We start from the raw sequence: 115,343 nt of genomic DNA, 5'->3' as shown, positions 1-115,343 counted from the left end.
TGGGTGACATGACGCTGAATATCGGACAGTTTTTCAATATCTGGTGTAGAGTTCAGTTCTTTAGCCATTTGTGCGGTTCTCTGGCAGGGAATAAAGTCAACGAAAACAATGCCTAATAATAACAAAAAATTAACAACAAAGCAGTTAAAATTGTCCTAAACTGTATGCCATCAAAGTGACAACCGCATATACCCTTTATACTTGACGCTGCAGGGTTGTTAGCTACACTCATTCACCCGAATCACTTACTCATGTAAGCTCATCGGGATTCGTTCGCTAGCTGCCTACCTGCAACGCCAATCATTTTGGGTATAAATGTGATAAAAATCGTAAATATTACCGATTCTCACTTTAAACTGAATAATTCGCCCCAATATAAAAATGAGGCTAATCGTATCTGGAAACGCGTGATTAATGTTCGATCTAACGTCGTTGGTTTGATTTGTAGCAATAATTGACACGATTCCGCTTGACGCTCGGCAAGGTTTTTGTAATTTTACAACCAACCTTTTATTCACTAACAAATAGCTGGTGGAATATATGACTATCAAAGTAGGTATCAACGGTTTTGGCCGTATCGGTCGCATTGTTTTCCGTGCTGCTCAGGAACGTTCTGACATCGAAATCGTTGCAATCAACGACCTGTTGGACGCTGAATACATGGCGTACATGCTGAAATACGACTCTACCCACGGTCGTTTCGACGGTACTGTAGAAGTAAAAGACGGCCACCTGGTTGTTAACGGTAAAACCATCCGTGTTACCGCAGAGAGAGATCCGGCTAACCTGAAGTGGAACGAAGTTAACGTTGACGTTGTTGCTGAAGCAACTGGCCTGTTCCTGACCGACGAAACAGCACGTAAGCACATCGCTGCTGGTGCTAAGAAAGTGGTTCTGACTGGTCCTTCTAAAGATGACACCCCTATGTTTGTTATGGGCGTCAACCACAAAGAATACGCGGGTCAGGAAATCGTTTCTAACGCTTCTTGCACCACTAACTGCCTGGCTCCACTGGCTAAAGTTATCAACGACAAGTTCGGTATCGTTGAAGCGTTGATGACCACTGTGCATGCAACTACTGCAACGCAGAAAACTGTTGATGGCCCGTCTCATAAAGACTGGCGCGGCGGTCGTGGCGCATCCCAGAACATCATCCCTTCTTCTACTGGTGCCGCTAAAGCAGTTGGTAAAGTTATCCCAGCACTGAACGGCAAACTGACAGGTATGGCGTTCCGCGTTCCTACTCCTAACGTTTCAGTTGTTGACCTGACTGCACGTCTGGAAAAACCAGCTTCTTACAAAGAAATCTGTGCTGCTATCAAAGCGGCTTCAGAAGGCGAGCTGAAAGGCGTTCTGGGCTACACCGAAGACGACGTTGTTTCTACCGATTTCAACGGCGAAAAACTGACTTCAGTATTCGATGCTAAAGCCGGTATCGCGCTGAACGACAACTTTGTGAAACTGGTTTCTTGGTACGATAACGAAACTGGCTACTCAAACAAAGTTCTGGACCTGATCTCTCACATCTCCAAGTAATAATGGATTGATGTAGATTTCTGCCAAAAGCCACCTTCGGGTGGCTTTTTTATTTGTAGCTATAATAAATTGCGCAATATCAATGATTCACCACTACGGTGTTGTCCATTTGCTACAAGATTTACAGCCTGTGATATTATCGAGAGTCTGAAGTTCAAAGGATCCCTGCTCCCTTTCCCATAAGGCCAAACGAATGAACGAGAAAGTATTCACCCTACCTGTTGTTGAACAAATTTCGCCTTACATCAGCCAACGCCAACTGGATGAATTGCCGGTAGTGGTGGTTTCTCATCCGAAGGTGCGTGCCGCAGTAAGCCTACAAGGCGCTCATTTGCTGGCCTATCAACCTAGCGGTGAGCAACCTATCATTTGGCTGAGCAATAACACGCCGTTTAAAGATGGCGTCGCTATCCGTGGTGGCGTGCCAATTTGTTGGCCTTGGTTTGGTCCATCAGCACAACCTTCTCATGGTTTTGCCCGTCTACTGCCATGGACTCTCAGTGCCCATGATGAAAACGAGAATGGGGTTATCCTGACCTTCACACTGGAAGACAGTGATGAATCCCGTAAATACTGGCCGCATGCCTTCACATTGATTGCCCGCTTCAAGCTGGGTGATGAGTGCGAAATGGAGCTGGAATCACACGGTGATTACCAGGCAGTAGCCGCGCTACATACTTACTTCCAGATTGGCGACATCGACCAGATTAAAGTCAGTGGCCTGGGTGAGAAATACTTCGATAAAGTGCTAAAAATTGCCGATGCCACACAACAAGGCGATTTAGTGTTTAACGGCCAGACTGACCGTATCTACACACAACCCGAAGCCTATAGCTTGATCAAAGATGCGGCGCTCAAACGCACCATTGAAGTACATCATCATCACCAAAGTGATGTAGTGGCATGGAATCCAGGTGCAGAGTTGTCTGGTAGCATGGTTGATATGCCAAATGAGGGTTATAAAACCATGGTTTGCGTGGAAACAGCGCGAGTGAATAAGCCGTTGGTGGCAACACTTGACGCCCCGGCGCGTCTTGCCATGACCATCCGTAGCCGTAAAAATAGCTAACGTTCCAGATGTCGTTAGGCACAAAAATGGGGCGCGATGCCCCATTTTTTATGGCTCAACATTACCGCGTCATTAATTAGCGGAAAGTATAGGTCACGCCAGTCCACAACACGCCGCTGTATGATGCATCAACCATTGGGCTATTTTTCACTTCACTGGCCAGGCGCACATAACGGCCGGTAAAGAACGCATTCCAATTCGGATTGATGTTGTAGTTCACCGACAACTCAAGATATGGCGACCAGCTATCACTTGGGTTGTATTGCGCCAAACCACTACGGGCAGATTCAGCACCGCTCACGCCATAGTAATAACTGTTTTGATCACCACTGTTCCAGTTAAAACCTACCCCCGGCGTCAGCGTCCAGCTATCGACGTTAAAGCGGTACAGGTAAGCCAAATCGCCGATAAAACCACCGCTATTATCCAGCACATCGCCAGAGAACATAGCGCGCAACGTCCCCCAATCCTCAATATGAGAATATGACATCCCCGCCATCATGGTACTGCGGCGTTTATCCAACTGCTTCATCTGCTGATCATCACTGTCACCTGGCGTAAAGTGCAGCGGTAAGTAATAAGCATCGATTGATAAGCGATTATTGTCATCTTTCCACAAGTAATAACCCGCAGCTAAGGTACGGAAGTAGAAATTATCGCTTTCATAAGAAATGATAGGTACCGGATAGACACGGTCGTTCTTACCCCGGTAAGGGTCTGGGCTGACTAACGCAGAAGCCCCCAAAGACCAGGTTCCTGCCATTGCCGTCGGCATGCAAACGGCCGTAGCGACGGCTAAGGCAGCCAGTGTTTTTATTTGCTTGGCTTTTAAAGAATGTTTTTTCACGGATTAAATCCCATTGGTAACAAAATAATTAGTTAACTTAGTGTAAATCAATTGGTTGCCCGTGGCGAAATCTTTACACATGTCAGCCAGATATCGATATTGCTTGTATAACTTATCGCCGATAACGAAGAGGCTGACAACCTAAAAATTTACGTAGATTTGATTACAATAAAATATCGAGATATTCAAATAGATAAACTCCAGTAATCATATATAAAACACTACTAATCGAATAATAAATAGATTTAATTACCAAATAATGGTTATTTATTGTTTGAGGGGTGGCAAATCTGTGGTCTGGCTTAACTTGACCTTTGGAGGAGACACGGCCATAACAATAAGGTAGTAGTTTCAAAATTTTAACCCAATAAAGCGCTACTACTATTTTATGTTCCCAACCATTCAAACAGGACGGGCATCGCTATGAACATATTTGATCACTATCGCCAGCGCTATGAGGCGGCCAAGGACGAAGAGTTCACACTCCAGGAGTTCCTCACAATCTGCCAGCAAGATCGCAGCGCGTATGCTAATGCGGCTGAGCGTCTGCTGATGGCTATTGGTGAGCCAGTCATGGTCGATACCGCGCTTGAGTCCCGCATGTCTCGACTGTTCTCTAATCGGGTTATCGCTCGCTACCCTGCTTTTGAAGAGTTTTATGGCATGGAGGAAGCCATAGAGCAGATCGTTTCCTATCTCAAACACGCCGCCCAAGGGCTGGAAGAGAAGAAACAGATCCTGTATTTGCTGGGTCCCGTGGGTGGTGGTAAGTCATCATTGGCTGAACGACTGAAAGCCCTGATGCAACGGGTGCCTATCTATATTTTAAGTGCTAACGGTGAACGTAGCCCGGTCAATGACCACCCGTTATGTCTGTTCAATCCGCAAGAAGATGCGGCGATTCTGGCCAAAGAATACAGTATCCCAAGCCGCTATCTCGGTACGATTATGTCGCCATGGGCGGCAAAACGCCTGCACGATTTTGGCGGTGATATTACCAAGTTCAAAGTTATCAAGGTCTGGCCTTCTATCCTTGAACAAATTGCGATAGCGAAAACCGAACCCGGTGATGAAAACAACCAGGATATCTCGGCACTGGTCGGTAAAGTTGATATCCGTAAACTTGAAAATCACGCCCAAAACGATCCAGATGCTTATGGTTATTCCGGTGCTTTATGCCGTGCTAACCAGGGGATCATGGAATTCGTCGAGATGTTCAAAGCCCCAATTAAGGTGCTGCACCCACTACTGACCGCAACACAAGAAGGGAACTATAACGGGACCGAGGGGATATCCGCCCTGCCATTCAGCGGTATAATTCTCGCGCACTCTAACGAATCCGAGTGGGTAACATTCCGTAATAACAAGAATAATGAGGCATTCCTTGACCGTGTTTATATTGTCAAAGTGCCTTATTGCCTGCGGGTATCAGAAGAGATCAAGATTTACGACAAACTGTTAAATCACAGTGAGTTGACCCATGCGCCTTGTGCACCTGGCACGCTGGAAACGCTGGCTCGCTTCTCGATTCTCTCAAGGATGAAAGAGCCAGAAAACTCCAGTATTTACTCCAAGATGCGGGTGTATGACGGTGAGAGCCTGAAAGATACCGATCCTAAAGCCAAGTCTTATCAGGAATATCGCGACTACGCTGGAGTTGATGAAGGTATGAACGGCCTTTCTACCCGTTTTGCCTTTAAAATCCTCTCCAGAGTATTTAACTTCGACCACGCTGAGGTGGCTGCTAACCCGGTGCACCTGTTCTACGTACTGGAACAGCAGATCGAACGCGAACAATTCCAACAAGATGTTGCGGAGAAATATCTCGAACACCTGAAAGGCTATTTAATCCCGAAATATGCTGAATTTATTGGTAAAGAGATTCAAACCGCCTATCTGGAGTCTTACTCTGAGTATGGTCAGAATATTTTTGACCGTTATGTTATCTACGCCGATTTCTGGATTCAGGATCAAGAGTATCGTGATCCTGATACCGGGCAATTGTTTGACCGTGAATCACTGAATGCTGAACTGGAGAAAATTGAAAAGCCAGCGGGTATCAGCAACCCGAAAGATTTCCGTAATGAAATCGTCAATTTTGTGTTGCGCGCCAGAGCCAATAACAATGGCCGTAATCCAAACTGGACCAGTTACGAGAAGCTGCGCACGGTTATCGAGAAGAAAATGTTCTCTAACACCGAAGAGTTACTGCCGGTTATCTCCTTTAATGCCAAGACCTCAACGGATGAGCAGAAAAAACATGATGACTTTGTCGATCGGATGATGGAGAAAGGCTATACCCGTAAGCAAGTTCGTTTGCTGTGTGAATGGTATCTGCGGGTGAGAAAATCGTCATAAGCCATTTACCGATTCACTACGGCATCGTAGGTATAGACCCAATAGATTTCGCGTTGTAGCAAGGCGGCAACTGAACGAAGCCCCAGGAGCTTAGTCCACTAAGTGACTGGGGTAAGTGATGGCAGCCAACACAGCTACAGCGTGAAAGATGCAGGGACAGTCCCAATAGATTTCGCGTTGTAGCAAGGCGGCAACTGAACAAAGCCCCAGGAGCTTAGTCCACTAAGTGACTGGGGTAAGTGATGGCAGCCAACACAGCTACAGCGTGAAAGATGCAGGGACAGTGACAAAGTCGTTTGGGGGATATATGGGCTACTTTATTGACAGACGACTTAACGGCAAGAATAAGAGCATGGTCAATCGCCAGCGCTTTTTGCGCCGCTATAAGTCGCAAATTAAACAGTCGATTGCCGATGCCATCAATAAAAGATCAGTTACTGATATTGATAGCGGCGAGTCAGTTTCGATACCTATTGATGATATCAATGAGCCGATGTTCCATCAGGGCCGTGGTGGGTTACGTCACCGGGTACATCCTGGCAATGACCATTTTGTCACCAATGACCGGGTGGAGCGCCCTCAAGGTGGCGGTGGAGGCGGCGGCAGTGGTCAGGGTAATGCTGGTCAGGACGGTGAAGGCGAGGATGAGTTTGTCTTTCAGATTTCCAAAGATGAATACCTCGACTTACTGTTTGAAGACCTGGCGCTGCCCAATCTGAAGAAAAATCAGTATAAGCAGTTGACCGAATTCAAAACCCATCGTGCGGGTTATACCTCGAATGGCGTGCCCGCCAATATCAGCGTGGTGCGCTCACTGCAAAACTCACTGGCGCGTCGTACCGCCATGACAGCCAGTAAGCGCCGTGAGTTACGCGAATTGGAAGAAACACTGAACGTACTGGAAAACACGGAACCAGCACAATTGCTGGAAGAAGAACGTGTACGTAAAGCCATTGCTGAATTAAAGCAAAAAATCGCGCGGGTTCCGTTTATCGATACCTTCGATTTACGTTATAAGAACTATGAACGGCGTCCTGAGCCATCCAGCCAGGCGGTGATGTTCTGCCTGATGGATGTGTCAGGTTCGATGGATCAGGCCACCAAGGACATGGCAAAGCGCTTCTACATCCTGCTTTATCTGTTCCTGAGCCGTACCTATAAAAACGTTGATGTCGTGTATATCCGCCACCATACTCAAGCGAAAGAAGTTGATGAGCAAGAATTCTTCTATTCGCAGGAAACCGGCGGAACAATTGTCTCCAGTGCCCTGAAATTGATGGAAGAAGTGGTTCAGGAACGTTACGACCCAACGCAGTGGAATATCTATGCAGCCCAAGCCTCAGACGGCGATAACTGGGCCGATGATTCACCACTGTGTCATGAGTTACTGGCCCAAAAGCTCCTGCCAATGGTGCGTTACTATAGCTACATCGAGATAACCCGGCGCGCACACCAGACTCTGTGGCGGGAATATGAAGACTTACAGGCAAAATTTGACAACTTTGCCATGCAACATATCCGAGAACCTGAAGATATCTACCCGGTATTCCGTGAGTTGTTCCACAAACAAACCGTTGATAATTAATACTAAAATTAGCCGGTCAACTTTTTCCATGACAGGAATGGTTTCCCGGCTTTTTCATGGGCTAAAATTGCCACTACGACCTTATTTTCAGAGTTGAATCGATGAAATGGCATGATGGATTACGACAGCCCGGTGTATTAGCCGCATTAAGTGCTGCGGTGCTGTTTGGTGCCGGAACCCCGCTGGCAAAACAGTTACTCAATACAGTCAGTCCATGGCTACTGGCGGGCCTGCTCTATTTTGGCTCAGGTGCCGGCCTGGCGCTCTACCGTCTGCTCACCCGAGCAACAGCCGTGAGCCTGCCTCGCAACGAACGGCGGTGGTTTATTGGTGCCATTACGGCTGGGGGGATTGTTGCCCCGGTTCTGCTGATGATAGGGCTAACGGGTATGCCTGCATCTGGCGCATCATTATTGCTTAATGCCGAAGGGGTATTTACCGCCCTACTGGCCTGGTTCGCGTTCAAAGAGAATTTTGACCGTCGCATCGCCCTTGGCATGATAGTGATTGTGGCCGGTGCAGCTATTTTAAGTTGGCCGGGTGAAGCGCGTTTTGCCGGATGGTGGCCAACACTGGCAATTCTGGGTGCTTGCTTTGCCTGGGGGATTGATAACAATCTGACCCGTAAGGTTTCATTGACGGATGCCACCTGGATTGCGTCAGTCAAAGGACTGGTTGCCGGTATCGTCAATCTCGGGCTGGCTTTTGTCCTCGGCGCAACATTGCCACCACTGACAAATCTGGCAGCGGCCCTTCTGGTGGGATTTTTTGCCTATGGCGTGAGTTTGGCACTCTTTGTTATCGGCCTGCGCCATCTTGGTACTGCTCGCACTGGTGCTTATTTCTCTATTGCCCCATTTTTAGGGGCTGTATTGGCCGTTATTATGGGTGACACTGTCACTATACCACTCATCGTGGCGGGTCTCCTGATGGCTGTAGGGATCGCATTGCATCTCACTGAACAGCATGCCCATCAGCATATCCATGATGAATTGCTGCATGAACATGAACATCACCATGACGCACATCATCAACATACACATGATTTTCCTGTGACAGTCGGTGTGGCGCATAAGCATCGCCATCAACATCAGCCACTGGCACACTCCCACCCGCATTACCCGGATTCACATCACCGCCACAAGCATTGAGTCGGTACAACTTGCCGCGTTACCCGCGGCTCAGCTATGCAAAGGCCTGGCTATTGGTCTTCGAGTTGGCTAAACCGCAACGCCAAATGATCAAGCACACTGCGAACAGACGGCAGTAATCCCCGCCGTGATGGATATACCGCATGAATAATCTCATGGCGTAATACCCAATCCGGTAATAAGCGAATCAGCGTTCCAGCCATCAGCTGATCTGCCACCATCATAACCGGGAGCTGTACTGCCCCGACACCACTCAGTGCTGCGCTACGAAGCGTTGTCATGTCGGCCGTCACCAATCTGGGTTGGTGATAAATCGCAGCATGCGCGCCCTCTGGCCCGGCTAAATGCCAGATAAATTCTTGGGGCGCGCGGCCCAAGCCCAGACTTGGCCAGCCAGTCAGATCTGCCGGAACATTGACGATACCTTGTCGTGCCACCAAATCCGGGCTGGCCACCAGACACTGACAACGGTTACCCAACACCTTCAACACCAAATCACTGTCTTGCAACGGCGGTGGCCGAACCCGAATGGCAATATCAATGGCTTCAGCAATCGGGTCCACTTGTCGATTGGTCGATTCAAGATAAATCGTCACCAAAGGACAACTGACCATAAAATCCGCCAGCATGGTGCTAACCGTGGCCTGTAATAGCGCCACTGGGCAGGTGATGCGCACCACACCACGGGGTTCTGCCCGTGTTAAGTCAATTGATTCCTGAGCGGCATTGGCCTCTTCCAGCATCGCTTTACAGTGTTCGTAGTAGGTACGCCCCACGTCGGTAACCGCAAAACGGCGGGTTGAACGCTGAATTAAACGCACGCCCAGTCGCTCTTCCAACAATGCCAGCCGTCGGCTCAGTTTTGATTTTGGCAACCCCAATACCCGCGCGGCAGCACTGAATCCACCGTGTTCCACCACTTCTGCGTAATAGTAGAGATCATTAAGATCTTGCATAACCTGCCTCTGTATTACTTGCCAGAGATAACTTCATCATTGTTCTGATAATAGAACAGTGATAACTAATTTTGCTATCTACTGCTTAAATTATCCTAATTATATACTTTATCCAACATGAAGCCCGACCAGAGGTTGTGCCGGGCTGCAACACCTCATTGATGATGTTTGTAAGGAGTTTACGATGAAAAAAGTTCAAGGTATTTATCGCGCACCGCGCCAGCATTGGGTGGGAGATGGTTTCCCGGTTCGCTCACTGTTTTCATATCAAAGCCATGGTAAACAGCTCAGCCCGTTCCTGCTGCTGGACTATGCCGGGCCGATGGATTTTACCCCGACCAAACATCGCCGGGGTGTCGGGCAACACCCGCATCGTGGTTTTGAAACTGTCACCATCGTTTATCACGGCGAAGTTGAACATCGTGACTCCACCGGCAAAGGCGGCGTTATTGGCCCTGGGGACGTGCAGTGGATGACGGCAGGTGGCGGGATTCTGCATGAAGAGTTTCATTCAGATATGTTCGCACAACGTGGCGGTGCCTTTGAAATGGTGCAATTGTGGGTCAATCTGCCCGCAAAAAATAAAATGGCAGATCCTGGTTATCAGGCCATTCGCAGTGAAACTATTCCTCAGGTAGTACTAGCTGAAGATGCTGGCAGCCTGCGGGTAATAGCGGGTGAGTATGCGGGTAAAAATGGCCCTGCTCAGACATTCTCACCACTCAACGTCTGGGATATACGGCTGAATCAGGGTAAAAGTACGGAATTTTCACTGCCCATTGGCTGGAACACGGCATTAATTGTGTTGCGTGGTACCGTATTGGTCAATGGCGATGCCGTTGCCCGCGATGCCGAAATGGTATTACTGGATGCGGCGGGCAGCAATGTAACTATTGAGGCCAATAATGATTCGGTGCTGTTGCTACTGAGTGGTGAGCCGATTGATGAACCTATTATCGGTCACGGGCCATTTGTGATGAACACTCAGCAGCAGATAATCGAGGCCATCGCTGATTTTAACGGCGGTCGTTTTGGCTCAATGGATACCCACTCATAACCCTTTATCTATCCGCCATTGCCTGACGAGGTTTTTGTCAGGTAATGGCCGGTTACCTTCCAGCAAAGCATCCCACCGTTTTAAAATAGACCTTAGTCGGAAATAGATTGATTGCTGTCACGTGCCAGCAATCAATCCCACATTTAGCTATCTGGATATCGACTAAACTTAATATTACTTATTCCTCCATTTAGCACTGGCTGATTAACACAATGATGTTCATGGTGTGGACACAGAGCGATGTATTGAAATACCACCAGCGTAAATAAGACGGCCGTATTTTTTTAATCTTGATGCTATTAATACGTATTGGAATATTTGTCATTTATCCTATTTTATTTATTTAAGAATAGTGCTATTTCAATGGTTAGAGCGGTAATTCATTTACGTAACACGACTGCCAAGCGCTTCTTTTACATAGGAATTTATCATGAAGCCCAAAAAAACAGCAGCATCGCAGGATGCCACGCAGTCTGAATACGACGAAAGTAGTGCGTTATTAAGTGCATTGGACCGCTCATTAGCCATCATTGAGTTTGATCTCAACAGTCGCATAATTGCGGTTAATCAAAACTACCTTGATTATTTTGGCTATCAACGTGATGAAGTCATTGGTCAACATCATCTTATGTTTTGCCATCCACAATATGCCAGTAGCGACGAGTATCAGACACTGAAGAAATCTTTACTGGCGGGGAAATCCGTTGAGGGCCGTTTTGAGCGATTGCACAAAGACGGATCCACGGTCTGGCTGGCCGCCATCTATCAACCGGTACCAGGCCCAGAAGGTAGCGTTACCCGGATGGTGAAAATCGCTAAGGATATTACTTTTTTAATTGAGCAACAAAAAGCCACTCAAGAGTGGGTAGAACTTTTAACCCAATTAACTGATCGCAGCGACAGCGCAATGTTTATTGCCGCTAATAGTGATCACGGGCAACAAGCAGTTTATATTAATCAAGGATTTACTAAGTTATTCGGTTATACACCCGAACAGGCTCTGGGCCAGAGCATGGTCGATTTACTCCAGAGTGCACATCCTGAACAACTGGGGTTAATTGATTCCACTTCGCCAAATTCACATCAGCAATTACTGCCCAAAGAGTTGTTCTACAGTAAAGACAAACAACCGCATTGGTGTTCCGCCATTATCAACTCGCTGGTTGATGAGCAGGGTAAACCGAGTTATAGCATTGGCGTGTTGACTGATATCACGCTGACCAAAATGTATGAAGTGTTGCAATATAAGGTACTGGAAGCACTGGTTAAAGAGCGGCCACTGGAAGAAGTGATGTCTTTGCTGTGCCACGAGGTTGAGCGGATTGCTCCCGAGGTGACCGCCAGTATTTTGCAAGCCAGCGGGCCCCACTACCTCAGCCATCTCGCGGCGCCCAACCTCCCCCTGATTTATACTGCGGCGCTGGCCTGTGTGCCTATTGGCCCGGGATCTGGCTCATGTGGCACCGCCGCATTTCGTAAAGAACCGGTTGAAGTCCATGATGTTGCCACTGACCCATTATGGGAGAACTATCGGCACCTAATTCTACCCCATGGTTTGTTAGCTTGTTGGTCGACGCCTATTCTGTCGAGCCAGGGGGATGTTCTGGGCACATTTGCCTTTTACTACAAAGAAGCGCGAGGCCCCAGCGAGTTCCACCATCAGTTGGTCAAATTAATCGCAAATTTGTGCTCGTTGGCGATGGAACGGGAGCAATCACGTCAGCAAATTCAGCATTTGGCTTTTTATGATTCCCTGACTGGCTTGCCTAACCGCACTCAGTTTCTGGTTTATGCCAAACAAGCTATCGCCCTTGCCGCTGAAATGGATTACACGCTGGCAGTATTAATCATTAATCTGGATCGTTTTAAACAAGTTAATGATTCACTCGGCCTGGCCGCCGGTGATGAATTACTTGCCTTGATTGCCCAACGATTGCGCAACGACATGCCCAAAAGTGACATTATCGGCCGCTTATCGGGCGACGAGTTTATTATCATTTTAGCCCCCTGCACCATGCAGCAGGCTACCGTGAAGGTTGAGAAAATGCTCAGTCTGCTGTCTCAGCCCTGTCAGATAGCCAACGTCAATATTATTCCTTCGGCCAGTGTCGGGATCAGTTTGTATCCTGAAAATGGTTTAGAAATGGATGCGCTGATGAATCACGCCGACATTGCCATGCATAAAGCCAAGAATATGGGACATGGTCATTTCAATTTCTTCAGTGCAGAGATGAATAATCTCAATCAACAGCGCCAGGATATGGAAGATGCTCTGCGTCATGCATTTCATATCGGGTCTCTTGAGTTATTTTATCAACCACAAGTGATGTTAAAAGATGGGCACCTATATGGTGTGGAAGCCCTTAGTCGCTGGGTTCACCCCATACTGGGGAACATTCCCCCACAGCGTTTTATTCCTATTGCTGAAGAGTGCGGGCTGATCAACGAACTGGCTCTGTGGGCGATTGAGACGGCTTGTCAACAGTTGGCGGACTGGCGTTTACGGGGTATTGATGTGCCCTCGGTTTCAGTGAACTTATCGCCAACCAATTTCCATAATCCAGGCTTGCCGGACATGATTTTGCATATCTTGCAGCATTACCACTTGCCGCCGCAGGATCTCACGCTGGAAATCACCGAAGACATATTAATTGCAAATAATCCGGCGATTTTTGCCACGATAGAAAAAATTCATCGACTGGGTGTGCGTTTATCAATGGATGACTTTGGTACCGGCTATTCCAGTCTGAGTTATCTGCGCCATTTGGATCTTGATGAAATCAAACTGGATAAAAGTTTTGTCCATGATCTTGAGCATGACGAAACCAGCCGAACATTAAGTGAGGCGGTGATCCGTATTGGTGAAAGTTTGCAACTATCAGTGATTGTCGAAGGGGTAGAAAACGAGGCACAACGTACATTATTGAGCCGCCAAGGTTATCAAATAGGCCAAGGTTTTCTTTTTTCCGAGGCATTACCTGCCGTGAAACTAGAACAGTGGTTAGAGCATCGCACTACCAGTAGCTAATCAATAACAAGAGATTAATTATTAGTTGTAGTACCCTATTAGTCGATTTAGAACACCAATAGGTGACATTGTCACTATCGTTTGGTTGGCGATGGCTAACCTTTTCATTCGTCGATAAATTCTTTATTCTTGTCGCCTTTGCAATCTGGATGTTGTTTTTTTGTTATGCAAAAATTTCTTTTTCTGCTGTTAAGCCTGATTCTGCTCGGCCCATTGGGCATCGACCTCTACTTACCCACGATTCCCGCGATAGCCAAGGGGCTAAACAGTAGCGAGTCGCTGATTCAATCCACTATTGCCTTGTTTATTCTGGTGCTGGGTATTGGTCAGCTGATTGCTGGGCCATTAGTCGATAAGTATGGGCGTAAACCCATAGCCATCATCGGTATTATTCTCTACATGCTGGGGGCCGCGATGGCTGCACTGGCAGTCAGCCCGCTGATGTTTGTCAGTTCTCGCCTGTTACAAGGTGTCGCTGTTTGCTGTACTGCGGTAGTGGCATTCAGTGGGGTGCGTGACCGCCTCAACGGTAATGAGGCCGCGCGCGCTTTTGGTTTCCTTAATGGGACGTTAAATATCGTACCCGCATTGGCTCCCTTGCTCGGTGGTTTGTTGGCGGAAGCCTTTGGCTGGCGCGCCCCATTCTGGTTCCTGGCGTTATATGGCTTGCTGGTATTAATTCTGATAATTATCTTCCTGCCAGAAACACGGCCAGCGGGTACCCAAGCCGTTAAGGGCTTGCCGATAAAGAACTATCTGCGCATCTTACGTGATGACCGTTTTCTGATTTTCGCACTGGTGAACGCGGGCGCTATGGGCATGGCCTTAACCTATGTCTCGCTGGCACCCAACGTATTGATGGTGGGCGCAGGACTCAGCCCATTACAGTTCTCACTGGTGTTCGGCGCCAATGGCTTTTGGATCATGGCGGTCAGTTTTATTGCTAACCGTATTATCCAAAAAATCGGCCGCCCTACCTGCCTGATGACCGGCAGCCTGTTGATGGCGCTGGGGTGTCTGGGGTTATTATTTGGTCTGACGCAACTGTCGGCAGAAATACAGCAACACTGGCTGGTGTATATGTTACCCGTTGCCAGTGCCTGTGCCGGTTTAGCCTTTATGATGGGGCCAGCCACCAGTTATGCATTGGAGCCGTATGCCAATGAAGCCGGTGTCGCCTCCGCGCTGGTGGGTTTTGTGCAAATGGCCGGGGGAGCTGGGTTAGGCTTGCTGGCAATGTCCTTACCAATCGAGCCTAAATTATCACTTGCCATCGTAATGCTGGCAGGGTGTCTACTGGCTTGGCAGGCACGCCGTGCCAGTAAGCATGTCCGTGGTAACTTGCAGAAAATAAACTAGAAACAACCTAAGTGCGCTCGGTGATGACGCTAACGCGACTCGCCAGTGCACACATCAACTCATACCCCACGGTGCCTGCCGCCGCCGCCACATCATCGATTGGCAGATTATTCCCCCAGATCTCAACTTTACTCCCCATTTGCGCCTGCGGACAGGGTGTCAAATCTACGGTTAGCATATCCATTGAAATCGACCCCACCGTATGAGTCAGTATGCCATCCACCCTGATGGGCGTGCCGCTGGGAGCGAGCCGTGGGTAACCATCGGCATAACCGCAAGCGACGACACCGATGCGCTGTGTGCCTGTGGCACTGTAGCGGCTGCCATAGCCAACACTGTGCCCTGCTGAGAGCGTCTGTATGGCGATAATTTCGCTGTGCAGCTCCATTACCGGGCGCAATCCAATGCCAGCGATATCGTTTACATCGCCACTGGGTGACGCGCCATAGAGGATAATACCAGGCCGCACCCAATCAAAGTGGGTTTCAGGATTGCGCAATATTGCCGCCGAGTTGGCAAAGCTGCGCGCAGCCACCAGATGCCCACTGGCCTGCTGAATCAGTGTGAATTGCTCGCTGGCACCAATAGGGTTATCTGCATTGGCAAAGTGGCTCATTAGCGTCACCTTGCCGATGTTATTTATACTGTTAGCCCATTGCCAGATAGCCTCTGCCTGCCCGATGGGAAAACCTAAGCGATTCATGCCGCTATTAAGTTTTAAATAAATATCGAGTGGTGTGCTCAGCCGCGCCGCTTTGATGGCGTCAAGCTGCCAGTCACTGTGTACCACGGTGGTTAACCGGTAATGGTCGAGAAGGACTATATCTTGCGCACGAAAGAACCCCTCAAGCAGCAAAATAGGCCCTTGCCAGCCCTGTTCACGCAACATTATCGCTTCATTTAAATCCAATAACGCAAAGCCATCGGTTGCGTCCAGCCCTTGCCAAATGCGGGCCAGACCATGGCCGTAGGCATTGGCTTTCACCACTGACCAAATTTTAGCGGCACCGGCCAGACGACGAACAATACTGAGGTTATGGCGCAAAGCAGATAAATGAAGCGTAGCGGATATCGGGCGAGGCATGCTTTTTCCTTCTTGGGCGGTATTCAATTATTTACAGCCCGGCAGTGGGCTGTAATGATCAATCGGCGCCTTTTAGCGCACAGGGTGAATGTCGTGTAAGGGCGTGATATTCAGTGGCCGAAAGCCCGCGCTATAACGCGCGACCGATAAATCATCCGCCAGAATCGCTGGGCGACGCCCATACATAATATCAGCCAATAATTGACCCGACCCACAGGCCATGGTCCAGCCCAAGGTGCCATGGCCGGTATTCAAATAGAGATTTTTCAGTGAGGTTCGCCCGACAATCGGCGTACCATCAGGTGTCATCGGGCGCAGCCCGGTCCAGAACGTGGCCTGACTGATATTGCCCCCATGAGGGTACAAATCACCCACCACCATTTCCAGCGTCTCACGACGTGCTGGTGCCAATTGAGTATTAAATCCAACGATTTCCGCCATCCCCCCAACCCGAATCCTGTCATCAAAGCGCGTAATGGCAATCTTGTAGGTCTCATCCAGCACGGTGGAGAAAGGTGCCGAGGCCGGATCTGTAATAGGAATAGTGAGTGAATAACCTTTTAGTGGATAAACAGGAATCGAGACCAGCCCGGCTAACAGCGCCGTAGAGTAAGCGCCAAAGGCCACTACATAGGCATCTGCGTTAATAATATCGTCGCCACACAGCACACCGGCGATTTGGTCACCGTCCACCAGCAATTTATCCACCGAGCGATTGAACACAAACTTAACCCCAGCCTGCTCGGCCATTTGGGCTAAGCGTTCAGTAAACAGTTTGCAGTCGCCGGTTTCATCATTAGGTAAACGTAAACCACCGGTCAGTTTATGTGCAACTTTCGCCAATGCCGGTTCCACCGTTGCCAGTTGATCAGCCGTTAGCAGTGAATATGGCACCCCCGCATCATCTAACACCGCAATATCCTTGGCGGCGTTATCAAATTGCTGTTCAGTACGGAACAGTTGCAGTGTTCCCCCCTGACGGCCTTCATACTGAATACCAGTGTCTTCACGCAGCTCTTTTAAACAGTCGCGGCTGTATTCTGCCAGACGCACCATACGGCTTTTGTTGAGCCTGTAGTGGGAAGTGTCGCAGTTTCTCAGCATCTGCCACATCCAGCGTAGCTGGAAGCTGCTGCCGTCAAGGTGGATTGCTAACGGCGCATGGCGTTGGAACATCCATTTAATGGCCTTCAGAGGTACCCCAGGCGCGGCCCAAGGTGCCGCATATCCCGGCGATATCTGACCTGCGTTACCGGCACTGGTTTCCTGCGCGGGCCCCTGCTGACGGTCAATCACCGTAACATCATGCCCGTCTTTGGCTAAGTACCAGGCACTGGCTACCCCCACCACACCGCTTCCTAAAATGACAATGCGCATACCATCCTCCCCCCAAACAACACCTAAAGCACAATATTCTGTTGACAGAAAATTAACTCAGCAGAAAAATCTAGCCAACATATTAATGTCAGGTCGTGACTTAATTCACAATTAATTTACAATGCAATTACTTTTCAGTTCAATAGCGTTAGGAAAATAGAGATAAGATGCTATTTTTGCCCAATTAAACGTCGGAAAGGAGAGAAAGCGCCATAATACCCACAATTAGCAGCATGAATAATTGGCATGTTGTGCATGACTCTTTTACTAGTTTTATATTCCATAAATAAGCCAGTAAATCAGAATAATAATCTATAAAATCCAATTAATCGTACAGACTGATACGACAGCAATGATTCTGGCGCGAACCGGCAGTCAACCTACCTGTTGTTTGAAAGATGGCGGATATTCATTGACATAAGGTCTTGCCATGCCTCAACTTGTTAATCTTGAGCTAGGATTATTGAAGTGACCAGTATTTTGCAGGGTTATAAAACCGTGAGGATGCGCTAATGACAACTTCAACACCGAAACAAACCGCGCAAGATAAGCGCCTGACTGACGGCCCAGACTGGACATTTGAATTGTTGCAGGTCTATCTGGACCAAATAGACCGGGTGGCAAAACATTACCGGCTAGATACTTACCCCCACCAGATAGAGGTTATTACCTCCGAACAGATGATGGATGCCTATTCAAGTATCGGTATGCCTATCAACTATACCCATTGGTCTTTTGGTAAGAAATTTATCGAAACCGAGCAAAAATATAAGCACGGTCAGCAAGGATTAGCCTACGAGATTGTGATTAACTCCAATCCCTGCATCGCTTATTTAATGGAAGAAAATACCATTACCATGCAAGCCTTAGTGATGGCTCACGCCTGCTATGGACATAACTCTTTCTTTAAGAATAATTACTTATTTCGAGCCTGGACCGATGCCAGTTCGATAGTGGATTATTTGTTGTTTGCTCGTCATTACATCAGTGAATGCGAGGAACGCTATGGGGTGGAAGAAGTAGAGCGGCTACTCGACTCCTGTCATGCCCTGATGAATTATGGGGTGGACCGCTATAAACGCCCGCAAAAGATCTCTTTAGTGGAGGAAACCGCCCGGCAGAAAAGCCGCGAGGAGTATCTGCAAAGTCAGGTCAACTCGTTGTGGAAAACCCTACCGCGCAAGGATCGAGGGGAAGTCCAAGCCCAGGCTCAACGCTACCCCAGTGAACCGCAGGAGAACCTGCTCTATTTCATGGAGAAAAATGCTCCGCTGCTGGAGTCATGGCAACGAGAAGTGCTGCGAATAGTCCGCAAAGTCAGCCAATATTTTTATCCACAAAAACAGACACAAGTGATGAATGAAGGTTGGGCCACCTTCTGGCATTACACCATTCTTAACCATCTGTACGATGAGGGTAAGGTCACTGACCGCTTTATGATGGAGTTCTTGCACAGCCACACCAACGTTGTGTATCAACCGCCGTATAACAGCCCTTATTACAACGGTATTAACCCGTATGCCCTTGGCTTTGCCATGTTCCAAGATATCAAGCGTATTTGCCAATCACCGACGGAGGAGGACTATTATTGGTTCCCGGATATCGCCGGTAAAGATTGGTTGGATACGTTGCATTTTGCCATGCGCGACTTTAAGGATGAAAGCTTCATCAGCCAGTTCTTATCACCGAAAGTAATGCGTGACTTCCGGCTATTCACCGTGCTGGATGATGATAAGCATAACTATCTGGAGATTTCAGCCATTCATAATGAAGAAGGTTATCGGGCTATACGTAATGAATTGTCTGCTCAATATAACTTGAGTAATCACGAACCAAACATTCAGGTATGGAACGTTGATCTGCGCGGAGACCGCTCCCTGACCCTGCGCTATATTCCTCATGATCGGGCACCACTGGATAAAAGCCGTCAGCAAGTGATGAAACATATTCACCGGCTATGGGGGTTTGATATTCATATGGAACAACTGAATGACGATGGCTCGATTGAGCTACTCGACAGCGTGCCGCCAAGAGCCAATAAGCTCTAGCACAGGGCAGACGAGGTGGATAACCGCGCGAGCTATTGCGCCACATCTTGCCATGAAAAAGGGGCATTTAATGCCCCTTTTGCGTTGCAATTTTACGCAATATTCGCCTAACGGCGTGCTTCGGCCAAATCACTTGGCATCGTGCCCTGCATGCTGTGCCAAATAGCACCACTCTCTTTACCGTATGCTCTCAGACACTCTGACACCTGATCATGGGCTTTTTCATCACACAGCGCTGACAGTTTGCTGTAGAAAGTCAGTGCCAGTTTACGGGCTTCAGGATTCGAGAAATAGTAACGCCCAACCCGGGTATAAAGCCCTTTCATCCCATTTAGGATCAACCCATAAATAGGGTTACCCGAAGCAAAAGCCAAACCACGGAAAATACCGTAATCCAGTGCGGTGAAAGCCTCGGCGTGATCATCAACCGTTTGAGCTTGTGCCAGGATTTCTTGTGCTTTCTCTGGATGATTACGGATTGCCGTGCGAACGAAGATGGTAGCGATATTTGTTCTGACTGCCAGTAAGTTGTCTATCAATTGTGGCACGCTGTCGTGGTCAAGCCGCGCCAGTGTTTCCAGAATATTAAGACCAGACGTTTCCCAAAAATTGTTTACTTTCGTCGGTTTACCATGCTGAATAGTGAGCCAGCCATCGCGGGCTAAGCGTTGTAACACTTCACGCAATGTAGTGCGAGTCACTCCAATCAGCTCTGAAAGTTCACGCTCCGCGGGCAAAATAGTGCCTGGAGGGAAGCGATTATTCCAAATACTTTCAATAATATACTCTTCCGCGAAACCGGCAGGACTTTGCGCCTTTATAACCATATTTTTGACGTTCCGTAGCGATACATATCAGCAATTTAGTGTGCTCATCATACCAGACGACGCTATCGTGACATAGCATCAGGATCGAACAAATGGTGAAAGTAGTCATAAAGTTGCAAAAATTGCGCAGATGGAATGATGTACAGATTATACCAATTGCTTTTAGAGCAATGACGTAACGTAAAATGTAACTTTAGGCAGTAATTGCACCATAATAATTTTAATAAGGAGACTGTAACTCACAATGGATATGACCATTAGACAAGCTGTACTCAAGAATTTTCTCGGGAATTCACCTGATTGGTACAAGCTGGCAATTATCGGGTTTCTCATTATTAACCCACTGGTATTCTTTTTTGTCAGCCCATTTATTGCAGGCTGGATGTTGGTGGTCGAATTTATCTTTACACTGGCTATGGCGCTAAAATGTTACCCACTGCAACCAGGGGGTTTATTGGCCATTCAAGCCGTTGCCATCGGTATGACCCGCCCGCATCAGGTGGCAGAAGAAATTGCTAATAATCTGGAAGTGCTGCTGTTGTTGGTGTTTATGGTGGCAGGTATCTATTTCATGAAGCAGTTATTACTGTTTGTATTTACCAAACTGCTGTTGAATATTCGCTCAAAAATCGTTCTTTCATTAGCCTTCTGTGTCGCCTCTGCCTTCCTTTCGGCATTCCTTGATGCCTTAACTGTAATTGCCGTGGTTATCAGTGTTTCTGTTGGTTTTTATACTATCTATCATCATGTTGCATCAAACCATAGCGATAAAGATATCACCGACGACAGTTGGATCGATAATCAGGAAAACCGTAAAACCTTGGAGCAATTCCGCGCTTTCCTGCGTAGCCTAATGATGCATGCGGGTGTGGGTACTGCGCTGGGTGGCGTAATGACCATGGTTGGCGAGCCGCAGAACCTGATTATCGCTAAGAGTGCCGGTTGGAACTTTACCGACTTCTTTATTCGCATGCTGCCCGTGACGTTACCCGTCTTGTGTTGCGGATTATTGGTTTGTCTGCTGGTAGAACGTTTTAAACTGTTTGGTTATGGTGCACAGCTTCCCGAGCGCGTTCGTCAGGTTTTGACTGACTATGATCAACAAGCCAGTGCGAAACGGAGCAAGCAAGAGAAAGTGAAGCTTCTGATCCAGGCCCTGATCGGTGTTTGGTTGGTGCTCGCATTGGCGCTGCATTTAGCCGAGGTAGGCTTAGTCGGATTATCGGTGATTATTCTCGCCACCTCCCTCTGCGGAATTACCAATGAACATGCACTGGGTAAGGCATTTCAGGAGGCATTGCCTTTTACTGCCCTACTCACGGTGTTTTTTGCCGTGGTTGCCGTCATTATTGAGCAGAGCCTCTTCTCACCGATTATTCAGTTTGTTTTACAATCTTCACCATCAGCACAGTTATCACTGTTTTATCTGTTTAATGGCTTACTCTCTTCGGTATCCGACAATGTCTTTGTCGGCACCGTATACATTAATGAGGCGCGGAAAGCATTTGAATTGGGCATTATCTCGCTGCAACAGTTCGAGTTGTTGGCCGTCGCCATCAATACCGGGACCAACCTGCCCTCGGTAGCAACACCGAATGGTCAGGCCGCTTTTTTGTTCCTGCTAACCTCCGCGCTGGCCCCACTGATTCGCCTATCCTATGGCCGAATGGTATACATGGCCCTGCCTTATACCATAGTGATGACAAGTGTCGGCCTGCTCGGCGTGGAGTATTTATTAGTTCCGGTGACGGAGTGGATGATGCAAAGTGGCTGGATAAGTTTGCCTGATCTGGCAGCCGGGGCTAGCATCACACATTGATCGCTTGCATTATAGTATCTGCCAGCCCTACACTTTTGGTCGCCGCGGGGGCTGTTATTAGCTTCGAGGGATTATGGGCTGGCAAAACAAACCAAATATCTCACCCAAAGTAAAATTCAGGCTTGTGATAACTTGTCACGCGCGAGAAAGAGCTGATTTTTGCCTAATTTTACCTTTGGGTGGCTGGCAGCAAAGATGAATTGGTTTACACTGCCGGTACAATTGCTTACTGCATGGAAAATAAAGATATGTTGCAATTCCTTAACCGCTGCTCTAAAGGGCGCGGTGCTTGGCTTTTAATGGCCCTGACTGCACTTGTACTAGAATTGATTGCACTCTATTTTCAACACGTGATGTTGTTACAGCCTTGTGTAATGTGTATTTACGAACGTGCTGCGTTATTCGGTATTCTGGGGGCATCGTTGTTGGGTGCCATTGCACCTAAATCGCCCTTGCGCTACCTGGCAATCTTTATCTGGATCTACAGCGCATGGCGCGGTGTTCAGCTCGCCTGGGAACATACCATGCTGCAACTCCATCCTTCACCGTTCACCACCTGTGATTTCTTTGTCAGTTTCCCTTCATGGTTGCCACTAGATAAATGGTTCCCAGCTGTCTTCGTTGCCAGTGGTGATTGTGCAGTAAAACAGTGGGAATTCCTGTCGTTGGAAATGCCGCAGTGGTTGGTGGGTATCTTTGCGGCATATTTATTGATTGGCGTATTGGTGCTGATCAGCCAATTCGTTAAACCGAAAAGACGTGACCTGTTTGGTCGATAATTTTCATGCCTGTCGGTATAAATGGATCCCATTTTGCCAGGCCTTGATTGTTCCGGCATTGACGAGTAGTTACAGCGTTGTTTCGCATCCCCAGATAGAAGGTTATTTCAGCGTTGAGAACAGCCTCAACGCTGATTTTCTTCAGTAAGCTAACGAACAGGTTGGGGCCCTCAGGAGTTTTGAGATTTTGACCTGTTCGTTAGCCAGGGTCTATAACTGTTTTGCGTCCATAGATTGACCTTCATTTGATGCTGAATTGAACATGTCAAAATCAGTCAATGACACAAATTGAGGTATAGGGTCTTATTTATGGTCCCAGATTTAATTAGTTTTTATCGCACCTGGCAGATATACATACTCTTTAAATGTATTCCATTCTACCGGCTTATTTTCGTTAACCAACTCGGCGCCGATCACTGTCTTTTTGCCTTTATGGTTAATCGTTACACCATCTTTCCCGAAAATACCTGATGCTTCAGTGACGCCTTGTTTATCGGTACTGGTGCTGCTACCAGAGCCACCAAGCTCAACCATTTCATCTCCAACGAGATCAGTCGACCCCATATAGGATAGGTTGAACTTAAGACTATTTTTATCGATCTGTTCAAACTCTTTGACACTTTGAATGTTCAGATCGCCACCAGCATCAAGCTGCACCATATCGCTTGTTATTCTTGCTCCTTTCAGTTGCATATCTTTTTTGCTTTCCAATACAACACTTTTGCCAGTTATTTGGCTATTTTGGTGTTTAATAATCCATTGCTTATCTTTATCATTGTTAATATTAACGCTACCTCCTGTTAGTTTATGTTCTGCGCTACTACCTGTATTTGAGGCCGATGTTTTTGAGCCACTGGCACTGGCTGAAATAAAGAAGTCTATATTGTCTTTCGGGGCTTGGCTTTGTGCAGATTCTAACAATACACCACCATTAACTGCATTCATATTAAGCATCAAGGCATTAAGCTGTAACCCCTGAGCATAAATGGCCTCGTTATCGTCACTCTTCGCTCTCATAGCAACATCTCCGCGGCTGTAAATAGCAACTCCCTGACTAAATAAAGTCGACTCATTAACCCTCTTTTTCTGAGCTGTGAAGCCGACAGCGCCGCCTGTTGTAGTATTATCAGCAGAGCTGGAGCGACTTATGCCAAGCACCGCACTACCACCGGCTTTATCTTCGCGGGTTGCACTGTCAGAAACTGATGCTAACAGACGGATCTGTCCCCCTGCGTTCAATTCAACATCGTTTACAGCCGCATCCTGTTTGCCTAGTTGAGTACCGACCAGGATCAAATCGCCATTGTTCGCGGATAAATTCACATTCCCCCAAGTGATAATGCTGCCTTTGATAGCATTGTTATAAAAACTCGTTCCTTGCTGTTGGTGACCAGCACCTTCAGCATCCACCCCCGTAGAATCCGCCTTCAAACCAATTTTTAAGCCACCTTTGCCATAGACTTCTGAGATGTTTTTATCACCACTACTTGTGGCGTGATCGAAGTAAAGTTTATTACCAGCAGTAGCCACCACGTCTCCTGTGCCCCCGTCTATCTGTGTTGCTTGCAAGTAGCCATTATTAGCGGTCTGAATATTAACCCCTGACATAGACTGCAACACACTTGGTAGTGATTCCTGAGTGTAAAAATCGCTGATGCTAACCCCGCCTTCACCCTTTACAGAGATTTTTATATCTTTACCGGTGCTGGTTGCCACTCTCACGCCCCCCTGTGCGCTCTCTTTTTTCTCATCACCTTTGCCACTATTTACGGCTGATTTATTAAAGTAATCTGTAGCCGTAATATTTATTGATTCGCCACTCTTATATTGAGTACCTTCGTCAATGACGGTGTCGCCTGTTACTTTAATCTTCCCCTTTGCATAAATTGAAGTCACAAATGCTACAACACTTTCTGCGGATTTCTTGATTTTATGACCTTTTCCATTGATATCTACGCCTAAATTGGGTGCTTTCAAGTTGGGTAGAACTACGCCATTTTCATCGACATTATTCTCGATTGCTTTTTTAAACGGTCGGATTATCCCGCTGTAGTCAATATTAAAACCAACACCACCAGAGGCATGTTTTTGTGTCGTACGTCCAATTGAACTATTGTTACTGGCAAGCTGATTTATATTGTTTCCTTTCGCAGAATATTCGCCCCCAGCCACATGTTGACTGCCTTGTTGCGTAATATCTCCCAAAGCATATAAGGATATATTACCTGCACTATTCAAACGAGAAACTATGCCAGTATCCGTAGCAAGATGGCTTTTTTCGTCATCATGGTTAAAACTCACTCCATTTCCGGCTTTATTTACACCACCGGTGTAATAAGCACCACCACTGGAAATCGTTTTTGTTTTATCAGAAATAGCGCTGTTTCTGGCCGCAAACACACCGATATCGTGGAGACTTCTCAGAGTTATATCACCTTTGGTAGAGTTTAAGGTTGTACCATATAATTCTAAATTACCATTTCCTGACTCAATAGTGATCCACTCGGCGTTTATTGTGGCCACATTACGTTCTTTTTTTAAACTAACTTCAGTTTCTTTAGCATGCTTAATCATAAAACCAGCATTGTACTGTCCCTTACTTATCTCCTTTGTATAAAAATCAAAACTAAGGCGTGTTTTTTCCTCATCAATTTTCTGTTGTTGCATGGCCGCAGTAATGCTAACGCCAGCCCTGCTTTTAATATTAAAATTATCTTCAATATTAAATAGGCTACCATCAATAACAACACTACCCGCATTTATCTTAAATATACCTTTTGCATCAACTTTACTATCAACAAATCTTTCATAGTGATTATTTTTTTTACTCGAATCAATATCAATACCAAAGATTGCGGTACTTTCTTTCTTATCATATAAATTTATTTCATTCAAAGTACCGCTAAATACCACCTTATCTCCTGATATATCCACTGGACCTCTAGAGATTATTTCGCTGGAGTTGATAGCAACATTGCCCTGGCCAGCAATATTAACCTCCCCTCCAGAAACCTTGCTTTTATGAATAATATCATAATCACCTATAACTATATTTTTCTCAGCTCCGCCAAACCCCAACCCTTGTTGATAGTGTTTATTAATTATTTTTTCATGTTTTGTTTTCTGCGCACTAATATCGATATTATTCTTTGCTTGTATAGATAACTCTTTGTAAGCCTCTACTTCGGTTCCCGAGAGAATAATATCCCGACCTGATTTAATATTAATATCACCATCAGATAGTAATTGGGTTATTTCTAGATCTGTATGTTTAGTATATGAATTATCATGACCACTTTTCAAATCTGTATCATATCCATCGTAGTCTATCTTTTTCTCAGAAATAATAGCTTCTTCTTTACCACTCATTTTTATATCTTTTGCTGCTTTAAGCGTTAATTTTTCAAGCGCCTTAACCTTTATCGCATTTATCGACAGGTCACCTGAATCGGCCTCAAGTGAAATATTTTTTCCTTGCAAGTGTGTGTTATAAACGTTCACTGTTGTTTCTGTTGCACCCCCTGTTCTTTTTGCGTCGTCATAATGAGTTACATCTCTCTTTTTTTTATAGTCTGTTGAATTAATTGCTACTGCCCCACCTTTAATGAACAAATCGCCGTAAGCATCGCTACTACTGACATTGGTAAGATTAATATCGCCATCCGCCTCTATTTTTATTTTTGGACTTGTTAACGTAACCCCTTCATAACCTACTGACTTATTACCAGATCTGATATTAACAGTTGATGCCTTTATATTTAGCTCACCAGAACTCACTAATTCTTCGGCGGCTACATTTAATTCCCCTGTAGTGTTTATGTTCAAAGAAGTTCCAGCTACTATATTTTTTGATAGGGTTAATTTTCTTTGGTTTTTATTATCAAAAATTTTAATTCGATTGGCACTCATGCCACCTAATAAAACCCCATCAATTGCATATCCGTTGCTGTGGTGTTTAACGTCGCCAATGATATCACCATTAATATCAACTGCATTCGACCCAAGAATGATACCAATATCATTTTCAGCAACCAAATCACTATCAATTTTTATTTCCGGGGTAATAAGGTATAAAGACTTAGCTATTTTATCTTTATCATTAATATTTTTTATTACTATTTTTTTATGAGAAGTAGTCATTATGCTCCCATATTTTCCGTCATCAACCATTATTACATTACCGGCCCCCAAGGTAACTTTATTGAAGTTAGGGTCAAAGCTACAACCATCACAGGTAACTCCATTGGGATTTGCCAGGATATAATCCGCGTCAGCGCCTACCAAATGTTGACGGCCAAGCAGAATGGAAGGATTATCACCAACAACTTCATTTAAAATCACTTCAGCTCCACGCCCTCCCGTAGCCAGGTTTGGATTAGCAGCAATGCTTTCCTTATCGTAATTTGTATTTTGTATTGAGTTATTAAATACCGCTCCTGGCTTATCTACGTTAAAGTCTTGATATTGGTTGTGAGATAACCCCGATTCAGACGGTGGGGCGATATTTATTAGCACAGCACCATTGTCCAAATGACTAATTTCAGGGCGATTAGCCTTCTCTCCTGCTGCTTCTATTCCTGCAGCATAACTTATTGATACCGGGGTGAGAATCATCGATATCAAGACAGCCAGTTTACCACCCGATGAGAGTGTGAATTGTTTTGTTTTCATTTAAATATCCTAATTTAGTGGTTTATATATACCCTAAATAATTTGAATTGCAGGAAGGCGGCAACTGAGCAACTCCCCAGAAACTTACATCAATAAGTGACTGAGCTGAATCAAGGCAGCCAACGCACATGCAACTTGCAGTATAATAGGTATAGTGAGATAAAACTAAAACGTATAACTCGACTTTAATAAATACTGGACAGGCTCACTTCTTTTATTATTATCTGATAACCAAAAACCACGACTGGCTTCCAAATCAAATTGTATACTTTTATAATACAATGCCAGGCCCGCACTCAGGCCAACATTACTTTGCCAACCTTGCTTACTGCCATGTGATAAAACACGGCCACTATCAACACCCACTCTTGGTATTACTGTCGTTTCTCCCAACCAAAAATAACGCGACAACGTATTCTTTAGATACCAACCACTATCACCAGACAGCGTTTCACCGCTAAATCCACGTAAAGCATTACGATCAGTTAGACTTAACCGTTCTGAAGCCATCAGTGGTTTTCGACTATATTCTCCAACTAATGAACTATTGATCTGATAAGGTGAGTCAAATAGATGAAAACGTCTATTTAAGTTAATTATCATTTTACTCTTGGTAAAATCACGGTTCTGAGCATATTTATTGTTAGAAAAATCTAACCACGGCAACCCTTTCTCAACAGAAAAATTAAAATTCATCGAGCCATTAGGTATAATATGAAAGTGATTAACCCCTAGTTCTAGTGATGTAAACTGATAACTATTAACGTTTACTTTAGTATCATTAATAAATGAATTCCCTTTTTTATGCTTTAAAGTTGAACTTAGCGTGTTAATTTGCCGACTATTTCTATAAAACATAAAATCAGTTTCAAAACTGTATTGCTGCACTCCTCCACTAAATTTTATAATTCTCGTCGTCGGTTTGTCATAACGCCTATATTGCATATCACTGATTGCCGTACTAAAAGTAAAATCTCCATAAGGCACTGAATAAAATAATGAATACTCTTGTTTATAGCGTTTTTTAGCGTTTTCCAATGTGCGACTAACATTAAAATTAACGAAATCAGACCAGCCTAATGGGCTGTCCCAAGACAAGGAAGTATTTGCTTTCCATTCATCTGTCTTTTTATAACCATAATTATTAACTGACGCGGTTACACTCCAGGGTTTAGCATCTATATTATTAACCCTGATAATAGACATTCCTTCTACACTACCCGGCAACACATCTAACTTCACTTTATTTGAGCGTAATCGGTTAGCTTGATCGATCGCTTGTTCTATATTAGAGAGTTTTAGTGGCTTACCCTCTACATTGGGGAAAAGAAATTTATGATTAACCCTTCTATCTCCCCCCTCTATACGCTCGACTACCCCTTCATTTATATTTAACCCCAATTCACCTTTGCTATTCCGTGGTAAGAAACTGACACGAGCAGCAACATAACCTTTAGTCAAATAGGTATTGGTTATATTTCTTGCCAACTGGTTAGCATCATATATAGTTATACATCTGTCTGGCGAATACTCAGGAGTTTCAAATTGATCATCGATAAACAGCATATTTCCACGGAAATAAAAACCAGTAATGTTTAGACATTTATCTTCCACTACTAATGTATTTTCAGATGCATGGTTTTGGTGAAAATTATTGCTATATGTTGATGATTCATTTAACTCATTAGCATATAGGCCGTGGCTAAATATAAAAATATAAATAGAAAAATATTTCCACATAATTGTGAACCTCACTAATAAGATTATTCAAGCTAAGGCGCCTCAGCCATTAAAATGCCACCTGTCAAACAAACATGATCTGTTTAAAGTAAAAAACTCTAAGGTGAACTACTTAGATTCAAAATACACAACAGGCATGTACGGGAAACAATACGATAAGCATTTTAAATGTAGACTAATGATTATTAATCAAATGATGTATTATTCTATTTTTTATTTATATAAATACAGTTATATTATTTGTTTTTTATATATCGAAACGAACCATCAAGGTAAAATGATCGGATAATAATCGTGATTGATTTGATCATTGGTCTAATGATTATCTATTTGATTTATCTGTCAGACGATTTTTCAAGAAGAATATGGCAATGCACAATTGAGTGGTGCCAATAAAAAATTAGACAACAATTTCAAATGGTTAATAAGATTTTTTGTGCGGGAGCAACCTCAGAATTGGCAATAGCAACAGTAAATGATCGCTTTCTGCCTAAAATGCAGAAAAAACCTCACTGCTTCTTTATCTATCAATGGCACCGATGTGGTGCCATTTTTCATGGACTTAGTGCTGAAATCGAGCCATGCGTAGTTAACGGATAATCCCACGCGCAGAGCGAGAGAAAAAAGATTTATAAGGCTGAAGTATTTGCCATTCTCTGGCCAAAACCTCAATGTCCTGACTGACATCCGCCACCAACTTACCGGTATGATAAATAAGCTGATAGGCGTTTTGAACCGCCTGGCAATCATCACTGTTCAACCAGTCGCCCCCCATTCCTGCTGCTCGGATACCCACCGGTACGGCGCGATTACCGCCCGCAATCACATAAGGGGGGATATCCTGCACCACGCAGGCACTTTCATTGACCAAGGCATGGGTGCCAATAACACAAAACTGGTGCACAGCACTGGCCGCGCAGATAATGGCAAAATTATCGACCTCTACATGTCCGGCTAATCCCACATTCGACGCCAATAAGCAGTGGTTACCGATAATGCAGTCATGGCCAATATGCACATGATTCATCAGACTATTGTCATTACCGATACGTGTTATACCCTGTCCTTGAACCGTGCCACGGTGTATCGTGACATTTTGCTGAATCAAATTGCGGTCGCCAATGATAACCTGGGTAGGCTCACCCTGGTACTTAAGATCCTGATTAACCTCTCCAATAGAGGAAAATTGTCCAATATTATTGTCACATCCAAGCTCGGTAATACCATTAATTACAATATGCGATTTAAGCACCGTGCCGGAACCAATAGTGACTTGAGAACCAATGTAACAAAAGTGACCAATCTGTACATTCGCACCAATCACCGCACCCTTCTCAATAATTGCAGAAGCCGAAACTATCGCGGTGTTATCAATCAAGCTATTTAACTCTCCAGATGGAGGACTCACATTACTACTTTGTGGGTAACTTCAGCGTCGACTAAGGACTAATCCATCCAGTGGTTTAATCAAATTTACAGCCATAAATGGTCATACAACGAAAAAAGGCCACCATAAGGCAGCCTCATTTTAATTCGATTATAAACTAGTTAAGCTGTGGTATGGGTACAAATGTACTGATTAGCCTGCTCACCATCAACCACCGCCAAACGGATTGGCAGCGCGGAAATATTGAGAGACGCAATAACTTGTTCCTGGCTGTTGGCATTTTGGAATATTAACGCCTCGCCCTGACCTTCTGGATTAACTTTTACAAACTGGAACACTGATTTATCAATGGTCAATTGCTGATTCGGGCCGTCTAACACTGCGGTCAGGCTGCCTCCTTCTTTCAATTTACAATCAAGATTTATCAATGAGGCCCCAGCGGCCTGAACCTGGTGCGAAATGCTACCTAAAGTAGCAGATATGCCGATGATAACAGCGGCCAACGTTGAATATTTCATTTTATTAAGTTTCTTGGTTAAATTTCGGCGTTAGTATGCCATATCTGGCGTCTGAATAAGCATCTGTTGTCTGACAGGCTTCAATATAAATTACATATATATCAATGGTTATCTGGCCCACTGCGGTTTATTCAAAATGTGGTCTTGCCAGTCGATAACCTCGCTCTCACGTACGGCAATATGGCGTACCGAGATCCGCTCACCGTGCATCGCAGATTTTGAACCGGCTAACAGTGGATGCCAACTCGCCAGGCCACGCCCCTCGCCCACCATCCGATAAGCACAGGTGGGTGGCAACCACTCAAACGTTACCAAATTCTCTCGGGTTAACTTGATGCAGTCTTCTTCTAATTCAAAGCGGCGCTCATAATTACGGCACTGGCAGGTTTTGAGATTGAGCTGATCACAGGCCACATTGGTGAAATAGATTTCATCCGTGTCCTCATCAATCAGTTTATTCAAACAACATTGACCGCATCCGTCGCACAGTGATTCCCATTCACTATCTGACATTTCAGCGAGTGTTTTTTGTTGCCAAAAAGGAAGTTGTGACATATCGGTATCCGGTGTGAATAAATGAGCGGGTCGTTATAGACGCTTTGGCGGTCAGATGCAAGTGTTGCCGCCCAGCCTAATGGCATAAGCGGCAGCGATGCTCTTAGATTATGCGGGTACTCAGCGTTTTACCATTTAGCATAACTTTCAGCATATCGCCTGATTTCATCGGCCCGACGCCCTGTGGAGTGCCCGTCAGAATGATATCGCCAGCACGCAAAGTAAAGAAACGGCTGATGTAACTGATTAGCGGAATAATGGGGGTGATCATATCACGCGTGTTGCCTTGCTGACGGACCTCATCGTTAATGATAAGCGATAAGTCAGCCTGTTGCGCATCACCAAACTCCGCCACCGGTATAAAACCGGAAATCGGGCAAGAACCGTCAAATGCTTTCGATTTCTCCCACGGCTGACCGGCCTTTTTCAAGCCAGATTGCAGCTCACGCAGTGTCAAATCCAATGCTACACCGTAACCGGCGATTGCGCGTGCCACTCGGTCTTCACTGGCTTGTTTTAACGGAGTACCGATCAAAACGGCCAATTCTACTTCATGGTGTACCTCACCGAACTCTTTCGGGATCGATACCGGCTGGCGGATATCGCATAGCGCTGTTTCAGGTTTAATAAACAGCACCGGTTCAGCTGACACAGTACTCCCCATCTCTTTAATATGTTCGGCATAGTTACTGCCAACGCAAACCACTTTACTCACTGGAAAATCCAGCAAAGCCCCTTGCCAGTCTCTATGTTGATACATACTGCCTCTCCTGAATTAACATCCTGTCTGAATTTACATCTTGATTGGCTCTGGCCGCAGCGACACAACCAAGCCATACCACGATTAGGTGTTCGCAGACATTATTGACTTACGCTATCTGCCATCATACCAATACTGATAGCGAAATAGTAAGAACGGTTCCAGTGCATAATGGTACGAAAATTATCATAAACCAGAAACGCCCGTCCTTGCACATCATCAGGTACGATGACCCAAGCCCGTAGATCTGAGTTGGCAAAGTTACCGCCGGGTATCGCCATTACCCCGAGTTGCTGCCATTGGGCGACGCTTTTGGCTTGGCTGTCTTTTAAGCCCGCCAGCTTAATATCAAATCCTTCAGGCAGCGTCGCTTCCTGGCCCCAATCAACACCCGGTTTCCAACCTTCAGTAGACAGATAGTTAGCTGTAGAAGCAAAGACATCATCGATATTATTCCAAATATCAATTTCCCCATCGCCATCCCCGTCAGCGCCATAGGTCAGGAAAGAGCTAGGCATAAATTGGCTCTGCCCCATCGCACCAGCCCATGATCCTTTCAACTCGGGGTCATCAACTTTGCCTTGCTGAATGATTTGCAATGCAGCTATCAGCTCTTTAGTGAAGAATGCCTCACGCCGTCCTTCAAATGCCATGGTTGATAAGGCAGAGATGACATCCTCTTTACCTTGAAACTTGCCAAACCCACTTTCCATGCCCCACAGCGCCACGATGTAACGCTCAGGCACACCATAGCGCGCAGTAACTTGTGATAACTGAGGCTGATAGCGCTGATAAATCTCTTTACCTTGCGCGACTTTCGCCTCAGTCAGAACTCTGGTCAGGTAGTCATCCAGTGTGACTTTCTTTTCTAACTGATTGCGGTCTGACTGGATGACTCGGTCAACAAAATGAATATTGGCAAACGCTTTATCAAGCGTAGCCTCGCTGATCCCCTTTGCACGAGCTTGGGCCTTTAATTGTTCGACATAAGCAGGAAACTGCGCCGGATCGCGCCCTTGCTGAGATAATGTCATTTTAGTACTGCTCTTGGCCGCAGCCGGTGGTGAATTCAGCATAGTTTGTGGCGCGGTTGCTGGTGTTGGGGCCGCAATCGGGGCCGCAGCATTTTTATTGGCACATCCCACTGAGATGAGCGTCACCAGAGCAACTGCAATCATTGACAATTTCATCGACGCATTCCTGTGTAAAACAACAACCAGAGAGGAAGCTGGAAATATAAAATCAACCGGGGCTGATACATGGACATCCACCTTAGGGTTGTGATGGATGCCATCACGCTAGGCAGTTTTGATGAAAATCAACGTTATACGTTAGTATCGCCCAAGTGCATTTTCAACAAACTTTCGAGTGGCGGTGGGACTTGCAGATAAAAACCCTGCTCAATGAGTGCACTTTTTACCTTCTCGACATCCGCTGTTGCCAACGTTTTGCGTTCATTTAATGAAAGCAGCATCGCAAATTGTGGCTTGCCAAAACTGGTAAGTAATTCAGCCGGCACCCTGGAAAAATCATCTTTCTTTTCAATATATAGGTAGGTTTGATCCCGTTTCGGGCTTCTATAGATAGCACACAGCATGTTCTGGACTCTATTTGATGAATTCAATAATGAGACTGTATATACCCTAAATAATTCGAATTACAAGAAGGCGGCCAACGCACATGCAGCTTGAAGTATGACGGGTATAGTTAGCATAGTATTATAACACGCTAGCCTGGCTCAGATGCCTGGGATATCAATAGATATTGATGCCTATGCTGCTAGCACAGGGATCAGATACCGCATATTGACGTTTATCATTTTCGGCGCGCCGAGGTGGGTAATGTTCTTGCTGTTGGCATTTAGCCTGCTTGTCGTTTTCCCGTTTTGCCGCTTCGGCATCTATCCGCGCTTTCTCCTCATCCAATTGCTTTTGCCATGACTCAGCACTTGGCGCCACCGATCCAAGCGCCTTACGTTTTTCAAGATAATCGGTGGGAACCTTACTGTCTTTTGGGATTTCGGCGTGATAGCCAAAGTCAGCCCATGTAGTAAATGCAACAGGTAAAGCCATAACACAGATAAATGATAGTGGGATGAAATTCCTTTTCATCGTTGATGTCCCTCAGATGGATTGATGCAGAAACCGCAAAATATCACAAAATGATTATCATTCTCAACATAGAATCATTAAAAATAGCACTGATTAGTGCCATTTATCACTCAGCTTTAATTATCCATGCCAGCGGCAATGTGGTGATACACAGATTACTGGGTGAGATTTCTCTGAAATAATAGTGTGAGGTATTTCACTAAGTCGATAATAACCACACTCAATATCTCTATTTCATCATCTTGAAAGTGATAATAATGGTGAGTCATTACTCTATTTTATAAAAAACAACTTCATCTGATAAAAAAATGACCCATCTCTGATTAAAAATGGCCACTTTTATGGGCGACGTCAAACCCGCCATCAGCATGTTTGTTTGTTGAAAAAATACACAATTTAACGGTGGGAGTGATAACCACCAAATATAGGCAGGTCAGGGCTAGCGAATAAGCGGAAGTTATGCTGTAATTTCTTGTCAGATTGAAGACATTATGACCTTAAGATTTCAATATATTGATACGGATAGATTTATCTTTATATTACCTATAACATGCTTGGGAACATCAGAATATTGTACCCCGAGTGGTATTTTGGGGATTAAACGTAGCTGAAACTGAGTCAGGATAGATGTCACAATCGCCAATTGAGTTAAAAGGCAGTAGTTTTACCCTATCGGTCGTTCATTTACACGATTCACGACCGGAGGTAATCCGTCAGGCATTGCAGGAAAAGGTGGATCAAGCCCCCGCTTTCCTGAAAAACGCCCCTGTTGTGATTAACGTTGCAACGTTACCAAACGGTGCTAACTGGAAAGATCTCCAACAGGCTGTCACTTCAGCAGGTCTGCGTATTGTTGGCATCAGTGGTTGTCAGGATGAGCGTCAAAAACGGGCGATAGCACGTGCAGGTTTGCCGTTATTGAGTGAGGGTAAAGGCCAGAAAATGGCACCCGAGCCGGTTATCAGCCCGCCGGAAAACGCCCCGACCAAGACACGTATCATCAACACACCTGTCCGTTCCGGCCAACAGATTTATGCCCGTAATTGCGATTTGATTGTTATCAGCAGTGTCAGTGCCGGTGCTGAATTAATTGCCGACGGCAATATTCATATCTATGGAATGATGCGAGGCCGTGCGCTAGCAGGTGCATCCGGGGATGCCCAATGCCAGATTTTTTGCACACATTTAGGCGCTGAGCTCGTCTCTATCGCGGGGCAGTACTGGTTAAGTGACCAGATCCCGCGTGAGTATTTTGGTCAGGCCGCACGTCTGCATCTGCTGGATAACGCATTAACTATACAACCTTTAAATTAAGCCCTTTTGACAAGGAATCCATTTCATGGCACGCATTATTGTTGTTACATCGGGTAAAGGGGGCGTTGGCAAGACCACATCAAGCGCGGCTATCGCAACCGGCTTGGCCCAAAAAGGTAAAAAAACCGTCGTTATCGATTTCGATATCGGCCTACGGAATCTAGACTTGATCATGGGATGTGAGCGCCGGGTAGTTTATGATTTTGTTAATGTGATTCAAGGTGATGCCACTTTGAACCAAGCATTAATAAAAGATAAGCGTACAGATAATCTGTATATCCTGCCTGCTTCTCAGACGCGCGACAAAGACGCCCTGACCAAAGAGGGTGTTGAAAAGATTTTAAACGATCTTGGCGATATGAATTTCGAGTTTGTGGTATGCGACTCCCCTGCGGGTATCGAAAGCGGTGCTTTGATGGCGCTCTATTTTGCTGACGAAGCCGTTATTACCACTAACCCTGAAGTCTCCTCGGTTCGTGACTCTGACCGCATCCTCGGGATACTGTCCTCCAAGTCGCGTCGCGCAGAGAATGGCCAGGATCCAATTAAAGAACATCTGCTGTTGACCCGCTACAATCCTGGGCGTGTTAATCGCGGCGATATGCTTAGCATGGAAGATGTCCTCGACATTCTGAGGATCCCACTGGTTGGCGTTATTCCAGAAGATCAATCTGTATTGCGCGCCTCGAACCAAGGCGAGCCAGTGATTCTGGACAAAGAGTCAGATGCCGGTAAAGCTTATGACGATACCGTTGACCGTTTGCTAGGAGAAGAACGCCCCTTCCGCTTCATCGAAGAAGAGAAGAAGGGCTTCCTGAAACGCCTTTTTGGGGGATAAACCATGGCTTTGTTAGACTTTTTTCTGTCCCGCAAAAAACCGACAGCCAATATAGCCAAGGAACGGCTGCAAATTATCGTCGCTGAGCGTCGTCGTGGGGACAGTGAGCCCCATTATTTGCCTGACTTGAAACGCGATATTTTGGCGGTTATTTGTAAATATATACAGATCGATCCTGAAATGCTGCATGTGCAATTCGAGCAGAAAGGGGATGATATTTCGGTACTTGAACTTAACGTGACATTACCGGAAACGGAAGAAACGCCTAAATGATTTCTTCGCAATAACTACCCCCTGTATTTATTTACAGGGGGTACTTTCATTTAGTTAACTGTATATATATCCAGCCTATTGTGCTATTCGATATATCTATCACTGAAACAAGAAAAATCTTAATCTCTATTTCAATTAGTCATAAAGTACTTATGAATTAAAATTGAAACACCCAGAGTGAAGCCCACCCCACTCTGAATATCGATTAATACTGTTGCAAAATCTCAGCCAATTCCGTAGACAACAAATCGCCCCGCCAGCCACTTAATAATTCAGGCTGAGTGTCAGTTGATTTTAGTTTCCAATGCCAACTGAGTAATTGGTTTATTTGACGACGTGACGCCAGTAACTCACTACTCAGTCCACTACGTTCACTGACTGACTGGATCAACGCTTTAATATCTTTAAAGACTTTCTTGTAGCCGGGTTGGTCGATCAGATTAGCTACCGGTTGCGGGAGCTGCTCTTCCGGTACAGCATTCCCCTCAGCCACCAGCGCCAACAAGGTACGCCCGTGATAGCGAATCTCCTGTCCACTCAGGCCAAGGGAATCTAACTCACCCAGCGAGGTTGGCTGATAACGGGCGACTTGCCACAGATTCTCTTCACGCACGACAAAGTTAACCGCCAGATCACGCTCACGCGCCTGACGCAAGCGCCATGCCGCCAGCTTCTGCAAACATGCCAACTGATGGCCACGTAACTGCCAGGCATTGGTTATCTCACGGTAGGCCAGCTCAGGGTCAAGTGTTTCACTGCGACGGCGACACAGCAGTTGGCATTCATCTATCGCTGCATCCATTCGCCCAGCAGCCTCGGTGGCTTCCACTAATTTAGCTGCCAAAGGTAATAGATAGAAAACATCAGCGGCGGCATAATCACACTGTTTTTCACTGAGTGGACGGGCAATCCAGTCGGTACGTGATTCACTTTTATCTAGCTCAACACCTTCAAACTCATTTACCAGCATGGCAAAACCGCAAGACAGGGTTCGACCAGAAAATGCCGCCAATACCTGAGTATCAATCATCGGCGTTGGCATCCGGCTAAAGGCATTTAAGAACACCTCGAGATCTTCGCTACCAGCATGCAGATATTTCACCACATTCAAATCTTGCAGTAGCTCACTGAAAGGTTGCCATTCAGTGATGGGCAAGGGGTCTATGAGTGAAAGTTGTTCACCGTCATACAGTTGAATCAGGCCCAACTGAGGATAGTAGGTGCGCGTTCTGACAAATTCCGTATCCAGCGCGACATGAGCATGTGTCCGGGCTTGTTCGCAGACCTGCTGCAACGCACTATTGGTCGTGATCAACTGATAATTCAAAACGTGATTCTCTTGGTCGTTAGTCTATGACAAACACAACAACGCCGGCGATGACCGGCGTTGTTGATGATGATTGAGTGACGCCGTTAAGTTAGGCTGCGTCTTGGTTGCTACCTTTAGCCTTAACTTGTTCGTCACGCAGTTCCCTACGTAAAATTTTGCCGACATTGGATTTCGGCAACTCGTCGCGGAACTCTACTATTTTCGGTACTTTATACCCTGTAAGGTAGCGGCGGCAATGGGTTAGCAGCTCTTCAGGTGTCAGTGAGGCATCTTTTTTCACGACAAACAGTTTTACCGTCTCGCCAGAGACCTCATTAGGCACGCCAACCGCAGCAGATTCCAGCACTTTCGGATGTAACGCTACCACATCTTCAATCTCATTGGGGTAGACGTTGAAACCAGAGACCAAAATCATATCTTTTTTACGATCAACGATACGTAAAAAACCTTGTTCATCAAGGGTTGCGATATCGCCAGTTGCCAGCCAACCGTCTTTCAGTACTTCATCCGTCGCTTCTGGCCGCTGCCAGTAGCCTAACATAACTTGTGGACCACGCACCCATAGTTCACCCGGTTCGCCCAATCCAACGTCTTTACCCTCATCATCCACCAGCCGAACATCGGTAGAAGGGACAGGCAGACCAATGCTGCCACTGTAGTGTTTCAAATCATAAGGATTACCCGTCACTAACGGCGAACACTCGGTCAAACCATAACCTTCCAGCAGATGTTTCCCGGTCAGTTTTTCCCATCGTTCAGCAACCGCTTTCTGCACTGGCATACCGCCCCCCACAGAAAGGCGCAGTGTGGAGAAATCTAACTTGGTGAACTCTTCATTATTCAACAAAGCATTAAATAACGTATTTACACCCGTCATGGCGGTGAATGGATAACGACTTAGCTCTTTTACCATTCCCGAAATATCACGCGGATTGGTTATCAATAAACTGCGCCCACCTAACTCAATAAACAGCAGGCAGTTCATGGTTAAAGCAAATATGTGATAGAGGGGGAGTGCCGTGACCACCAGCTCGTGGCCGGGTTGCAGCAAAGGTGCATAAGCCGCTTTCGCCTGCTCCAGGTTCGACTGCATATTGCGGTGTGTCAGCATTGCGCCTTTCGCCACCCCCGTCGTACCTCCGGTATATTGCAAAAATGCCAGGTCAGTATTGATAATATCCGGCTTAACATATTGCAGACGTCGACCTTTTTGCAGCGCAGTGCGAAACGAGATAGCATCGGGTAGATAATATTTCGGTACCAGTCGCTTGATGTATTTCACCACGAAATTAACCAGCGTCCCTTTGGCCGTCGACAACTGATCACCCATGCGGGTTAAGATGACATGTTTAACCTGGGTTTTAAAAACGATCTTTTCCAGCGTGTGAGCAAAGTTGGAGACAATAACGATTGCCACAGCTCCGCTGTCATTCAGTTGATGCTCTAACTCGCGCGGGGTATACAGCGGGTTAACATTCACCACCACCATACCCGCACGCAAAATACCAAACAAAGCTATGGGATATTGCAGCAGGTTGGGCATCATCAAGGCCACACGGTCACCTTTTTGTAACCCTAAACCTTGCTGTAGATAGGCGGCGAAAGCACGGCTACGCTCTTCCAACTTACGGAAGGTCATCACCTCCCCCATATTGATGAACGCAGGTTGGTCCGCATAACGCAGTGCGGCGTTCTCAAACATTTCCACCAAAGAAGAATAGCGATCCGGGTCAATCTCTGCGGGGACATCTGCCGGATAACGCTTTAGCCATACTTTTTCCAAGGTAGCACTCCTGAAATTATTATTGATCGCCAGAGTAAGACGCAAATTCACATCAGAACTTTAACAATATTTTAACTCAGCTTACCAGTTTGCTTTCAAACAATTTTGAGGTTGGGATATACGTCACTATTTTCTGGCGCCGGGATCTCAAAAATAACTAAGGCAGCCAATGCCGCCCATTAAAATTCAATAAAATCAAAATATTACAGGCGATCTCTAGCATTTAAAACTATAACCCTTTGATTATAGAATCTTTTATGTTTTATCGACGTGAAAAAGGCGCTGAATTCAGCGCCCTTCATGCCATTACACCCTAACATCTGGCAGCAATTGAAACCGGTCAGACTACCTACTCCGTAACAATAGTTTGAATCTGTGCTGGTCCCGGGTTGTACCAACCACCCCATCCCGGCCCCCACATCCCAGGGTTGTGATAACCCCACGGGCCCATTGCCGGTGGCATCATAACTTGTTGTGCAAGATTCCAACGTTTGTAACCTGTGGCATTTATCACCACAAAGTCATACGGCGTCATCCCAATTTTACCGGCTTCAACACCGGTAATCGGCCCAACCACGGTCACCAGGTGACTACGAAAATCAACTGGCTCAAGGAAACCATTAACATAGGCTATCACTCGCCCTTGTGACGGCTCACCCAAAATAGGTCTGGCACCCGAGTCTAAGGGTACGCTGGCAATTTCAAGCCGGGTACGATGCGCTTCATTGGCCACATTGATGACGGTCCCACCAAAACGCGCCTCCTGGCCTACAAAGACCTTCGGATCGGTTCGAACCAAATTAAGATTTTGCTGCGGCGTCGCAGTGGTACCCTGAATAGCTGGCGGGACAGTAACACAGCCGGACAGAAGCAAAACGCCCAATCCTAGCCAGCCACACCTCCATTTACGGCTTCTATTCTTTATAGATTGAGTTGTTGACGTATTTATCGCCATCGTGTGCTGCTCCTTATCATATCTATAGCTATCTGAATATTTTAGACTCTAAACAGGATGACAAGTTGCTATATCGTTAATTTTTCACATTTCCGTGGCGCAGGTCAGTTCTAACGGCCTGGCAGTTTTTTCCAGGTCACTTCATTTCTTAGATACACTGGCTCGGCATTTTCCACACTCACCATCCGCCCGTTCGCCCATGATGATAATGCCAGTGGCAACATATCCTCTGCCTGCGGCAGTAGCATCTGCCCGTCAGTCAGCACCACATTATCGCGGCTAACCAGATCAGGATACGTCTGCCAGCCAGTGCCTACTGTGGCCCAATGGCCGCTCAGTGATGGCACGTGTGCCAGGACTTGTGCTGGCGTCATTACTGCCTCAGTCTGTTCACCGAGCCAATCGCCTTGTGTGTCACGCTCAAACTCACCCCAATAGACTTCCCCCATACGAGCATCAATCGCTGCCAATACGCGAGATGCACCTGTCAGACGGAATGCCCCCTGAGCCATGGTCTGTAAGGTGGAAATACCTATCATTGGTAAGTCGGCGCCCAGAGCCAATCCCTGACCAATACCGATACCAATACGAACACCGGTAAAGCTACCAGGGCCACGGCCAAAGGCCAATGCATCGAGTTGCGTCAGTGATAAACCCGATTCAGCCAGTACTTGCTGCACCATCGGTAAGATTCGTTGGGTGTGTTCCCGTGGACAAAGCTCAAACAACGCCTGAACTTCGCCGTTATTCCACAATGCAACAGAACATGCTTCTGTTGCGGTATCGATCGCTAAAATTCGCGTGGACATGCCAACCTCGGCAGGAAAAGAGTATGAATTCAATACAGGGCGCGCATGATAGCACACCCCTCCTCGCTTTTCCCTTAATCGCGTTGCTTGAGAAAAGCGATGGCTTTCGCCAAATCACGGGTGCGGGGTGCTGGCGGGAGGCTATTAAGGAACATCGCGCCATAAGGGCGCATCACCAGGCGATTATCACAGATAACCAGCACGCCGCGATCGTCGATGTCACGAATCAAACGCCCCACACCTTGTTTCAAGGTAATAACGGCATCAGGCAATTGCACATCATTGAACGGGTCACCACCACGTAGACGGCAATCTTCGATGCGGGCTTTCAACAAAGGGTCATCCGGTGAGGTAAACGGCAGTTTGTCGATGATGACACAAGATAACGCGTCGCCCCGCACATCCACCCCTTCCCAGAAACTGCTGGTCGCCACCAGCAGTGCATTGCCTGCTGCTACAAACTGTGCCAGCAACTGCCCCTTGCTGGTTTCGCCTTGCACCAAAACGGGTAGCGTCATACTGGCGCGGAACTCTTCGGCTAAACCACGCATCATCTGGTGTGAGGTACACAAAAAGAAGCAACGCCCTTTATTGGCATCAATCAGTGGCTTTAGCATCACCGCCAGCTTACGGGCAGCCCCAGGTTCATTCGCCGAAGGCAAATTGCGTGGCACACAGAGTAATGCCTGATTGGCGTAATCAAACGGACTGGGCAGGAGTAGCGTTTTGGCGTTCGTTAGCCCCAACCTTGAGGTGAAATGTGATAACTGATCATTAACCGACAGTGTGGCAGAGGTAAAAATCCAGCTTCCCGGTTTTTCTTCTATCAGCTCACGAAAACGATCAGAAACCGACAGCGGTGTCAACGCCAGTACGAAATGGCGTGAATTACACTCATACCAATAGCTGTAGCCGGGTGTAGTGACATCTTTTAAACGCTTAAGGCGGTTGCGATACACCGTTGCACGTTCAAAAGCGGCATCCAGCATAGCTGAGCGGCCAAGGGAAAGCTTCATCACGTCATAACACAGCTCCAACGCATCATCGAGCAACAGCAACGCCCGCTGAATCGCCGGTTGTTCCAGTACATCACGCAAATTGCCACGATACCCCGGGTCGCCGAGCACCAGACGGAAATCTTGCGTGCTTTGCGTCAGACGGTCGGCGCTTTTTTGCAATTGGGCGGAGTCGCGCACTTCGGTGCGATAGGCAATAATAATATCTTTTGCCAAATCCATTAGTTGTCTACTGGTCAGTTGCTGACCAAAGTATTGGCTGGCAATATCGGGGATCTGGTGGGCTTCATCGAAAATCATCACATCCGCGGTGGGGATCAGTTCGGCAAAACCGCTCTCTTTCACCACCATATCCGCCAAGAACAGATGGTGGTTCACCACCACGATATCTGCATCCATCGCCTTACGGCGGGCTTTCACCACAAAACAATCTTTATACAGCGGGCAATCACTGCCCAGACAGTTATCATTGGTACTGGTGACCAACGGCCAGACAAAGCTATCCTCAGCCACCTGGCCACAGGTACTGATATCACCATCGATGGTTTCGGCTGACCAGCCACGCAAACGAACCAAATCAACCAATGTCTCACTGGCTAATTCACCCCCGGCCAATGATTGCTGTTCAAGCCGTTCCAGACAAAGATAGTTTGAGCGCCCCTTTAATAAGGCCAGCTTCCCTTTGTATTTGAGAGCCGTCGCTACCGTGGGTAAGTCACGCGAATAGAGCTGATCTTGTAACGCTTTCGAACCTGTGGAGATAATCACTTTGCAATCAGCACGCAGTGCGGGCGCCAAATAGGCAAATGTTTTACCGGTACCGGTACCTGCCTCTACCACCAATTGTTGTTTGGCATCAATAGATTCACTGATGGCCGCCGCCATTCGGCGCTGAGACTCTCGGGGGTTAAAACCTGTAATGGCCTGCGCTAATGCGCCGTCTGTTGCAAAATCGTCTGTCACGCGTTCTCTTCCGGGCGAAATCAGCGGTGATTATGCCAAGCCTATCGCCCCGCGACCACACATTCTCATCACAAGCTATGCTACCCTACTACTGATAACTGACATTGACATTCACACAAGGGAGTGAAAATGAGTATTGAACGAATTAATCCAGAAAAACGTTGGTCAGATGCTGTGGTATTTAACAACACTATCTATTACACCAGCGTACCGGAAAATCTGGATGCAGACGCCACGGCGCAAACTGCCAACACACTGGCAGCAATAGATATGATATTGAATCAGCTCGGTTCAGATAAAGGCCGTATTTTGGATGCCACCATTTTTCTGGCAGACAGTGCGGACTTCGCGGCGATGAATGCGGCGTGGGATGCCTGGGTGGTTGATGGCAATGCGCCAGTGCGTTGTACCGTCGAAGCCAAATTGATGAATCCGAAGTACAAAGTTGAAATCAAAATTATTGCGGCTATTTGATTTTGCAATCTGCGGGGCGACGGCACTGATGGGCACTCTGACGGCTCGCGTCCCTTGTATTTTAAACAAATAAGGACCCATTCAGTACATTTCCCCGCTTATCAGCTTCGATTAAAAACTGTCACTCGATATAGCCAAAGTAATTGCAGTTGCAGGTAGGCGGCCAGCAAACAAATCCCGATCAGCTTACACCGGTAAGTGATTCGGGTTTGCGCGCGCAGCCAACCCCCTGCAGCTTCAAGTACAAAGGGGATATCAGGACAGCTTAATCATCACCATGCCGGCCAGTAGCAAAATCAGGCCAATCCAGCCTTTATAGTTCAGACGCTGATTGAACAAAATCCAACCCGCGGCCACAGTGGCGGCAATACCGAACCCGCCCCATAAGGCATAAGCTACTGATAATTCAATGCCTTTCACTGCTTGTGCCAAAGCACTGAATGCCCCTAACACTGACAGCAGTGATAATATGCCTAACCATACCCGGCGAAAACCATCTGACATTTTCAGCAAGATATTGGCAATGATTTCCAGGATGACCGCCAAAATCAGAAACGCAATATGGTAAAACTCAAGCTGTTGCATGCTGCTCACCTGAATTGTTGTGCGGGCTGCCTGGTTTCTTCGGCTTACGCGTCCCTGACTTCACTAACATTATGCCGCCGATCAAGGTCACTAAACCGGCAATTTTCAGTGGTGATAAGCTTTCATCAAACCACAGCACGCTAAAAACAGTAATAATCAGGATGCCAATCCCTTCCCACAGGGCATAGGCCACGCCTAGCGCGACTTTCTTCACTGCCAGAGCCAGTAAAATGTATGAACCGGTTATCATAAAATACATCACGATATGCCCGGTCATCTCACCACTGACACTGGCATATTTCATTGATAACGTGCCGATAATTTCTGCGACAATCGCTAAACCTAAAAATATCCAATAAATCATCATTCTTCTCCTAACACAGCTACCCTATCGATTTCAAAGTGCAAGCAGCGGCCTCAAAGAGGCGAGGCCCATGGACGGCCGAGTAATAAGTGGCCAACATCCCTGCTATTTGAAAAATGACGGGTAAAACGCACGCTAAGGTCTATTTGTTACGGTTATCCTAATTCGATGCCCTATTCACAAGGAATAGACATGCGCAGGCCGTAAGAAATAGAAACTCACTTGGCGTATAAACTTTTTTATACCCTAAATAATTCGAGTTGCAGGAAGGCGCTAAGCAAGAGACCCCCGATGAGCTTACATGAGTAAGTGATTCGGGTGATTGAACGCACAGCTTGAAGTATGACGGGTATTTAAGATGGAAGAATAAAGACGCTACAGCTCGCTACACCAGTGATGCTCACTGGCCAGAATGGCTGACAGGAAAAGTTGACAGGTAGAAGGTTTGAAAGTAATTCCATTAGTTTTAATCATAATATATCTCTTTTTTTTAGCCACACCTGCTTTAGCGACATACTTGTTTGCCAAACCTAGTGTGATACGCCTAAAACCCTCATCAAAATGGAATAATTCACTGCTGTATTTTTACCACAGCCAATTTTATAAAGCAAACCATCAATTTTATAAATAGTTTAAAAAAAGAGATTATAAAATAATAAGTTAGTGGTTTTAAAAAAACAAAACCCCTGCATGGCAGAGGTTTATAGTTTTACGAGATTATGCGAATTATCTCGTCAGTTCAGGAGGTTAGAACAGCTTATGCTGTTGCACCCGCCACGGCTTGTTTGGCTAATTCAGTAATACGAGCGTAGTCCCCTTTTTCCAGCGCATCTGCCGGAACCAACCATGAACCGCCAATACACAATACGCTTTTCAGCGCCAGGTAATCACGGTAGTTATTCGGGGTAATGCCGCCGGTTGGGCAGAAACGCACTTGCGAGAATGGGCCGCCGATGGCTTGCAATGCTTTAACACCACCGTTAGCTTCTGCCGGGAAGAATTTAAACTCACGCAGGCCATAACTCATACCCAGCATCAGTTCTGAAACGGTGCTGATCCCAGGAATTAATGGGATTGAGCCTTCAGTGGCTGCCTTAAGTAATTCATCAGTCAGCCCTGGGCTGATAGCAAATTGCGCGCCAGCCTCAACCACATCAGCCAACTGCTGTGGATTGAGCACAGTACCTGCGCCGACAATCGCCTCAGGAACTTCTTTTGCGATAGCACGGATAGCCTCAACAGCACAAGGGGTGCGCAACGTCACTTCCAGCACCCGAACACCGCCAGCCACCAGGGCTTTTGCCAACGGTACCGCCTGCTCGAGCTTATTAATCACAATCACCGGGACCACGGGGCCTGCGGTCATGATCTGTTCTGCGCTCGTTTTCCAGCTTTTCATCAGTTGTTATCTCCACTTATGCCGATTGGCATGTACTCACCCGAGGGTGCCAGTTGAAATATGGCAGGCAGAACATGCATTCCTGCTTCTGCCTGCCATAAAGAATCACAATGCGAGCCAGCTAACGACTCTTTATTATTGCGCCTAAGTGAGGCGCTGTTATCGAATAATAAATAATTTATATCCTAAACAATTCGAGTTGCATGAAGGCGGCAACTAAGCAAGTCCCCAGGAGCTTACACAAGTAAGTGACTGGGGTAACTAATCTGCCGGGAGCAGATTTGAACGCTGTTTGCAGCGGCCTCGCACAAGCGAGGCCCATGGACGGGCCGAGTAACAAAGGCGGCCAACACACATGCAGCTTGAAGTATGACGGATATTTATTCGAACTCGTTCCATGAACGACCGTCGCGGGTAATCATGGCAACGGATGCCACCGGCCCCCAGGTTCCAGATTGATATGGCTTAGGTGCGTCATTGTCAGCCGCCCATGCATCCATAATGGAATCGACCCATTTCCACGCTTCCTCAACCTCATCGCGGCGCACAAACAGTGCCTGAATACCACGCATGGTCTCCAGCAACAGACGTTCGTAGGCATCAGCAATATGCTGCTCGTTAAAGGTTTTGGAGAAGCTGAGGTCCAGCTTGGTGGTTTGCAGACGGTGTTTATGCTCCAGACCTGGCACTTTATTCAGCACTTCAATCTCGATACCTTCATCCGGTTGCAAGCGGATCGTCAGCTTGTTTTGAGGCAATTGCTGATAAGACTCGCGGAACAGATTCAGTGCCGGGTTTTTAAAGTAAACCACCACTTCAGAACATTTTGTTGGCAGACGTTTGCCGGTTCTCAGATAGAACGGCACCCCAGCCCAACGCCAGTCATCAATATCGACACGGATAGAAACAAACGTTTCAGTGTTGCTGTTCTTATTCGCCCCTTCCTCTTCCAGATAGCCGGGTACTTTATTACCCTGGACAAAACCGGCGGTATACTGACCACGCACTGTGGTTTCCCGCACATTGGTGTGGTCGATACGGCGCAATGATCGCAGTACTTTCACTTTTTCATCACGAATACGGTCAGTACTGAGATCTGCTGGCGGTGACATGGCAATCATGGTCAGGATTTGCAGCAGATGGTTCTGGATCATGTCACGCATCTGGCCGGCCTGATCAAAATAGCCCCAGCGCCCTTCAATCCCGACCTCTTCGGCAACCGTGATCTGCACATGGTCAATAGTGCGATTATCCCAGTTAGAAGCAAACAGTGAGTTAGCAAAACGCAGAGCCAACAGGTTCAGTACCGTCTCTTTACCTAAATAGTGGTCGATACGGTAAACCTGACACTCGTTGAAATATTCTGCCACTTGATCGTTAATCACCCGAGAAGAGGCCAGATCCTTCCCTAACGGTTTTTCCATTACCACACGAGCAGGCTCTTTATTCAGCCTTGCTTCGCCCAATCCTTTACAAATTGCACCAAACGTATTGGGTGGCATGGCAAAGTAGTTAATGGTGGTACGATTTTTTTGATCCAGCATCTTGCCCAATTTGGCAAAGTGTTTGCTGTCATTGACATCCAAATTACAGAAGTCGAGACGAGAACTGAGCTTTTGCCACAATTCATCATCCATCTTCTCTTTCATAAAGGTATCGAGGGCTTCCTTTACCACGGCTGTGTACGCGTCTTTGTCCCACTCGGCACGGCCTACGCCAATGATGCGAGTATCTGGGTGGATGTGACCCGCTTTCTCTAATTGGTAAAGGGAAGGCAGCAGTTTCCGGCGAGCCAAGTCTCCCTTAGCGCCGAAAATCACCAGATCACACGCCTGGGCTGCCTGGGCTGTATTAGTTACCGCCATGTTATTCTCCTCGTTGCAGGATATTTGTAATTTTCTTACATTACTAATGTACTCTCTTTGACTATAGCCAGTAAACCCAGATAAAAGCAGAGCAAAAAAGGTTAAAAAACATCCATCAGAGTGCCAGGCCGCGCCAAATAAGGCCGTGCAACTTTAAAATGTAATTTTATGACGTTTTTGACAACTATTTACCATTATGAAAATTAGACACAGGTCATATTCTGGTGAAAAAACCTTACTTCCCACCCTATGCCACTGCCAACGGGTCCCAGCTCGTAGTATATTTTCATTAAACCGGCATAGATTTCTCCTTTAAATGAAATCGGTAAAACCCATGGGTGACTCTCGATATATGAATACGCTGGAAAATATCCAAAATAGTCTGGACCTCCTGAGCAAATCAGAAAGGAAAGTCGCTGAGGTGATCCTCGCCTCCCCACAAACTGCCATCCATTCAAGTATCGCGACACTGGCCAAAATGGCGAACGTTAGCGAACCGACGGTTAACCGTTTTTGCCGCCGACTGGACACCAAAGGTTTCCCTGATTTTAAACTGCATTTGGCGCAAAGTCTGGCAAATGGCACACCTTATGTGAACCGCAATGTCGAAGAAGATGATAGTGTAGCCGCTTACACGACAAAAATTTTCGAATCGACCATGGCCAGCTTGGATATGGCGAAAAACAATTTAGATATTGCGGCCATTAATCGGGCAGTAGATTTACTGACTCAGGCGAAGAAAATTTCGTTCTTTGGCCTTGGCGCCTCTGCCGCGGTTGCCCACGATGCGATGAATAAATTTTTCCGTTTCAATATTCCGGTAATTTATTTCGATGACATCGTTATGCAACGTATGAGTTGTATGAATTCCAGTGAGGGTGATGTGGTGGTATTGATCTCTCACACTGGCCGGACGAAAAACCTGGTCGAGTTGGCCCACTTAGCCCGTGAAAACGATGCCACAGTGATTGCTATCACCTCGCGCGATACACCGCTGGCAAATGAAGCAACACTATCACTGCTGCTGGATGTGCCGGAAGATACTGATATGTACATGCCGATGGTCTCCCGTATTGCTCAATTGACATTAATTGATGTGCTGGCAACCGGGTTTACCCTACGGCGTGGAGCAAAATTCAGGGATAACCTGAAACGTGTGAAAGACGCCTTGAAAGAATCGCGCTTTGATAAAGGTTCACCGCGCGTCAACAGCGGTGAATAACGCCAAGGGCAGAAGTCGCTTTGTGTTGTGTTAGCGCATCTTCTCGAGTAATAATTTGACGTATTATTGGAAAATAGTCCTTGTATGGCGGCGGTAAACGTTACCAAACCCGATAAGGGGTAAATAGCTCGCTTTTGTAATGTTGTCATTGATGTATTGGTGGTGCCGGATGGGGCCATTTTTGCATCAATCGTTTTACATCCGCAAGCGGATAACATGCATGGCGCTGTGTGGTAAAACAGGGTTATCGTATCGCATGTCGTCGTAAAATTTGATCTTAATTACATTTTACTATCGGATTCATTATCCGCTGTTTTAACAACACCATGCTTCATCAGTCAACGGAGTAAGAGATGTCCAGACGGCTCAGAAGGACCAAGATTGTTACTACACTGGGGCCGGCTACCGACCGCGACAATAATCTGGAAAAGATTATTGCTGCTGGTGCTAACGTAGTCCGCCTGAATTTTTCCCATGGTAGCGCCGAAGATCATGTGTTGCGGGCCAATAAAGTCCGTGAGATCGCTGCAAGATTAGGGCGCCATGTTGCTATTCTTGGCGATTTGCAAGGTCCTAAAATCCGGGTATCTACTTTTAAGGAAGGCAAAGTATTCCTTAACGTACATGATAAATTCTTGCTCGATGCCAATATGGCAAAAGGCGAAGGTGATAAAGACAAAGTCGGTATCGATTACAAAGGCCTACCCGCTGATGTGGTTCCTGGTGATATTTTGCTGCTGGATGATGGCCGGGTACAATTAAAAGTCATTGAAGTCCAGGGCATGAAAGTGTTCACCGAAGTTACTGTCGGTGGCCCTCTCTCCAATAATAAAGGCATTAATAAGCTCGGTGGCGGTCTGTCGGCAGAAGCGCTGACAGAAAAAGACAAAGCCGATATTATTACCGCCGCTAAAATCGGGGTGGACTTCCTGGCTGTTTCGTTCCCACGGACTGGCGAAGATTTGCATTATGCCCGCCGTTTGGCGCGTGATGCTGGCTGTAATGCACAAATCGTGGCGAAAGTTGAGCGTGCTGAGGCGGTCGCAACCGATGAAGCTATGGATGATATCATCCTGGCCTCTGATGTGGTGATGGTTGCCCGTGGTGATTTGGGGGTGGAAATTGGTGACCCAGAGCTGGTGGGAATTCAGAAGAAACTGATCCGCCGTGCTCGTCAGCTTAACCGTGCGGTTATCACCGCGACTCAAATGATGGAGTCAATGATAACCAACCCGATGCCAACCCGTGCGGAAGTGATGGACGTTGCTAACGCCGTGCTAGATGGTACTGACGCTGTTATGTTGTCAGCAGAAACCGCTGCCGGTCAGTATCCAGCAGAAACGGTTGCTGCTATGGCACGAGTTTGTCTGGGTGCAGAGAAGATCCCAAGTATCAATGTGTCTAAACACCGCCTTGATGTGCAATTCGACAATGTCGAAGAAGCTATCGCGATGTCGACCATGTATGCAGCAAACCACCTGAAAGGTATCACTGCCATTATCGCCATGACCGAATCTGGCCGTACGGCACTGATGATGTCCCGTATCAGCTCCGGTTTGCCTATCTTTGCGATGTCGCGTCATGACCATACTTTAAATCTGACGGCAATCTACCGTGGTGTCACGCCAGTTTATTGTGATACCCATACTGATGGTGTTCTGGCGGCCAGTGAAGCTGTCAGCCGACTGAAAGATAAAGGTTTCCTGGTCTCAGGTGATCTGGTTATTGTAACGCAGGGCGATGTGATGGGGACTATTGGTACGACCAATACCAGCCGCATCCTACGTGTTGAATAGTTTATTGTAGCCAATAAATGCAAAAGCCCGCGACTAAAATGTGCGGGCTTTTTTTATGTTTAATCACGATAGCGACGGTTAAATATCCTTACGAACATAAGGCTCTATCTCACCCTCTTTACGGGTTTTCAACAACTTAAGAATCCAGGTATATTGCTCCGGGTTGGGTTTGACCAACAACTCAACTTCTTCATTCATACGGCGGGCAATATAGGCGTCATCAGCATCAGCCAAATCATCCATCGGTGGACGAATATAGATATCAAGGCGGTGTTCGCGATAATTATAGACTGGGAACATCGGTACGATTGCCGCACGACATACTTTCATCAAACGCCCTACTGCTGGCAAGGTCGCCTTATAGGTGGCAAAGAAATCAACAAATTCACTTTGCTCAGGGCCATAATCTTCATCCGGCAAATAGTAGCCCCAGAACCCCTGGCGCACTGAACTGATAAATGGCTTGATGCCACTTTCACGCGCATGAATTCGCCCACCAAACCGCAAACGGGCACTATTCCATAAATAATCAACTAGCGGATTGCGCTGATGATGGAACATACCGGCAACCGGTTTGCCCTGTTCTGCGAGCAGCATTGCCGGTATATCGATCGACCAGGCATGTGGCACCAACAAAATGACATTACGCTGCTGCTGCTGCAACTCGTCAAGAATCTCCAAACCGTGCCAATGAACCCGAGAGAGTACTTTCTTCGGTTCACGAAAGCACAGTTCTGCCATCATCATCAACGGTTGCGCCGCAGTGGCAAACATCTGGTCAATGATATGTTCGCGCTCAGCTTCTGGCAGCTCTGGCATACAATAAAGAAGATTAATCCGCGCGCGACGACGGGCGCTCTTGGCAAACTTGCCCGCCAGACGGCCAATCCCTGCTAACAAAGGATCGCGGAATTTCGGTGGCACATAAGCCATCGCAGCCATAGAACCGGCCCCCAACCATACCCCCCAAAACCGTGGGTGGAGGAAAGATTTCTTAAATACCGGAATAAAGCCAGCGGCGTCATTTTTATCTTTATGCATGGGGGAACTCTTGGAATTCTGTGGGCTAATAATAGTATACCTTTCATCCTTGAAGCCGCAGGGTTGCTAGCTACTCCCACTCACCCGAATCACTTAACCTAAGTTCATTGGGATTGGTAGGTTTGCTGTCCCCTGCAACTCCACGGTCTGGGTATAACACTCCGGTAGATAGTGGTTACTGGATAGTGGTTAATCCAGTTGTAACTGCGGAATGACCTGCTTGGCGATAGCCAGATAGTCACTGCGGTCTTTACCACTCAAGCCTTCTGAGCGCGGTAATTTAGCGGTTAATGGATTAACGGCTTGCTGATTCATCCAGAATTCATAGTGCAAATGAGGACCAGTAGAGCGGCCAGTATTACCTGACAATGCGATACGATCACCACGTTTTACTTTTTGACCTGGCTTGACCAACAACTTTTTCAGATGCATATAACGGGTGGTGTATTGGCGACCATGACGGATAGCAACATAGTTACCCGCCGCCCCACTGCGTTTTGCGATCACGACTTCCCCATCACCGACGGCGAGTACTGGCGTCCCGACAGGCATAGAGAAATCCACACCTTTATGCGGGGCAATACGCCCGGTTACCGGGTTTAGGCGGCGTGGGTTAAAGTTTGACGACACCCGGAATTGCTTCATGGTAGGGAAACGCATGAAACCACGGGCCAGGCCAGAACCAAGCCGGTCATAAAATTTACCGTCATCGGCACGGATAGCGTAGTAATCCTTACCACCGGAACGCATACGCACCCCGACCAGTTGGCTTTGCTCACTGCGACCATCAAGAATTTCACGTGACATCAAAACCGAGAATTGATCACCTTTACGCAGTTTAGCGAAGTCAAGCTGCCACTGTAATGCTTTAGTGACCGCGCGAATCTCGGAAGCAGTCAAGCCCGCCTTCCTGGCGCTGGTGACAAAGCTGCCATCAAGGCGCCCCGTCAGAACCTTGTTGCTCCACTCACCTTTTTGTAGCTCTTTGGTCTCTTTGAAATTATTGCCAACACGGTCATAAGTCCGCGTTTCACGACGAGAAACTTCCCAAGTCAGGCGCTGTAAATCACCGGTATCATTGACGGTCCAAGAGATTTGCTGCCCTATCTTCAAATTACGCAGATCACGGTTTTGCGTCGCCAACAGCGACACATCAGAGATATCAATGCCGTACTGGGTAAGAATACTGCTTAGGGTATCCCCAGTTGAAACCACATACTCATGAACACCGGTTTCACTGACATCTTTGGCATCTAGCTCATCTTGCGGAATTTCATCATCAGGCGTGGGCTGATCGATGGGTTCGCTGGCTTCAGGTAATAAAATGCGGGTTTGGCTGGTATCTAATACCACGCTCTTAGCGACAGGTTCATGCTCGGGGTGATAAACAAAAGGCCGCCAAACAGCTACGGCCAGTGTCATTACAGTCAACGACCCCAGCATAATACGGTGGGGTCGAGGGAGATTGTTATACGCCAAGGTGATAGTTCGGACTATCTGCTGCACTTATGAGTATCCTTTTAATCTTACTTCAGGCAGCTCACGTATTGGTTCGACAACTGAGACAAAAAGTTCACATAGCTGTCCTTGCCTAATACGATGCCGCTGCCCAAGGGATCCAAGGTGCCTGAACGCACATTTGTTCCTTTAGCAACGGCATTAATGACGGCCGGCCTGAATTGTGGCTCAGCAAAAACGCATACCGCTTTATGCTCAACCAACTGTGTTCGAATTTGATGTAAACGCTGCGCACCAGGCTGTATTTCGGGATTGACTGTAAAATACCCTAACGGGCTCAAGCCAAAGTGTTTTTCAAAGTAGCCATAGGCATCATGAAAGACGAAATATCCCTTACCTTGGGCAGGCTTCAACATAGTAGCAATATTTTTTTCGTTTTGCGCTAGTTGATCCTCGAATCGGCGCAGGTTTGCATCTAATTTGTCCTTATTTTGTGGCATAAGTTCCAATAATCTGTCGTGAATAGCGATTGCAGATTGTTTCGCAATCGTTGGCGACAACCAAATATGCATGTTGTTTTCGCCATGATGGTGCTCGTCACTGTGATTATCTTCAGCATGATCATGGTCATGCCCTGCGGTTTCACCTTCATGTTCATCATGTTCGTCACCTTTGATCAATAAAGGTGTAACTGAAGGTAACTCAGCCAGTGCAATCTTTTTATTATCAGCAACTTGTGTCAATGGTTTTGTTAAAAATGCTTCCATTTCTGGTCCGACCCAAATAACCAGCTCGGCACTGCGTAACCGCTGGACATCCGACGGACGAAGCGCATAATCGTGTGGCGATGCACCATCGGGCAATAATACTTCCGTTGGTAACACCCCATCGGCAATGGCAGAGGCAATAAAACCTAATGGCCGTACTGATGTAACGACCGCCGCTGAGGCAATATTAAATGGGTTGGCAATTAAAATTGCGCTGGCTAGCATTGCCCGCTTTAGCCATTTTTTTTTATGTAACATAATACGAATTCTCGACGTTTTGTTGGGTAAAGCGTAATATTATAACATTCACTCGGTTCTGCAAACGTAATCATAATGTCCACATTGGTAACTCTACATAATATATCCGTCACTTTTGGTAGTCGGCGGGTACTGAACGATATCTCCCTTTCACTGCGACCGGGAAGAATTCTCACCCTGCTTGGGCCAAATGGTGCCGGTAAATCGACGCTGGTTCGCGTGGTACTGGGGCTGATTCCTCCCACCAGCGGCACGCTTGTCCGTCAGCCGGGCTTACGCATCGGTTATGTTCCGCAAAAACTCCATTTGGATGCCACATTACCGCTCACTGTAAGCCGTTTTATGCGTTTGAAACCGGGCGTCAAAAAGGCGGATATCCTGCCGGCACTCAAGCGTGTGCATGCAGCACATTTATTAGACCAACCCATGCAAAGGCTGTCTGGTGGTGAGAACCAACGCGTGCTGTTAGCCCGTGCATTACTGAACAAACCGCAGTTACTGGTACTGGATGAACCAACGCAAGGTGTTGATGTTAATGGGCAATTAGCGCTATACGACTTAATCGAGCAACTGCGTAAAGAGTTAGGCTGTGCTGTTATGATGGTTTCCCATGACTTGCATTTAGTGATGGCCAAAACTGATGAAGTATTATGCCTTAACCAACATATCTGCTGTTCTGGCGCACCAGAGGTGGTTTCCACTCATCCTGAATTTATTGCCATGTTTGGCAATCGTGGCGCTGAGCAGCTAGCGGTTTATCGCCACCACCATAATCATCGACACGATTTGCACGGAAAGATTATTTTGAAGAACAGCGGGAGTCGTGAGGCATGATTGAATTATTGCTACCTGGCTGGTTAGCAGGAGTATTATTGGCAACAGCGGCCGGCCCGCTGGGGTCGTTCGTCGTTTGGCGTCGAATGTCCTATTTTGGTGATACTCTGGCCCATGCCTCCTTACTGGGTGTTGCTTTTGGTTTACTGCTAAATGTGAATCCGTTTTATGCCGTGATTGTAATGACCATGGTATTAGCCGTGATTCTGGTGTGGTTAGAACGTCGCCCACAGTTAGCAGTCGATACGCTACTGGGGATCATGGCTCACAGCGCATTATCACTGGGCCTGGTGGTTGTGAGTCTGATGCATAATGTCCGGGTCGATTTAATGGCCTATCTGTTTGGTGATCTGCTTTCCGTAACACTGAGTGATATCTGGTTGATTGCCGTAGGTGTTATTGTGGTGTTAGCAGTGCTGTGCTGGCAATGGCGGGCACTGCTGTCAATGACGGTTAGCCCGGAGCTGGCTCATGTTGATGGGGTCAACCTGGAACGGGTACGGATGTTGCTAATGCTGGTCACCGCACTGACTATCGGGCTGTCGATGAAGTTTGTTGGCGCGCTGATTATCACCTCACTGCTAATCATTCCTGCCGCAGCAGCTCGTCGTTTTGCCCGAACCCCCGAACAGATGGCTGGAATTGCCATCGGTATCGGTATTGTTGCCGTGACCGGTGGTCTGACATTCTCTGCTTTCTATGACACCCCCGCCGGGCCTTCAGTAGTACTTTGTGCGGCGGTCATGTTTGTACTTAGCCTGTCACAAAAGGCGCGTGGATAATTGCTCGATTAAAGGGGGGGTTTAGAGTAATAACCCCCCTATCCACCCTTACCATTAATGTTGTCAAACCATTAACTCCCGCCACTAATAGCAATAACCTCGTTCACGATTAGCGTCTATTGCTAAACATTCCAACAATCATCAATTCTGTATTTTATATTTTAATTAGTGTGATCGACCACAAACACAATAAAATTGCAGTGTAATACCCTGCATATCACTCAAATCAATGAGCAATATAATGGTTATGCAGATACATCTTTCATTTCTGCATGGGCTTGTATGCTCCCAATTTACGCAGAATGATTATTCCGCAGAGGCGGCTCTCATGGATAGATCCACACCCACTGGTTTACTTCAGCAACCCAAACCATTCTTCATGATTTTCTTTGTCGAACTATGGGAGAGGTTCGGTTATTACGGTGTTCAAGGTATTCTTGCTGTTTTCTTCGTGAAGCAGTTAGGGTTTTCACAGGAACAAGCGTTTGTCACTTTTGGGGCTTTTGCCGCTTTGGTTTATGGCCTGATTTCGATTGGTGGATATGTCGGCGACCATTTATTAGGCACTAAACGCACCATGGTATTAGGCGCTATCGTGCTGGCTCTCGGATACTTTGCTACCGGTTTATCACTGTATAACCCAAATCTAATCTTCTTTGCTTTGGGGACCATTGCTGTCGGTAATGGTTTGTTTAAAGCTAATCCGGCTAGCCTATTATCAAAATGCTATCCCCCCAAAGATCCACGCCTTGATGGGGCCTTCACCTTGTTTTACATGTCGATCAATATCGGCTCCCTAATTTCACTGTCATTGGCTCCGGTTATTGCCGAACGCTTCGGTTATACCGTGACCTATTATTTGTGCGGTATTGGTTTGATTTTTGCTTTGTTGGTCTATTTCTGCTGCCGCCATATGGTGAGTCATATCGGTTCCGAGCCTGATGCTAAACCGTTAAATTGGCGAAACTTGCTACTGGTACTGGCTGGTAGTGCGGTGATGATATGTCTCTGCGCTTGGTTAATGAACCATGTGGTGATTGCCAATCTGGTGCTGATCGTCTTATCGTTGATTGTGGTATTTATCTTTTTCAAAGAAGCATTTAAGCAGGATAAATTAGGCCGCAATAAAATGTATGTCGCTTTTATTCTGATGATTGAAGCTATCGTCTTCTACGTGCTGTATGCACAGATGCCAACGTCACTCAACTTCTTCGCCATCAATAATGTTCATCATGAAATTCTTGGTTTCACTATCAATCCGGTGAGTTTCCAGGCACTAAATCCATTCTGGGTAGTGGTGGCCAGCCCGATTTTAGCCTCAATTTATACCCGCCTGGGCAGTAAAAACCGTGACTTATCGATGCCGGCCAAATTTACTTTAGGTATGTTTTTATGTTCACTGGGTTTTCTGACAGCGGCCGCTGCGGGGATGTGGTTTGCTGATGCACAAGGTCTGACATCACCTTGGTTTATCGTTCTGGTTTACTTATTCCAGAGCCTGGGGGAATTGATGATCAGTGCTTTAGGTTTAGCGATGGTGGCGGCACTGGTACCGCAATATCTGATGGGCTTTATTCTGGGGATGTGGTTCCTGACGCAAGCCGCATCGTTCCTGATTGGCGGTTATGTTGCCACCTTTACCGCGACACCAGAAGGGATAACAGACCCACTCGAAACACTGCCTATCTATACCGATGTTTTTGGCAAAATTGGTATCACCACCCTGGCCATTGCATTGGTTATGGCGCTACTCATTCCATGGCTTAATCGAATGATTAACATACCTGTCGGCGAACAAGCAACCGCCTGACTATCACGCCATCAGGGCTGGCATTGGCTCAGCCCTGCATCAAAAAATTTACTCTTCGCGGGTAATCCCAAAATGTTTGTAGGCATGATTGGTGGCAATTCGCCCACGTGGTGTGCGTTGAATAAAACCTTGTTGGATCAAATAAGGTTCCAGCACGTCTTCAATCGTTTCCCGCTCTTCGCCAATCGCGGCGGCCAAGTTATCCAGCCCGACCGGACCGCCCATAAACTTGTCAATCACGGCGAGCAACAGCTTACGGTCCATAAAGTCAAACCCTTCGGCATCGACATTAAGCATATCTAGCGCTTTCATCGCCACATCGCCGTTAATCGCGCCATCGGCTCTGACTTCAGCAAAATCTCGCACCCGGCGCAGCAGACGGTTAGTGATACGTGGCGTCCCTCTTGAACGACGCGCCAGTTGATGAGCCCCTTCTGGCGTCAGTTCCAACCCCATACACTTGGCACTGCGCGCGACAATATGTTCTAAATCTGCCACCTGATAAAACTCCAGGCGTTGCACAATACCAAACCTGTCACGCAGTGGAGAGGTCAATGAACCGGCGCGAGTGGTGGCACCAATCAGGGTAAATGGCGGCAGATCAAGTTTGATTGAACGGGCGGCGGGGCCTTCACCAATCATGATATCCAATTGATAATCTTCCATTGCCGGATAGAGGATCTCCTCTACAACCGGCGATAATCGATGGATTTCATCAATAAACAGGACATCGTGTGGCTCAAGATTGGTCAGCATCGCCGCTAAGTCACCGGCCTTTTCCAAGACCGGGCCGGAGGTAGTTCGCAGGTTCACCCCCATCTCATTAGCAACAATATTTGCCAATGTGGTTTTACCCAGCCCTGGCGGGCCGAAAATCAGGACATGATCAAGCGCGTCGCCACGCTGTTTTGCCGCCTGAATGAAGATTTCCATTTGCTCGCGGACGTGGGGCTGCCCGACATATTCAGCCAATAGCTTTGGTCGGATAGCCCGATCAATGCTCTCTTCATCACTGATAATACCTGCCGATATCAGGCGGTCTGCTTCAATCATCCTGTATGACTCACTCTATAATGCGGAACGCAGAGCGTCGCGGATCAGGGTTTCACAGTCAGCACCCGGTTTAGCTATTTTGCTCACCAAACGGCTGGCTTCCTGTGGTTTATAGCCCAAAGCAACCAGTGCCGAAGCAGCTTCCGCCTCAATATCGGCATCCGATGTTTGCGATGAACTGGCGGGCAACTGAATATCGCCGGTATTATTGAACAGATCGCCATTCAGACCTTTAAAGCGGTCTTTCATTTCCACCACCAGCCGTTCGGCCGTCTTCTTGCCGACACCGGGTAATTTAACCAACGTGGTAATGTCTTCCCGTTCAACCGCGGCCACAAATTGCTGCGCAGACATGCCGGAGAGAATGGCCAGCGCCAGTTTAGGGCCGACACCGTTAACTTTAATCAGTTCGCGAAACAGCGCCCGCTCCTGCTTATCATTAAAGCCATACAAAAGCTGAGCATCTTCACGCACGATAAATTGGGTAAAGATAATGGCTTCCTGCCCCAAGTCCGGCAGCTCATAAAAGCAGGTCATTGGTAATTGGACTTCATAGCCAACACCGTTTGTTTCCAACAGCACCAGCGGTGGCTGTTTTTCCAGAATGATACCTCTGAGGCGCCCTATCACGTTGACTCTCTCCTCGTTTACCCGCGGTCGGGTATAAACATAATGGCTGTTTATAGCATAAAAAAGGCTGGATGGATATCCAGCCAACAATAACTGTTAACCTGTTCGCGTCTGGTAATAGGTTAGCGAATTCTGCCACGCGCCAATGTCATTTGGTCATTGCCCAATCGCAAGGTATTTTGACTAAGATGGCAATGGGTTATCGCAATAGCTAATGCATCGGCCGCATCGGCCTGGGGATTCGCTGGCAGTTTTAACAGTGAACGCACCATATGTTGAACCTGACTTTTTTCTGCCGCCCCGGTTCCCACCACAGTTTGCTTTACCTGGCGGGCTGCATATTCAGAAACCGGTAAATTCAGGTTTACCGCAGCAACAATTGCAGCGCCACGTGCTTGCCCCAGCTTTAACGCCGAATCCGGGTTTTTCGCCATAAACACTTGTTCAATAGCAAAAAAATCAGGTTGGAACTGAGTGATAATTTCAGTCACACCAGCATAAATTAGCTTCAGACGAGTAGGCATATCGTCAACAACAGTGCGGATACAGCCGCTGCCCAGATAAGTGAGCTGACGGCCTTGCTGGCGAATAACGCCATAACCGGTGACACGAGAACCGGGATCGATGCCTAATACGATCGCCATACCAGTTTTTTACCTTATTCGCTGCATTGCTTCTCATTAATACTATGTTGAGTAACATTAATGAGCAAAGGCACCGTACCTGTGCAATACCGGGGGGGCCTCTAAAAACACTGGCCACAGAATGCGGCCAGAGAGAATGACATAACTCATTGAACAACCGGATGAGATGACGCTGTTTTACAATGTTGCCGCCACTTCATCAGAGATTTCACCGTTATGGTAAACCTCTTGCACATCATCAGAATCTTCCAGCATATCGATCAAACGCAGCAGTTTTGGTGCGGTTTCCGCATCCAAATCCGCTTTGGTTGATGGAATCAACGCAACTTCAGCACCTTCTGCCACCAGACCCGCTGCATCCAAAGCATCTTTCACCGCACCCAGTGACTCCCAAGCCGTGAACACGTCAATAGCACCGTCATCATATACCACGATATCATCGGCACCCGCTTCCAATGCCGCATCCATCACGGTATCTTCAGCCAAACCTGGTGCGTAAGAAATGACGCCTTTTTTGGTAAACAGATAGGAAACAGAACCATCGGTTCCCAAATTACCGCCGGTCTTAGTGAATGCATGGCGGACTTCAGATACGGTACGGTTACGGTTATCACTCAGACATTCAACCATCACGGCAGTGCCGCCAGGTCCGTAGCCTTCGTAAATAATAGTTTCCATATTGTTATCTTCGTCACCACCAACACCACGGGCAATTGCGCGGTTCAGGGTGTCACGCGTCATATTATTCGATAGCGCTTTATCGATGGCCGCACGTAAACGTGGGTTTGCACCGGGATCACCACCACCCAGACGTGCCGCAGTCACCAGCTCACGGATAATTTTAGTGAAAATCTTACCGCGCTTAGCATCCTGTGCCGCTTTGCGGTGTTTTGTGTTGGCCCATTTACTATGACCTGCCATAAATAAGTATCTCCAAAAATACTAGCTTGAATAAAGAACATACTCTTCAATCGCTTGCTGATTACTCCAGGATTTAGTTAATGCTGCGGCATCTGCAGCATCTAACCACTGGTAGGCAAGATGTTCGGTGATAACCACATCCCGCTCTTCGGGTAACGCCAGACAGAACCAATGTTCTTTATTCCGCGTAACACCCGGCGCATAGCGACGGCGCAAATGCACAAAGAGTTCAAATTCCACACAACGCTGGCAGTCGAGTAGATCAAGGTTTTCACCCAGTATATCAATGCCGACTTCTTCCTTTACTTCGCGCTGTGCGGTTTGCCGCGGCGCTTCCCCCTCTTCCAGACTGCCGGTCACCGACTGCCAGAAATCAGGATCATCACGCCGTTGCAACATCAACACCCGACCACTGGATCTGGCGTAGATAACCGCCAGTATTGATTCGGGGCGCTTATAATTCATTACTGATTCTCTTCTTCCGCTACGTCTGTTGCCCCTTTCTTCGCCACTACGCTGATCGACAGCTCTTGCAGAGAAGCTGGATTAGCAAAGCTTGGCGCATCGGTCATCAGACAAGCCGCCGCAGTGGTTTTCGGGAAAGCAATGACATCACGAATGTTATCAGTACCGGTCAGCAGCATCACCAGACGATCCAGACCGAAAGCCAGACCTGCGTGTGGTGGTGTGCCATATTTCAATGCGTCCAGCAGGAAGCCAAATTTCTCACGTTGCTCGTGTTCATTGATACCCAGAATACCAAACACCTGTTGCTGCATTTCGGTACGATGAATACGCACGGAACCGCCACCCACTTCATAACCGTTAATCACCATATCGTACGCATTGGCGATAGCCGTAGTCGGTGCCGCAGCCAATTGCTCTGGGCTCATCTCTTTTGGTGCAGTAAACGGATGATGCATCGCCGTTAGGCCGCCTTCGCTATCATCTTCAAACATCGGGAAGTCAACAACCCACAGCGGCGCCCATGTTCCCAATTTGGTCAGTTCCAGATCACGACCTACTTTCAGACGCAATGCACCCATCGCGTCAGTGACGATTTTGTTGCTATCGGCACCAAAGAACAGGATATCGCCGCTTTCAGCCTGAGTGCGAGCCAGAATGGCTTCCAGTACCTCTGCACTGAGGAATTTCGCAATTGGGCTTTGTACACCCTCAACGCCGGCTGCACGGTCATTGACTTTCAACCATGCCAAGCCTTTCGCGCCATAGATGCTGACAAACTGGCCGTACTCATCAATTTGCTTACGGGTAACCTGTGCGCCACCGGGAACACGCAGTGCAGCGACACGACCTTTGACATCATTTGCCGGGCCAGAGAATACTTTAAACTCAACGTCTTTAACCAGATCCGCAACATCCACCAATTCCATTGGGTTACGCAGGTCTGGTTTATCAGAACCGAAACGACGCATAGCTTCAGCAAAAGTCATCACCGGGAAATCACCCAGCTCGACACCGTTGGTTTCCTGCCACAATTCACGCACCAGTTTCTCCATCACTTCGCGCACTTGATCGGCGGTCATGAAAGAGGTTTCAACATCGATTTGGGTGAATTCAGGCTGGCGGTCAGCACGCAAATCTTCATCACGGAAGCATTTTACGATCTGATAATAGCGGTCAAAACCAGACATCATCAGCAACTGTTTAAACAGTTGTGGTGATTGTGGCAATGCATAGAACTTGCCTTTGTGTACCCGGCTTGGCACCAGATAGTCACGCGCACCTTCTGGCGTTGCCTTGGTCAGCATTGGGGTTTCAATATCGAGGAAACCATGGCTGTCCATAAAGCGACGGACAAAGCTGGTGATTTTTGCACGGGTTTTCAGGCGATCGGCCATTTCCGGGCGACGCAAATCCAAATAGCGATACTTCAGACGCTGTTCTTCACTGTTGGTCTGATTAGAGTCCAGTGGCAACGGCTCAGAACGGTTGATGATATTCAGCGCATTGGCAAAGATTTCCACTTCACCCGTCAACATATCTTTATTGATTTGGCTATCTGGGCGCGCACGCACGGTGCCGGTAATCTGGATACAGAACTCATTACGCAACTCTGAAGCCTGTTCAAAAGCGGCTTTATGGTCTGGATCGAAAAATACCTGAACGATGCCTTCGCGATCACGCATATCAATAAAAATCAGACCACCGAGGTCACGACGACGGTTAACCCAACCACAAAGTGTAACGCTTTGGCCCACATGGGACAGATTCAACTGCCCGCAATACTCAGTACGCATACAATATCCTTTTACTCAGCCGATGCCACACGCGTTATGCACTGTCCGTGCGACTGTTTTCTTAGGTGTTTTGGATTAAAGAGTCTTGAAAAATGGGGGCCATTATAAAGGAATTTCATGGTATAGATAAGAGCGAACGCACAGCTCAGGCATGACAAAATCCCTTTCAGCGATGTTTTAACACATCATTTAACAAATTTATCCCCTCACAAGGACCGCCCGATAACATATGCTAGCAACAACGGGTCAGCAGGTGGAACCGCTCATCCAGACTTTCGCATAATGATATTGAGGCGTAACAGAATGAAACTTGATGCAAAAACCACCGCACTGGTACTGATTGATCTACAACAAGGGATCTTACCTTTTGCCAAAGGCCCCTATACGGCTGAACAGGTCATCGCCACCAACGCACAATTGGCAAAGCAGTTTCGCCTGCTGGGTGCTCCGGTGGTTTTGGTGCGAGTGGGTTGGTCTGACTCCTTCGCCGAGGCACTAAAACAGCCCGTAGATCAGCCAAGCCCTGCCCCCGAGGGTGGGTTGCCAGACTCATGGTGGACGTTCCCCGAACAACTCGCGGTGGCTGATCAAGATATCAAAATTACTAAACACCAGTGGGGCGCATTTTATGGCACAGATTTGGATTTACAATTGCGCCGACGCGGTATAAAGACCATCGTATTGGCGGGGATTGCCACCAATATCGGTGTGGAATCAACGGCTCGTGCCGCTTGGGAGCACGGTTATGAGTTGGTGATTGCCGAAGATGGTTGCAGTACGGCGAGCAGCGAGATGCAGCAGTTCGCATTTACACATATTTTCCCGCGAATATCCCGCGTGCGCAGCAGTAGCGAAATTCTTGCGGCCCTTAACGCGTAACGCTATAACGTCAGCGCAGCTAACAACGCTGTAGTACCAACTAAGAAAAGTTTACCCAAATTAATTGGTGTTACAGCTAGGCAGCAAATGAATGACAAATCGGTCGGGAATCGATTTGAACAGCATTTATGCTAGCCCGCAGGGTGAGCCTCAGTATGAGGCTCATTAATCTCGATGAGCTGACATTAGTCAGTGATTCGGGTGACAAATTTGCCGGGAGCAGATTTGAACGCTGCTTGCAGCGGCCTCGCAGAGGTGAGGCCCATGGATGGGCCGAGTAATGAGTGCAGCTAACAACGCAGTAGTACCAACTAAGAAAAGTTTACCCAAATTAATTGGTGTTACAGCTAGGCAGCAAATGAATGAATCTCGATGAGCTGACATTAGTCAGTGATTCGGGTGAATGAGTGCAGCTAACAACGCTGTAGCGCCAAGTAAGAAGGGTAAAATATGTATATCGGACTGCCGCAATGGCAACACCCAACCTGGAACCGGCTGGGTATTAAGGATTTAGCTGACTATAGCCGCTACTTTAATTGTGTTGAAGGGAATACCACGTTTTATGCATTGCCACGGCTGGAAATAGTACAGCGCTGGCGTGATATGACGCCGGACAGTTTCCGCTTTTGCTTTAAATTCCCCTCGACGATTAGCCATCAGGCGGCTTTGCGCGAATGTGAGCAAGATCTACAGGCTTTTTATCACTGTTTGGCCCCACTGCATGAACGCATTGGCCAGTTGTGGTTACAGTTGCCCGCTGCATTTGGGCCTAATGCGTTGAACCATTTGTGGCAATTTCTCGATAAATTGCCCGCAGGCTTCAATTATGGGGTCGAAGTGCGTCATCCTGAGTTTTTTGCCAAAGGTGCTGCTGAGTTGGCGCTCAATCAAGGTTTGCACCAACGGTCAATCAATCGGGTAATATTAGATAGCCGCGCTATTCATGCCGCCAAACCAGCAACTGCGGCCGTACGGGATGCACAAAGCAAGAAACCCCGCCTCCCTGTTCATGCCGTCGTCACTGGCAGTCACCCCTTGGTGCGATTTATTGGTGGCGACCAAATAGATGATAATTTGGCTCTATTTTCGCCATGGTTACAAAGACTGCCACTGTGGGAACAGCAATATCAGCCTTATTTATTCATTCACACACCAGATAACAGCGACTCGCCGCAGCAAGCGCAAAAGCTATGGCAACAGTTGGCAGCACGCATACCGACGCTAGTAACCGCACCTGACTGGCCTGAACAAGTGACGTTGTTTTAAGCTCATCTTTCCAAACACTAAACTGAACCTCAAGAAATGACAATCCATCGATTTTTCTAGCGACAGTGACCCAACAGGCGGTTATCATTATTCCGCCAGTCTATGGTTGGGCAATGGAGTTGAAAATGGTTAGCTCGCTTTATGTCGTGTTGGGCGCACTGTTATTGATAAAGCTTTCATTTGATGTGGTTAAATTGAGAAACCAGTACCGGGTAGCTTATGGCGACGGCGGTTTTTATGAATTACAAACCGCTATCCGGGTACATGGGAACGCCGTAGAATATATCCCTATTGCTGTCATTTTGCTCATTATGATGGAGATGAACGGTGCTGAAACGTGGATGATCCATATCTGTGGATTAATGCTGATAGTTGGCCGCCTGCTGCATTATTATGGTTTACGCCATCGCGAAATTCGCTGGCGTCGCTCCGGGATGAGCGCCACCTATGTTTCTTTGGTATTAATGGTTATAGCTAATATTTACTACTTGCCTTGGGATCAGATTTTCAGTCTGACCTGATAGGCTTATCGCTTGTTCCGTTGCGAGGTCCCCATCGCCGGAGTTCTATTAGTTTGGGCGGCTGACTACCGCCTTCACGCTCATCTGTGTCTATCCGCTCTCTTCTCACGCATTATCACGCTAATGCGTTTGGTTTTCTGTTATAATATGCGCCTTAAATTTCTTGTTAATGCCAATGACAGTCATGCCAAATCGCGACACTCAATCTCAAAACGACGCACAACGCCATCCGGCTGGGGCTATCGAGCCACTGCGTGACAGCCTATTTGCTGCCCCTATTGCCAAGTTAGGTGACTGGACCTTCGACGAAAAAGTTGCTGAAGTGTTCCCCGATATGATCCAGCGATCGGTCCCTGGTTACTCCAATATTATTTCGATGATAGGCATGTTGGCGGAACGTTTTGTGCAGCCTCACAGCCAGATTTATGATCTCGGCTGCTCGCTGGGTGCGGCCACCCTGTCAATGCGCCGTAATATTAAGGCTGAAGGTTGCAAAATTATTGCCGTGGATAACTCGCCAGCAATGGTCGAACGTTGTCGCCGCCATCTTGATGCTTTCCGGGCGGAAACGCCGGTGGAGGTTGTGGAGTCCGATATTCTGGATATTCGGCTGGAAAATGCCTCCATGGTGGTGCTTAACTTCACTCTACAATTCCTTGAACCGGCAGATCGCCAGCGGCTACTTAACCAAGTGTACCAAGGGTTACGCCCGGGAGGTGCTCTGGTGTTATCCGAAAAATTCAATTTTGAAGATAACGATATTGGCGAATTACTGTTCAATATGCACCTCGATTTTAAGCGCGCTAATGGCTATAGCGAACTGGAAATCAGTCAGAAACGCAGCATGCTGGAGAACGTCATGTTAACCGACTCGGTTGAAACCCATAAACAACGCTTGCATCAGGCGGGTTTTGAACACGCAGAAGTCTGGTTTCAATGCTTTAACTTTGGTTCACTGATCGCCCTGAAAGCAGGAGAGGCGCAATGATTGAATTTGGCGATTTTTACCGGCTGATTGCCAAAGGACCGTTAAGCCCATGGTTAGATACCCTGCCCGCTCAGCTCAGTGCCTGGCAGCGTGAGTCGTTACACGGCAAGTTTAAAACCTGGTTTAATGCGGTAGAGCATTTGCCGTTACTGACACCGACCACATTGGATTTGCGTGACGGGGTACGGGCAGAAATGTCCCCCCCGATTTCTGCCGGCCAGCGGGAAGGGATGGAGAATATGTTGCGTGCGCTGATGCCGTGGCGCAAAGGCCCATTCTCGCTATATGGGCTGGATATTGATACTGAATGGCGTTCTGACTGGAAATGGCAACGGGTGTTACCCCATATCAGCCCACTGGCTGGCCGTAGCATTTTGGATGTCGGTTGTGGTAGTGGTTATCATTTGTGGCGCATGATTGGCGAAGGTGCCCATCTGGCCGTCGGTATCGACCCAATGCAACTGTTTTTATGCCAATTTGAAGCTATTCGTAAACTGCTAGGGGGGGATCAGCGAGCGCATGTGTTGCCACTGGGTATCGAACAGCTGCCGGAACTGGCAGCCTTTGATACCGTATTCTCGATGGGGGTGCTGTATCATCGTCGCTCACCTTTGGACCACCTTTATCAGCTCAAAAATCAGTTGGTCAGCGACGGTGAACTGGTACTTGAAACCTTAGTCGTTGCAGGCGATAGCCAACAGGTGTTAGTCCCGGGTGACCGTTACGCTCAGATGCGCAACGTATATTTCATTCCATCGGCACCGGCATTGAAAGCCTGGTTGGAAAAGTGTGGGTTTGTCGATGTCAGAATCGCTGATATGGCGGTGACCACCACCGATGAACAACGCCGTACTGACTGGATGACCAGCGAATCGTTAGCCGAGTTTCTTGACCCACATGACCCGAGTAAAACGGTGGAAGGCTACCCTGCTCCCCTCCGAGCGGTATTAATCGCGCGTAAGCCATAATAAGACTGCCCCGGCGTAATTGGCCGGGGCAGTGTACAACGGTTGGCAGCGCGGTTGAAAGATCTAGGCACTTTGTGAGAGGGGGCGGCCCATCACTAATAAACTCTTCATTGCCTCAACAACATCACCATCAACACAATAATGGGCAAACTCATCAACATCACTGTCTGCACACATAGTGACGCCCGCTTTGCGATATTTCATCGTCGATGGGACCGCCCGCCCGGCAGAGCTGTGCAGCTCACGGATACCGGCATCAATAAACTTTTGCATATTCGTCAAACGAACCCCAGCGCCCGCCATGATAACCGGCCCTTTATCCTGGGTTGCAGCCAGCAAATCTTTTAATAACGCCAACCCCAGCTCAGCATTTGGCTGCTGGCCCGAGGTTAAAATCCGCGCCACATTCAGGTCAGTTAATTGCTGTAAGGCAATCATTGGGTTCTGGCACATATCAAATGCCCGGTGGAAAGTGACCGCCAATGGGCCACTGATGGACATTATCTCCCGCATCCGTGGCATATCAATGTGACCGTCGGTATCCAGTACACCAACCACTACGCCCGCAAATCCCATATCACGGATCCGCGCGATATCATTTTTGATGATTGCAAAATCATTATTGCTATAACAAAAATCGCCGCCTCGAGGCCTTACGATAGGATGCACCGGAATAGTAACAGTTTCATTGGCTTGCATTAATGTACCAACGCTGGGTGTTAAGCCCCCTTCGGACTGACCGCAGCACAATTCAATCCGGTCGGCTCCTGCCTTTTCTGCTATCTGCGCGCAATCAACGCTATAGCAACAAATTTCCAATATAGTCATTCTCTCTCCCGTTTGACGAACGCCACTGCGACAGTATCTATACCCGCTTACTTACGGGCATATAAATAAGAACTAAATAATTTACCTGTTGAATAAATAGCGAAGATCGCTCTCAAGTAAAAACAGAAACTAATAAAACATACTTAAGCGTTTACTATGGCACTCATTTTAAATCTATGAGTAGATGTCAGTCACAGTGATAACCATAAGTGAAAGTCGCTATCAAAATAAATAACCCATTAACGTTAAATATTTTGCTCGCTGGCTATAATTTGCCGCAAAGTATAGGGATGGAACTTAATGGTTATCTCACCATCACTCACCGCCAGTGTCGGGTTGGCTAAGCGCTCATGTTCCCCTTGTGGAGAACTGAATTTCTCGCTGATACCCTCCGGTAATGTGGCTGGTAATAAAGCACGAGCGCGTGACCTCAAGGTATGCGGGTCCCCCGGCAAGACTAGCTCGATATGCTCCCATCCCTGATGGGGGTAATGTGTTTTCCCCGGATAGGGTAATTCCACGCAATCGATCAGCCATGGCCCAACCACCAGAGGTTGAGCCAAGTCGAACAGGCAAATCACCCGACCATTAATCAGTGTCTCGGACATCAAATCACCGCACTGCGCTAACCCACTGCGCCAACGTTGCGCGGTTTCGACTTGGTGGCAACGTAACGAAATATGATCAGCGCTAAATTGCATTAAATCCAAATTCAATCGCGTGGCGAAGCCAGCCAGTTTTTGCTCAAAGCATGGTAAGTCAGTAAATAAGTCCTGTAATTCGGCAATATCTTTCAGACTACGCATCCGGCTCTCCTTTTGAATTGTTATTGCGGGCAGTAACGCGGCCATAATCTACCGTTATTACCGCTAATCAGCCATATTTAATCTAACCGTTTTGTTCTTTCGCATTCGCCATTGCTAATAAAATAACCGGTTAATCTATTTAGCCATGAGATTAGCGACAACCACTGGCCTGATGCTGACGCCGAGGGTCAAATATGGTATAAATCCTGCCATCTTGTGACTAACCCTCTGCCAGACGGCTCTGCCGCCCATCATTTTTGTGGTGAAAGGCTTTGGCCGTGTTTGAATTAACTGGCACAGAGATTTTCTTGTGCGTCATTAATCTGTCTTTTGTGCGTAATTAAGGTAACCCGGTGAATATTCAGGCTCTTCTCTCAGATAAAGTCAGCCAGGCGCTGATTGCAGCAGGTGCTCCAGCAGATAGCGAAGCTCAGGTTCGCCAATCTGCTAAAGCTCAATTTGGCGATTATCAAGCTAATGGCGTAATGGCCGTTGCCAAAAAACTTGGCATGCAACCAAGGCAACTGGCAGAAAAAGTCATCGAGCTGCTTGATCTTTCAGGTATTGCCAGCAAAGTTGAGATTGCCGGCCCCGGTTTTATCAATATATTTCTTGACCGCCAATGGGTTGCCAGCAAAGTAGAGCAGGCATTGACCGCGCCGAAGCTTGGAGTTACTCCCGTTGAGCCACAGACTATTGTCGTTGACTACTCTGCCCCCAATGTGGCCAAACAGATGCATGTCGGCCACCTGCGTTCAACCATCATCGGCGATGCAGCGGTGCGCACTTTAGAGTTTCTGGGACACAATGTTATTCGCGCTAACCACGTGGGTGACTGGGGAACCCAGTTCGGCATGTTGATCGCCTATTTGGAAAAGATGCAGAACGAAAATGCCAGTGATATGGGCTTATCGGATCTGGAACTTTTCTATCAGCAAGCCAAGAAAACCTATGACGAAGATGAAGCATTTGCCCAACGCGCCCGCGCTTATGTAGTAAAACTGCAAGGCGGTGACGAGTATTGCCGCCAGATGTGGCGCAAGTTAGTCGATATCACCATGGCGCAAAACCAGATTGCCTATGATCGGTTGAATGTCACACTGACCAAAGATGATGTCATGGGTGAAAGCCTGTATAACGCCATGTTGCCGGGTATTGTTGCTGATCTGAAAGCCAAAGGGCTGGCGGTCGAAAGCGAAGGCGCAACCGTGGTCTATCTGGATGAGTATAAAAATAAAGATGGTGAGCCAATGGGCGTCATCATTCAGAAAAAAGATGGCGGTTACCTCTACACCACCACAGATATCGCTTGTGCCAAATATCGCTATGAAACCTTGGGTGCAGACCGCGTGCTGTATTACATCGATACCCGCCAGCACCAGCATCTGATGCAGGCCTGGACTATCGTTCGTAAAGCCGGTTATGTTCCTGAGTCAGTACCACTTGAGCACCATATGTTTGGCATGATGCTGGGTAAAGACGGTAAGCCGTTTAAGACGCGTTCCGGCGGCACAGTGAAGCTTGCCGATTTACTGGATGAAGCTATCGAGCGTGCCGGCAAATTGATTGCCGAGAAAAATCCCGATATGCCCGCAGATGAACTAAAGCAGGTGGTGGACGCCGTCGGTATTGGTGCAGTGAAATATGCCGACTTGTCTAAGAGCCGTACCACTGACTATATCTTCGACTGGGATAACATGCTGGCACTGGACGGTAACACGGCACCTTATATGCAATATGCCTATACTCGTGTGGTTTCAGTATTTAAACGTGCCGGTATTGATGAAAGCAACCTGACATTGCCATTGGTTATCACCGAGGACCGTGAAGCGGCACTGGCTACCCGTCTGTTGCAGTTTGAAGAGGTCATCACTACGGTGGCCCGTGAAGGCACACCACATGTGATGTGTTCATACCTATATGATTTAGCAGGCTTATTCTCCAGCTTTTACGAACACTGTCAGATCCTCAATGCAGAAAGTGAAGAGATCCGCCAAAGCCGCCTGAAACTGGCGATGCTAACCGCAAAAACACTAAAACAAGGTCTGGATACTTTAGGTATTCAGACGGTCGAACGGATGTAATGGGCGATTATATCTAAAGCCGTTGCGCTGTAAAATGCAGGGCAGCGGCTATATCAGTGAAAAGGCACCCTTGGGTGCCTTTGTTATAATACCAGCCAGCAGATTAAATCACCGACCGCTAATTGCTCTCAGGGATGTCGGGTATCATAAACTCCCCGCTTGAATAATTGAAAATCCCACCCTGATGATAGCTATTACTTATATTTCCCACGTGCAGTTCTTTGATATTAGTAATAACTTTATTCTCCACGTTATTTATTTGTGCGGCTATCAATGTCGTTTTTCCTGACACCTTAATATCAGCAATTTTTTGCGCAATAATGCCTGACACATTCTTGTTCAATGTACGGCTCATCGCCATAGCCGCATCGGTCACGTTGTTCAGTGATAGGTCAGCACAGATAACCTCGTGGGTATCGGCGTCCATGGCGAGGTGCAATTTTCGCCAGACGCGGTGCTTTTTCACCTTCCACTCACCTTCGCCGAAAACTTTTAATCCGGTGGAATCGATAACGAGATGGGCAATCTCACCGCGTGAGGGGTTTTTAAAAGGGGTGCAGACGGACTTCGCTCGTCTGCTGACGCAGGAATAATCCGGGCAACGAAGCGGGAGCTTCATTAACGTAAAAATGGAATCAATGAAGCCCTGAGCGGCACGTTGTGTGAGTCGAAAGACGCGTTTGAGCATCAGTACAGTGGAAATAGCTAATGCAGAATAACGTTGTGGACACCCTCGTGAAGAGGTTTTTGGGTCGCCGTATCAGGCCTGGATGACCGACTCATCAAGTCAAAATGTCAGTGAACCCCGATTGACGAGAACCTTGTTGTAGGCGTACCAGTTGGTGATTTTGAACTTTTGCTTTGCCACGGGATACCGCCAGAGGGGGCAGGAATGTGGTGATCTGATCCCGATTGCGGCCAAAAATTCGATTTATTCAACACAGCCTGATTAGTAATGTAATTAGTCTATTTGTGTGCATTTATTTGATAGAAATAAAATTTCATTATGTAAAGCAATAAACATGAGGTATTAAAACATAAAAAAAAGCCCTAATAAGTTATCGGGGCTTTGGTTAGATTATTTATTTAAAATATAATTATATCTTGATTGACTCAGGACGTTCTCCGGGCAAAATCCCGAACTTTAAATCCGAGTAATGCCAGCGCGGCAAAGTAGGCAATCACCCCGGCGGCAACGACAGCAGACAACCGTAACAAGCGATAGGCCATCCCCCCCACATCCCACGCAGGCATCACCCAGAGCAGCCCCAGCAACACGGCCGACATCACCACAACACCGATAACCAGCTTGGTTAGAAATACGGCCCAACCCGGTTGTGGCTGGAATATTTTCTGTTTACGGAGCTGCCAATATAACAAGCTGGCATTAAGGCAAGCCCCCAACCCAATAGAGAGTGATAACCCAGCATGCTTGAGTGGCCCGATGAATATCAGGTTCATTACCTGGGTCAATATCAGTGTGATAATAGCAATTTTCACCGGCGTTTTAATATTCTGACGCGAGTAAAAACCGGGTGCCAACACTTTCACTACAATCAGCCCCATTAAACCAATGGAATAGGCCACTAACGCACGTTGCGTCATTGCCGCATCAAAAGCACTAAATTTACCGTATTGGAATAATGACACCACCAACGGTTTAGCTAAAATCCCTAATGCAACGGCACTTGGCAACGCCAATAGGAAACATAACCTTAGTCCCCAATCCATTAGTCGGGAATATTCATCATGATTGCCACTGGAGAAACTTTTTGCCAGTGAGGGCAATAAAATCGTGCCAAGCGCCACACCCAGCACCCCCGACGGAAACTCCATCAAACGGTCAGCGTAATACATCCAGGAAACGGAACCTGACACCAAGAATGAAGCAAAAATGGTGTTAATAATCAAAGAGATTTGGCTGACTGACACGCCGAGGATCGCCGGCCCCATTTGGCGCATAACCCGCCAGACCCCTGCATCACGCAGTGATAACCGTGGCAGCACCAACATACCAATCTTCTTCAGATGAGGGAGCTGATAGCCTAATTGCAGTACCCCGCCGACCACCACCGCCCAGGCCAGCGCCATGACTGGTGGATTGAAATAGGGTGCGGCAAACAGCGCAAAACCTATCATGCTGATATTAAGGAAAGTGGGCGCAAAAGCAGGAATAGAAAAACGATTCCAGGTATTAAGGATCGCCCCCACTAAGGAGGCCAGCGAAATTAGCAGAATATAAGGGAAAGTCACTCGCAGCAGCGCGGAGGTTAACGCAAACTTATCAGGTGTATCAGTAAAGCCGGGAGCCGTAATAAAAATCACCCAAGGCGCGGCCAACATCCCCAATACGGTCACTACCGCCAGTATCAGCGTTAACAGACCAGAGACGTAAGCAATGAAAGTGCGGGTTGCCTCCTCGCCCTGTTGACTTTTATATTCGGCCAGTATGGGGACAAAAGCCTGTGAGAATGCCCCTTCCGCGAATATCCGCCGCAATAGATTAGGCAATTTAAATGCCACAAAGAAGGCATCCGTTGCCATCCCGGCACCAAAAACCCGCGCCACTATCGCATCACGGGCAAAGCCTAATACGCGGGAAAACATGGTCATGGAACTGACGGCTGCCAGTGATTTCAGTAGATTCATAGGTTGTCTGATATGGGGTTCTGATCTGTTTTCCGATCTGTTTTTAATTCGCCGTAAATATCAACGCCTGCAATTAGCAGGCGTCGCTTCTACCCAATGGTTGAGGTACCGAAATTAAAGTGCCCCTGAAACGGTGTGAACACCGCCGCCAGTCTACGTATCCGGCGATGAATATCCATCGCAAGGTGTAACAAATTACTGACTTAGCCCGCTTTTTGCGCCATTTTGATCTGCATTATTGACTTATTGAACAGTATCCTGCTGTAAAATTTGCTCTATCATTCGCTGCGCATAAATAGCTTCGTCGCCCGAAACTTGTGGTGCCGTTTGGTTGCTGACTGCATCAATAAAATGATGCACTGCACCGGTAAAGCCTCGCAGGTCTAAGGTGGTTTGCCAACTGGCTACCGGCAAACTTATCACCTGCCCATCCGACTCCTGCTGCCAGTGGCTCATATTACTAACCTGATAACAGGCAGCCGTACTGACGGCTTGCACGCTTTCCCGCTGGGTCCCTGCGTGGCGGTGCATACTGGTAGTTATCAGACCATTGCCCGCTTGAAAATGGTGTTCTGCATACAGCATCTGTCCCAACGCATTTGTCTGAAGCGTTCCACTCAGGAGCTTTGCCGCTTCGCCACCAAGCCACAGAGCGGTATCCACCACATGCAGATAATCATCAAGCAAGGTAAAGCGCAGATCATTCGGCCCCACACTGTTCTGGCGATGTTTCTCCATCCGCAGCGATGCCGGGTGGATGACTTGTTGTTTCAGTTGTTGGTATAGCGGAGCAAAACGTCGGTTAAACCCGACCATCAGTGCCAAGTGCCGTTTCGCGGCCAGTGCTATCAATTGTTCGGATTGCTCGAGTGTTTCGGCCAGCGGCTTATCGACATAAACATGAATCCCGGCCTGCAACAGTTCACTGACCACCTTAAAATGGCTGGCAGTACTGCTGTGAACAAAAATAGCATCGCATTCAGCAGCTAACGTATCTAATCGAGAAAAATAGCGCATCCGATAGCTGTCACACACAGGTTGTGCTTTGATTTGATTGGGGGAGAACGCACCAACCAGTTGCCAGTCCCGTGCTTGAGTCAAAATAGGTAAATAGGCCTTTTGTGCAATACCGCCCAAACCGACAATACCAATACGTAGCTTTTTCATAGGATCCTTATTAATCATCCAACTGAATCAATACTTCATCCAACCGACGTGTCAGTGCGGCCACTTGCCGTTCAAGTTGGGCAACTCTCTCCTCAAGGGCGCTGCTTTCCCCTTCAGCACTCTCTGCTATTGCCGAGGCCGGGGCCGGGGCCGGGGCCACATCACCACTTAAAAGATGCATAAAGCGGCTTTCACGTTTACCCGGCTCACGGGCTAAACGCACCACAAATGGCCCATCTTCGCGGATGGCCAGTTGGTTCAATACCTCTTCTGTTTCAGTAACATCGGCAAACTCATACATCCGGTTAGTGCGAGTACGCAACTCTCCCGGTGTTTGTGCACCACGCAATAATAGTGTGGTAATCACCGCCAACTCAGCAGGGGAGAACTTTAGGTTGCCAAATTCCGAGTTGCAAAAACGGTGCTCGTACTTCATTACTCGGTTACCGCTCTGGGTGCGAATAAGGTGTTTTTTCAGCAAGAAATCCAGTGTCTGCTGGACTTCCGAATCGGATAACTCCATCACCGGTTCGCGGTTGGTTTTTTGGTTACAGGCGACGGTCACGCCATTGAGCGACATCGGATATTGCTCCGGTGTTGTCACTTGTTTTTCTAGCAAACAGCCAATAACTCTGGCTTCCTGTGCATTTAAACTGTGTTTCATCCTGACCTCAGCGAGTTGGCGTCCATTCTTTATTAGTCAAAGCAGTCAGCACATGGTCGCGCCACTGACCATCAATCAGTAAATAATCCTTGGCGTAACCTTCACGCTCAAATCCAAGGCGTGTCAGTAAGTTGCCACTGCGATGATTGTGCGGCATATAATTAGCCATGATACGGTGCATCCGTTCCTGCCGCTGCATATAGCGAATCAGCGGCTGCAACGCTTCAAACATTAAACCCTGGCCCTGCCAGCGCTCACCTAATGAATAACCCAGAAAACAGGCATGGAACGAACCTCGCAGTACATTGCTAAAGTTAGCCACTCCGCGCACTTCTTTCTCTTCTGGGTCCAGCAGAATAAAGTAGTAGGCGCTCCCCTGCTTTTGTAGCTCCATGATCATACCCAGCCGCGCCTGCCAACCGGAGGGCATGCAATGACTTTGATCGCGCACGGGTTCCCATGGTTTGAGAAGTACCTGATTTTCAGCATAATACTCCGCCATGCGGTAGGCATCACGTTCATGAACCAACCGCAATGACATGCGGTCCGTCGTCAGGCGTATTTTAGGTGTTGCTGAATGATAGCCGAACATCTGCTCCCCTTGGGCTGCACTCTGTACTTAATTTAGCGACAATCTTTTACTTCAATATACCTGTTGCCCATACCCTGCGTAAAACCGCCCTTGCAAACTTTGCACACGAGGACACAATGAAATCACCTGGTTAAAGCGGTGAATAAGCATTTTATTATGAATAATCGATGAGGTAACGTATTGACGATAAAAAAATATTATCAATCTACCCCCTATCGTTTCTATCAATTTGGGTACAAACTATAAGCGTGTTTTTATTCCCTCCATATTTAATTTCTGACGGTGAAGCATGGCCTTGGTATCGCAAGCTCGGAGCTTGGGTAAGTATTTTTTATTGCTTGATAACTTATTAGTTGTGTTGGGTTTTTTCGTTGTCTTCCCACTCATCTCTATCCGATTTGTCGATCAACTGGGTTGGGCTGCGGTGCTCGTTGGCCTGGCCTTGGGACTAAGGCAACTTGTCCAACAAGGGTTAGGTATCTTTGGTGGTGCCATTGCCGACCGTTTCGGTGCCAAGCCAATGATTGTTACCGGTATGCTGATGCGGGCTGCGGGCTTTGCATTTATGGCAATGGCCGATGAACCTTGGATACTCCTGCTGGCATGTGCGCTATCTGGCTTAGGTGGCACCCTATTTGATCCGCCGCGTACCGCTTTGGTTATCAAATTAACCCGCCCCCATGAACGTGGCCGTTTTTACTCCCTGCTGATGATGCAAGACAGTGCAGGTGCGGTGATCGGCGCATTAATCGGCAGTTGGTTGCTGCAATACGACTTCCATTTTGTCTGTTGGACTGGCGCGGTAATCTTCATTTTGGCGGCAGGCTGGAACCTTTGGTTGCTGCCCGCGTATCGCATTTCCACCGTGCGTGCGCCAATGAAAGAAGGTTTAATGCGGGTGCTACGTGATCGCCGCTTTGTAACTTATGTCCTGACGCTAACAGGCTATTACATGCTGTCGGTACAGGTGATGCTCATGCTGCCGATCGTGGTAAATGAGATTGCGGGGTCTCCTGCTGCCGTTAAATGGATGTACGCCATTGAGGCCGCGCTTTCTTTGACATTGCTTTACCCACTTGCTCGCTGGAGCGAGAAACGTTTTCGCCTCGAACAGCGCCTCATGTTTGGGCTATTAATCATGACATTAAGCCTGTTTCCGATCGGCTTGATTTCCCACCTGCAAACACTGTTTATGTTCATTTGCTTCTTCTATACAGGTTCAATTATCGCTGAACCCGCACGTGAAACCCTGGGGGCTTCGCTGGCCGACTCGCGCGCACGTGGCAGCTATATGGGCTTTAGCCGTCTGGGGCTGGCGTTGGGCGGCGCATTAGGCTATACCGGTGGCGGCTGGATGTACGATACTGGCCGAACGCTGGAAATGCCGGAGTTACCCTGGTTCCTGCTGGGCGTTATTGGGGTAATTACGCTGGCCGGGCTTTACTGGCAGTTTAATCAGCGCCGTATCGAGTCTGCCATGCTAAGCGGCAGCTAGCACTATTCTGTCGTTAGCACTAGCGCCAGAGTCGCCAAGCCTCTCTGGCATCTTTTTATTCTCTTTTCAAACCAACGTTGATTCGGGGTTATCCGATTGGCAGATGCCCCCCACCGCCGCATTATTATCCGCAATCCTGAACCTTGGTTGAACAAATAGGGTTAATAATACAAAACAGTGGATTAACCGGTTACTATTGGCCTGTTTGTCTGGTTTGATGTGATGCGCCATCTGGTTTGTTTAGTAAATATTGCTATGAGGTTTTGATGAAGACATTAATGTGGGGCGCTGCTGCGCTGATTGTGACCACGACACTGGTCGGCTGTAACCAATTAACTCAATACACATTGAGCGAACAGGAAATCAATGAATATCTGCAAAAACACAATAACTATGAAAAGCAGATTGGCATACCCGGTCTGGTTGACGCCCACATTATCTTGACGCAATTGCAGAGCCAGATTGGCCGTACTGAGCCTGGTAAAGTGACCTTAACCGGTAATGCCAAAGTAGACATTACCTCGATCCTTGGCCCACAAAGTGCGGATATGACGCTGACACTAAAAGCGCAACCGATATTCGATCGTGAGAAAGGCGCTATCTTCCTAAAAGATATGGAATTGACTGATTATACCGTTAAGCCGGAAAAAATGGATTCAGTGATGAAAGCACTGACCCCTTATCTGAATCAGTCGTTGAAATCCTACTTTGATCAGCAACCGGTCTATGTGTTGGACAGTGAAAAGAGTAAAGCTGAAGGGATGGCGAAAAAGCTGGCAAAAGGTTTAGAAGTGAAACCAGGCCAGTTAGTCATCCCACTGACTGACTAGCTGCACTGCGAGGTTTACAGGCTATCGTCTGCTGCATCGTCACTGATACCAAATGCCATTGGCGTTGCAGTAAACGAATGACAAATCGGTCGGGAACCGGTTTGAACAGTATTTATGCTAGCTCGCAAAATGAGCCTCAAAGAATGAGGCTCATTAATCCAACCGGGTTACTTAAGTCGGCAGAGTATCTTCAGACAACTCATCCCACATCGCCTGTAACGCTTCGCGGCTCAACTGAGCCAACGTCCGATAAAAACCGGTGTTAGCGTGGGCCTCTACTTTGCCGAGAAAGCGACCACACCAGGGCAGTAAATAGTCGTTAAACAGTGCGGTTTGAGCCGCAATCTCATCCTCTGCGGCCTGGTCTTCCAGCCAAGAGGCAGCCAATAATAACCCGCCAAAATGATCAGTTGGGCCATCGCCCAGCGGCATCCCTCGTTGTTGCAAAAACGCTCTGACCTCAGCTTCTGGGCAAGCATCGTCATAATCGCTGCCATAAGGTGACACGCTACCATCGTCGCCGACGAACAACGCGTTATAATCAGCGGCCACCGCCTGTGGCTGATACTCTTGTTGCAAACGCGTCAGCAGCTCACCTTGTTCCAGTGGCCAGTGCTGCTCTAATTTACCCTGACTTATCAGCGCAAAAAGGGGGGCCAGTAGCGGATCTTGTGGTTGGCGATAAAATAGTGACCCAAGAACCCGGCACACCAGAGAGAAATCATTCATTTACATCTTCCTGTTTCTTATAAATATTTAAACCACAAGTGACAATGTCACATACTTTATATTATAAATCAGCCAACTCAGGGATTACCGGGCGGCCACGTTGCTCAAGGTAATTCAGTAACCGGCGCGGGCTAACATTCAAAATACGGTCTGGCGGGAAATTCACCTCAGCAATAATCCGCTCACAATGTTCGAAAATCCCCAATGAATAGGCAATATGGGAGTCAGAACCTAATGCCAACCAGCCACCGGCATCACGGACCGCTTCGGCAATCGCCCGGCAGTTCGCTTCGCTGCCCTTGCGTGAATGCGTAAAGGACGAGTTATTCAACTCCAACGCCACATTGTATTTTGCCGCTGCATCAGCAATAGCTGGAATATCAACAGGATATTTAGGATTACCGGGATGGCTGATGATGTGCACATTCCCTTGTGCCATGGCCGCAATCATTGCCTGAGTATTGGCGGCTTTGTCTTGAGGCGGGAATACAGGTTCATGGAAGCCGGCAATTAGCAGGTCGATGGCATCAAGCATCGGGCCGGTACAATCGATATCACCGTCCAAATTCTTAATATTGGCCTCAATACCGCGCAAAATACCCACACCATCTACCAACCGTGGCCAGACACGCATGTTCATAAAGTGCCAGTAATGCGGGGCATCAGCCATATCCGGGCCATGGTCAGTAATGGCAAACAGCTTAATATTTTTTAACTTAGCTTCGGCAATGTAATCGTGCAGGGTGCTGTAAGCATGGGTGCTGGCGATGGTATGCATATGTAAATCAACAGGATACATGACTACTCCACAAAGTCTTTTAAGGCAGGATGGCTTTTTTGCAGGTAAAGCATAGACTGCTAATGATAGCAGGAATTCTTCTCATCAACAGCGCTAAAAGCCCTTACTTGCAGGGCTATCGCTATATCTCATCGAACCGAGTCAGTATGTAAATCAGTAACCTCGTACCACATCGACCAGGCCCGCTGGCACTCTCCCCGCTTCGATGGCTTGAATATTGGCAACTACCTGATCCATCGCTATCTCCGGCAGGGTTATCGCTGCAATATGCGGTGTAATAGTGATGCGTGGGTGACTCCAGAAAGGATGCATTGACGGTAAGGGTTCCTCAGCAAATACATCCAATGTCGCCGCTGCGACGCTCCCAACACTCATTGCAGTTAATAGATCACGCTCCAATAAATGTGCACCACGCGCAATATTGATCACATAAGCGTTAGCATTCAATTGTGAAAACAGCGATTGGTTCAAGATACCGACAGTTTCGGGCGTATTGGGCAGCAAATTAATCAATAATTGTGTCCCTTGCAGGAAAGTCGATAGTTTCTCTTTGCCGGCAAAACTGGTTATACCCTCAATCTGTTTTGGTGTACGGCTCCAACAACGCACGGTAAAACCAAACTCAGCCAATTTGTGGGCCACGCTTTTACCTAATACCCCCGCCCCAAGAATACCTATGGTAAATTTATCATGCTGATGCGGCTCCAGCGGTTGCCACACTTTCTGCTGTTGTTGCAGTTGATACTCATCCATTCGGCGGAAATATCGCAATACACTGGCTACCACATACTCCTGCATTTGCAATGACATACCAGAGTCTTCCAATCGTACCAACGGCACTCCGGTTGGCAATGTGCCCGGAGAGCGGCGCTCTTGATCCAAAATAGCATCGACCCCCGCCCCTAAAGCAAAAATGCCTTTCAGTTCAACACGTCTGGCGAGCATTTCCTGTGGTGGCTGCCAGACGAGAGCATAATCCGCCGGTTGTGTATCACCACGTCGCCACTGCCTGATTTTCGCCGTGGGCAAACGAGATTGTATGCCTGACAACCACTGTTTTGCTTCAAAAAACGGGTGATAAAAAATAATATTCATTATTTGCCAGCTCCTTGCGAAAGTACCTGATAGATTTCCGCGATTAACGGTCAGATGCAAGTGTTACCCGCAAGAAATGACGATGAAATCAGCAAACTGCTGTAACTTTAGCTAACCAGTAACAAAGCCAATATAAGAGGGTTGACGCTGGGCACACTTTTGCCTACATTACGCCGGTCGACCGCGTTTAGCGTAGTTGATAGCTGTAACACGGTGAGGTGTCTGAGTGGCTGAAGGAGCACGCCTGGAAAGTGTGTATACGTGTAAGCGTATCGAGGGTTCGAACCCCTCCCTCACCGCCATATTTAGTCTGTAGATGAACCTCGGTTTCTACGACAAACGAAGCGGCAATCGATAACATGTCTGGTTTCATACCTGAACCTGTTAACCCGATTGCCGTTTTTTTTCGCCTTCAGATAGCTTTATTTCCTGCCAAATGTCGTTTCAGACAGATACACCCTAAATAATTCGAGTTGCAGGAAGGCGGCAAACGAAATACAAATCGGTCGGGAATCGATTTGAACAGCATTTATGCTCACCCGATGGGCTTACATTTGTAAGTAATTCAGATTATTGAGCGTAGCCAACGCACATGCAGCTTTAAGTATGACGGGCATAAACATAATCACTTTATTAAATGCCTCTATTACTAATTAGTTTATTTCCAGTTCAATATTACATGTTACAAGATAAGGAATATTATAAATCCGAAATAACCCATATCGAGGTATCAAATGAAAAATAAGCGATTTTATTTTATTTCTTTACTATTGACCCTGTGTGTTAACTCCCTATCAGCCTCGCCGTTAATCGTTGCTCATCGTGCAGGAACAGCCGATTACCCAGAAAACACTCGACATGCCATCAGTAAAGCGTTATCAAATAACGCTGATATTATTTGGGTCTCGGTTCAACTCAGTAAAGATGGTGTTTTAGTACTCTATCGGCCCAAAGATTTGAGCGAATTGACTGACGGCAACGGCCTGGTTTCTGACCACTCTTGGCAAGAATTACAGTTATTAGATGCGGCCTATCACTTTAAAAGTGACGATCAGTATAAATTCCGCGGATGGGGAGTAAAGATCCCCTCATTACATCAGGTTTTATTATCATTCCCACAAACAAAATTCACTATAGATATTAAGTCTCCTGATGCAGATCCAAAAATAATAGCGAATGCCATAACAGAAGTGAGAGAAAATATTCTCTCACCTGACCGCATTGTTTTCTATTCTACTGAGAAAAAATATCTTAATGCGCTACCTGATTATATAAGTAAATTCGAGACACGTAATAAAACCCGTAAAATTTTAGCTACTGCGGTGATGGCAGATGAATGTATAATAGCCAAAAACAAGGGCAATTCATTTATTAGCAGCCAGAATAGACATTATGCCTTTGAATTAAGACGTGATGTAAAGGTCGTGGAGAAACTCACCTTGGGTAAAGGAACAACCCGGACCCAATTGGTTTGGAATCAACAGGCAATGGACTGTTTCAAGCAGAGCGAAGATGCAAAAATTTTGCTGATTGGCATAAACTCTGCAAAAGATTATCAACTAGCTAAAGATCTCGGTGCCGATTATGTGATGGTTGATTCACCTCTGCAGGCGAAAAATTGGCGTTAATTGCTTATAATTTGCCGGTGATTTACGCTATATGCATGCAGAATAACCAGATGAATGGCAACGGGTAAATACTGCTTGACCATCTGCCTGCTGGTCCCTATAGTACCGCCCCGTTGCCGTGCTTAGCGCGGTAACATAACGGTGAGGTGTCTGAGTGGCTGAAGGAGCACGCCTGGAAAGTGTGTATACGCGTAAGTGTATCGAGGGTTCGAACCCCTCTCTCACCGCCATATTCGAGCAAAAGGCTCTGACGAAAGTCAGAGCCTTTTTCGTGACTCCCACCAAGGTGTTTCTACAACTTACGGCGGCGCCTCTCTTTATCTATGCGGTCTCCCAATGGGGAAAATGGCATTAATCGGCTATAAACTACTTGATTGCGCCCTTGTTTCTTCGCCTGATAAAGTGCTTCATCCGTCATTTTTAATGCTTTTAGCATCGACATTCCAGGCAAATAAAGAGACGCACCAATCGAGATGGTGGCCTTTATTTTACGTCCGTCAGGTAAAACCACCGCAAGATTCTCAACTTGTTGGAGAATTCGCTCGGCAACCGCTTTAATCGTTTGTGGTTCATGGCGGCGGGTTATAACAATAAACTCTTCACCGCCATAACGGCCAACAAAATCCTCATCACGAATGATTGACGTCAACAGCTTCCCCACTTCTGTTAGAAGTAAATCACCACCGTCATGACCATAGCTGTCATTCACCGACTTAAAATGGTCCAGATCCAGAATCATTAAACCACACGCCTGGCGACTGTTGTGAATTGCCGTTAATCGATAATCAATACTTGCCCGGTTATTTAGCTGAGTTAATTTGTCAATATTCGCCCGGTTTTTCATCGAAAAATAGGCGGAGATATGACGCTCTTTAAAATTCAGTGCATGGTAGCAAATAGCCAAACAGAGCGCGGAAATCAGTTGATATACTATCACCTGGGCCCAGGTCAAAATATGCGGGGCAACTAATATAGCAACGACCATACGATAAATCGCAATAGCGAGGATTGCGGTATAAAAAATACGATTGCTTTTTCGCTCCCAGACTCGTGACAGTATGAGCGGAATAAATATTATTGTTATAAGAATATTGTCGAGGGTAAACCAGCCTGTGAAAGCAAAATTAATCAGCAATGCTGTCAAGCTACTTAACCAACCACCATAGAAAGTGACCAAAATAATCGGAATCAACTCGAAACTATAGAAAAACGCACCTGAAATCACCCACTGGTCCTGATTCAGATAAAGTGAAACCAGTCCCGATGCGACACCAAATAGAATACGTTTCCAGACATCCCCATTGTAAGAAAAAGCACTGTTCTTACTTAAGGCAAAATAACTGATTGAGAGCGTCGCATAGGTGACACAAGCATCTCGGTATAGTGTCGATAGAGATTCTAATTCGCTCATGGCGTAGCATTAATCCTTTGAATTCTCAGCGAGGATTTTGGCTGACATTGGTTTGTCTTATTGCCAACTAACATTAAGTAACGTTTTACGTCGAATATATTCATTGGAAATCCTAAACATTAAGCATGGTTAATAGTCATAGTTTCTAACTCAAATCTTAGCTGTGAGACAGGTTTTATTCCTGAATAATTTCATTATGGGACCACTCCTTCAATTTATGTAACAAGATGTCGTCTAATCACCCGCTTTCGATTTCGCACACAGGATGCAGCCCTGGCTTGGATGCTTATTGTTCAATTTCCGATACTTGGGCCTAAAAGAAGGCGCTAGTGAGGATAATATCCACTTTTCATTTATTCAGGGGAGGAATGCACTGGTCCACCATGAATCCGTTCATTTAATCCTCTTTATAAAACCGACAGTTATCTAATTTCCCGGCTGAGATTGATATACATCTAGATCTTAGTCACCTAATTGGCGTATCGTTGTGTTCTGCTACTCGAGACGGACCCCTACTGGCCCGCCATTTATTTTGTCTTTTCTTTATTTGGTTTGCACCTTAGATGAAAACGCACGGAATTAACGGCATTAGGCCGTTCAGCGCGCTTATTGACGCTTGCTGGCGAGAAACCTATACACTTCAGAGACTTCTCAAAGATATAATTGCCGGTGTCACTGTCGGTATCATTGCTATCCCACTGGCGATGGCACTGGCTATTGCCAGTGGTGTCCCACCACAATACGGCTTATATACCTCCGCTATTGCCGGTATTGTCATTGCGGTCACCGGCGGCTCCCGCTATAGCGTATCCGGCCCCACTGCCGCTTTTGTGGTTATTCTCTATCCGGTATCACAGCAGTTTGGTTTAGCGGGTTTACTTCTGGCTACACTGATCTCCGGTATATTTTTATTATTTATGGGCCTAGGGCGACTTGGCCGATTGATTGAATATATCCCGCTGTCCGTCACCCTCGGTTTTACCTCAGGTATTGGTATCACCATTGCCACCATGCAGGTGAAAGATTTCTTTGGCCTGCACCTGACAGAAGTGCCGGAAAATTATGCTGGTAAAGTTGCCGCGTTGGCTCAAGCAATGCCAACTATCAACCTCAGTGATACGTTAATTGCAACCGTCACCCTGCTGGTATTAATACTCTGGCCACGGTTAAAATTAAAGTTACCGGGTCACTTACCGGCATTGGTTGCGGGTACTGCCGTCATGGCGGTGTTATCCCTATTTGATCATCAAGTGGCGACTATCGGCTCACGCTTTGGCTATTTACTGGCCGATGGCACCCAAGGCCACGGCATTCCCCCCATCCTGCCGCAATTTGTCTTGCCGTGGAATTTACCTGCTGCCAATAGTCAGCCATTTGTATTGAACTGGGCAACCTTCTCTGCATTACTGCCCGCAGCCTTTTCTATGGCAATGCTGGGCGCAATTGAGTCATTGCTCTGCGCCGTCGTACTTGATGGTATGACAGGACAAAAACATCACTCCAACAGTGAGTTAGTCGGTCAGGGACTGGGGAATATCATTGCACCATTCTTTGGCGGGATCACTGCGACTGCCGCCATTGCTCGTTCTGCGGCTAATGTTCGCGCAGGTGCAACCTCACCGGTGTCAGCCATCATCCACGCACTGTTGGTCTTACTGGCGTTACTGGTACTGGCACCGATGTTGTCTTATCTGCCTTTAGCTGCGATGGCGTCTCTGCTACTGATTGTGGCCTGGAACATGAGTGAGGCACATAAAGTCGTTGATCTCCTGCGCCGAGCGCCTAAAGATGACATTATTGTGATGTTGTTGTGCATGAGTCTGACCGTATTATTTGACATGGTGATTGCAATCACGGTGGGTATTGTGTTGGCCTCGCTGCTGTTTATGCGGCGCATTGCGCGCATGACGCGCCTGAGTGAGATACCCGCGACTGTTGATGAGCATACGCTGGTATTGCGAGTGAACGGGCCACTGTTTTTCGCTGCCGCAGAGCGGATATTTAATGAGTTACTCAGCCGTTGTGAGAATTATCAAACCATTATTTTACAGTGGGATGCAGTACCGGTTCTGGATGCCGGTGGCCTAAATGCGTTCCTACGCTTCACAGAGGCGCTGGGCGAGCAACAACAGCTCGTTATCACGGATATTCCTTTCCAGCCGCTGAAGACGCTGGCAAGAGCCAGAGTGCAGCCCATTGAAGGCAAGTTGAGTTTTTATGGGTCACTGCCAGAAGCGCTGGAGGCTTTACGCGTAAGAGGTTAGTCCCTTTGAGTGAGTATGACGGTTTTCAAAAAAGGCAGTGTAGTTACCTACACTGCCTTTTCTTTATTCAAATATTACCGGCGAACACTTTTTACTTGCTGGTATCCAGCACCGGGAAACTCTTCACCAAATCATCGATAGCTTTCATCTGCACCAGGAACGGTTCTAGTTTGTCTAATGGCAAAGCTGACGGGCCATCACACTTGGCGCTGTTCGGCTCTGGGTGCGCTTCGATAAACAACCCTGCCAAACCAACAGCCATGCCAGCACGCGCCAGTTCAGCCACTTGAGCACGGCGGCCACCGGAGGCTGCACCAAACGGGTCACGGCATTGTAATGCGTGAGTCACATCGAAAATAACTGGATGACCGCCAGTCGCCTGGACCATAACGTTGATACCTAACATATCAACCACCAGATTGTCATAACCGAAGTTACTGCCGCGATCACACAAGATCACTTGATCATTACCGGCTTCTTTAAATTTATCGACAATATTGCCCATCTGCCCAGGACTGACAAACTGCGGTTTTTTCACGTTGATAACCGCGCCAGTGCGGGCCATAGCTTCAACCAAATCAGTTTGACGCGCCAAAAATGCCGGTAATTGAATAACATCAACCACTTCGGACACCGGTTTTGCCTGGCTGGCTTCATGCACATCGGTGATGATTTTGACACCAAACTGCTGTTTCAGCTCTTGGAAGATTTTCATTCCCTCTTCCAAACCGGGACCACGGTAAGAATGAATTGAAGAACGGTTGGCTTTGTCGAACGAGGCTTTAAACACATAAGGAATGCCCAACTTTTGGGTCACCGTGACATAATGTTCACAAATGCGCATTGCCAGGTCGCGCGACTCAAGCACATTCATGCCGCCGAACAGCACGAAAGGTAGGTCGTTCGCTACGTTGATATCGCCAATGCTAACCACTTTCTGTTTCATACTAATACCTTTATAAAGGGTAAATCGAGATTAATTACCACGGTTATGCCGCAAGACATGGCTACCATACAACCGTGGTATAAAAGAGATCAGTGCAATGTCACCCGCTGTTGCTCAATGGAGTGGATCTGCATTTTTATCATTTCAGCAATCGGATCTTCCGGGCACTGTTCAACAAAATAACTTAAATCAGAGATAGCAATATGGTTGCAATCCAGTTGGGCATAAATCAAGCCACGGTCGCGGATTTCATAGGGGTCATCGGGGTCAAAAGCCAATACCGCTTCACTGGCGCGTAATGCCAATTCCATCTGCTTCTCTTCCATTAATGCCGCTTTCAATGTATCAAGCATTTTACGCACAATCAGGGTATTTTCCGCTTCTTCCAGATCTTCATCTTCCAGTTCGGCGCTCAAACCCAGGTTGCCCTTAATCCACACTTCTAGCATATGTTCATTAAGTGTTTCACCGTTTAACGGATTAATCAGCCACATTTCTTCATCTAACCAATCAGCCCGAAGAATTAATTGAGTTGGAAAGATAACTGGCATCAAAGGTAGATCCAGTTGATGGGCGATGTGCAGGAAAATGACGCCCAGCGATACTGGCGTCCCTTGGCGTTTATCCAACACTTTATCGAGCCAGATAGCGTCTGACAGGCGATAAACGCCACCAGCACCGCCAAATTTCCATTTACGGTAAAACAGATCAATAAGCACTTCTAATTGCTGATCCTGATTGAGATCGGCGGGCATCGCAGCCCGGGCATCATCAACGAGCTGTTGTAATTGGTTGCGTACATCAACCAGTGGAAAATTCTGTCGAATCTCCTGGGTAACCAATAACACCCCATCACACAGGGACGCGTTGTTAAATTCGAAATCAGCAATGCTACTCATAGATATCCCATCAGCAGTGGTAATTTAGTTGTTGCCAGTTTGACAATCAAATACAGGCAACCCAATGCGAGTATGAAAGCAAGCCAGCGACGATTCTGGCTGCGGGTTCGCTTACCTAATGCGACATAGCCAAGCAGGATATAGATAATAACGCCAAACAGCTTTTCAGTCAGCCATGTTCCTTGCGGACTGAAAGGGTAAAATCCAGTGATAAAAATCAGTACAATACCGCTGACAAATAGCAACGTATCATTGATATGTGGCGTTATTTTTACCCAGCGCTTATCCATCATAGCCGAACCGCGACATTTCCAAAAGAAACGTAATACAAACAGCGTAATACTGATAACCACTGTGAGTAAATGCAAATACTTCATGGCGATATAATCAACCCACATGACTCTCGCTTCCTTATCTATGTTAAATATTTATCGTTTTTTTTATTTGTTGCCGAATAAATGCCGCACAAAATCAGATTCTTCTTGATTAGCCGATCCATTGCCCCAAAGTAACACGATCATTATTACCATAATCTTTATGCGTCATTACAGCACTAAATCCGGCGTTTTTAAGTAATTTCTGTACTGCATCGGCTTGCTGCCAGCCATGCTCCAACATTAACCAGCCTCCCGCCTCTAAATAAGCCGGCGCACAACGGATTATCTCGTCCAGTGAAGCCATCCCTTCGGCAGGTGCGACGAGCGCACTGTGAGGCTCAAAGCGGACATCACCTTCGTTCAGATGCGGGTCATCAGCATCAATATAAGGAGGATTGCTAACAATCAGCGTAAATTGTCCGTCGACCGCGTCAAACCAGCTACTTTGCAGAAAATGTACATTATCTATGGCCAGCTTTTCTGCATTATGGCGAGCCAGTGCAACAGCCTCGGCTTGGATGTCCACACCCACCACAGCACAATCTGGCCGCTCACTGGCTAACGCCAAAGCAATAGCACCGGTACCGGTACCCAAATCCAAAATATGGCAAGGAGTGGCTGGCAGATGCGCCAACGCCTGTTCAACCAAACATTCGGTGTCAGGGCGTGGAATAAGAGTGGCGGAGGAAACACTGAGTGGCAATGACCAGAATTCGCGCTCCCCAACCAGATAAGCAATAGGTTCCCCCTGCTCACGCCGGGTTGCCAGTTGTTCCAATCGCTGTAACTGATCGGCTGTCAGCTTAGTTTCACCGAAAGCCAACACATAGGTACGCGCCTTTGCGGTGACAAAACTCAATAGAATCTCGGCATCGCGCTTGGGGCTGTCACTCTGACTGAAACGGGCTGCCGTTAACGACAGCCACTGCTGATAGTCCATTAATCTTGCTCTGACAACGCAGAGAGCTGGTCGGCTTGATATTCCTGCACAATCGGCTGAATCAGCATATCCAGTTTGCCTTCCATCACTTCATCCAGGCGATAGAGGGTCAGGTTAATGCGATGATCGGTCACTCGGCCCTGTGGGAAGTTATAGGTGCGATTACGATCAGAGCGATCACCTGAACCAAGCAGATTACGGCGCTCGGAAGCTTCCGCCAATTGACGCTTTTGCATTTCTGCGGCACGGATACGTGCACCCAACACCGACATCGCCTTGGCTTTGTTCTTATGTTGTGAGCGTTCATCCTGACACTCCACCACCAGGCCCGTTGGAATATGGGTGATACGGATTGCCGAATCGGTGGTGTTAACGTGCTGACCACCGGCACCAGACGAGCGGAAAGTATCAATACGCAAATCACCGGCATTGATTTCCGGCATCTCAGCTTCAGGAATGGCAGGCATTACCGCGACGGTACAGGCAGAGGTATGAATACGGCCTTGTGATTCGGTTTCGGGTACACGTTGCACACGGTGACCACCTGACTCGAATTTTAACTGACCAAACACCCCATCACCAGAGACCTTGGCAATCACTTCTTTATAGCCACCATGCTCGCCCTCACTGGCGCTCATGATTTCAACTTTCCAACGGCGTGCTTCAGCATAACGGCTGTACATGCGGAACATATCACCAGCAAAAATAGCCGCTTCATCACCACCGGTCCCGGCACGAATCTCAAGAAAACAATCACGCTCATCATCAGGGTCTTTAGGGAGCAACAACACTTGCAACTGCTGTTCCAGCTCTTCACTGCGCGCTTTTGCTTCTTTCAGTTCTTCCTGAGCCATTTCGCGCATTTCAAGATCTTCCAGCATCATTTCTGCGGCTTCGAGATCATCTTGCACGCTGCGCCATTCTTTAAAACAGCGGGTGACATCCGTTAATTGCGCATATTCACGTGACAACGCGCGGAAACGGTCTTGATCGGCAATAACGCTGGCATCGCCAAGATACGCCAGCACTTCTTCGTGACGCTCTTGTAACGCTTCCAGTTTGGCAACAATAGAAGACTTCATCCGTGGTTTTAAACCCTGTAATTAGAGGAAACTAATGCTGATCCAGCCCAAGGCTGTCGCGTAATAATTGCAACCGCTCCATATCGCCATCGCTGGCGGCTTGCTGGAGGGATTTGGTAGGAGCATGAATCAGGCGGTTAGTGAGCTTATGGGCCAACTCATTCAACACTTGTTCTACATTGGCACCCTGCTCAATGGCGGCCAATGCTTTAGCGGTCATCTCACTACGAACCTGTTCGGCCTGAGAACGATAATCACGAATGGTTTCAACCGCCCCCTGCGCACGTAGCCAGGCCATAAAATTCATGCTTTCCTGCTGTACTATTGATTCGGCCTGCACCGCAGCGGCCTGACGCTGTGCCATATTGTGCTGAATAATCGCGTGTAGATCATCAACACTGTATAAATAGGCATTAGACAGTTTACCCACTTCCGGCTCAATATCCCGTGGTACGGCGATATCGACAAACAGCATTGGCTGATTGCGGCGGCTTTTCAGAGCACGTTCGACCATTCCCTTACCAATAATAGGCAATGGGCTGGCCGTTGAACTGATAATAATATCGGCATCGGCCAATCGGGCATCAATTTCCGGCAAAGTAATCACTTCGGCCCCCACTTCTGTCGCCAGCACTTGAGCTCGCTCACGGGTACGGTTAGCGATAATCATATGCTTAACTTGATGCTCACGCAGATGACGAGCCACCAGCTCAATGGTTTCCCCAGCACCCACCAACAGCACATTCAGTTCAGAAAGCGACTCAAATATCTGACGTGCCAGAGTACAGGCAGCAAAAGCAACCGAAACGGCACTGGCTCCAATATCTGTTTCTGTCCGAACCCGTTTGGCAACCGAGAAAGACTTCTGGAACAACCGCTCCAACTCGCCAGACAGCGATTGACCACGCTGAGATTCAGCAAAGGCCTTTTTCACCTGCCCCAAAATTTGAGGTTCGCCTAATACCAGTGAGTCTAACCCGCTGGCAACACGCATCAAATGACTGACGGCATCATTACCATGGTGCCAATACAGGCTTTTTTTCACTTCGTCCGGGCTGAGTTTGTGATAGGTACAGAGCCAGGCAATAAGTTGTTCATGCAGATTATCTTGCTGCTCTACGCTGAGATACAACTCAGTTCGGTTACACGTAGACAATACGACACCGCCCTGCACCAACGGCTGTTGGAGCAAGCTGACAAGCGCCTGGTCGATAGATTCCGGTGAAAAGTTCACTCGTTCACGTAAAGATACAGGCGCAGTTTTGTGATTAATGCCTAATGCAAGCAGAGTCATGAGAACGGCTTCGAGTAATACTGATGTTAGTATGGATTCTCGTCTGAACCGCATTCTACTTGATGCGCGGGTTCAATAAAAGTCACAGTGCAATATCCTAAGTATTATCATAAATTATGGTCAGAAATTGGTTATCTGCTGTACAACAATATTGGGTAAACCCTGTACAAAATAGAACAAGAGATTGACGCTCAGCCTTCAGCCCGTTAGCGTGAGCACCTCAGATACCAATTAGCCAGGTATCAAATAATTTGTTTTATCAAAAATTATTATTTATCGGTAACATGACCTCATCAAAGACGCGTCGCCAATGATACCCGTGCGACCGATAGGATTTATAGCCATATGTCGATGTATAAAATCAGTTTTTATCGCCTGCTCCCTTTAGCAACTCTGTTGCTGGCAGCCTGTAGCACCACGCCACCGACCGGTCCGGCGACCAGTCCGACATCGCCACAGTGGCGGCAACATGAACAACAATTACAACAATTGAGCCAATTCCAGACCCGGGGTGCCTTTGCGTATATTTCTGAAAAACAAAAAGTCTATGCGCGCTTTTTCTGGCAACAAACCACACCTGAGCGCTATCGCCTACTGCTGACCAACCCATTGGGCAGCACAGAACTGGAATTGGTGGTACAACCTGGCGTTACCCAGTTGACCGATAATCAAGGCAAACGCTATGTCAGTGATGACCCACAGGAAATGATTCAAAAGTTGACGGGGATGTCCATCCCATTGGAAAGCTTACGTCAGTGGATTTTAGGGTTACCCGGTGATACCACTGATTTCACCCTTGATGATAAGTACCGTTTGAAGCAAGTGACTTATAAACAAAATGGTATGACGTGGGTGGTTGATTATCAGGAATACAACACTCAAGTGACACCAGCATTGCCGAGCCGCATGGAACTGAGCCAGGGCGGGCAGCGAATTAAGCTAAAAATGGATAATTGGACTGTCAAATAACATGGTTAGCACGCATCAACATGTCTGGCCCTCACCGGCCAAATTAAACCTGTTTCTTTATATCACCGGGCAACGGGCCGATGGTTATCATGACTTACAAACCCTGTTCCAGTTTCTCGATTATGGCGACCAACTGACTATTGTGCCGCGAGATGACAATCAGATTCGCTTATTAACGCCAGTCGCAGGCGTAGAAAACGAACAGAACTTGATAATTCGCGCGGCGCGATTGCTACAACAACAATTTCTACAACAACAATTGCCACAACAACAGCCCGGCACGGTAAAAGTACCTCGGGGGGCAGATATCAGTATTGATAAACGCCTACCAATGGGGGGAGGACTGGGTGGTGGTTCATCCAATGCCGCCACGGTACTGGTTGCGCTCAATTTACTGTGGCAATGTGGTTTCTCTGATGAAAAATTGGCCACTCTTGGCCTAACATTAGGTGCCGATGTGCCGGTGTTCGTTCGTGGGCATGCTGCCTTTGCTGAGGGAATTGGCGAAAAATTGCAACCTGCGGAGCCTTTAGAGAAGTGGTATTTGGTGGTACACCCCGGTGTAAGCATCCCAACACCAATTATTTTTTCTGATCCTGAATTAAAAAGAAATACGCCAGTTCGCCCACTGGCGGCGCTTTTAAGCATTCCGTACGCAAATGATTGCGAACCGATCGCAAGAAAACGTTTTCGCGAGGTTGAACAGGCTCTTTCATGGCTGTTAGAATACGCTCCGTCACGCCTTACCGGAACCGGCGCTTGTGTGTTTGCAGAATTCGACACTGAGGCATCGGCCCGACAGGTGTTAAGTATTGCCCCGGAGTGGTTGCATGGTTTTGTTGCTCGTGGTGTAAATGTTTCGCCACTGCATCGTGCGCGCTCTGGGAAAATTGAAAGTCGTGAGTGCAGATAACGATTTACAGCGTTATGTAAGGTCGATGTAATGGCTCTACTAACCTTGGGTTCTGAAAATACCTGTCTCATTTGATTGAAAGCCGGTTCATAATGCTGTTTTGTACCCAATAGATTTCAAGATACAGGAAAGCGGCAAACGAGCGAATCCCGATAACCTTACATGAGTAAGTGATGCGGGTGAACGAGAACAGTCGACACACCTGTAATTTGAATGATGACGGTTATTCACCGTGTTTTGGCTTTAAATACCCGTATGTATATTGCAATCAGTATGAATAATCGCCCCTGATTACTGATATGACAATATCTTCTCTGGACGCATGCCTGAGGTTCTTCTCGTGCCTGATATGAAGCTTTTTGCTGGTAACGCCACCCCGGAACTAGCACAACGTATTGCCAACCGTTTGTACACCAGTCTTGGTGACGCCGCTGTAGGTCGTTTTAGCGACGGCGAAGTGAGCGTGCAAATCAACGAAAATGTACGCGGTGGTGATATTTTCATCATCCAGTCCACCTGCGCACCCACGAACGATAACCTGATGGAACTGGTTGTCATGGTTGATGCCCTGCGTCGCGCCTCCGCAGGACGTATTACTGCTGTTATTCCTTACTTCGGTTACGCTCGTCAGGATCGCCGTGTGCGTTCTGCCCGTGTACCGATCACTGCCAAAGTTGTTGCCGATTTTCTCTCAAGTGTTGGGGTTGACCGCGTATTGACAGTGGATCTTCATGCTGAACAGATCCAAGGCTTTTTTGATGTTCCGGTTGATAACGTATTTGGTAGCCCAATCCTGCTGGAAGATATGTTGCAGCAGAATCTGGAAAACCCAATTGTTGTCTCTCCAGACATCGGCGGCGTTGTTCGCGCCAGAGCCATTGCAAAACTGCTGAACGATACTGATATGGCGATTATCGACAAACGCCGCCCACGTGCTAACGTTTCTCAGGTGATGCATATCATCGGTGACGTTGCTGGCCGTGACTGCGTGTTAGTTGACGATATGATCGATACCGGTGGCACATTGTGTAAAGCAGCGGAAGCCCTGAAAGAACGTGGTGCCAAGCGTGTATTTGCTTACGCGACTCACCCGATCTTCTCTGGTAACGCGGTTGAAAACATCAAACATTCTGTTATCGATGAAGTGATTGTTTGTGACACGATTCCGTTGTCAGCTGAAATCAAGGCATTAAAAAATGTGCGTACTCTGACCCTGTCGGGCATGTTGGCTGAAGCCATCCGCCGTATCAGCAATGAAGAGTCCATCTCTGCGATGTTTGAGCATTAATCAGTATTAGGTTGTGGATATCCCTGCGGTGCTATCTGGCCGCAGTTAGCCATTAAGCTATTTTCGTGATAGGTCACTTGCTGGGCATCACGAATGGGGTTCATAACGAATTGATACTATGCAATGCATAAATTGAAGCAGATAAAGAAAAACCCGTTGAAGCAGATGCGACAACGGGTTTTCTACTCTCGATCGCTGAGTTCTTGATCAATAGGTGTTTGTCTTACCGCTCGTTGAGCCGTCATTTACCCCTCCTGCACATCAGCTCAATTAAAAAGCCAAGAAAACAGGTCTATGTTTGCAGCTTCGCTGTAATTAGTCGCTAATGATACCTTGCTCGCTAGGAGTGACGCTGGTTGCGATTACAACGTTTGTCAAAGTGCTTAATCCACCAATAACGATCCGCAACTTCCTCACGCCCACCGATACGCGCGCCAACTAACCACAACAGTGCGCCGACAAAAATACTCATCACGGCACCATGGGCAAAGAATTGCGGTAGACCCAGTTGAGATACCTCTGTCAGAATTGAGTAACCTACCCCTACGACCATGGTAACCAAACCTAATCCCATCAGCACATTACCGACCCTTGCTGCGCTTTTACGTTTCATATGCCACCTCCACTTAGGTTGCCAATAAATAACCACTGAGCTGAGCGCTAAAACTGCTTGCTTAATGCGATTATTCATGTCCACTTAATAACTAAGTATAGTCAGGCTTGCGAGGAAGGTATTGCGCTTGTGATCACAACTGGCAAATATATTCCAACAAATCTTTACATAATCCAGACATTTGGCACTGAATTTGAACTATACATACAGGCAACTATTCACATCTTGAACTATTCACTCTAAATAAATTCATGCTAGCAGTTTTGTTATTACGCGCTATGACAGGTAAACTATGGCACTTTAATTCCTTTAGTTATAGCGAATGGCGACGTGAGCAGTATTAAATTAATCGTTGGGCTGGCAAATCCGGGCGCTGAATATGCCCAAACTCGCCACAATGCAGGTGCTTGGTATGTGGATTTATTGGCGCAGCGCCATAATCAACCACTGAAAGAAGAGAGTAAATTCTTCGGCTACACTGCAAGGCTAAATCTGGCAGGTCAGGACGTTCGCTTGTTGGTACCCTCTACCTTTATGAATCTCAGTGGCAAGGCCGTAGCCGCAATGGCTGGGTTTTACCGTATTCTGCCGGAAGAGATTTTAGTCGCACACGATGAGTTGGATATCCCGCCGGGCGTGGCTAAATTAAAGCTAGGTGGCGGTAACGGTGGCCATAACGGCCTGAAAGATATTCAGAGCAGGTTGGGGAATAACCCTAACTTCTATCGTTTGCGCATCGGCATCGGTCATCCGGGTGATAAAAGTAAAGTCACCGGTTTTGTTTTGGGTAAGCCACCAATCAGTGAACAAACCTTAATTGACGAGGCCATTGATGAATCTATCCGCTGTACTGAAATACTGCTAAAAGAAGACATTACTAAGGCAATGAATCGCCTGCACTCCTTTAAGGCCGGCGTATAATACTGGCCCGGTTCCCCGGCTAACGAACATAAGCCGGGGTGCCTGTATTAGTTGTTATTCATTTTTGTTGCACAGCGCATTAATCCCCTGTTGTCCCTCACCGGTCAATACCACCCCTGAAAATATCACCCTCACCCGCCCGAGAAAATTGTTGCTTTTACCATCATATTCGCCCGCAATATCACTCAATTTATCGCTACAAAAAAGCGAATCCCAATCTGATGCCTTTTCTTTGTTGCGCGATAAGTCGTGGCTGCGTTCAAACTTGTCGGTTACTGCGGTAAATTTCAACTGGATGCTGTCGAAATCTTCATAAAGGGTATTTTTTTTGTACCCCACATATCTAACGCTCTTGCCCGAGTGACTTTCAATTTCCACCCCATATTGATCAACCAACTCGGCAAAGGAGGGAGCGGCAGGCTCAACATCTGCGGTAAGAAAACGCATTCCCACAATACCCGCCATTCCCCCGAACAAGATGACGATCAGCCATTTATAGATACTCATTTCCATTGGAATTACCCAAATTCAGTATGCGGACTGTAATAACTAGTTATCGGACATTTATCAGGAAACTTAAGATGGCATAAGCGTGATCTCGGGCACAGAGTTAGAAAAATCAATCACCTACTCGTTCTCACAGCATGTTCCCTTGCGGCGACGAAACAGCATGATCGAGATAAATCGTCAGAATGTGTATAATGGCGACATAAATTTTGATTACATCAGCACGTTAACCCTAACGAGTTGATTTTTAAGTTATTTAAGGTGATATAAAACATGGGATTCAAATGCGGTATTGTGGGCCTGCCTAACGTTGGTAAATCCACCCTGTTCAACGCGTTGACGCAAGCGGGTATTGAAGCCGCTAACTTCCCGTTCTGCACCATTGAACCCAACACGGGTGTGGTGCCAATGCCGGACCCGCGTCTGGACCAACTGGCCGAGATTGTTAAACCTCAGCGCATTTTGCCAACCACGATGGAATTCGTCGATATCGCGGGCCTGGTTAAGGGTGCATCCAAAGGCGAAGGCCTGGGTAACCAGTTCCTGACCAATATCCGTGAAACTGAAGCAATTGGTCATGTGGTACGTTGTTTTGAAAATGACAACATCATCCATGTTGCCGGTAAAGTAGATCCCGTTGATGACATTGATACCATCAACACTGAACTGGCACTTTCCGATCTGGAAACCTGTGAACGCGCGATGCATCGTGTTCAGAAGAAAGCTAAAGGCGGTGATAAAGACGCTAAAGCGGAACTGGAAGCGCTGGAAAAATGTCTGCCACATTTAGAAAATGCTGGCATGCTGCGTGCGTTGAACTTGAGTGCTGAAGATAAAGCCGCCATCCGTTATCTGAGCTTCCTCACCCTGAAGCCAACCATGTACATTGCTAACGTCAATGAAGATGGGTTTGAAAACAATCCCTATTTGGATCAGGTGCGTGCCATCGCTGCGGCGGAAGGTTCTGTGGTAGTTGCCGTTTGTGCCGCAGTTGAGTCTGATATTGCTGAGTTGGAAGATGCAGACCGCGCTGAATTTATGGCTGAGTTAGGTATTGAAGAACCCGGTTTGAACCGTGTGATCCGTGCCGGTTATGAATTGCTGAATCTGCAAACCTATTTCACTGCCGGTGTAAAAGAAGTGCGTGCCTGGACCATCCCGATAGGTGCAACTGCACCACAAGCTGCCGGTAAAATTCACACCGACTTCGAGAAAGGCTTTATCCGCGCACAAACTATCGCTTTCGAGGACTTTATCACCTACAAGGGTGAGCAAGGCGCGAAAGAAGCCGGCAAAATGCGTTCAGAAGGTAAAGATTACATCGTAAAAGATGGCGACGTGATGAACTTCTTGTTCAACGTCTAAACAGCTTCTGTTGTCTCATGAGATTTAATTGAATCTCATGAATACTGACAAACCCCATAAAATCCACACGCTTGTGTGGATTTTTTATTTCATGATGTCTCAACTCATCTCGTGAAAGCGCAGTCATAAATGAGTATATATATGAGTACAAACTGTCAATTATGGTCTAAAAATGAGCCACCGTTATGCTTTAAAAGTGCACCACTTTAAGACCGGTTTTTAAACCTAAATGATTCATTACCTGTTTCAATAATGTCACAATGATGAACCAGTCTATCCAATAAGGCTGCGGTCATCTTTTAAGGTTAAATCCAGCTTTGTTACATCCTCACTAACGGCCAGCCTCTGCTTATACTTAACTGCACGTATCGTGGCTTCATTACTTTTGAACTCTTTATGCAGTGCCTTTATCTTTTCAGCCAAAGCAGTCACTTCAGGTGCTATTTGTAATGCCTCAATCAGCTTATAAATACTTTTAAGAACCTCAATATTTTTATCCTGGAGCGAACGGGTCGATCCTCTGCTGGTTGAATTAGTCTGGAATTTGTCAGCATGGATAAACAACTGTAGTTATCAGGTTTACATCTGCAATATCACGCCTAATCGATGGTGTATTACAGCGATGTAACCGGCGCATGGGGCATACATAATACCCCATCCCTTTGCCATCTATGGAATTGAGTGACACAAGGGCGTAAGCCAGAGAATAACGAACATACTGAGCGATGATATCTACAAGATAGTGCAGGTTTTTCTTATCAGAGACATGGTCGGATAACATCATCAAAAAAACAGCATGTTACCCGACGGGGTCTTAGCGCCACAAAGCCACTGACCTTTCCCCCACTAAACGCGGGGGAATACCAGAGAAGCAAAACCAAATTTAAAAACTCAAGACTCTATCGACGACACATTACATGCCTAGGAATATCGGCGTCACTGTAGCTGTTGGTAACGCCCGCGATCGAGTCGCCAAGGTAGTGGAAGCCTGTGCTGGGGTCAGGAGTGTCGCCCGTCCAGTAGAGGGTGCCGATAAAACCGGAACCAGTGTAGTTATCCATTCGCCCCCATTCATCGAACAATGAACCCACCAAACGGGTACCAAATGAGTAGTTGGTAGAACTCAAGTCGGTGCGTGATGGCTGAGACGCCAGCTGTAGACTACAGAACCTCACAGCATCTGACCAAACAGCCATTGTGCTATTGTTATGTATAAACCATTTCTGCACAGCAAATGTGTAGCTTAGTGGACTTCCTCCATCCTTGGGTGTCGCCGTAATGGTCACTGGCCCCGTAGGTTTGCTGTTGAGCTTCACTTGACCGTCACCATTGACGCTTACGGCCCCTGGCTGGTTGGAACTCCAGGTGAAGTCGCTCGCATTTCTGTTCATATTTAGTATGAAGGTAGCCGCGGTAAAACCTGTTTTTGGAAATTCATCGCTTACCGTGAACACATGGCCGTTGACGGCTATTCCGGTAAACATCGCATCCTCCACAAAGGTGGTGCTGACCGTCTGGTTGCTGCCGTTCACCGTGGCGGTGACCACACTGACTCCCGGCGCAGTATTAGTCAGTGTCGCCGTGGCAACCCCGTCCACGCCAGTAGTACCAATCACCGTCGTCACGTTCGCCCCGTTGCTAGCGGTAAATGTCACCACCTGGCCCGGTACAAGGTTGTTACCCGCATCCGTCACTATCGCTTTCACCGCATTGGTGGCAATGCCATTGGCGACCTCGTTATCAGTAGTCGCCGTCAGGTTAGCTGCGGTGATTTCTGCGGTGCTGGCGTCCGCCACAAAAGTGGTGTCGACCGTCTGACTGCTGCCGTTCACCGTGGCGGTGACCGCGCTTATTCCACTCGTCATATTGGTCAGTGTCGCCGTGGCAACCCCGTCCACGCCGGTGGTACCAATGACTGCCGTCACTTTCGCCCCGTTGCTGGCGGTAAATGCCACCACCTGGCCTGCGACAGGATTGTTACCGGCATCCGTCACTATCACTACCACCGCATTGGTGGCCGTGCCGTTGGCCACCTTTCTATCGGCAGTCACCTTGGCTGCGGTGATTTTTGCGGTGCTGCCGTCCGCCACAAAGGTAGTGTCCACCGTCTGGCTGCTGCCGTTCACCGTGGCGGTGACCACGCTAATCCCCGAGTCAGTATTAGTCAGTGTCGCCGTAGCAACCCCGTCCACGCCAGTAGTACCAATCACCGTCGTCACGTTCGCCCCGTTGCTGGCGGTAAATGTCACCACCTGGCCCGGTACAAGGTTATTGCCCGCATCCGTCACTATCGCTTTCACCGCATTGGTGGCAATGCCATTGGCAACCTCATTATTGGCAGTCGCCGTCAGGTTGGTTGCAGTGATTTCCGCGGTGCTGCCGTCCGCCACAAAAGTGGTGTCGACCGTCTGACTACTGCCGTTCACCGTGGCGGTGACCGCGCTTATTCCACTCGTCATATTGGTCAGTGTCGCCGTAGCAACCCCGTCCACGCCAGTAGTACCAATTACCGTCGTCACGTTCGCCCCGTTGCTGGCGGTAAATGTCACCACCTGGCCCGGTACAAGATTGTTACCCGCATCCGTCACTATTGCTTTCACCGCATTGGTGGCAATGCCATTGGCAACCTCATTATCGGTAGTCGCCGTCAGGTTCACTGCTGCAACAGTACTAGGCATAACAGTGATCTGCACTGTCGCACGTAATGACACATTACCTTGGATGTCATGAGCCACTGCACTTAACGTGTGGGCATTACTACCACTCCGCGTTAGCCGATGCGAGGGTAATCCTACTACAACAGCGTGCGCAGATACCGGTGTGAGAGAACCTCCTGCCGCTATCAAGGCAGAACTGTCCCACTCAATACGCTCAAGGCCATGTCGGGTGGATATCTCTGCACTCAATGGAACGCTTGTCCCCCCCTCACCGCTTATCATAGCCGGAAGGATCAGCTGTATCACCTTCTGTTCCTGATAATTCAGCACAATATTGTTGTTACGCTCGACTAAATCATAACGACTACCCGCCAAAGTGCGCGTTGCTGCCACGGCTGATGGACTGATATGAGATTGCCAAGATTCACCCAGTCGGTAATTTAGCTGGAAGTTAATGTTGCTGTCGTTTTTACTGCCTTTACCGGCGCGATGTTCAGCCCCAATAGTCACTAATGGTATAGGGGTGTAATTTACACCCGCAGTAATGGCATAGGGGTTTTTCTGACGGTTATCTTTGCCAAACAAGGCCACATCATCACCACGGTATTTTTCATACATGACCTTGCCGCCAAGTTGGGGATGAGAGGGTAAATAAGTTTCTGCCCGCACATCATAGCCGTTGGCAGGCCGTTCTTTATAGTCAGCAAAATCCCGTGAATGATGCCAATCGGTGGTACCGAAGTAACTGTTACCCGAGAACTTCAGGTAGTCGGTCCAAGCCTCTGCGCCTACCCCAACCCGCCGGTTTTTGCCTGTAACATCATTATCAAAAAACGCATTAGCCCCATACATCCAGCTATTCTGGAAAGTACGCACTCCAGCACCAACGTTAACGGTGTTACGATCGTCTTTATTTCGGGCACCCAATTGGGTAAAAAGCAGGGATTTCTGATTATCATAAAGTGGAACCAGTACATCGACCATACTGCCATCCAGCTTAAAATCTTCATTAACATTCATTTGTACCCGGGCGGTACCAAACTGGCTCAGCCACTGCTGCGTGGAGTTGTTTAATTCATTGTTGGCAGCTGAGTTGAGCATGCGCTCACCAGATTTTACTGCATTGCCATTAGATAATGCGACAGCACCGGTCTGGGCATAACCGGCCAGCTTATTATTTATGTGAATATCAGCAGGTGAATAATTTTCATCACTAATGGATAACGAAGGCAGCTTACCGGAAACATCAATTTCATCCCCTAACTTGGCGACAGTATTAATGTTTTTACCGGTCTGCAAAATATAAGATTCTGTAACCGTATTGACTTGCGAAGTATACGAAGACGATGCGACAACCGTAGGTGAAAATGCCAAACTCAAAGGAAACAGTAACTGAAACAGGATATTAATCCACGCAATAGTCCTGAACGTTTGTGGTAGTGCGTATGCCCGCGTGAACCCATGACTCGAGGGTGTTTTTAGTGATTTCGTCCAAAAAAAATTACGCAATCTATTATACTCAGCCGATTAAAAATACCGTCACATAACCTCGCGATTTAATCAATACTGCACAAATCTCGTTTGATATTGTAGAGTGACGAAAATTTTTTAGTGTTAGTTTCCTACCCCCCCACGGAATCAGGTGAGTAACGATAAACTACCGTATCTATATTGCTAGATTCGACACTGATCGGCAGTTTCATTACCTATGATGCATCAGACAGCCCCGAACAATTAGTGAACCCATCTTATTCAGGTTTAATAATATTAATAAGAACCAATGACTTGATGTTTTATTAACAAGGAGGTGCCCCAACACTGGCGGATGGTTGCATGTATAACCGCAATAGCACTAAGGTCAGGCCCTTAGTGCTATTGCGGTGTTATCTTTTCTTTTTAATGCATTAAAATGCATTACGCCTAAAATTAAGCCCCTCCCTCAACCAGCACAAAAGTTCCGGTCGCAGCACCTGTACGTATTGCTCTGGCTGCCTGATATTCAGGACTCTCGTAAAAACGCTTGGCCTCGGCAAAAGATGCAAACTCAAAAACGACGTGCCGTTCATGTGATTCTCCCTCAAGGTTTTCATACTGCCCAGACCAGGCAATAACCTTAGGACTGAACGCCTGCATTGCTTCTCCGGCAGCCTTGGCATATTCGGCGTAGGCAACAGCGTCCGATACGGTGACATGCGCGATCAAATAACCTTTATTCATTTCTTTATCTCTTTTGTTAGACGTGGTTTATTCCAGCGCAATGCAGTTCTACAGGCAAACATGCAAGCAACGGGATAGGGGTTTTTACAACGTTTTAATCACATTCAGTTTCTGAGGGCTGGAGGATGCCTGGCAGCGAGGAGCGTCCTGATGCTCAATCATCCATCCCGGATAATAAGGAGGCAGAGCGCTTACCTCATCCGTTCTGTATGCCCATAGCCAGAGTGATAGACGACTACAGATTTAATCATTGAAAGGGTTTGAGTCATGATAATTGCCTTCAGCAAATGTCTGCGCTGGATAACGCGGTGTGAAGACAGTCTATTAAGTATTACAGTAGCCATAAATAACCTAAAAATTAACGCACTGTTATCTTAAAGAGGAACAATGAAAAATATTGAGGCACTGATCATTTTCGCGCGCGTGGCAGAAATGAAGAGTTTTACCCAGGCAGCTGAAAGCCTTGGTATTCAGAAAGGGCGTGCTTCAATGGTAGTGCGCGAGCTCGAACATGACGTAGGCGCTACGCTATTGCACCGCACCACGCGGACTGTGCAGTTGACCGAAGATGGCCGCATTTTTTATTCGCGTGCACGAGACCTGCTGGCGGAAGCAGACGAACTGCAGTCAATGTTTTCACCTGGCGGAATGTCACTGCGAGGGCGTTTACGTGTTGATATGCCAGCTATTTTGGCACAAAGTGTCATTATTCCCGCACTACCGCAACTACTGGATGCTCACCCGGAATTCGAACTTGAGCTTTCAAGTACTGACCGCCGTGTTGATCTGGTTCTGGAAGGATTTGATTGCGTAATTCGTCTGGGCCCCATTGTTGATGAGACCCTGATTGCCCGGCCGCTGGGAAAATTACGGATGATCAATGCGGCGAGTCCAGGCTATCTGAAACGCTTCGGTGTGCCACAGACGGTTGATGATCTTCTTAATCAAGGACACAGGATGGTTCATTACATGCGAAATTTTGGCGCGAAACCTGACGGATGGGAATATCCGTCAGGTGATGGCTACAATTCGCTGATGTTACCCGGCACGATGACGGTCAACAGCGTACCGGCCTACCACGAAGCAGGACTGGCGGGTTTGGGTTTAATTCAGGGAGGTTATTCAGCGCTCGTACCCCATATCAAATGTGGCACATTGGTTGAAGTCCTTCCCAATCTGCGGCCCAAGCCGCTAAATGCATCTTTCGTCGTCGCGCACCGGCGCAATCTGTCGCAACGAGTGAGGGCTTTTATGAATTGGACTGAGGAAGTGTTGAAACCTTATTTTGGCTAATGTCTGAGTGAACGAGTAGAACGGAGGAGGTGAAAGCCTACGTATGTGTTTGTTCCTTATTGATTAACACAACGTGTTATTGGACATGTCAGTTACTGGCACAAATCTACCCACGGCTACAATCAGGGGCGGCTATGAGCTTTTGTATGGGAAGATTATGTTCCCCGTAGCTTCATATGCAACAAAGGGTATGGCCTGCCCTGGCCGTCAACTTCAGAACGACCCACAGTTTCAAAACCGTGTTTTTTATAGAAGGTAACAGCCTGAGGATTCTGTTCGTTTACGTCGAGCTCATCAGCGCCCTGCTCGTCGATAGCATGTAGCAGGAGTAATTTCCCGATGCCTTTTCCGCGTTGATCTGCATCCACAAAGAGCATTTCAATGCGGTTTTCGCTTACCCCTATAAAGCCCGCGATCGAACTGTCACAGCTAAGACGAGCGAACATAATTGTCAGGCCAGGAAGATACGTATGCAGTATCAGGGGGCGTAGCGCCTGAATATCCTGTTCCTGTAAAAAATCATGCGTAGCACGTACCGATGATTCCCAGACCTTCAGTAATATCGGGTAATGAATTTGGATACATACTTCCATATTTATCATAATCTTATAATCCGTTAATTGACATCATATTGCCATGATAGCTGTGTGGTATTATTTGTCACTATGTGGCGTACATTTGTCTGCTTCTGGCTGTGGGTTCAACTGGTCGACGCAACGCTATCCTTAATGGCCCTGGTATATCGCCAGATTAGTGCAGATTGATTCTATCGATTTTCTTTTAAACAGATTCACATTTTACTCGTTATCACTCCTGCATCTTAACAACCACTTTTCCTTTCGCATGCCCCTGAGCAAGGTAGGCAAGCGCCTCCTTCGCCTCTGCAAAGGGGAACACCTTGTCGATCACAGGCTTGAGTTGTTCCGCTTCTATGAGTTTGCCGATTTGGGTGAGTTGACTGCCATCAGGACGGACAAAGAGAAATGAATAGGTCAGGCCCCGTTTTTTCGTAAGAAGCATAATCTTGCGGCTCATCAGCCCGAAAACAAAACGCAGCAAGAAGTTTAGTCCCCGAGCCCGTGCGAACGCGGTATCTAACGGCCCGGTGAGAGAAACAATCTTTCCACCAGACTTTAGAATTTGGGTGGATTTTTCAATTAAATCGCCTCTGACAGTGCCGAGAACGATATCGTAGCCGCTCAGCACCTTTTCGAATTCTTGCTTTTTATAATCAACCACTTCGTCTGCGCCAAGACCACTCACCCACCCGACGTTGCCTGAACTTGTTGTCGTTCCCACTTTTGCGCCAAGGTGTTTCGCCAGTTGGATCGCAAAACTGCCAATTCCCCCGGAACCTGCCGGGATGAAAACCTTCTGACCAGGCCGCAATCTGGCTCGCTCTGTCAGCGCCTGCCAGGAGGTGAGGCTCACCATCGGGAGTGAAGCGGCCTGCACGAAATCCAGGTTTGCGGGTTTCATGGCTGCGGCGCTTTCAGGCACCACCGCAAATTCGGCAAGAGATCCCGTTCCCCTGTCGAATATGCTGGCGAAGATTTCGTCGCCTGGCGTAAAACGCGTCACGCGACTCCCCACGGCAACAACAACCCCGGACAAGTCACTGCCCAATGTGGCGGGGAGTTTAAAATGCAAAACAGGCTTAAATATTCCGGTTGGGATCATGTTATCAATCGGGTTCAAACCCACAGCGTAAACTTTAACCAGCATTTCATCAGGGTTGAGTGAAGGATAATCTATGTTATCGAACCCCAATTCAGGAGATTTACCATAGCATTTAAATGTAAATGCTTTCATCGTCTTAGTTTTCATTTGTCGTTTACCCTGTCGCGTTTGTCAGTGAAATTTTTCTTAGCGGATCTGTTGCTGAGTACAAAGGCAATCCTCAGGAATAGCTCGATAAATACTGCAAACAGGATCTGCCCGTTAGACGCTTCGCCGATACCTGAGGAAGCACCTGTAACCAGTGCTACACGTTTTTTTGTCATTGCTGAATAAGGGCTTCATGATGTGTTTGAAGTTTCTCATCAAAGATGAGACGACACGCTGTAAGGGATTTATGTCGGATTGTCCTCTCTGCAGAACAGCCAAAAGACCGTTCTGCAGAGTGCAACTTATTGACTAAAGTGCTTTATATCGCTCTGCGGCTTCATCTTGTTTGATATCTGAAAGCAGAGCCTGACGCGAAGCATCGAGGGTGTCCCAGCGGGCTGCATTATGTAAAGGCGGGATGGTGACGAGTTCACGGCGATCAAAGCCCACCAGTGCGGCATCCACTAACTCGCCCACTTCCATGAATTTTGCCGAATTACTGATATCGATACCCGCACGGTCCCAGATTTCCGTGTAAGTGCCGGCAGGAAGCACCGCCTGGACATAAATGCCCTTAGATGACAGCTCTACATTCATTCCCTGAGACAGGAAAAGGACAAAGGCTTTGGTTGCGCCGTAAACCGTCATGGCAAATTCCGGGGCCAGGCCTACGATGGAACTGATGTTGACGATCGATCCCTCACCCGCTTGCACAAAGCGTGGTGCCACAGCACTGGCAAGTCTGGTCAGGGCGGTGACGTTAAGCGCGATAAGGCTTTCTATCGAATCGGGCGTCTGCTCTGTAAAACTGCCGGACTGCGCGATACCCGCATTATTGATAAGAATGCCAATCTGTGCGTCTTCACGCAGGCGAGCTTCGACCGCGGCTAAATCACTCGTTTGTGTGAGGTCAGCAGGCAGAACATCGACAGAAATATCATTTTCTTGTCGCAGACGCTCGGCCAGTATCTCTAACTTCGCTTTGTCGCGCGCGACCAGAACCAGGTCGTGGCCCCGGCGGGCGAACCGTTCAGCGTAAACAGCACCAATACCCGTGGATGCGCCTGTAATAAGAACTGAAGCTTTAGTCATAAGTTGATCTTCTTTATTAATGTGTAAACAGAATTCGCAATGTGCGATGCAGGCAGAACCGTGACACCTGCTGCTTTACTTGCTGGCCTCAGTCAGCGACGGGTAATCGGTATATCCCGCTGCGCCACCGCCATAAAGTGTTTCAGGATTGAGTGAGGCCAGAGGTGCGCCCGTCTTCAGCCTTTCGACCAGATCCGGGTTGGCGATGAACGGACGACCAAACGCGAACAGATCGGCTTTGCCTTCTGCAAGCTGAGCGGTCGCCAGCGGCAGGTCATAGCCGTTGTTACCGATGTAGGTGTTTTTAAAGCGCCGGCGCAGGGAGTCGTAATCGAACGGTGATACATCACGCGGGCCGCCCGTAGCGCCTTCAACCACATGGAGGTACACGATACCTAATGCGCTAAGTTGGTCAGCGACGTAATCATATTGCGGCTGCGGATCACTGCACGAAATCGCATTAGCAGGCGAAACCGGTGAAATGCGCACGCCGGTGCGGTCAGCACCAATCTCCTCTTTAACGGCCGCCGTGACTTCTAACAGCAGGCGCGCCCGATTCTCGACAGAGCCGCCGTACTCATCGGTACGCTGATTGGCGCCGTCTTTAAGGAACTGTTCCAGCAGATAACCATTCGCGCCGTGGATCTCTACGCCATCAAACCCGGCGGCAATGGCATTGGCAGATGCTTTCCTGAAATCGTCGATAATCCCCGGTATTTCCTGCAACTCCAGCGCACGTGGCTCAGAGACGTCAGTAAATCCGTTGTTCACAAAGGTCTTAGTCTCGGCACGGATGGCGGACGGAGCAACCGGCGCAGCGCCACCAGGTTGTAAATCGACATGCGAAATTCGTCCTACGTGCCACAGCTGTACAAATATGCGCCCACCTTTGGCATGCACCGCGTCAGTCACTTTGCGCCAGCCATCGATCTGAGCCTGCGTATAGATCCCCGGCGTATCCTGATAGCCCTGCGCCTGAGCTGAGATCTGCGTGGCTTCGGTAATCAACAATCCTGCGGTGGCACGCTGGGCGTAGTAAGTCGCTGCCAGTTCGCCGGGAACCAGACCTGCTCCGGCACGGTTACGCGTCAGCGGTGCCATCACGATATGGTTGGCAAGGGTTATTGTCCCAAGATCATAGGGTTGAAATAATGGTTGGTTGGTCATGTTTATTCCCTCTGCTTAATGGTGGTTGAAGTCTTAACTTAATGATGATGATCATAATCATTAAAGTCAATTTTTTTGATTATGACCATCATCAATGTATACTTACCCCTATATTTTTAGAGGATTGAAAAACATGAAAGTGTCGAAAGAGCAGGTTCGGGAAAACCGAATGCGCATTGTTGAAACGGCCTCAGAACTTTTTCGTGCGCGCGGTTACGATGGCGTGGGTGTCGCGGAACTGATGTCAGCGGCCGGTTTAACCCACGGCGGGTTCTACAAGCACTTTGGCTCTAAGGCTGATCTAATGGCGGAGGCAATGAGCTGCGGTTTTACGCGATCCGCAGAAAGCACGGCAGGTGTGAACCGGGAAAAATTTATTCAATACTACCTCTCGCGCCGACATCGCGATGATATGGGAAAGGGTTGTGTGATGTCGGCACTGGGCGCGGATACAGCCCGTCAGTCTGAGTCAATCAAGGCGACATTTGCGGCAGGGATTGAACGTCAACTGTCACTTTTGGGAGATGAAAATGGAACGCGCGCTGACCTCATAGATACCATTGCGCATCTTGTCGGCGCCCTGGTGCTGTCCCGTGCCTGCCCTGATGATTCCGCTCTGGCAGATGAGATTCTGGATGTGTGCCGCGCCCGTATTCTCAGCCAGGAAGTCCATGCGGATTGAATGTCCGCCACCTTATGGCCGGACATTTGCCGGGCTGGCCAGATGATCAAGTGCTGAAAACCAGACATGCTGTCAGAATAAATCGAGCTGTTTCGTGTCTTGATTCCTCTTATTGCCTGATTTTTCGCCTGCGTCAGATCGCCTAACGTGCTGACCGTTAGATTTTTCGCGAAATCCCGGCGCCAGCGCCAGCCCGTGTCGCTGCCGGATTGTGGAGACTGCAGTCTTTGCCTGATGATGCGCTACGGCAAAATCGACCAGCGGCAGACAAAAGGTAACGCCTGACAGATGTTCAGCCTGTTTTTGCAGGCTGGGCGGCATATTCCAGGGCTCGAAGATCCAGACATCACTGACGACGCGAAGTTCAGGTACCAGAAGCAAGGGAGGAGGAAGACCATCGCTAGGGAAACCTTGGTTATCTTTAGATATCAGTCGAGCGACTTACTATTAGGAATAGAGAGGTTTTAAATTGAAGTCTTTACAACTAAATAAAACTGGTGTTGGTAACATAACTGTAGATATTGATAATGGTGATGTTGTTTTCCTTATTGGATCAAACGGTTCAGGGAAATCTTCGCTAGTTAATCATTTTCATAGGCAATTACCAGATAACCATGTAAAAATTATAAGTGCACACAGGCAGAATTGGTTCAGTGAATCAGTTATTGATATGACCGCTAGTGAAATTGAGAATTTAAATCAAAGCAATAGACACTATCGTACGCTAGTTGATTCTAGGTGGAAGTTATATCAAGGCGAAAGTACTAACAGAATGGTGGTGGCAAAATTAAAAAGGCACATTAATCGAAGAGCTAGAGATATAGAGTCTGCGTATGATACGCAATACTTTAAATGATCCGGAATTTAAAGCTCCTGAATCGCCTCTTGCAGTAATTAATTCTCTGATAGAAAAATCAAACATGGATATATCTATTCATGTTGATAAAGATGACAATTTCATTGTTAAGAACCGCAGTTATAATGATGATGTCGCATACAGTATTGCTGAGTTGTCTGATGGAGAGAAAAATGCGTTGCTTATTGCCGCTGACATTCTTACGTCAGCGCCTGGTACGCTCTCATTATGGATGAGCCTGAAAGGCACCTACATCAGGCAATAACACTCCCTCTTCTTAGTGAGCTAATCTCTTTAAGAAGTGATTGTTCATTTTTAATCTCGACTCATGAAATTCTATTCCCGTCTTTTTTTATCAATTCAAAAGTTATTTTACTTAGGTCTTGTGAGTATGTTTCGAAAGATCCATCATCTTGGACTTTAGATGTATTAGATGGTAGTGATGACATACCTGAAGAGATAAAAGAAAGCATCTTCGGCTCAAGGCGAAAGGTCCTTTTTGTAGAGGGTGATCAAAATAGCCTTGATTTATCTATATATTCATCTTTATTTCATGATTTTAGTGTAATACCAAAAGGAAGCTGTAAGGATGTTGAGGCTTCTGTTGTTGGTATCGCATCTAACCGTAGCCTTCAGTGGGTTGAAGCCTATGGGTTGGTTGATAATGATAATAAAACACAAGGTGAAATCTCCTCTCTTTTATCTCGGCGGGTTTATACCTTAGCTGTTCATTCTGTCGAGTCAATTTACTATCACCCAGAAGTAATACGAATTGTTATAAGTGCATATGCAGGCTATCTTGGAATAGAAAATGGAAATGAAGCTTTTGACAACATAAGTGAGGAAATAATTAAAGTGATGAATAGCAACAAGGATCGGTTGTGCTCAGGATCTATAGAAAAAATAGTTAGAAGTAAGGTTTTTTCAAAAATACCAACTCAGGACTATATAAATTCCAATGAAGATTTTTCTTTTTTTCTAAATATAAATGAAATTCGCCTCGCTGAAGTTGATATTTTCGACACAGCTATTCAAAACAATGATGTCGTTACTTTGATGACTCGATATCCTATCCGAGAGACTGGCTTGCTAAACACCATAGCTAAGAAACTCGGTTTTCCTGATAGAAAAAGATACGAGTTAAATGTGAGAAACATCATCAGAACCCATAGTTCAGCCCAATCATTGCTCAAACCTCTACTTGGCGGCTTGCACGAAGCTATTTCCCCCACGTGAGACTAAACAACCTATATGGGGTCCGCTTGGAAAACGGAAAAAATCCTACGTTAAGCCTGTTTTTTAAGCAGGCATAACAGGCAGCTTTGAGCGAGGATCAGACGTTGAGGGCTATAAGAAGACTACTTAATGTTAGCCGGCTTCAACACAAGCGCGCCGTAGTGTGCTTCGCGGTGACAGTTCGGACAGAGTGCAATAGCATTTTCAACAGAGTCCTCTCCACCGTTAGCAAGCCACTCCACATGATGCACTTCAAGATACGGTCTACCATCTTCCCGCTTGAATGGTGCGTCACGTAGGCAGCTTTGACACTTACCCCCAGCTAAGGCCAATACCTCTGCTACAACGAGGGGATTACGCTTGAAGGTATAGCTCTTTATAATGACCCTTTCTGGCGTGGTGTTAGCTGTAGCCAACTTCTCTCTACGTTGTTCTGAGGTAAGTTGAGACGCTGTTTCTATGGCCTTTTCAAACTCACTTTTAACCGGACGTGTTAGCCATTTGCCGTCTAAAGCCTCATAGATTTCAAACACACCATGAAGTGCGGAATCATAGACCTCGAAAACATTTCCGCGCTTGAAAAGTCGATCATATTCATGGTGGCGATGGGTGGCATCATCTGTTCGTCTGGCAGTCCTGTTAAAACTCCAGTGACCACGATTGCAGTTAACTGCATTAACTATCAGATTCAAATAAGTATTGTCTTTGTAATGTGGAAATCTTTTCTTTAAAATTGCATCGACCTGAGCAGCCGTAGCCTTTCCAGCAAACTCGTTTTCAACTATCTCAGCGGTTGTTGTACGGATTGGTTTATCACCATAAACATACTTACGAGCCATTTCTCTATTCCTTGAAAATTCTGGAAGGTGTTACTGAAGCATAGGCGCGGTGAACATCTTGACCTGCTCCCAGCAAACTAACATAGCATGATGTAAGCAAGTTCCGCTTGTGGCACTAACCAGCCCACTAAGTTAGAAAATGTCGACTATGAGCGAGAAGTGGACCTTACAATCAGATCGAGTTAACAGGGCGGCACATGGATAGCCAAGTGCCAAACTCAGCTTTCCCCACCCTGTTTAGTTTTAGCCGTCTGCTGGTATCTGTCTATCAGCGATGTTTTCGTTCATGTTCGATTAGCCATTCTTTGCGCGCGATGCCCCCGCCGTAACCGGTCATCGAACCATCTTTGCCGATGACTCTGTGGCAAGGAATAACTATAGCTATTCGGTTTGCTCCATTTGCGGCGGCCACCGCGCGTACTGCGTTAGGTTTTCCAATCAGCCCGGAAAGAGCTTGATAGTGTGACGTTTGTCCATAAGGAACAGCACTTAGCCCCTGCCAGACGGAGCGTTGAAAATCACTGCCTGGAGCATCGAGCGTGAGCTCAAACTGTTGTCGCGTTCCGGAAAAATATTCACTAATTTCTTTTTCCGCTTGTCGGGTATGGCTATTCTCCCCTGACATTATTCGAGCATTCAGCAAACGTTGGAGATCACGGAATTCCGTCTCCAGCATTCGGCGGTCGGTAAACTCCAGCAGGCAAACTCCACGTTCCGTAGCACAGACGAACATTGGGCCTAGGGTCGTGGTAAATCGTTGAATTATAATTATCTGAGTCTGCTTTGTTGGAACAACACCCGTAAGTCGCTTATAGGTATAAGCAAAACCACTCAATGATTCGTAGCCATTATCAAAAGCCACATCGGTGGCTGTGGACCCACCTTTTAGCTCCTGAAGTGCGATATTCACCCGCTGCATTCGTTGAAATGCCTGGAAGGTAATACCGTGGTTTTGTAGAAACCAGCGTCGTACCCGCTCGGGGCTGATATCGTGCTTACGTAGCGCAGTGTCGCTTATTCGTGTTTTAGGGTTAGCGCGCACGAGTTCAAGTGCTTGTTCGATAAAAAACGGAGCTGTGTGCGCATTTTCAGTGGGTCGGCACACTTTGCAGGGGCGAAAACCTGCATCTAGAGCAGATTTAAAATCTTTATAGAACTCGACATTCTCACGTTTTGGTTTCCTCGCCCGACATACCGAAATACAAAATACCCCCGTTGTTTTGACACCAACGAAAAACACCCCTGTATACTCCGAAGCGCGCTCAAGTAATGCCTGATACCAGACATTGCACTGGGCATTATCGAGAACTTTCATCAATGAAAACTCCTGCAAATGTTTGCTGCGACTGGATAAGTAGCATTAAATCTTTAAGTTTCGATTGAATGGCTGAATGAACGAAATTTCCCATAGAAATGCGACTTACACCCATTTTCCCCAGCCTTTCGAACGTGGGAAGGTCTGGCATACACATAACGTTTAATGGAATATTAAGCTCTTTGGAAAAGGTCTCAATATCTTTTTCTGACGTCAGACATGGGACAAAAAGCCCGTTTGCCCCCGATGCTTCATAAAGTCGGCCACGTAAAAGCGTTTCCTGTAAAGCATGTTCATGATTAAGCAGGTATGTATCAG

The 115,343-nt window shown here is 47.2% G+C and carries 102 protein-coding genes, 2 tRNA genes and 4 pseudogenes (2 of these 108 only partly in view); 42 read left to right on the top strand and 66 right to left on the bottom strand.

Going from position 1 to position 115,343, the window contains the following annotated elements; translation table 11 throughout:
• On the bottom strand, nucleotides 1–68 hold the 5' end (the start) of the coding sequence (gene msrB, locus Q2T71_RS09815; protein WP_372558947.1) for a peptide-methionine (R)-S-oxide reductase MsrB. Its footprint begins 346 nt before the window's first position; 68 of the gene's 414 nt are visible here — the first part of the coding sequence; the start codon lies at nucleotides 66–68; the stop codon falls past the left edge of the window.
• Between the two features lie 472 nt (nucleotides 69–540).
• On the opposite strand from msrB, the gene gapA reads away from it, so the two are divergent.
• Together gapA and Q2T71_RS09805 are read left to right on the top strand one after the other, a co-directional pair.
• Entirely contained in the window at nucleotides 541–1,536 is a 996-nt protein-coding gene (gapA, locus tag Q2T71_RS09810; RefSeq protein ID WP_032819960.1) for a glyceraldehyde-3-phosphate dehydrogenase, read from the top strand.
• Between the two features lie 193 nt (nucleotides 1,537–1,729).
• Nucleotides 1,730–2,605, top strand: coding sequence for a D-hexose-6-phosphate mutarotase (locus Q2T71_RS09805; RefSeq protein ID WP_372558946.1), 876 nt, complete (start codon nucleotides 1,730–1,732; stop codon nucleotides 2,603–2,605).
• Between the two features lie 76 nt (nucleotides 2,606–2,681).
• On the opposite strand, the gene Q2T71_RS09800 is transcribed toward Q2T71_RS09805, so the two are convergent.
• A complete protein-coding gene (locus Q2T71_RS09800; RefSeq protein WP_372558945.1) occupies nucleotides 2,682–3,452 on the bottom strand; it encodes a MipA/OmpV family protein in 771 nt (256 codons plus the stop codon).
• Between the two features lie 423 nt (nucleotides 3,453–3,875).
• Here Q2T71_RS09800 and yeaG point away from each other — a divergent pair, with 423 nt between their 5' ends.
• The 3 genes from yeaG (at nucleotide 3,876) to Q2T71_RS09785 (ending at nucleotide 8,546) form a co-directional block, all read left to right on the top strand.
• Nucleotides 3,876–5,810, top strand: a complete 1,935-nt coding sequence (yeaG, locus tag Q2T71_RS09795) for a protein kinase YeaG (protein WP_083158970.1) — start codon at nucleotides 3,876–3,878, stop codon at nucleotides 5,808–5,810.
• 307 nt (nucleotides 5,811–6,117) lie between these two features.
• Nucleotides 6,118–7,395, top strand: coding sequence for a YeaH/YhbH family protein (locus Q2T71_RS09790; RefSeq protein WP_372559896.1), 1,278 nt, complete (start codon nucleotides 6,118–6,120; stop codon nucleotides 7,393–7,395).
• A 101-nt stretch (nucleotides 7,396–7,496) separates the two neighbouring features.
• Nucleotides 7,497–8,546, top strand: coding sequence for a DMT family transporter (locus tag Q2T71_RS09785; protein ID WP_372558944.1), 1,050 nt, complete (start codon nucleotides 7,497–7,499; stop codon nucleotides 8,544–8,546).
• A gap of 50 nt (nucleotides 8,547–8,596) precedes the next feature.
• Here the strand turns inward: Q2T71_RS09785 and Q2T71_RS09780 are convergent, their stop codons facing one another.
• Entirely contained in the window at nucleotides 8,597–9,502 is a 906-nt protein-coding gene (locus tag Q2T71_RS09780; RefSeq protein ID WP_372558943.1) for a LysR family transcriptional regulator, read from the bottom strand.
• A gap of 184 nt (nucleotides 9,503–9,686) precedes the next feature.
• Between Q2T71_RS09780 and Q2T71_RS09775 the strand changes: the two genes are divergently transcribed.
• The 3 genes from Q2T71_RS09775 to Q2T71_RS09765 all read left to right on the top strand — a co-directional run bounded on the left by Q2T71_RS09775 (nucleotide 9,687) and on the right by Q2T71_RS09765 (nucleotide 14,946).
• Nucleotides 9,687–10,559: a pirin family protein gene (locus Q2T71_RS09775; RefSeq protein WP_372558942.1), complete on the top strand. Its 873-nt coding sequence runs from the start codon at nucleotides 9,687–9,689 to the stop codon at nucleotides 10,557–10,559.
• Between the two features lie 430 nt (nucleotides 10,560–10,989).
• Nucleotides 10,990–13,587, top strand: a complete 2,598-nt coding sequence (locus Q2T71_RS09770; RefSeq protein WP_372558941.1) for an EAL domain-containing protein — start codon at nucleotides 10,990–10,992, stop codon at nucleotides 13,585–13,587.
• Between the two features lie 165 nt (nucleotides 13,588–13,752).
• Complete coding sequence (locus tag Q2T71_RS09765; RefSeq protein WP_083158975.1) at nucleotides 13,753–14,946, top strand: Bcr/CflA family efflux MFS transporter; 1,194 nt, start codon at nucleotides 13,753–13,755, stop codon at nucleotides 14,944–14,946.
• Nucleotides 14,947–14,953: 7 nt separating this feature from the next.
• Here the strand turns inward: Q2T71_RS09765 and dadX are convergent, their stop codons facing one another.
• Nucleotides 14,954–16,030, bottom strand: a complete 1,077-nt coding sequence (dadX, locus tag Q2T71_RS09760; protein ID WP_372558940.1) for a catabolic alanine racemase DadX — start codon at nucleotides 16,028–16,030, stop codon at nucleotides 14,954–14,956.
• Between the two features lie 72 nt (nucleotides 16,031–16,102).
• Nucleotides 16,103–17,407, bottom strand: coding sequence for a D-amino acid dehydrogenase (locus Q2T71_RS09755; RefSeq protein ID WP_372558939.1), 1,305 nt, complete (start codon nucleotides 17,405–17,407; stop codon nucleotides 16,103–16,105).
• Between the two features lie 512 nt (nucleotides 17,408–17,919).
• Between Q2T71_RS09755 and Q2T71_RS09750 the strand changes: the two genes are divergently transcribed.
• Nucleotides 17,920–19,455: a SpoVR family protein gene (locus Q2T71_RS09750; protein WP_083158978.1), complete on the top strand. Its 1,536-nt coding sequence runs from the start codon at nucleotides 17,920–17,922 to the stop codon at nucleotides 19,453–19,455.
• A gap of 107 nt (nucleotides 19,456–19,562) precedes the next feature.
• Here Q2T71_RS09750 and fadR read toward each other — a convergent pair whose 3' ends face one another.
• Nucleotides 19,563–20,282, bottom strand: coding sequence for a fatty acid metabolism transcriptional regulator FadR (fadR, locus tag Q2T71_RS09745; RefSeq protein WP_372558938.1), 720 nt, complete (start codon nucleotides 20,280–20,282; stop codon nucleotides 19,563–19,565).
• A 244-nt stretch (nucleotides 20,283–20,526) separates the two neighbouring features.
• On the opposite strand from fadR, the gene nhaB reads away from it, so the two are divergent.
• Nucleotides 20,527–22,101: a sodium/proton antiporter NhaB gene (gene nhaB, locus Q2T71_RS09740; RefSeq protein WP_372558937.1), complete on the top strand. Its 1,575-nt coding sequence runs from the start codon at nucleotides 20,527–20,529 to the stop codon at nucleotides 22,099–22,101.
• A 248-nt stretch (nucleotides 22,102–22,349) separates the two neighbouring features.
• Nucleotides 22,350–22,880 carry a disulfide bond formation protein DsbB gene (dsbB, locus tag Q2T71_RS09735; protein ID WP_372559895.1) on the top strand — a complete coding sequence of 177 codons (531 nt, stop codon included), beginning with the start codon at nucleotides 22,350–22,352 and terminating at the stop codon, nucleotides 22,878–22,880.
• A gap of 76 nt (nucleotides 22,881–22,956) precedes the next feature.
• Here dsbB and Q2T71_RS09730 read toward each other — a convergent pair.
• The 10 genes and pseudogenes from Q2T71_RS09730 to Q2T71_RS09685 form a co-directional block, all read right to left on the bottom strand.
• Nucleotides 22,957–23,087: pseudogene (locus Q2T71_RS09730) on the bottom strand (IS256 family transposase); the annotation flags it as partial.
• 114 nt (nucleotides 23,088–23,201) lie between these two features.
• Nucleotides 23,202–27,551, bottom strand: a complete 4,350-nt coding sequence (locus Q2T71_RS09725; protein ID WP_372558936.1) for a hemagglutinin repeat-containing protein — start codon at nucleotides 27,549–27,551, stop codon at nucleotides 23,202–23,204.
• 165 nt (nucleotides 27,552–27,716) lie between these two features.
• Complete coding sequence (locus tag Q2T71_RS09720; RefSeq protein ID WP_372558935.1) at nucleotides 27,717–29,291, bottom strand: ShlB/FhaC/HecB family hemolysin secretion/activation protein; 1,575 nt, start codon at nucleotides 29,289–29,291, stop codon at nucleotides 27,717–27,719.
• A gap of 589 nt (nucleotides 29,292–29,880) precedes the next feature.
• Nucleotides 29,881–30,669 carry an acyl-ACP--UDP-N-acetylglucosamine O-acyltransferase gene (lpxA, locus tag Q2T71_RS09715; protein ID WP_372559894.1) on the bottom strand — a complete coding sequence of 263 codons (789 nt, stop codon included), beginning with the start codon at nucleotides 30,667–30,669 and terminating at the stop codon, nucleotides 29,881–29,883.
• Between the two features lie 170 nt (nucleotides 30,670–30,839).
• On the bottom strand, nucleotides 30,840–31,196 hold the full coding sequence (locus Q2T71_RS09710) for a hypothetical protein (protein WP_083158982.1): 357 nt from the start codon (nucleotides 31,194–31,196) through the stop codon (nucleotides 30,840–30,842).
• Nucleotides 31,197–31,304: 108 nt separating this feature from the next.
• The gene (locus Q2T71_RS09705) at nucleotides 31,305–31,751 is read right to left on the bottom strand and encodes a YcgN family cysteine cluster protein (RefSeq protein WP_005190942.1); all 447 of its coding nucleotides are present in this window, start codon (nucleotides 31,749–31,751) and stop codon (nucleotides 31,305–31,307) included.
• A 103-nt stretch (nucleotides 31,752–31,854) separates the two neighbouring features.
• On the bottom strand, nucleotides 31,855–32,511 hold the full coding sequence (locus Q2T71_RS09700) for a fumarylacetoacetate hydrolase family protein (RefSeq protein ID WP_372558934.1): 657 nt from the start codon (nucleotides 32,509–32,511) through the stop codon (nucleotides 31,855–31,857).
• 101 nt (nucleotides 32,512–32,612) lie between these two features.
• Nucleotides 32,613–33,701, bottom strand: coding sequence for a lytic transglycosylase domain-containing protein (locus tag Q2T71_RS09695; RefSeq protein ID WP_372558933.1), 1,089 nt, complete (start codon nucleotides 33,699–33,701; stop codon nucleotides 32,613–32,615).
• A 134-nt stretch (nucleotides 33,702–33,835) separates the two neighbouring features.
• Nucleotides 33,836–34,108 (bottom strand): YcgL domain-containing protein, encoded by a 273-nt coding sequence (locus Q2T71_RS09690; protein ID WP_372558932.1) that lies wholly within the window; start codon nucleotides 34,106–34,108, stop codon nucleotides 33,836–33,838.
• A gap of 157 nt (nucleotides 34,109–34,265) precedes the next feature.
• The gene (locus tag Q2T71_RS09685) at nucleotides 34,266–34,622 is read right to left on the bottom strand and encodes a hypothetical protein (RefSeq protein WP_372558931.1); all 357 of its coding nucleotides are present in this window, start codon (nucleotides 34,620–34,622) and stop codon (nucleotides 34,266–34,268) included.
• Nucleotides 34,623–35,249: 627 nt separating this feature from the next.
• On the opposite strand from Q2T71_RS09685, the gene minC reads away from it, so the two are divergent.
• From minC to minE, 3 genes are read left to right on the top strand one after another with little or no spacing between them, the layout of a single operon-like run.
• Nucleotides 35,250–35,936: a septum site-determining protein MinC gene (gene minC, locus Q2T71_RS09680; RefSeq protein WP_083158986.1), complete on the top strand. Its 687-nt coding sequence runs from the start codon at nucleotides 35,250–35,252 to the stop codon at nucleotides 35,934–35,936.
• A 25-nt stretch (nucleotides 35,937–35,961) separates the two neighbouring features.
• Nucleotides 35,962–36,774 carry a septum site-determining protein MinD gene (gene minD / locus Q2T71_RS09675; protein ID WP_005190923.1) on the top strand — a complete coding sequence of 271 codons (813 nt, stop codon included), beginning with the start codon at nucleotides 35,962–35,964 and terminating at the stop codon, nucleotides 36,772–36,774.
• 3 nt (nucleotides 36,775–36,777) lie between these two features.
• Nucleotides 36,778–37,047 carry a cell division topological specificity factor MinE gene (gene minE, locus Q2T71_RS09670; protein WP_002211180.1) on the top strand — a complete coding sequence of 90 codons (270 nt, stop codon included), beginning with the start codon at nucleotides 36,778–36,780 and terminating at the stop codon, nucleotides 37,045–37,047.
• A 205-nt stretch (nucleotides 37,048–37,252) separates the two neighbouring features.
• Here minE and rnd read toward each other — a convergent pair whose 3' ends face one another.
• From rnd to Q2T71_RS09645, 5 genes are all read right to left on the bottom strand, one after another.
• Complete coding sequence (rnd, locus tag Q2T71_RS09665) at nucleotides 37,253–38,374, bottom strand: ribonuclease D (RefSeq protein ID WP_372558930.1); 1,122 nt, start codon at nucleotides 38,372–38,374, stop codon at nucleotides 37,253–37,255.
• Between the two features lie 91 nt (nucleotides 38,375–38,465).
• A complete protein-coding gene (fadD, locus tag Q2T71_RS09660; protein ID WP_372558929.1) occupies nucleotides 38,466–40,160 on the bottom strand; it encodes a long-chain-fatty-acid--CoA ligase FadD in 1,695 nt (564 codons plus the stop codon).
• A 349-nt stretch (nucleotides 40,161–40,509) separates the two neighbouring features.
• Nucleotides 40,510–41,115 (bottom strand): Slp family lipoprotein, encoded by a 606-nt coding sequence (locus Q2T71_RS09655; RefSeq protein WP_372558928.1) that lies wholly within the window; start codon nucleotides 41,113–41,115, stop codon nucleotides 40,510–40,512.
• A gap of 110 nt (nucleotides 41,116–41,225) precedes the next feature.
• Complete coding sequence (tsaB, locus tag Q2T71_RS09650; RefSeq protein WP_372558927.1) at nucleotides 41,226–41,924, bottom strand: tRNA (adenosine(37)-N6)-threonylcarbamoyltransferase complex dimerization subunit type 1 TsaB; 699 nt, start codon at nucleotides 41,922–41,924, stop codon at nucleotides 41,226–41,228.
• Between the two features lie 74 nt (nucleotides 41,925–41,998).
• Nucleotides 41,999–43,903: an ATP-dependent DNA helicase gene (locus Q2T71_RS09645; protein ID WP_102970416.1), complete on the bottom strand. Its 1,905-nt coding sequence runs from the start codon at nucleotides 43,901–43,903 to the stop codon at nucleotides 41,999–42,001.
• Between the two features lie 129 nt (nucleotides 43,904–44,032).
• Here Q2T71_RS09645 and Q2T71_RS09640 point away from each other — a divergent pair, with 129 nt between their 5' ends.
• Entirely contained in the window at nucleotides 44,033–44,377 is a 345-nt protein-coding gene (locus Q2T71_RS09640; protein WP_372558926.1) for a RidA family protein, read from the top strand.
• A 255-nt stretch (nucleotides 44,378–44,632) separates the two neighbouring features.
• Here the strand turns inward: Q2T71_RS09640 and mdtI are convergent, their stop codons facing one another.
• From mdtI to zwf, 4 genes are all read right to left on the bottom strand, one after another.
• A complete protein-coding gene (gene mdtI, locus Q2T71_RS09635; protein ID WP_005163022.1) occupies nucleotides 44,633–44,962 on the bottom strand; it encodes a multidrug/spermidine efflux SMR transporter subunit MdtI in 330 nt (109 codons plus the stop codon).
• Entirely contained in the window at nucleotides 44,949–45,326 is a 378-nt protein-coding gene (mdtJ, locus tag Q2T71_RS09630) for a multidrug/spermidine efflux SMR transporter subunit MdtJ (RefSeq protein WP_372559893.1), read from the bottom strand. Before mdtJ ends, mdtI begins: the two co-directional genes overlap by 14 nt.
• A 757-nt stretch (nucleotides 45,327–46,083) precedes the next feature.
• Nucleotides 46,084–46,725 (bottom strand): bifunctional 4-hydroxy-2-oxoglutarate aldolase/2-dehydro-3-deoxy-phosphogluconate aldolase, encoded by a 642-nt coding sequence (locus Q2T71_RS09625; RefSeq protein WP_005163029.1) that lies wholly within the window; start codon nucleotides 46,723–46,725, stop codon nucleotides 46,084–46,086.
• A gap of 380 nt (nucleotides 46,726–47,105) precedes the next feature.
• Complete coding sequence (gene zwf / locus Q2T71_RS09620) at nucleotides 47,106–48,590, bottom strand: glucose-6-phosphate dehydrogenase (RefSeq protein WP_372558925.1); 1,485 nt, start codon at nucleotides 48,588–48,590, stop codon at nucleotides 47,106–47,108.
• Between the two features lie 334 nt (nucleotides 48,591–48,924).
• Between zwf and Q2T71_RS09615 the strand changes: the two genes are divergently transcribed.
• Nucleotides 48,925–49,812 (top strand): MurR/RpiR family transcriptional regulator, encoded by an 888-nt coding sequence (locus Q2T71_RS09615; RefSeq protein WP_372558924.1) that lies wholly within the window; start codon nucleotides 48,925–48,927, stop codon nucleotides 49,810–49,812.
• Between the two features lie 353 nt (nucleotides 49,813–50,165).
• Nucleotides 50,166–51,608 carry a pyruvate kinase gene (gene pyk / locus Q2T71_RS09610; protein WP_372558923.1) on the top strand — a complete coding sequence of 481 codons (1,443 nt, stop codon included), beginning with the start codon at nucleotides 50,166–50,168 and terminating at the stop codon, nucleotides 51,606–51,608.
• A gap of 78 nt (nucleotides 51,609–51,686) precedes the next feature.
• On the opposite strand, the gene lpxM is transcribed toward pyk, so the two are convergent.
• From lpxM to znuA, 3 genes are all read right to left on the bottom strand, one after another.
• Nucleotides 51,687–52,649, bottom strand: coding sequence for a lauroyl-Kdo(2)-lipid IV(A) myristoyltransferase (gene lpxM / locus Q2T71_RS09605; protein WP_372558922.1), 963 nt, complete (start codon nucleotides 52,647–52,649; stop codon nucleotides 51,687–51,689).
• A 189-nt stretch (nucleotides 52,650–52,838) separates the two neighbouring features.
• Nucleotides 52,839–54,155 (bottom strand): murein DD-endopeptidase MepM, encoded by a 1,317-nt coding sequence (gene mepM, locus Q2T71_RS09600; protein ID WP_372558921.1) that lies wholly within the window; start codon nucleotides 54,153–54,155, stop codon nucleotides 52,839–52,841.
• Between the two features lie 20 nt (nucleotides 54,156–54,175).
• Complete coding sequence (znuA, locus tag Q2T71_RS09595) at nucleotides 54,176–55,132, bottom strand: zinc ABC transporter substrate-binding protein ZnuA (protein ID WP_083158997.1); 957 nt, start codon at nucleotides 55,130–55,132, stop codon at nucleotides 54,176–54,178.
• 75 nt (nucleotides 55,133–55,207) lie between these two features.
• On the opposite strand from znuA, the gene znuC reads away from it, so the two are divergent.
• The 3 genes from znuC to dtpB all read left to right on the top strand — a co-directional run bounded on the left by znuC (nucleotide 55,208) and on the right by dtpB (nucleotide 58,558).
• The gene (gene znuC, locus Q2T71_RS09590; protein ID WP_083158998.1) at nucleotides 55,208–55,966 is read left to right on the top strand and encodes a zinc ABC transporter ATP-binding protein ZnuC; all 759 of its coding nucleotides are present in this window, start codon (nucleotides 55,208–55,210) and stop codon (nucleotides 55,964–55,966) included.
• Nucleotides 55,963–56,748 carry a zinc ABC transporter permease subunit ZnuB gene (znuB, locus tag Q2T71_RS09585; protein ID WP_083158999.1) on the top strand — a complete coding sequence of 262 codons (786 nt, stop codon included), beginning with the start codon at nucleotides 55,963–55,965 and terminating at the stop codon, nucleotides 56,746–56,748. The genes znuC and znuB overlap by 4 nt, the downstream gene beginning before the upstream one ends.
• 328 nt (nucleotides 56,749–57,076) lie before the next feature.
• Nucleotides 57,077–58,558, top strand: a complete 1,482-nt coding sequence (dtpB, locus tag Q2T71_RS09580) for a dipeptide/tripeptide permease DtpB (RefSeq protein ID WP_372558920.1) — start codon at nucleotides 57,077–57,079, stop codon at nucleotides 58,556–58,558.
• A gap of 48 nt (nucleotides 58,559–58,606) precedes the next feature.
• Here the strand turns inward: dtpB and ruvB are convergent, their stop codons facing one another.
• From ruvB to aspS, 6 genes are all read right to left on the bottom strand, one after another.
• Entirely contained in the window at nucleotides 58,607–59,611 is a 1,005-nt protein-coding gene (gene ruvB, locus Q2T71_RS09575; protein ID WP_083159001.1) for a Holliday junction branch migration DNA helicase RuvB, read from the bottom strand.
• 15 nt (nucleotides 59,612–59,626) lie between these two features.
• Nucleotides 59,627–60,241 (bottom strand): Holliday junction branch migration protein RuvA, encoded by a 615-nt coding sequence (gene ruvA, locus Q2T71_RS09570; RefSeq protein WP_083159002.1) that lies wholly within the window; start codon nucleotides 60,239–60,241, stop codon nucleotides 59,627–59,629.
• Nucleotides 60,242–60,363: 122 nt separating this feature from the next.
• On the bottom strand, nucleotides 60,364–60,885 hold the full coding sequence (gene ruvC / locus Q2T71_RS09565; RefSeq protein ID WP_005185237.1) for a crossover junction endodeoxyribonuclease RuvC: 522 nt from the start codon (nucleotides 60,883–60,885) through the stop codon (nucleotides 60,364–60,366).
• A gap of 177 nt (nucleotides 60,886–61,062) precedes the next feature.
• On the bottom strand, nucleotides 61,063–61,806 hold the full coding sequence (locus tag Q2T71_RS09560) for a YebC/PmpR family DNA-binding transcriptional regulator (protein WP_083159003.1): 744 nt from the start codon (nucleotides 61,804–61,806) through the stop codon (nucleotides 61,063–61,065).
• Between the two features lie 21 nt (nucleotides 61,807–61,827).
• Nucleotides 61,828–62,271 carry a dihydroneopterin triphosphate diphosphatase gene (gene nudB / locus Q2T71_RS09555; RefSeq protein ID WP_372558919.1) on the bottom strand — a complete coding sequence of 148 codons (444 nt, stop codon included), beginning with the start codon at nucleotides 62,269–62,271 and terminating at the stop codon, nucleotides 61,828–61,830.
• Nucleotides 62,271–64,067 (bottom strand): aspartate--tRNA ligase, encoded by a 1,797-nt coding sequence (aspS, locus tag Q2T71_RS09550; protein ID WP_372558918.1) that lies wholly within the window; start codon nucleotides 64,065–64,067, stop codon nucleotides 62,271–62,273. The genes nudB and aspS overlap by 1 nt, the downstream gene beginning before the upstream one ends.
• 303 nt (nucleotides 64,068–64,370) lie before the next feature.
• Between aspS and Q2T71_RS09545 the strand changes: the two genes are divergently transcribed.
• From Q2T71_RS09545 to cmoB, 5 genes are all read left to right on the top strand, one after another.
• Nucleotides 64,371–64,946: a hydrolase gene (locus Q2T71_RS09545; RefSeq protein ID WP_372558917.1), complete on the top strand. Its 576-nt coding sequence runs from the start codon at nucleotides 64,371–64,373 to the stop codon at nucleotides 64,944–64,946.
• 450 nt (nucleotides 64,947–65,396) lie between these two features.
• Nucleotides 65,397–66,212 carry a DUF72 domain-containing protein gene (locus tag Q2T71_RS09540; RefSeq protein WP_372558916.1) on the top strand — a complete coding sequence of 272 codons (816 nt, stop codon included), beginning with the start codon at nucleotides 65,397–65,399 and terminating at the stop codon, nucleotides 66,210–66,212.
• Between the two features lie 125 nt (nucleotides 66,213–66,337).
• Nucleotides 66,338–66,733 (top strand): MAPEG family protein, encoded by a 396-nt coding sequence (locus Q2T71_RS09535; protein WP_083163679.1) that lies wholly within the window; start codon nucleotides 66,338–66,340, stop codon nucleotides 66,731–66,733.
• Between the two features lie 184 nt (nucleotides 66,734–66,917).
• Entirely contained in the window at nucleotides 66,918–67,721 is an 804-nt protein-coding gene (gene cmoA, locus Q2T71_RS09530; RefSeq protein ID WP_102970419.1) for a carboxy-S-adenosyl-L-methionine synthase CmoA, read from the top strand.
• Entirely contained in the window at nucleotides 67,718–68,689 is a 972-nt protein-coding gene (cmoB, locus tag Q2T71_RS09525) for a tRNA 5-methoxyuridine(34)/uridine 5-oxyacetic acid(34) synthase CmoB (RefSeq protein ID WP_372558915.1), read from the top strand. Before cmoA ends, cmoB begins: the two co-directional genes overlap by 4 nt.
• Nucleotides 68,690–68,752: 63 nt before the next feature.
• Here the strand turns inward: cmoB and cutC are convergent, their stop codons facing one another.
• Nucleotides 68,753–69,517 (bottom strand): copper homeostasis protein CutC, encoded by a 765-nt coding sequence (cutC, locus tag Q2T71_RS09520; RefSeq protein ID WP_083159007.1) that lies wholly within the window; start codon nucleotides 69,515–69,517, stop codon nucleotides 68,753–68,755.
• A 245-nt stretch (nucleotides 69,518–69,762) separates the two neighbouring features.
• Entirely contained in the window at nucleotides 69,763–70,323 is a 561-nt protein-coding gene (locus Q2T71_RS09515) for a VOC family protein (protein ID WP_372558914.1), read from the bottom strand.
• 353 nt (nucleotides 70,324–70,676) lie between these two features.
• Here Q2T71_RS09515 and argS point away from each other — a divergent pair, with 353 nt between their 5' ends.
• Nucleotides 70,677–72,407 (top strand): arginine--tRNA ligase, encoded by a 1,731-nt coding sequence (gene argS, locus Q2T71_RS09510; RefSeq protein ID WP_372558913.1) that lies wholly within the window; start codon nucleotides 70,677–70,679, stop codon nucleotides 72,405–72,407.
• A gap of 364 nt (nucleotides 72,408–72,771) precedes the next feature.
• Here the strand turns inward: argS and Q2T71_RS09505 are convergent.
• The 5 genes and pseudogenes from Q2T71_RS09505 to rimJ form a co-directional block, all read right to left on the bottom strand.
• Nucleotides 72,772–73,275, bottom strand: a pseudogene (locus Q2T71_RS09505) (IS5 family transposase); the annotation flags it as partial.
• A 245-nt stretch (nucleotides 73,276–73,520) separates the two neighbouring features.
• Nucleotides 73,521–75,056: a murein biosynthesis integral membrane protein MurJ gene (gene murJ / locus Q2T71_RS09500; RefSeq protein ID WP_372558912.1), complete on the bottom strand. Its 1,536-nt coding sequence runs from the start codon at nucleotides 75,054–75,056 to the stop codon at nucleotides 73,521–73,523.
• Between the two features lie 243 nt (nucleotides 75,057–75,299).
• The gene (locus tag Q2T71_RS09495) at nucleotides 75,300–76,241 is read right to left on the bottom strand and encodes a Gfo/Idh/MocA family protein (protein ID WP_372558911.1); all 942 of its coding nucleotides are present in this window, start codon (nucleotides 76,239–76,241) and stop codon (nucleotides 75,300–75,302) included.
• A complete protein-coding gene (locus Q2T71_RS09490; protein WP_372558910.1) occupies nucleotides 76,234–76,887 on the bottom strand; it encodes a DUF480 domain-containing protein in 654 nt (217 codons plus the stop codon). Before Q2T71_RS09490 ends, Q2T71_RS09495 begins: the two co-directional genes overlap by 8 nt.
• Before the next feature lie 7 nt (nucleotides 76,888–76,894).
• Complete coding sequence (gene rimJ, locus Q2T71_RS09485; RefSeq protein ID WP_372558909.1) at nucleotides 76,895–77,479, bottom strand: ribosomal protein S5-alanine N-acetyltransferase; 585 nt, start codon at nucleotides 77,477–77,479, stop codon at nucleotides 76,895–76,897.
• Nucleotides 77,480–77,768: 289 nt separating this feature from the next.
• Here rimJ and mdtH point away from each other — a divergent pair, with 289 nt between their 5' ends.
• Both mdtH and Q2T71_RS09475 read left to right on the top strand, forming a co-directional pair.
• Nucleotides 77,769–78,974, top strand: a complete 1,206-nt coding sequence (mdtH, locus tag Q2T71_RS09480) for a multidrug efflux MFS transporter MdtH (protein ID WP_083159016.1) — start codon at nucleotides 77,769–77,771, stop codon at nucleotides 78,972–78,974.
• 266 nt (nucleotides 78,975–79,240) lie between these two features.
• Nucleotides 79,241–79,804, top strand: coding sequence for a lipoprotein (locus Q2T71_RS09475; RefSeq protein WP_372558908.1), 564 nt, complete (start codon nucleotides 79,241–79,243; stop codon nucleotides 79,802–79,804).
• 171 nt (nucleotides 79,805–79,975) lie between these two features.
• Here Q2T71_RS09475 and Q2T71_RS09470 read toward each other — a convergent pair whose 3' ends face one another.
• The 3 genes from Q2T71_RS09470 to ghrA form a co-directional block, all read right to left on the bottom strand.
• Complete coding sequence (locus tag Q2T71_RS09470; protein WP_372558907.1) at nucleotides 79,976–80,533, bottom strand: molecular chaperone; 558 nt, start codon at nucleotides 80,531–80,533, stop codon at nucleotides 79,976–79,978.
• 61 nt (nucleotides 80,534–80,594) lie between these two features.
• Nucleotides 80,595–81,332, bottom strand: a complete 738-nt coding sequence (locus Q2T71_RS09465) for a phosphatase (protein WP_372558906.1) — start codon at nucleotides 81,330–81,332, stop codon at nucleotides 80,595–80,597.
• A gap of 153 nt (nucleotides 81,333–81,485) precedes the next feature.
• Nucleotides 81,486–82,427 (bottom strand): glyoxylate/hydroxypyruvate reductase GhrA, encoded by a 942-nt coding sequence (ghrA, locus tag Q2T71_RS09460; protein WP_372558905.1) that lies wholly within the window; start codon nucleotides 82,425–82,427, stop codon nucleotides 81,486–81,488.
• A gap of 212 nt (nucleotides 82,428–82,639) precedes the next feature.
• Between ghrA and Q2T71_RS09455 the strand changes: the two genes are divergently transcribed.
• The 3 genes from Q2T71_RS09455 (at nucleotide 82,640) to Q2T71_RS09445 (ending at nucleotide 84,285) form a co-directional block, all read left to right on the top strand.
• Nucleotides 82,640–82,729, top strand: a tRNA-Ser gene (locus tag Q2T71_RS09455).
• A 432-nt stretch (nucleotides 82,730–83,161) separates the two neighbouring features.
• Nucleotides 83,162–84,055 carry a glycerophosphodiester phosphodiesterase family protein gene (locus Q2T71_RS09450; RefSeq protein ID WP_372558904.1) on the top strand — a complete coding sequence of 298 codons (894 nt, stop codon included), beginning with the start codon at nucleotides 83,162–83,164 and terminating at the stop codon, nucleotides 84,053–84,055.
• 140 nt (nucleotides 84,056–84,195) lie between these two features.
• Nucleotides 84,196–84,285, top strand: a tRNA-Ser gene (locus Q2T71_RS09445).
• Nucleotides 84,286–84,347: 62 nt separating this feature from the next.
• Here the strand turns inward: Q2T71_RS09445 and Q2T71_RS09440 are convergent.
• Complete coding sequence (locus tag Q2T71_RS09440; RefSeq protein WP_372558903.1) at nucleotides 84,348–85,466, bottom strand: GGDEF domain-containing protein; 1,119 nt, start codon at nucleotides 85,464–85,466, stop codon at nucleotides 84,348–84,350.
• A 563-nt stretch (nucleotides 85,467–86,029) separates the two neighbouring features.
• Between Q2T71_RS09440 and dauA the strand changes: the two genes are divergently transcribed.
• On the top strand, nucleotides 86,030–87,730 hold the full coding sequence (gene dauA, locus Q2T71_RS09435) for a C4-dicarboxylic acid transporter DauA (protein ID WP_372558902.1): 1,701 nt from the start codon (nucleotides 86,030–86,032) through the stop codon (nucleotides 87,728–87,730).
• 91 nt (nucleotides 87,731–87,821) lie between these two features.
• Here dauA and kdsA read toward each other — a convergent pair whose 3' ends face one another.
• The 6 genes from kdsA to hemA form a co-directional block, all read right to left on the bottom strand.
• Nucleotides 87,822–88,676, bottom strand: coding sequence for a 3-deoxy-8-phosphooctulonate synthase (kdsA, locus tag Q2T71_RS09430; protein WP_005185168.1), 855 nt, complete (start codon nucleotides 88,674–88,676; stop codon nucleotides 87,822–87,824).
• An 89-nt stretch (nucleotides 88,677–88,765) separates the two neighbouring features.
• Nucleotides 88,766–89,575, bottom strand: coding sequence for an invasion regulator SirB1 (gene sirB1 / locus Q2T71_RS09425; RefSeq protein WP_372558901.1), 810 nt, complete (start codon nucleotides 89,573–89,575; stop codon nucleotides 88,766–88,768).
• Nucleotides 89,572–89,973: a SirB2 family protein gene (locus tag Q2T71_RS09420; RefSeq protein WP_005185164.1), complete on the bottom strand. Its 402-nt coding sequence runs from the start codon at nucleotides 89,971–89,973 to the stop codon at nucleotides 89,572–89,574. The genes sirB1 and Q2T71_RS09420 overlap by 4 nt, the downstream gene beginning before the upstream one ends.
• Nucleotides 89,974–90,061: 88 nt before the next feature.
• Nucleotides 90,062–90,892: a peptide chain release factor N(5)-glutamine methyltransferase gene (gene prmC / locus Q2T71_RS09415; protein WP_372558900.1), complete on the bottom strand. Its 831-nt coding sequence runs from the start codon at nucleotides 90,890–90,892 to the stop codon at nucleotides 90,062–90,064.
• Nucleotides 90,892–91,974, bottom strand: coding sequence for a peptide chain release factor 1 (gene prfA / locus Q2T71_RS09410; RefSeq protein ID WP_005185162.1), 1,083 nt, complete (start codon nucleotides 91,972–91,974; stop codon nucleotides 90,892–90,894). The genes prmC and prfA overlap by 1 nt, the downstream gene beginning before the upstream one ends.
• A gap of 31 nt (nucleotides 91,975–92,005) precedes the next feature.
• Nucleotides 92,006–93,268 (bottom strand): glutamyl-tRNA reductase, encoded by a 1,263-nt coding sequence (gene hemA, locus Q2T71_RS09405; protein ID WP_083159026.1) that lies wholly within the window; start codon nucleotides 93,266–93,268, stop codon nucleotides 92,006–92,008.
• A 345-nt stretch (nucleotides 93,269–93,613) separates the two neighbouring features.
• Between hemA and lolB the strand changes: the two genes are divergently transcribed.
• The 3 genes from lolB (at nucleotide 93,614) to prs (ending at nucleotide 96,438) form a co-directional block, all read left to right on the top strand.
• Nucleotides 93,614–94,237 (top strand): lipoprotein insertase outer membrane protein LolB, encoded by a 624-nt coding sequence (gene lolB, locus Q2T71_RS09400; protein ID WP_372558899.1) that lies wholly within the window; start codon nucleotides 93,614–93,616, stop codon nucleotides 94,235–94,237.
• Between the two features lies 1 nt (nucleotide 94,238).
• Nucleotides 94,239–95,150: a 4-(cytidine 5'-diphospho)-2-C-methyl-D-erythritol kinase gene (ispE, locus tag Q2T71_RS09395; protein ID WP_372558898.1), complete on the top strand. Its 912-nt coding sequence runs from the start codon at nucleotides 94,239–94,241 to the stop codon at nucleotides 95,148–95,150.
• A 340-nt stretch (nucleotides 95,151–95,490) separates the two neighbouring features.
• On the top strand, nucleotides 95,491–96,438 hold the full coding sequence (gene prs, locus Q2T71_RS09390; RefSeq protein ID WP_004390739.1) for a ribose-phosphate diphosphokinase: 948 nt from the start codon (nucleotides 95,491–95,493) through the stop codon (nucleotides 96,436–96,438).
• Nucleotides 96,439–96,778: 340 nt separating this feature from the next.
• Here the strand turns inward: prs and ychH are convergent, their stop codons facing one another.
• A complete protein-coding gene (gene ychH, locus Q2T71_RS09385; protein WP_083159029.1) occupies nucleotides 96,779–97,051 on the bottom strand; it encodes a stress-induced protein YchH in 273 nt (90 codons plus the stop codon).
• Nucleotides 97,052–97,381: 330 nt separating this feature from the next.
• On the opposite strand from ychH, the gene pth reads away from it, so the two are divergent.
• Nucleotides 97,382–97,972, top strand: coding sequence for an aminoacyl-tRNA hydrolase (pth, locus tag Q2T71_RS09380; RefSeq protein ID WP_372558897.1), 591 nt, complete (start codon nucleotides 97,382–97,384; stop codon nucleotides 97,970–97,972).
• 54 nt (nucleotides 97,973–98,026) lie between these two features.
• Here the strand turns inward: pth and Q2T71_RS09375 are convergent, their stop codons facing one another.
• Nucleotides 98,027–98,485, bottom strand: a complete 459-nt coding sequence (locus Q2T71_RS09375) for a hypothetical protein (RefSeq protein WP_372558896.1) — start codon at nucleotides 98,483–98,485, stop codon at nucleotides 98,027–98,029.
• Between the two features lie 267 nt (nucleotides 98,486–98,752).
• Between Q2T71_RS09375 and ychF the strand changes: the two genes are divergently transcribed.
• Nucleotides 98,753–99,844, top strand: coding sequence for a redox-regulated ATPase YchF (gene ychF / locus Q2T71_RS09370; protein WP_083159031.1), 1,092 nt, complete (start codon nucleotides 98,753–98,755; stop codon nucleotides 99,842–99,844).
• A 206-nt stretch (nucleotides 99,845–100,050) separates the two neighbouring features.
• Here the strand turns inward: ychF and Q2T71_RS09365 are convergent.
• The 4 genes and pseudogenes from Q2T71_RS09365 to Q2T71_RS09350 form a co-directional block, all read right to left on the bottom strand.
• Nucleotides 100,051–100,143: pseudogene (locus Q2T71_RS09365) on the bottom strand (ATP-binding protein); the annotation flags it as partial.
• The gene (locus Q2T71_RS09360; protein WP_372558895.1) at nucleotides 100,118–100,408 is read right to left on the bottom strand and encodes a hypothetical protein; all 291 of its coding nucleotides are present in this window, start codon (nucleotides 100,406–100,408) and stop codon (nucleotides 100,118–100,120) included. The pseudogene Q2T71_RS09365 and the gene Q2T71_RS09360, both read right to left, overlap by 26 nt.
• A 335-nt stretch (nucleotides 100,409–100,743) precedes the next feature.
• The gene (locus tag Q2T71_RS09355; RefSeq protein WP_372558894.1) at nucleotides 100,744–103,800 is read right to left on the bottom strand and encodes an inverse autotransporter beta domain-containing protein; all 3,057 of its coding nucleotides are present in this window, start codon (nucleotides 103,798–103,800) and stop codon (nucleotides 100,744–100,746) included.
• Between the two features lie 627 nt (nucleotides 103,801–104,427).
• Nucleotides 104,428–104,718, bottom strand: coding sequence for a DUF1330 domain-containing protein (locus tag Q2T71_RS09350; RefSeq protein ID WP_050074786.1), 291 nt, complete (start codon nucleotides 104,716–104,718; stop codon nucleotides 104,428–104,430).
• Nucleotides 104,719–105,105: 387 nt separating this feature from the next.
• On the opposite strand from Q2T71_RS09350, the gene Q2T71_RS09345 reads away from it, so the two are divergent.
• Nucleotides 105,106–106,011, top strand: coding sequence for a LysR family transcriptional regulator (locus tag Q2T71_RS09345; protein ID WP_372558893.1), 906 nt, complete (start codon nucleotides 105,106–105,108; stop codon nucleotides 106,009–106,011).
• Nucleotides 106,012–106,166: 155 nt separating this feature from the next.
• On the opposite strand, the gene Q2T71_RS09340 is transcribed toward Q2T71_RS09345, so the two are convergent.
• The 5 genes and pseudogenes from Q2T71_RS09340 to Q2T71_RS09320 all read right to left on the bottom strand — a co-directional run bounded on the left by Q2T71_RS09340 (nucleotide 106,167) and on the right by Q2T71_RS09320 (nucleotide 110,097).
• Entirely contained in the window at nucleotides 106,167–106,604 is a 438-nt protein-coding gene (locus Q2T71_RS09340; RefSeq protein ID WP_372559892.1) for an acetyltransferase, read from the bottom strand.
• 214 nt (nucleotides 106,605–106,818) lie between these two features.
• Nucleotides 106,819–107,838, bottom strand: coding sequence for an NADP-dependent oxidoreductase (locus Q2T71_RS09335; RefSeq protein ID WP_372558892.1), 1,020 nt, complete (start codon nucleotides 107,836–107,838; stop codon nucleotides 106,819–106,821).
• A gap of 89 nt (nucleotides 107,839–107,927) precedes the next feature.
• Nucleotides 107,928–108,014, bottom strand: a pseudogene (locus tag Q2T71_RS09330) (short-chain dehydrogenase/reductase); the annotation flags it as partial.
• Between the two features lie 133 nt (nucleotides 108,015–108,147).
• Nucleotides 108,148–108,930 carry an SDR family NAD(P)-dependent oxidoreductase gene (locus Q2T71_RS09325; RefSeq protein ID WP_372558891.1) on the bottom strand — a complete coding sequence of 261 codons (783 nt, stop codon included), beginning with the start codon at nucleotides 108,928–108,930 and terminating at the stop codon, nucleotides 108,148–108,150.
• Between the two features lie 75 nt (nucleotides 108,931–109,005).
• Nucleotides 109,006–110,097: an alkene reductase gene (locus tag Q2T71_RS09320; protein ID WP_372558890.1), complete on the bottom strand. Its 1,092-nt coding sequence runs from the start codon at nucleotides 110,095–110,097 to the stop codon at nucleotides 109,006–109,008.
• Nucleotides 110,098–110,230: 133 nt separating this feature from the next.
• Between Q2T71_RS09320 and Q2T71_RS09315 the strand changes: the two genes are divergently transcribed.
• Nucleotides 110,231–110,779: a TetR/AcrR family transcriptional regulator gene (locus tag Q2T71_RS09315; RefSeq protein ID WP_372558889.1), complete on the top strand. Its 549-nt coding sequence runs from the start codon at nucleotides 110,231–110,233 to the stop codon at nucleotides 110,777–110,779.
• A 72-nt stretch (nucleotides 110,780–110,851) separates the two neighbouring features.
• Here Q2T71_RS09315 and Q2T71_RS09310 read toward each other — a convergent pair whose 3' ends face one another.
• On the bottom strand, nucleotides 110,852–111,160 hold the full coding sequence (locus Q2T71_RS09310; RefSeq protein WP_372558888.1) for a hypothetical protein: 309 nt from the start codon (nucleotides 111,158–111,160) through the stop codon (nucleotides 110,852–110,854).
• 88 nt (nucleotides 111,161–111,248) lie between these two features.
• Between Q2T71_RS09310 and Q2T71_RS09305 the strand changes: the two genes are divergently transcribed.
• The 3 genes from Q2T71_RS09305 to Q2T71_RS09295 are packed head-to-tail and all read left to right on the top strand — an operon-like array spanning nucleotide 111,249 to nucleotide 112,871.
• Nucleotides 111,249–111,635 carry an ATP-binding cassette domain-containing protein gene (locus Q2T71_RS09305; protein ID WP_372558887.1) on the top strand — a complete coding sequence of 129 codons (387 nt, stop codon included), beginning with the start codon at nucleotides 111,249–111,251 and terminating at the stop codon, nucleotides 111,633–111,635.
• Nucleotides 111,613–111,900: a hypothetical protein gene (locus Q2T71_RS09300; protein WP_372558886.1), complete on the top strand. Its 288-nt coding sequence runs from the start codon at nucleotides 111,613–111,615 to the stop codon at nucleotides 111,898–111,900. Before Q2T71_RS09305 ends, Q2T71_RS09300 begins: the two co-directional genes overlap by 23 nt.
• Nucleotides 111,864–112,871 carry a DUF4435 domain-containing protein gene (locus tag Q2T71_RS09295; protein ID WP_372558885.1) on the top strand — a complete coding sequence of 336 codons (1,008 nt, stop codon included), beginning with the start codon at nucleotides 111,864–111,866 and terminating at the stop codon, nucleotides 112,869–112,871. The genes Q2T71_RS09300 and Q2T71_RS09295 overlap by 37 nt, the downstream gene beginning before the upstream one ends.
• Before the next feature lie 122 nt (nucleotides 112,872–112,993).
• On the opposite strand, the gene Q2T71_RS09290 is transcribed toward Q2T71_RS09295, so the two are convergent.
• The 3 genes from Q2T71_RS09290 to Q2T71_RS09280 all read right to left on the bottom strand — a co-directional run.
• The gene (locus Q2T71_RS09290) at nucleotides 112,994–113,710 is read right to left on the bottom strand and encodes an HNH endonuclease (RefSeq protein ID WP_234049467.1); all 717 of its coding nucleotides are present in this window, start codon (nucleotides 113,708–113,710) and stop codon (nucleotides 112,994–112,996) included.
• A gap of 268 nt (nucleotides 113,711–113,978) precedes the next feature.
• Complete coding sequence (locus tag Q2T71_RS09285) at nucleotides 113,979–115,025, bottom strand: bifunctional transcriptional activator/DNA repair enzyme AdaA (protein WP_372558884.1); 1,047 nt, start codon at nucleotides 115,023–115,025, stop codon at nucleotides 113,979–113,981.
• Nucleotides 115,009–115,343 carry the 3' end of an isocitrate lyase/phosphoenolpyruvate mutase family protein gene (locus Q2T71_RS09280; protein ID WP_372558883.1) on the bottom strand. The gene runs 442 nt beyond the window's last position, so only the last 335 of its 777 coding nucleotides appear in the window; its start codon lies beyond the right edge, outside the window; it ends in the stop codon at nucleotides 115,009–115,011. The genes Q2T71_RS09285 and Q2T71_RS09280 overlap by 17 nt, the downstream gene beginning before the upstream one ends.

The sequence above is a fragment of the Yersinia sp. 1652 StPb PI genome (genome assembly GCF_041538345.1).
In the GTDB taxonomy this organism is placed as follows: Bacteria; Pseudomonadota; Gammaproteobacteria; order Enterobacterales; family Enterobacteriaceae; genus Yersinia; species Yersinia enterocolitica_E.
Note: the sequence above shows the minus strand (reverse complement) of the source record. Positions and strands in the feature narration are given on the sequence as shown.

What these genes read in the sequence shown, in the direction of transcription:
- gapA (WP_032819960.1), top strand. Translation starts at nt 541, where the DNA reads ATGACTATCAAAGTAGGTATCAACGGTTTTGGCCGTATCGGTCGCATT.
- Q2T71_RS09805 (WP_372558946.1), top strand. Translation starts at nt 1,730, where the DNA reads ATGAACGAGAAAGTATTCACCCTACCTGTTGTTGAACAAATTTCGCCT.
- yeaG (WP_083158970.1), top strand. Translation starts at nt 3,876, where the DNA reads ATGAACATATTTGATCACTATCGCCAGCGCTATGAGGCGGCCAAGGAC.
- Q2T71_RS09790 (WP_372559896.1), top strand. Translation starts at nt 6,118, where the DNA reads ATGGGCTACTTTATTGACAGACGACTTAACGGCAAGAATAAGAGCATG.
- Q2T71_RS09785 (WP_372558944.1), top strand. Translation starts at nt 7,497, where the DNA reads ATGAAATGGCATGATGGATTACGACAGCCCGGTGTATTAGCCGCATTA.
- Q2T71_RS09780 (WP_372558943.1), bottom strand. Translation starts at nt 9,502, where the DNA reads ATGCAAGATCTTAATGATCTCTACTATTACGCAGAAGTGGTGGAACAC.
- Q2T71_RS09775 (WP_372558942.1), top strand. Translation starts at nt 9,687, where the DNA reads ATGAAAAAAGTTCAAGGTATTTATCGCGCACCGCGCCAGCATTGGGTG.
- Q2T71_RS09770 (WP_372558941.1), top strand. Translation starts at nt 10,990, where the DNA reads ATGAAGCCCAAAAAAACAGCAGCATCGCAGGATGCCACGCAGTCTGAA.
- Q2T71_RS09765 (WP_083158975.1), top strand. Translation starts at nt 13,753, where the DNA reads ATGCAAAAATTTCTTTTTCTGCTGTTAAGCCTGATTCTGCTCGGCCCA.
- dadX (WP_372558940.1), bottom strand. Translation starts at nt 16,030, where the DNA reads ATGCCTCGCCCGATATCCGCTACGCTTCATTTATCTGCTTTGCGCCAT.
- Q2T71_RS09755 (WP_372558939.1), bottom strand. Translation starts at nt 17,407, where the DNA reads ATGCGCATTGTCATTTTAGGAAGCGGTGTGGTGGGGGTAGCCAGTGCC.
- Q2T71_RS09750 (WP_083158978.1), top strand. Translation starts at nt 17,920, where the DNA reads ATGACAACTTCAACACCGAAACAAACCGCGCAAGATAAGCGCCTGACT.
- fadR (WP_372558938.1), bottom strand. Translation starts at nt 20,282, where the DNA reads ATGGTTATAAAGGCGCAAAGTCCTGCCGGTTTCGCGGAAGAGTATATT.
- nhaB (WP_372558937.1), top strand. Translation starts at nt 20,527, where the DNA reads ATGGATATGACCATTAGACAAGCTGTACTCAAGAATTTTCTCGGGAAT.
- dsbB (WP_372559895.1), top strand. Translation starts at nt 22,350, where the DNA reads ATGTTGCAATTCCTTAACCGCTGCTCTAAAGGGCGCGGTGCTTGGCTT.
- Q2T71_RS09725 (WP_372558936.1), bottom strand. Translation starts at nt 27,551, where the DNA reads ATGAAAACAAAACAATTCACACTCTCATCGGGTGGTAAACTGGCTGTC.
- Q2T71_RS09720 (WP_372558935.1), bottom strand. Translation starts at nt 29,291, where the DNA reads ATGTGGAAATATTTTTCTATTTATATTTTTATATTTAGCCACGGCCTA.
- Q2T71_RS09710 (WP_083158982.1), bottom strand. Translation starts at nt 31,196, where the DNA reads ATGAAATATTCAACGTTGGCCGCTGTTATCATCGGCATATCTGCTACT.
- Q2T71_RS09705 (WP_005190942.1), bottom strand. Translation starts at nt 31,751, where the DNA reads ATGTCACAACTTCCTTTTTGGCAACAAAAAACACTCGCTGAAATGTCA.
- Q2T71_RS09700 (WP_372558934.1), bottom strand. Translation starts at nt 32,511, where the DNA reads ATGTATCAACATAGAGACTGGCAAGGGGCTTTGCTGGATTTTCCAGTG.
- Q2T71_RS09695 (WP_372558933.1), bottom strand. Translation starts at nt 33,701, where the DNA reads ATGAAATTGTCAATGATTGCAGTTGCTCTGGTGACGCTCATCTCAGTG.
- Q2T71_RS09690 (WP_372558932.1), bottom strand. Translation starts at nt 34,108, where the DNA reads ATGCTGTGTGCTATCTATAGAAGCCCGAAACGGGATCAAACCTACCTA.
- Q2T71_RS09685 (WP_372558931.1), bottom strand. Translation starts at nt 34,622, where the DNA reads ATGAAAAGGAATTTCATCCCACTATCATTTATCTGTGTTATGGCTTTA.
- minC (WP_083158986.1), top strand. Translation starts at nt 35,250, where the DNA reads ATGTCACAATCGCCAATTGAGTTAAAAGGCAGTAGTTTTACCCTATCG.
- minD (WP_005190923.1), top strand. Translation starts at nt 35,962, where the DNA reads ATGGCACGCATTATTGTTGTTACATCGGGTAAAGGGGGCGTTGGCAAG.
- minE (WP_002211180.1), top strand. Translation starts at nt 36,778, where the DNA reads ATGGCTTTGTTAGACTTTTTTCTGTCCCGCAAAAAACCGACAGCCAAT.
- Q2T71_RS09655 (WP_372558928.1), bottom strand. Translation starts at nt 41,115, where the DNA reads ATGGCGATAAATACGTCAACAACTCAATCTATAAAGAATAGAAGCCGT.
- tsaB (WP_372558927.1), bottom strand. Translation starts at nt 41,924, where the DNA reads ATGTCCACGCGAATTTTAGCGATCGATACCGCAACAGAAGCATGTTCT.
- Q2T71_RS09640 (WP_372558926.1), top strand. Translation starts at nt 44,033, where the DNA reads ATGAGTATTGAACGAATTAATCCAGAAAAACGTTGGTCAGATGCTGTG.
- mdtI (WP_005163022.1), bottom strand. Translation starts at nt 44,962, where the DNA reads ATGCAACAGCTTGAGTTTTACCATATTGCGTTTCTGATTTTGGCGGTC.
- mdtJ (WP_372559893.1), bottom strand. Translation starts at nt 45,326, where the DNA reads ATGATTTATTGGATATTTTTAGGTTTAGCGATTGTCGCAGAAATTATC.
- Q2T71_RS09625 (WP_005163029.1), bottom strand. Translation starts at nt 46,725, where the DNA reads ATGAAAAGCTGGAAAACGAGCGCAGAACAGATCATGACCGCAGGCCCC.
- zwf (WP_372558925.1), bottom strand. Translation starts at nt 48,590, where the DNA reads ATGGCGGTAACTAATACAGCCCAGGCAGCCCAGGCGTGTGATCTGGTG.
- Q2T71_RS09615 (WP_372558924.1), top strand. Translation starts at nt 48,925, where the DNA reads ATGGGTGACTCTCGATATATGAATACGCTGGAAAATATCCAAAATAGT.
- pyk (WP_372558923.1), top strand. Translation starts at nt 50,166, where the DNA reads ATGTCCAGACGGCTCAGAAGGACCAAGATTGTTACTACACTGGGGCCG.
- lpxM (WP_372558922.1), bottom strand. Translation starts at nt 52,649, where the DNA reads ATGCATAAAGATAAAAATGACGCCGCTGGCTTTATTCCGGTATTTAAG.
- znuA (WP_083158997.1), bottom strand. Translation starts at nt 55,132, where the DNA reads ATGTTACATAAAAAAAAATGGCTAAAGCGGGCAATGCTAGCCAGCGCA.
- znuC (WP_083158998.1), top strand. Translation starts at nt 55,208, where the DNA reads ATGTCCACATTGGTAACTCTACATAATATATCCGTCACTTTTGGTAGT.
- znuB (WP_083158999.1), top strand. Translation starts at nt 55,963, where the DNA reads ATGATTGAATTATTGCTACCTGGCTGGTTAGCAGGAGTATTATTGGCA.
- dtpB (WP_372558920.1), top strand. Translation starts at nt 57,077, where the DNA reads ATGGATAGATCCACACCCACTGGTTTACTTCAGCAACCCAAACCATTC.
- ruvB (WP_083159001.1), bottom strand. Translation starts at nt 59,611, where the DNA reads ATGATTGAAGCAGACCGCCTGATATCGGCAGGTATTATCAGTGATGAA.
- ruvC (WP_005185237.1), bottom strand. Translation starts at nt 60,885, where the DNA reads ATGGCGATCGTATTAGGCATCGATCCCGGTTCTCGTGTCACCGGTTAT.
- Q2T71_RS09560 (WP_083159003.1), bottom strand. Translation starts at nt 61,806, where the DNA reads ATGGCAGGTCATAGTAAATGGGCCAACACAAAACACCGCAAAGCGGCA.
- nudB (WP_372558919.1), bottom strand. Translation starts at nt 62,271, where the DNA reads ATGAATTATAAGCGCCCCGAATCAATACTGGCGGTTATCTACGCCAGA.
- aspS (WP_372558918.1), bottom strand. Translation starts at nt 64,067, where the DNA reads ATGCGTACTGAGTATTGCGGGCAGTTGAATCTGTCCCATGTGGGCCAA.
- Q2T71_RS09545 (WP_372558917.1), top strand. Translation starts at nt 64,371, where the DNA reads ATGAAACTTGATGCAAAAACCACCGCACTGGTACTGATTGATCTACAA.
- Q2T71_RS09540 (WP_372558916.1), top strand. Translation starts at nt 65,397, where the DNA reads ATGTATATCGGACTGCCGCAATGGCAACACCCAACCTGGAACCGGCTG.
- Q2T71_RS09535 (WP_083163679.1), top strand. Translation starts at nt 66,338, where the DNA reads ATGGTTAGCTCGCTTTATGTCGTGTTGGGCGCACTGTTATTGATAAAG.
- cmoA (WP_102970419.1), top strand. Translation starts at nt 66,918, where the DNA reads ATGCCAAATCGCGACACTCAATCTCAAAACGACGCACAACGCCATCCG.
- cmoB (WP_372558915.1), top strand. Translation starts at nt 67,718, where the DNA reads ATGATTGAATTTGGCGATTTTTACCGGCTGATTGCCAAAGGACCGTTA.
- cutC (WP_083159007.1), bottom strand. Translation starts at nt 69,517, where the DNA reads ATGACTATATTGGAAATTTGTTGCTATAGCGTTGATTGCGCGCAGATA.
- Q2T71_RS09515 (WP_372558914.1), bottom strand. Translation starts at nt 70,323, where the DNA reads ATGCGTAGTCTGAAAGATATTGCCGAATTACAGGACTTATTTACTGAC.
- murJ (WP_372558912.1), bottom strand. Translation starts at nt 75,056, where the DNA reads ATGAATCTACTGAAATCACTGGCAGCCGTCAGTTCCATGACCATGTTT.
- Q2T71_RS09495 (WP_372558911.1), bottom strand. Translation starts at nt 76,241, where the DNA reads ATGATTAATAAGGATCCTATGAAAAAGCTACGTATTGGTATTGTCGGT.
- Q2T71_RS09490 (WP_372558910.1), bottom strand. Translation starts at nt 76,887, where the DNA reads ATGAAACACAGTTTAAATGCACAGGAAGCCAGAGTTATTGGCTGTTTG.
- rimJ (WP_372558909.1), bottom strand. Translation starts at nt 77,479, where the DNA reads ATGTTCGGCTATCATTCAGCAACACCTAAAATACGCCTGACGACGGAC.
- mdtH (WP_083159016.1), top strand. Translation starts at nt 77,769, where the DNA reads ATGGCCTTGGTATCGCAAGCTCGGAGCTTGGGTAAGTATTTTTTATTG.
- Q2T71_RS09475 (WP_372558908.1), top strand. Translation starts at nt 79,241, where the DNA reads ATGAAGACATTAATGTGGGGCGCTGCTGCGCTGATTGTGACCACGACA.
- Q2T71_RS09470 (WP_372558907.1), bottom strand. Translation starts at nt 80,533, where the DNA reads ATGAATGATTTCTCTCTGGTGTGCCGGGTTCTTGGGTCACTATTTTAT.
- Q2T71_RS09465 (WP_372558906.1), bottom strand. Translation starts at nt 81,332, where the DNA reads ATGTATCCTGTTGATTTACATATGCATACCATCGCCAGCACCCATGCT.
- ghrA (WP_372558905.1), bottom strand. Translation starts at nt 82,427, where the DNA reads ATGAATATTATTTTTTATCACCCGTTTTTTGAAGCAAAACAGTGGTTG.
- Q2T71_RS09450 (WP_372558904.1), top strand. Translation starts at nt 83,162, where the DNA reads ATGAAAAATAAGCGATTTTATTTTATTTCTTTACTATTGACCCTGTGT.
- Q2T71_RS09440 (WP_372558903.1), bottom strand. Translation starts at nt 85,466, where the DNA reads ATGAGCGAATTAGAATCTCTATCGACACTATACCGAGATGCTTGTGTC.
- dauA (WP_372558902.1), top strand. Translation starts at nt 86,030, where the DNA reads ATGAAAACGCACGGAATTAACGGCATTAGGCCGTTCAGCGCGCTTATT.
- kdsA (WP_005185168.1), bottom strand. Translation starts at nt 88,676, where the DNA reads ATGAAACAGAAAGTGGTTAGCATTGGCGATATCAACGTAGCGAACGAC.
- sirB1 (WP_372558901.1), bottom strand. Translation starts at nt 89,575, where the DNA reads ATGAGTAGCATTGCTGATTTCGAATTTAACAACGCGTCCCTGTGTGAT.
- Q2T71_RS09420 (WP_005185164.1), bottom strand. Translation starts at nt 89,973, where the DNA reads ATGTGGGTTGATTATATCGCCATGAAGTATTTGCATTTACTCACAGTG.
- prmC (WP_372558900.1), bottom strand. Translation starts at nt 90,892, where the DNA reads ATGGACTATCAGCAGTGGCTGTCGTTAACGGCAGCCCGTTTCAGTCAG.
- prfA (WP_005185162.1), bottom strand. Translation starts at nt 91,974, where the DNA reads ATGAAGTCTTCTATTGTTGCCAAACTGGAAGCGTTACAAGAGCGTCAC.
- hemA (WP_083159026.1), bottom strand. Translation starts at nt 93,268, where the DNA reads ATGACTCTGCTTGCATTAGGCATTAATCACAAAACTGCGCCTGTATCT.
- lolB (WP_372558899.1), top strand. Translation starts at nt 93,614, where the DNA reads ATGTCGATGTATAAAATCAGTTTTTATCGCCTGCTCCCTTTAGCAACT.
- ispE (WP_372558898.1), top strand. Translation starts at nt 94,239, where the DNA reads ATGGTTAGCACGCATCAACATGTCTGGCCCTCACCGGCCAAATTAAAC.
- ychH (WP_083159029.1), bottom strand. Translation starts at nt 97,051, where the DNA reads ATGAAACGTAAAAGCGCAGCAAGGGTCGGTAATGTGCTGATGGGATTA.
- Q2T71_RS09375 (WP_372558896.1), bottom strand. Translation starts at nt 98,485, where the DNA reads ATGGAAATGAGTATCTATAAATGGCTGATCGTCATCTTGTTCGGGGGA.
- ychF (WP_083159031.1), top strand. Translation starts at nt 98,753, where the DNA reads ATGGGATTCAAATGCGGTATTGTGGGCCTGCCTAACGTTGGTAAATCC.
- Q2T71_RS09350 (WP_050074786.1), bottom strand. Translation starts at nt 104,718, where the DNA reads ATGAATAAAGGTTATTTGATCGCGCATGTCACCGTATCGGACGCTGTT.
- Q2T71_RS09345 (WP_372558893.1), top strand. Translation starts at nt 105,106, where the DNA reads ATGAAAAATATTGAGGCACTGATCATTTTCGCGCGCGTGGCAGAAATG.
- Q2T71_RS09340 (WP_372559892.1), bottom strand. Translation starts at nt 106,604, where the DNA reads ATGGAAGTATGTATCCAAATTCATTACCCGATATTACTGAAGGTCTGG.
- Q2T71_RS09335 (WP_372558892.1), bottom strand. Translation starts at nt 107,838, where the DNA reads ATGAAAACTAAGACGATGAAAGCATTTACATTTAAATGCTATGGTAAA.
- Q2T71_RS09325 (WP_372558891.1), bottom strand. Translation starts at nt 108,930, where the DNA reads ATGACTAAAGCTTCAGTTCTTATTACAGGCGCATCCACGGGTATTGGT.
- Q2T71_RS09320 (WP_372558890.1), bottom strand. Translation starts at nt 110,097, where the DNA reads ATGACCAACCAACCATTATTTCAACCCTATGATCTTGGGACAATAACC.
- Q2T71_RS09315 (WP_372558889.1), top strand. Translation starts at nt 110,231, where the DNA reads ATGAAAGTGTCGAAAGAGCAGGTTCGGGAAAACCGAATGCGCATTGTT.
- Q2T71_RS09300 (WP_372558886.1), top strand. Translation starts at nt 111,613, where the DNA reads ATGATACGCAATACTTTAAATGATCCGGAATTTAAAGCTCCTGAATCG.
- Q2T71_RS09295 (WP_372558885.1), top strand. Translation starts at nt 111,864, where the DNA reads ATGGATGAGCCTGAAAGGCACCTACATCAGGCAATAACACTCCCTCTT.
- Q2T71_RS09290 (WP_234049467.1), bottom strand. Translation starts at nt 113,710, where the DNA reads ATGGCTCGTAAGTATGTTTATGGTGATAAACCAATCCGTACAACAACC.
- Q2T71_RS09285 (WP_372558884.1), bottom strand. Translation starts at nt 115,025, where the DNA reads ATGAAAGTTCTCGATAATGCCCAGTGCAATGTCTGGTATCAGGCATTA.